Origin of the sequence: Shewanella sp. BJSY2023SW005 (assembly GCF_047314585.1) — a bacterium.
In the GTDB taxonomy this organism is placed as follows: Bacteria; Pseudomonadota; Gammaproteobacteria; order Enterobacterales; family Shewanellaceae; genus Shewanella; species Shewanella algae.
The window spans coordinates 2501-108849 of sequence record NZ_JBKORJ010000027.1 but is presented as its reverse complement, the minus strand read 5'-3'; the positions used below and the strand labels follow the sequence as shown (position 1 = coordinate 108849).

At 53.9% G+C, this 106349-nt stretch carries 104 protein-coding genes (1 of these 104 cut by a window edge); 52 read left to right on the top strand and 52 right to left on the bottom strand.

Features of this window, described 5'->3' with window-relative positions; all coding sequences use genetic code 11:
• Window positions 1-128: 128 nt before the first annotated feature.
• Window positions 129-542: an META domain-containing protein gene (locus tag ACMHXI_RS08825; RefSeq protein ID WP_025886935.1), complete on the bottom strand. Its 414-nt coding sequence runs from the start codon at window positions 540-542 to the stop codon at window positions 129-131.
• A gap of 94 nt (window positions 543-636) precedes the next feature.
• Here ACMHXI_RS08825 and ACMHXI_RS08820 point away from each other — a divergent pair, with 94 nt between their 5' ends.
• Window positions 637-846 carry a hypothetical protein gene (locus ACMHXI_RS08820; RefSeq protein WP_234520348.1) on the top strand — a complete coding sequence of 70 codons (210 nt, stop codon included), beginning with the start codon at window positions 637-639 and terminating at the stop codon, window positions 844-846.
• Between the two features lie 56 nt (window positions 847-902).
• On the opposite strand, the gene ACMHXI_RS08815 is transcribed toward ACMHXI_RS08820, so the two are convergent.
• Together ACMHXI_RS08815 and ACMHXI_RS08810 are read right to left on the bottom strand one after the other, a co-directional pair.
• Complete coding sequence (locus ACMHXI_RS08815) at window positions 903-1763, bottom strand: GGDEF domain-containing protein (protein WP_208155777.1); 861 nt, start codon at window positions 1761-1763, stop codon at window positions 903-905.
• Window positions 1764-1892: 129 nt separating this feature from the next.
• Complete coding sequence (locus ACMHXI_RS08810) at window positions 1893-2840, bottom strand: deoxycytidine triphosphate deaminase (RefSeq protein ID WP_025886940.1); 948 nt, start codon at window positions 2838-2840, stop codon at window positions 1893-1895.
• A gap of 129 nt (window positions 2841-2969) precedes the next feature.
• Here ACMHXI_RS08810 and ACMHXI_RS08805 point away from each other — a divergent pair, with 129 nt between their 5' ends.
• Together ACMHXI_RS08805 and ACMHXI_RS08800 are read left to right on the top strand one after the other, a co-directional pair.
• Window positions 2970-3506 carry a GNAT family N-acetyltransferase gene (locus ACMHXI_RS08805; protein ID WP_144220845.1) on the top strand — a complete coding sequence of 179 codons (537 nt, stop codon included), beginning with the start codon at window positions 2970-2972 and terminating at the stop codon, window positions 3504-3506.
• A gap of 26 nt (window positions 3507-3532) precedes the next feature.
• Complete coding sequence (locus tag ACMHXI_RS08800) at window positions 3533-3862, top strand: hypothetical protein (RefSeq protein ID WP_144220844.1); 330 nt, start codon at window positions 3533-3535, stop codon at window positions 3860-3862.
• Between the two features lie 61 nt (window positions 3863-3923).
• On the opposite strand, the gene metK is transcribed toward ACMHXI_RS08800, so the two are convergent.
• A complete protein-coding gene (gene metK / locus ACMHXI_RS08795; RefSeq protein ID WP_100142196.1) occupies window positions 3924-5075 on the bottom strand; it encodes a methionine adenosyltransferase in 1152 nt (383 codons plus the stop codon).
• A 445-nt stretch (window positions 5076-5520) separates the two neighbouring features.
• On the opposite strand from metK, the gene tkt reads away from it, so the two are divergent.
• From tkt to fba, 4 genes are all read left to right on the top strand, one after another.
• Window positions 5521-7515, top strand: coding sequence for a transketolase (gene tkt, locus ACMHXI_RS08790; protein ID WP_413734690.1), 1995 nt, complete (start codon window positions 5521-5523; stop codon window positions 7513-7515).
• A 131-nt stretch (window positions 7516-7646) separates the two neighbouring features.
• The gene (gene epd, locus ACMHXI_RS08785; protein WP_144217896.1) at window positions 7647-8663 is read left to right on the top strand and encodes an erythrose-4-phosphate dehydrogenase; all 1017 of its coding nucleotides are present in this window, start codon (window positions 7647-7649) and stop codon (window positions 8661-8663) included.
• Window positions 8664-8750: 87 nt separating this feature from the next.
• A complete protein-coding gene (locus ACMHXI_RS08780; protein ID WP_224866138.1) occupies window positions 8751-9926 on the top strand; it encodes a phosphoglycerate kinase in 1176 nt (391 codons plus the stop codon).
• Between the two features lie 113 nt (window positions 9927-10039).
• Window positions 10040-11107: a class II fructose-bisphosphate aldolase gene (fba, locus tag ACMHXI_RS08775; protein ID WP_100142193.1), complete on the top strand. Its 1068-nt coding sequence runs from the start codon at window positions 10040-10042 to the stop codon at window positions 11105-11107.
• Between the two features lie 60 nt (window positions 11108-11167).
• Here fba and ACMHXI_RS08770 read toward each other — a convergent pair whose 3' ends face one another.
• The gene (locus tag ACMHXI_RS08770; RefSeq protein ID WP_144132741.1) at window positions 11168-11659 is read right to left on the bottom strand and encodes a DUF2938 domain-containing protein; all 492 of its coding nucleotides are present in this window, start codon (window positions 11657-11659) and stop codon (window positions 11168-11170) included.
• A gap of 115 nt (window positions 11660-11774) precedes the next feature.
• Between ACMHXI_RS08770 and ACMHXI_RS08765 the strand changes: the two genes are divergently transcribed.
• Window positions 11775-12455: an ArsR/SmtB family transcription factor gene (locus ACMHXI_RS08765; protein WP_045283702.1), complete on the top strand. Its 681-nt coding sequence runs from the start codon at window positions 11775-11777 to the stop codon at window positions 12453-12455.
• A gap of 18 nt (window positions 12456-12473) precedes the next feature.
• Here the strand turns inward: ACMHXI_RS08765 and ACMHXI_RS08760 are convergent, their stop codons facing one another.
• Window positions 12474-13889 (bottom strand): PLP-dependent aminotransferase family protein, encoded by a 1416-nt coding sequence (locus tag ACMHXI_RS08760; RefSeq protein WP_144132743.1) that lies wholly within the window; start codon window positions 13887-13889, stop codon window positions 12474-12476.
• 141 nt (window positions 13890-14030) lie between these two features.
• On the opposite strand from ACMHXI_RS08760, the gene ACMHXI_RS08755 reads away from it, so the two are divergent.
• The 7 genes from ACMHXI_RS08755 (at window position 14031) to ACMHXI_RS08725 (ending at window position 20681) form a co-directional block, all read left to right on the top strand.
• Complete coding sequence (locus tag ACMHXI_RS08755; protein ID WP_025010022.1) at window positions 14031-15428, top strand: cytochrome ubiquinol oxidase subunit I; 1398 nt, start codon at window positions 14031-14033, stop codon at window positions 15426-15428.
• A 2-nt stretch (window positions 15429-15430) separates the two neighbouring features.
• Window positions 15431-16438, top strand: coding sequence for a cytochrome d ubiquinol oxidase subunit II (cydB, locus tag ACMHXI_RS08750; protein ID WP_025010023.1), 1008 nt, complete (start codon window positions 15431-15433; stop codon window positions 16436-16438).
• The gene (locus tag ACMHXI_RS08745) at window positions 16422-16604 is read left to right on the top strand and encodes a DUF2474 family protein (RefSeq protein WP_025010024.1); all 183 of its coding nucleotides are present in this window, start codon (window positions 16422-16424) and stop codon (window positions 16602-16604) included. Before cydB ends, ACMHXI_RS08745 begins: the two co-directional genes overlap by 17 nt.
• Before the next feature lie 150 nt (window positions 16605-16754).
• Window positions 16755-17492, top strand: a complete 738-nt coding sequence (locus ACMHXI_RS08740; protein WP_044733810.1) for a YdiY family protein — start codon at window positions 16755-16757, stop codon at window positions 17490-17492.
• Window positions 17493-17713: 221 nt separating this feature from the next.
• Complete coding sequence (gene nhaD / locus ACMHXI_RS08735) at window positions 17714-19168, top strand: sodium:proton antiporter NhaD (RefSeq protein WP_025010025.1); 1455 nt, start codon at window positions 17714-17716, stop codon at window positions 19166-19168.
• Window positions 19169-19279: 111 nt separating this feature from the next.
• Window positions 19280-20068, top strand: a complete 789-nt coding sequence (locus tag ACMHXI_RS08730; RefSeq protein WP_208142541.1) for a winged helix-turn-helix domain-containing protein — start codon at window positions 19280-19282, stop codon at window positions 20066-20068.
• The gene (locus tag ACMHXI_RS08725) at window positions 20061-20681 is read left to right on the top strand and encodes a hypothetical protein (protein ID WP_144132749.1); all 621 of its coding nucleotides are present in this window, start codon (window positions 20061-20063) and stop codon (window positions 20679-20681) included. The genes ACMHXI_RS08730 and ACMHXI_RS08725 overlap by 8 nt, the downstream gene beginning before the upstream one ends.
• Here the strand turns inward: ACMHXI_RS08725 and ACMHXI_RS08720 are convergent.
• Entirely contained in the window at window positions 20678-21223 is a 546-nt protein-coding gene (locus tag ACMHXI_RS08720; RefSeq protein WP_208184445.1) for a hypothetical protein, read from the bottom strand. The genes ACMHXI_RS08725 and ACMHXI_RS08720 overlap by 4 nt on opposite strands.
• Window positions 21224-21233: 10 nt before the next feature.
• Complete coding sequence (locus ACMHXI_RS08715; protein ID WP_025886951.1) at window positions 21234-22055, bottom strand: hypothetical protein; 822 nt, start codon at window positions 22053-22055, stop codon at window positions 21234-21236.
• A gap of 426 nt (window positions 22056-22481) precedes the next feature.
• Between ACMHXI_RS08715 and ACMHXI_RS08710 the strand changes: the two genes are divergently transcribed.
• The 3 genes from ACMHXI_RS08710 (at window position 22482) to ACMHXI_RS08700 (ending at window position 25463) form a co-directional block, all read left to right on the top strand.
• Complete coding sequence (locus ACMHXI_RS08710; protein WP_028780179.1) at window positions 22482-23228, top strand: winged helix-turn-helix domain-containing protein; 747 nt, start codon at window positions 22482-22484, stop codon at window positions 23226-23228.
• Window positions 23221-23730 carry a hypothetical protein gene (locus ACMHXI_RS08705; protein WP_025010031.1) on the top strand — a complete coding sequence of 170 codons (510 nt, stop codon included), beginning with the start codon at window positions 23221-23223 and terminating at the stop codon, window positions 23728-23730. Before ACMHXI_RS08710 ends, ACMHXI_RS08705 begins: the two co-directional genes overlap by 8 nt.
• A 125-nt stretch (window positions 23731-23855) precedes the next feature.
• Entirely contained in the window at window positions 23856-25463 is a 1608-nt protein-coding gene (locus ACMHXI_RS08700; RefSeq protein ID WP_234503566.1) for a hypothetical protein, read from the top strand.
• Between the two features lie 21 nt (window positions 25464-25484).
• On the opposite strand, the gene ACMHXI_RS08695 is transcribed toward ACMHXI_RS08700, so the two are convergent.
• From ACMHXI_RS08695 to ACMHXI_RS08680, 4 genes are all read right to left on the bottom strand, one after another.
• Window positions 25485-26105, bottom strand: a complete 621-nt coding sequence (locus ACMHXI_RS08695; protein ID WP_028780178.1) for a LysE family translocator — start codon at window positions 26103-26105, stop codon at window positions 25485-25487.
• 127 nt (window positions 26106-26232) lie between these two features.
• Entirely contained in the window at window positions 26233-26946 is a 714-nt protein-coding gene (locus ACMHXI_RS08690) for an RNA pseudouridine synthase (protein ID WP_144220839.1), read from the bottom strand.
• A 59-nt stretch (window positions 26947-27005) separates the two neighbouring features.
• A complete protein-coding gene (locus ACMHXI_RS08685) occupies window positions 27006-27680 on the bottom strand; it encodes a hypothetical protein (RefSeq protein ID WP_025010033.1) in 675 nt (224 codons plus the stop codon).
• A 100-nt stretch (window positions 27681-27780) separates the two neighbouring features.
• On the bottom strand, window positions 27781-29118 hold the full coding sequence (locus tag ACMHXI_RS08680; RefSeq protein ID WP_028780176.1) for a Na+/H+ antiporter NhaC family protein: 1338 nt from the start codon (window positions 29116-29118) through the stop codon (window positions 27781-27783).
• Window positions 29119-29407: 289 nt separating this feature from the next.
• On the opposite strand from ACMHXI_RS08680, the gene ACMHXI_RS08675 reads away from it, so the two are divergent.
• The gene (locus ACMHXI_RS08675; protein ID WP_062793420.1) at window positions 29408-30685 is read left to right on the top strand and encodes an O-acetylhomoserine aminocarboxypropyltransferase/cysteine synthase family protein; all 1278 of its coding nucleotides are present in this window, start codon (window positions 29408-29410) and stop codon (window positions 30683-30685) included.
• 38 nt (window positions 30686-30723) lie between these two features.
• Here ACMHXI_RS08675 and ACMHXI_RS08670 read toward each other — a convergent pair whose 3' ends face one another.
• Window positions 30724-31185, bottom strand: coding sequence for a DUF1090 domain-containing protein (locus ACMHXI_RS08670; RefSeq protein ID WP_025010040.1), 462 nt, complete (start codon window positions 31183-31185; stop codon window positions 30724-30726).
• Between the two features lie 102 nt (window positions 31186-31287).
• Window positions 31288-34359 carry a DUF2339 domain-containing protein gene (locus ACMHXI_RS08665; protein WP_413734681.1) on the bottom strand — a complete coding sequence of 1024 codons (3072 nt, stop codon included), beginning with the start codon at window positions 34357-34359 and terminating at the stop codon, window positions 31288-31290.
• A gap of 254 nt (window positions 34360-34613) precedes the next feature.
• Here ACMHXI_RS08665 and mpl point away from each other — a divergent pair, with 254 nt between their 5' ends.
• The 5 genes from mpl to ACMHXI_RS08640 all read left to right on the top strand — a co-directional run bounded on the left by mpl (window position 34614) and on the right by ACMHXI_RS08640 (window position 39004).
• Complete coding sequence (gene mpl, locus ACMHXI_RS08660) at window positions 34614-35996, top strand: UDP-N-acetylmuramate:L-alanyl-gamma-D-glutamyl-meso-diaminopimelate ligase (protein ID WP_413734679.1); 1383 nt, start codon at window positions 34614-34616, stop codon at window positions 35994-35996.
• A complete protein-coding gene (locus tag ACMHXI_RS08655; protein ID WP_025010042.1) occupies window positions 35993-36634 on the top strand; it encodes a flavin prenyltransferase UbiX in 642 nt (213 codons plus the stop codon). Before mpl ends, ACMHXI_RS08655 begins: the two co-directional genes overlap by 4 nt.
• Window positions 36635-36641: 7 nt before the next feature.
• On the top strand, window positions 36642-37172 hold the full coding sequence (gene hpt, locus ACMHXI_RS08650; protein WP_025010043.1) for a hypoxanthine phosphoribosyltransferase: 531 nt from the start codon (window positions 36642-36644) through the stop codon (window positions 37170-37172).
• Between the two features lie 126 nt (window positions 37173-37298).
• The gene (locus ACMHXI_RS08645) at window positions 37299-38237 is read left to right on the top strand and encodes an ABC transporter ATP-binding protein (protein WP_025010044.1); all 939 of its coding nucleotides are present in this window, start codon (window positions 37299-37301) and stop codon (window positions 38235-38237) included.
• Entirely contained in the window at window positions 38234-39004 is a 771-nt protein-coding gene (locus ACMHXI_RS08640) for an ABC transporter permease (protein ID WP_025010045.1), read from the top strand. The genes ACMHXI_RS08645 and ACMHXI_RS08640 overlap by 4 nt, the downstream gene beginning before the upstream one ends.
• 1 nt (window position 39005) lies before the next feature.
• On the opposite strand, the gene ACMHXI_RS08635 is transcribed toward ACMHXI_RS08640, so the two are convergent.
• From ACMHXI_RS08635 to sfsA, 8 genes are all read right to left on the bottom strand, one after another.
• Window positions 39006-39512 (bottom strand): DUF4124 domain-containing protein, encoded by a 507-nt coding sequence (locus ACMHXI_RS08635; RefSeq protein WP_093982285.1) that lies wholly within the window; start codon window positions 39510-39512, stop codon window positions 39006-39008.
• 164 nt (window positions 39513-39676) lie between these two features.
• Complete coding sequence (gene panC / locus ACMHXI_RS08630; RefSeq protein WP_208159684.1) at window positions 39677-40522, bottom strand: pantoate--beta-alanine ligase; 846 nt, start codon at window positions 40520-40522, stop codon at window positions 39677-39679.
• 19 nt (window positions 40523-40541) lie between these two features.
• Window positions 40542-41336: a 3-methyl-2-oxobutanoate hydroxymethyltransferase gene (gene panB / locus ACMHXI_RS08625; RefSeq protein WP_028780165.1), complete on the bottom strand. Its 795-nt coding sequence runs from the start codon at window positions 41334-41336 to the stop codon at window positions 40542-40544.
• Between the two features lie 77 nt (window positions 41337-41413).
• The gene (gene folK / locus ACMHXI_RS08620) at window positions 41414-41902 is read right to left on the bottom strand and encodes a 2-amino-4-hydroxy-6-hydroxymethyldihydropteridine diphosphokinase (RefSeq protein ID WP_101058258.1); all 489 of its coding nucleotides are present in this window, start codon (window positions 41900-41902) and stop codon (window positions 41414-41416) included.
• Between the two features lies 1 nt (window position 41903).
• A complete protein-coding gene (gene pcnB, locus ACMHXI_RS08615) occupies window positions 41904-43289 on the bottom strand; it encodes a polynucleotide adenylyltransferase PcnB (protein WP_413734675.1) in 1386 nt (461 codons plus the stop codon).
• A 113-nt stretch (window positions 43290-43402) separates the two neighbouring features.
• Window positions 43403-44272, bottom strand: a complete 870-nt coding sequence (gluQRS, locus tag ACMHXI_RS08610) for a tRNA glutamyl-Q(34) synthetase GluQRS (protein WP_413734673.1) — start codon at window positions 44270-44272, stop codon at window positions 43403-43405.
• Window positions 44273-44339: 67 nt separating this feature from the next.
• The gene (dksA, locus tag ACMHXI_RS08605) at window positions 44340-44783 is read right to left on the bottom strand and encodes an RNA polymerase-binding protein DksA (protein WP_025010051.1); all 444 of its coding nucleotides are present in this window, start codon (window positions 44781-44783) and stop codon (window positions 44340-44342) included.
• 150 nt (window positions 44784-44933) lie between these two features.
• Window positions 44934-45656: a DNA/RNA nuclease SfsA gene (sfsA, locus tag ACMHXI_RS08600; RefSeq protein WP_144165125.1), complete on the bottom strand. Its 723-nt coding sequence runs from the start codon at window positions 45654-45656 to the stop codon at window positions 44934-44936.
• A 162-nt stretch (window positions 45657-45818) separates the two neighbouring features.
• Between sfsA and pepB the strand changes: the two genes are divergently transcribed.
• Both pepB and ACMHXI_RS08590 read left to right on the top strand, forming a co-directional pair.
• The gene (pepB, locus tag ACMHXI_RS08595) at window positions 45819-47096 is read left to right on the top strand and encodes an aminopeptidase PepB (protein ID WP_025886963.1); all 1278 of its coding nucleotides are present in this window, start codon (window positions 45819-45821) and stop codon (window positions 47094-47096) included.
• Window positions 47097-47188: 92 nt separating this feature from the next.
• A complete protein-coding gene (locus ACMHXI_RS08590; protein ID WP_109248968.1) occupies window positions 47189-47647 on the top strand; it encodes a GNAT family N-acetyltransferase in 459 nt (152 codons plus the stop codon).
• A gap of 1 nt (window position 47648) precedes the next feature.
• Here the strand turns inward: ACMHXI_RS08590 and thpR are convergent, their stop codons facing one another.
• Window positions 47649-48197: an RNA 2',3'-cyclic phosphodiesterase gene (gene thpR / locus ACMHXI_RS08585; protein ID WP_109248967.1), complete on the bottom strand. Its 549-nt coding sequence runs from the start codon at window positions 48195-48197 to the stop codon at window positions 47649-47651.
• Window positions 48198-48340: 143 nt separating this feature from the next.
• Between thpR and ACMHXI_RS08580 the strand changes: the two genes are divergently transcribed.
• The 3 genes from ACMHXI_RS08580 to mrcB all read left to right on the top strand — a co-directional run bounded on the left by ACMHXI_RS08580 (window position 48341) and on the right by mrcB (window position 55474).
• The gene (locus tag ACMHXI_RS08580; protein WP_208184450.1) at window positions 48341-50512 is read left to right on the top strand and encodes a putative bifunctional diguanylate cyclase/phosphodiesterase; all 2172 of its coding nucleotides are present in this window, start codon (window positions 48341-48343) and stop codon (window positions 50510-50512) included.
• Between the two features lie 64 nt (window positions 50513-50576).
• The gene (gene hrpB, locus ACMHXI_RS08575; RefSeq protein ID WP_413734669.1) at window positions 50577-53129 is read left to right on the top strand and encodes an ATP-dependent helicase HrpB; all 2553 of its coding nucleotides are present in this window, start codon (window positions 50577-50579) and stop codon (window positions 53127-53129) included.
• A gap of 17 nt (window positions 53130-53146) precedes the next feature.
• Window positions 53147-55474: a penicillin-binding protein 1B gene (gene mrcB, locus ACMHXI_RS08570; RefSeq protein ID WP_109248964.1), complete on the top strand. Its 2328-nt coding sequence runs from the start codon at window positions 53147-53149 to the stop codon at window positions 55472-55474.
• Window positions 55475-55856: 382 nt separating this feature from the next.
• Here mrcB and ACMHXI_RS08565 read toward each other — a convergent pair whose 3' ends face one another.
• The 3 genes from ACMHXI_RS08565 to ACMHXI_RS08555 form a co-directional block, all read right to left on the bottom strand.
• On the bottom strand, window positions 55857-56594 hold the full coding sequence (locus ACMHXI_RS08565) for a DsbA family protein (RefSeq protein WP_045283713.1): 738 nt from the start codon (window positions 56592-56594) through the stop codon (window positions 55857-55859).
• Window positions 56595-56734: 140 nt separating this feature from the next.
• Window positions 56735-57376, bottom strand: a complete 642-nt coding sequence (locus ACMHXI_RS08560) for a DNA-J related domain-containing protein (protein ID WP_028780153.1) — start codon at window positions 57374-57376, stop codon at window positions 56735-56737.
• A gap of 130 nt (window positions 57377-57506) precedes the next feature.
• A complete protein-coding gene (locus ACMHXI_RS08555) occupies window positions 57507-58160 on the bottom strand; it encodes an oxygen-insensitive NAD(P)H-dependent nitroreductase NfsB (protein ID WP_045283714.1) in 654 nt (217 codons plus the stop codon).
• Window positions 58161-58391: 231 nt separating this feature from the next.
• On the opposite strand from ACMHXI_RS08555, the gene ACMHXI_RS08550 reads away from it, so the two are divergent.
• Window positions 58392-58754, top strand: a complete 363-nt coding sequence (locus ACMHXI_RS08550; protein ID WP_025011540.1) for an MbcA/ParS/Xre antitoxin family protein — start codon at window positions 58392-58394, stop codon at window positions 58752-58754.
• A 36-nt stretch (window positions 58755-58790) separates the two neighbouring features.
• Window positions 58791-59537: an RES family NAD+ phosphorylase gene (locus ACMHXI_RS08545; RefSeq protein ID WP_045283715.1), complete on the top strand. Its 747-nt coding sequence runs from the start codon at window positions 58791-58793 to the stop codon at window positions 59535-59537.
• A gap of 13 nt (window positions 59538-59550) precedes the next feature.
• On the opposite strand, the gene ACMHXI_RS08540 is transcribed toward ACMHXI_RS08545, so the two are convergent.
• From ACMHXI_RS08540 to ACMHXI_RS08525, 4 genes are all read right to left on the bottom strand, one after another.
• Entirely contained in the window at window positions 59551-61116 is a 1566-nt protein-coding gene (locus ACMHXI_RS08540; protein ID WP_413734665.1) for a hypothetical protein, read from the bottom strand.
• A 98-nt stretch (window positions 61117-61214) separates the two neighbouring features.
• Complete coding sequence (locus ACMHXI_RS08535; protein WP_025886969.1) at window positions 61215-61940, bottom strand: amino acid ABC transporter ATP-binding protein; 726 nt, start codon at window positions 61938-61940, stop codon at window positions 61215-61217.
• Window positions 61933-62610 carry an amino acid ABC transporter permease gene (locus ACMHXI_RS08530; RefSeq protein WP_044733837.1) on the bottom strand — a complete coding sequence of 226 codons (678 nt, stop codon included), beginning with the start codon at window positions 62608-62610 and terminating at the stop codon, window positions 61933-61935. The genes ACMHXI_RS08535 and ACMHXI_RS08530 overlap by 8 nt, the downstream gene beginning before the upstream one ends.
• Before the next feature lie 6 nt (window positions 62611-62616).
• Window positions 62617-63342 (bottom strand): basic amino acid ABC transporter substrate-binding protein, encoded by a 726-nt coding sequence (locus ACMHXI_RS08525; RefSeq protein ID WP_044735676.1) that lies wholly within the window; start codon window positions 63340-63342, stop codon window positions 62617-62619.
• Between the two features lie 411 nt (window positions 63343-63753).
• Here ACMHXI_RS08525 and ACMHXI_RS08520 point away from each other — a divergent pair, with 411 nt between their 5' ends.
• Window positions 63754-64320, top strand: coding sequence for a phosphoribosyltransferase (locus tag ACMHXI_RS08520; RefSeq protein ID WP_025011535.1), 567 nt, complete (start codon window positions 63754-63756; stop codon window positions 64318-64320).
• Between the two features lie 67 nt (window positions 64321-64387).
• Here ACMHXI_RS08520 and ACMHXI_RS08515 read toward each other — a convergent pair whose 3' ends face one another.
• The 8 genes from ACMHXI_RS08515 to ACMHXI_RS08480 form a co-directional block, all read right to left on the bottom strand.
• A complete protein-coding gene (locus tag ACMHXI_RS08515) occupies window positions 64388-65677 on the bottom strand; it encodes a glycerophosphodiester phosphodiesterase family protein (protein ID WP_129979271.1) in 1290 nt (429 codons plus the stop codon).
• Window positions 65678-65862: 185 nt separating this feature from the next.
• Window positions 65863-66075: a hypothetical protein gene (locus tag ACMHXI_RS08510; RefSeq protein ID WP_025886971.1), complete on the bottom strand. Its 213-nt coding sequence runs from the start codon at window positions 66073-66075 to the stop codon at window positions 65863-65865.
• Window positions 66076-66172: 97 nt separating this feature from the next.
• Window positions 66173-68818, bottom strand: coding sequence for an aminopeptidase N (gene pepN, locus ACMHXI_RS08505; RefSeq protein ID WP_109248529.1), 2646 nt, complete (start codon window positions 68816-68818; stop codon window positions 66173-66175).
• A 213-nt stretch (window positions 68819-69031) separates the two neighbouring features.
• Window positions 69032-69625: a penicillin-binding protein activator LpoB gene (gene lpoB, locus ACMHXI_RS08500; RefSeq protein ID WP_243892918.1), complete on the bottom strand. Its 594-nt coding sequence runs from the start codon at window positions 69623-69625 to the stop codon at window positions 69032-69034.
• 22 nt (window positions 69626-69647) lie between these two features.
• Window positions 69648-71003: a COG3014 family protein gene (locus tag ACMHXI_RS08495; RefSeq protein WP_335922653.1), complete on the bottom strand. Its 1356-nt coding sequence runs from the start codon at window positions 71001-71003 to the stop codon at window positions 69648-69650.
• Window positions 71000-71488: a peptide deformylase gene (def, locus tag ACMHXI_RS08490; RefSeq protein WP_025886974.1), complete on the bottom strand. Its 489-nt coding sequence runs from the start codon at window positions 71486-71488 to the stop codon at window positions 71000-71002. Before def ends, ACMHXI_RS08495 begins: the two co-directional genes overlap by 4 nt.
• A 22-nt stretch (window positions 71489-71510) precedes the next feature.
• A complete protein-coding gene (locus ACMHXI_RS08485; RefSeq protein ID WP_025011529.1) occupies window positions 71511-71723 on the bottom strand; it encodes a SlyX family protein in 213 nt (70 codons plus the stop codon).
• Window positions 71724-71726: 3 nt separating this feature from the next.
• A complete protein-coding gene (locus ACMHXI_RS08480; RefSeq protein WP_144165109.1) occupies window positions 71727-72701 on the bottom strand; it encodes a WD40 repeat domain-containing protein in 975 nt (324 codons plus the stop codon).
• Between the two features lie 205 nt (window positions 72702-72906).
• On the opposite strand from ACMHXI_RS08480, the gene fkpA reads away from it, so the two are divergent.
• Window positions 72907-73683 (top strand): FKBP-type peptidyl-prolyl cis-trans isomerase, encoded by a 777-nt coding sequence (gene fkpA, locus ACMHXI_RS08475; protein WP_025011527.1) that lies wholly within the window; start codon window positions 72907-72909, stop codon window positions 73681-73683.
• Window positions 73684-73773: 90 nt separating this feature from the next.
• Here fkpA and ACMHXI_RS08470 read toward each other — a convergent pair whose 3' ends face one another.
• Window positions 73774-74742 carry a zinc transporter ZntB gene (locus tag ACMHXI_RS08470; RefSeq protein WP_101052502.1) on the bottom strand — a complete coding sequence of 323 codons (969 nt, stop codon included), beginning with the start codon at window positions 74740-74742 and terminating at the stop codon, window positions 73774-73776.
• A 405-nt stretch (window positions 74743-75147) separates the two neighbouring features.
• On the opposite strand from ACMHXI_RS08470, the gene ACMHXI_RS08465 reads away from it, so the two are divergent.
• Complete coding sequence (locus ACMHXI_RS08465; protein WP_025011525.1) at window positions 75148-75522, top strand: YacL family protein; 375 nt, start codon at window positions 75148-75150, stop codon at window positions 75520-75522.
• Window positions 75523-75577: 55 nt separating this feature from the next.
• Here the strand turns inward: ACMHXI_RS08465 and ACMHXI_RS08460 are convergent, their stop codons facing one another.
• Window positions 75578-76207, bottom strand: coding sequence for a response regulator (locus tag ACMHXI_RS08460; RefSeq protein WP_025011524.1), 630 nt, complete (start codon window positions 76205-76207; stop codon window positions 75578-75580).
• A complete protein-coding gene (narQ, locus tag ACMHXI_RS08455) occupies window positions 76200-77909 on the bottom strand; it encodes a nitrate/nitrite two-component system sensor histidine kinase NarQ (protein WP_028780137.1) in 1710 nt (569 codons plus the stop codon). Before narQ ends, ACMHXI_RS08460 begins: the two co-directional genes overlap by 8 nt.
• Window positions 77910-78224: 315 nt before the next feature.
• On the opposite strand from narQ, the gene nrfA reads away from it, so the two are divergent.
• A complete protein-coding gene (gene nrfA, locus ACMHXI_RS08450) occupies window positions 78225-79628 on the top strand; it encodes an ammonia-forming nitrite reductase cytochrome c552 subunit (RefSeq protein WP_028780136.1) in 1404 nt (467 codons plus the stop codon).
• 92 nt (window positions 79629-79720) lie between these two features.
• On the opposite strand, the gene ACMHXI_RS08445 is transcribed toward nrfA, so the two are convergent.
• Entirely contained in the window at window positions 79721-80263 is a 543-nt protein-coding gene (locus tag ACMHXI_RS08445; protein ID WP_044733845.1) for a hydrolase, read from the bottom strand.
• 301 nt (window positions 80264-80564) lie between these two features.
• On the opposite strand from ACMHXI_RS08445, the gene glnK reads away from it, so the two are divergent.
• From glnK to ACMHXI_RS08425, 4 genes are all read left to right on the top strand, one after another.
• Window positions 80565-80903 (top strand): P-II family nitrogen regulator, encoded by a 339-nt coding sequence (gene glnK / locus ACMHXI_RS08440; RefSeq protein ID WP_025011521.1) that lies wholly within the window; start codon window positions 80565-80567, stop codon window positions 80901-80903.
• Between the two features lie 10 nt (window positions 80904-80913).
• Complete coding sequence (locus ACMHXI_RS08435; protein ID WP_107006052.1) at window positions 80914-82164, top strand: ammonium transporter; 1251 nt, start codon at window positions 80914-80916, stop codon at window positions 82162-82164.
• Window positions 82165-82433: 269 nt separating this feature from the next.
• Entirely contained in the window at window positions 82434-82805 is a 372-nt protein-coding gene (locus ACMHXI_RS08430; RefSeq protein ID WP_243891840.1) for a hypothetical protein, read from the top strand.
• Window positions 82806-82971: 166 nt separating this feature from the next.
• Entirely contained in the window at window positions 82972-84126 is a 1155-nt protein-coding gene (locus tag ACMHXI_RS08425; protein ID WP_144165217.1) for a tetratricopeptide repeat protein, read from the top strand.
• 160 nt (window positions 84127-84286) lie between these two features.
• Here the strand turns inward: ACMHXI_RS08425 and ACMHXI_RS08420 are convergent, their stop codons facing one another.
• From ACMHXI_RS08420 to ACMHXI_RS08410, 3 genes are all read right to left on the bottom strand, one after another.
• The gene (locus ACMHXI_RS08420) at window positions 84287-85576 is read right to left on the bottom strand and encodes a DUF4785 domain-containing protein (RefSeq protein WP_107006050.1); all 1290 of its coding nucleotides are present in this window, start codon (window positions 85574-85576) and stop codon (window positions 84287-84289) included.
• Between the two features lie 10 nt (window positions 85577-85586).
• Window positions 85587-86444 (bottom strand): hypothetical protein, encoded by an 858-nt coding sequence (locus ACMHXI_RS08415; RefSeq protein WP_107006049.1) that lies wholly within the window; start codon window positions 86442-86444, stop codon window positions 85587-85589.
• A 230-nt stretch (window positions 86445-86674) separates the two neighbouring features.
• Window positions 86675-87418, bottom strand: coding sequence for a substrate-binding periplasmic protein (locus ACMHXI_RS08410; RefSeq protein WP_144225305.1), 744 nt, complete (start codon window positions 87416-87418; stop codon window positions 86675-86677).
• Between the two features lie 291 nt (window positions 87419-87709).
• On the opposite strand from ACMHXI_RS08410, the gene aroG reads away from it, so the two are divergent.
• Window positions 87710-88765: a 3-deoxy-7-phosphoheptulonate synthase AroG gene (gene aroG, locus ACMHXI_RS08405; protein WP_044733847.1), complete on the top strand. Its 1056-nt coding sequence runs from the start codon at window positions 87710-87712 to the stop codon at window positions 88763-88765.
• 38 nt (window positions 88766-88803) lie between these two features.
• Here aroG and ACMHXI_RS08400 read toward each other — a convergent pair whose 3' ends face one another.
• Window positions 88804-88977, bottom strand: coding sequence for a hypothetical protein (locus ACMHXI_RS08400; RefSeq protein ID WP_096142315.1), 174 nt, complete (start codon window positions 88975-88977; stop codon window positions 88804-88806).
• Window positions 88978-89296: 319 nt separating this feature from the next.
• On the opposite strand from ACMHXI_RS08400, the gene ACMHXI_RS08395 reads away from it, so the two are divergent.
• Together ACMHXI_RS08395 and ACMHXI_RS08390 are read left to right on the top strand one after the other, a co-directional pair.
• Window positions 89297-91102, top strand: a complete 1806-nt coding sequence (locus ACMHXI_RS08395) for an ABCB family ABC transporter ATP-binding protein/permease (protein WP_208157442.1) — start codon at window positions 89297-89299, stop codon at window positions 91100-91102.
• A gap of 60 nt (window positions 91103-91162) precedes the next feature.
• A complete protein-coding gene (locus ACMHXI_RS08390) occupies window positions 91163-91432 on the top strand; it encodes a hypothetical protein (protein ID WP_025011513.1) in 270 nt (89 codons plus the stop codon).
• Window positions 91433-91445: 13 nt separating this feature from the next.
• On the opposite strand, the gene ACMHXI_RS08385 is transcribed toward ACMHXI_RS08390, so the two are convergent.
• From ACMHXI_RS08385 to ACMHXI_RS08375, 3 genes are all read right to left on the bottom strand, one after another.
• A complete protein-coding gene (locus ACMHXI_RS08385; protein ID WP_174840162.1) occupies window positions 91446-91658 on the bottom strand; it encodes a hypothetical protein in 213 nt (70 codons plus the stop codon).
• Between the two features lie 117 nt (window positions 91659-91775).
• Entirely contained in the window at window positions 91776-93266 is a 1491-nt protein-coding gene (locus tag ACMHXI_RS08380; RefSeq protein ID WP_159352392.1) for an FMN-binding glutamate synthase family protein, read from the bottom strand.
• 9 nt (window positions 93267-93275) lie between these two features.
• Complete coding sequence (locus tag ACMHXI_RS08375) at window positions 93276-93782, bottom strand: phosphoglycerate mutase family protein (RefSeq protein ID WP_037466670.1); 507 nt, start codon at window positions 93780-93782, stop codon at window positions 93276-93278.
• Window positions 93783-93919: 137 nt separating this feature from the next.
• On the opposite strand from ACMHXI_RS08375, the gene ACMHXI_RS08370 reads away from it, so the two are divergent.
• From ACMHXI_RS08370 to ACMHXI_RS08360, 3 genes are all read left to right on the top strand, one after another.
• Window positions 93920-94498 (top strand): DUF5610 domain-containing protein, encoded by a 579-nt coding sequence (locus ACMHXI_RS08370; RefSeq protein ID WP_159352391.1) that lies wholly within the window; start codon window positions 93920-93922, stop codon window positions 94496-94498.
• A gap of 114 nt (window positions 94499-94612) precedes the next feature.
• Window positions 94613-95362, top strand: coding sequence for a ferredoxin--NADP reductase (locus tag ACMHXI_RS08365; RefSeq protein WP_159352390.1), 750 nt, complete (start codon window positions 94613-94615; stop codon window positions 95360-95362).
• A gap of 13 nt (window positions 95363-95375) precedes the next feature.
• The gene (locus ACMHXI_RS08360; protein WP_044733871.1) at window positions 95376-95966 is read left to right on the top strand and encodes a glutathione S-transferase N-terminal domain-containing protein; all 591 of its coding nucleotides are present in this window, start codon (window positions 95376-95378) and stop codon (window positions 95964-95966) included.
• Here ACMHXI_RS08360 and ACMHXI_RS08355 read toward each other — a convergent pair.
• Window positions 95928-96383, bottom strand: a complete 456-nt coding sequence (locus ACMHXI_RS08355; protein ID WP_181316387.1) for a hypothetical protein — start codon at window positions 96381-96383, stop codon at window positions 95928-95930. The two genes, ACMHXI_RS08360 and ACMHXI_RS08355, sit on opposite strands and share 39 nt — an antisense overlap.
• A 215-nt stretch (window positions 96384-96598) precedes the next feature.
• On the opposite strand from ACMHXI_RS08355, the gene ACMHXI_RS08350 reads away from it, so the two are divergent.
• The 5 genes from ACMHXI_RS08350 (at window position 96599) to ACMHXI_RS08330 (ending at window position 103276) form a co-directional block, all read left to right on the top strand.
• Window positions 96599-97615, top strand: a complete 1017-nt coding sequence (locus ACMHXI_RS08350; RefSeq protein ID WP_082050141.1) for a Fe(3+) ABC transporter substrate-binding protein — start codon at window positions 96599-96601, stop codon at window positions 97613-97615.
• Window positions 97616-97654: 39 nt separating this feature from the next.
• Entirely contained in the window at window positions 97655-99286 is a 1632-nt protein-coding gene (locus ACMHXI_RS08345; RefSeq protein ID WP_028780125.1) for an ABC transporter permease, read from the top strand.
• A complete protein-coding gene (locus tag ACMHXI_RS08340; RefSeq protein ID WP_174840164.1) occupies window positions 99283-100326 on the top strand; it encodes an ABC transporter ATP-binding protein in 1044 nt (347 codons plus the stop codon). Before ACMHXI_RS08345 ends, ACMHXI_RS08340 begins: the two co-directional genes overlap by 4 nt.
• A 272-nt stretch (window positions 100327-100598) precedes the next feature.
• Window positions 100599-102242: a gamma-glutamyltransferase gene (gene ggt, locus ACMHXI_RS08335; protein ID WP_243880027.1), complete on the top strand. Its 1644-nt coding sequence runs from the start codon at window positions 100599-100601 to the stop codon at window positions 102240-102242.
• 98 nt (window positions 102243-102340) lie between these two features.
• Window positions 102341-103276: a Dyp-type peroxidase gene (locus tag ACMHXI_RS08330; protein WP_025886988.1), complete on the top strand. Its 936-nt coding sequence runs from the start codon at window positions 102341-102343 to the stop codon at window positions 103274-103276.
• A 60-nt stretch (window positions 103277-103336) separates the two neighbouring features.
• On the opposite strand, the gene argR is transcribed toward ACMHXI_RS08330, so the two are convergent.
• Window positions 103337-103807, bottom strand: a complete 471-nt coding sequence (argR, locus tag ACMHXI_RS08325; RefSeq protein ID WP_025012091.1) for a transcriptional regulator ArgR — start codon at window positions 103805-103807, stop codon at window positions 103337-103339.
• Window positions 103808-104092: 285 nt separating this feature from the next.
• On the opposite strand from argR, the gene mdh reads away from it, so the two are divergent.
• On the top strand, window positions 104093-105028 hold the full coding sequence (gene mdh / locus ACMHXI_RS08320; protein WP_025012092.1) for a malate dehydrogenase: 936 nt from the start codon (window positions 104093-104095) through the stop codon (window positions 105026-105028).
• 77 nt (window positions 105029-105105) lie between these two features.
• Here the strand turns inward: mdh and ACMHXI_RS08315 are convergent, their stop codons facing one another.
• Entirely contained in the window at window positions 105106-105549 is a 444-nt protein-coding gene (locus ACMHXI_RS08315; protein WP_025890175.1) for a DUF4124 domain-containing protein, read from the bottom strand.
• Window positions 105550-105640: 91 nt separating this feature from the next.
• Between ACMHXI_RS08315 and pssA the strand changes: the two genes are divergently transcribed.
• On the top strand, window positions 105641-106349 hold the 5' portion of the coding sequence (gene pssA / locus ACMHXI_RS08310) for a CDP-diacylglycerol--serine O-phosphatidyltransferase (protein ID WP_025012094.1). Its footprint extends 194 nt past the window's final position; the window shows 709 of its 903 coding nt (coding positions 1-709); it begins with the start codon at window positions 105641-105643; its stop codon lies beyond the right edge, outside the window.

The following is a 106349-nucleotide window of genomic DNA, read 5'->3' as shown; positions in this document are numbered from 1 at the left end:
AGTTGCATAAAAAAATCCGATGACATGGGGTCATCGGATTTTGATCCTTTCAGTGAGATCGTCAAGCGATCTGTCTTAACTGATCGGCATTAGCCGGAGGGCGGTTTTTTTATGACTTGAGGCAGAACTCAGAGGCTGCTGAGTTGCAGTAACACCTTGCCGTCATCGCTTTTGAGCAAGAGTTTGCCATTGCTGACTTCACCTTGGGTTACCTGAGGCAAAGCTTGCATCACCAATTGCTCCTGGGCCATCAGGGCATCGACACAGGCTTTCATTGTGCTGCCGGCCGGGGAGAGTTTCAGCTTCTGACCTTCCTGGGAATAGGTTCCGAAGAAGTTATTGCAGCTATTGTTGCCGGACAGTTTGCCGTCATTGGTAAAAACCAATTGGGCAGGGCTGTAATCTATAGTGGGTTGTCCCATAATGCTTTCTACATGCCAGCTGCCTTCCAGTGGCAGATACTGACCTTGGGTATCCGGGGTGGTTTGGCATGCAGCCAGACCAAATAGCAGCGCAGCGGCTACGAAGGTTTTCTTAATCATGGTCATTTTTCCATTAGTCTATTAAGCCTCTATAGTGTGACAAGAATAGCGCGGATTAAAAAGGGGGAGAAGGGTGATATCCAGGGCTAACTCAGTGATAGGCCTTCTGAAATTGTTACATTGGATAGGTGTGTTAATGCTGCTTGGCGGCATTGGGCTTTACATGTTGACCGATATGGCACTTGAGGTCAGCGGAATGTTGACCATTGCCTCACTGATAGGCTTGGGGTTGGTATTCATGTCCCCTTATCCTGTAGTTATTTTTATCCAATGGGCCAAGGCTCAGGATCAAAAACCGCAATAATCGCCCAAGTTCGCAGCTTGGTTTACTCAACATAAGCGGCTTATCCCGGATTGGCGTTAAGTTTTATATTGCAGCAGATCTTGCTCTGCCTGTTCCAACATGGGTGAGAGTTCGAAGTGGGAGTCCGGTGCAAAGAAGCTTTGCCCCACCAATAACTGCAGGCCACAATCACTGCGGCTGACCTGCTTTTTCAGGCGACTGGCGAGGATATCCAGGTGCGCCTGGCTGTCCACAAATGCCAGAATAATGAACTGGTTGTGATTCAATCGGGCACATATGTCGGCTTCGCGCATGTTCTCCAGTATCACCCTTGCCAACATTTTCAGGGATTGATCCTGCTGCAGTCCGCCAATGCGGTTTGAATCCAGCTCCTTGCCTTCCAGCAACATAAGCCCGGCATGGGAGCCCAAACGGCGACTGAGGCTCAGTTGCCTCGGCGCCAACAGATTAAAGCCTCTGGGGTTGAGCATACAGGTGAGTTCATCCTGCAGAGATAGAGACTCCAGCTGCTCCATCAGTTGCAACTGTCCAAGCTCGGCCTTGAGCAGCGCCAGCATAGGCTCGAGCAAAGACTGCAACTGCTCTAATGCCACCTTGGGTTTGCCATTGAGGATCAGTAATTCGCCAAACAGCTTGCCATCGGACCAATGAAGTGGGTACTTGATGGTCTCCGCCGGGTTAGCTGCAAAGTGTTGCAGCAGGGAGGCGATACCTTCAAATTCAGTTGGGATTTCAGCCGCCGGGCTGTGGCTCAGGACCTGCAGCTTGGTATCTGGCATATGTTGCAGTAACAGCACAGTTTGGGCGTGAAACATCTCTCTGACAGTAACCAAGCGACTCTGCCAATGGTCGAGCTGCAAAGGGTCGTTGGGATGGTCTCTTAAGCTGCTGGTTCTTTCCGTCAGTTGCGCATGCATATAGTTATAGTATTTGTGATGGCAAGGATTGCCTCAGAATACCCAACTGCGTGCGTTAATAAAATGAAAAAATTCGGTTATTGGATCTGGGTCTTTTTAACGTCTCTTCTGTGCTTTGAATCAAGGGGCTCATGCTTCTTTCTTTTGCTGTTTGGATGACTTGAGTCCAGCCCTGGCACTTTCCAGCATAGGCGCCAGCTTGGCGGCAGAGTCAGGGCTGAAAAAGCAACTGCTGGAGTCCAGTTGTAATGGGGCCGAAAACTGGTTCATCTGCCGCTCAAGGCGTTTGATGATATGCTCCAGATCCCGCTCCAGATCGACAAACACCAGCAGGACATATTGGCTGTCGTTATAGTGGGCAGCGATATCTGCGGTTCTTATGGTATTGAGGATCAGGTTGCCGAGTTCTCTATGGTGACGTGCCAGCGTTTCGGCATCCATATTCATCCCGGGTATCAACTCGAAAAAAATAATGCCTGAATGGGCACCGAAGCGGCGGCCGAGATTGAGCTGCCTGGGTGCCATCATGATAAAGCCGTAGTGGTTGAGCATGCCGGTTTCCCGGTCGCGCATGGACAGCGACTCAATTCTGTGACTCTGGCATAAGAGCGCCAAGTCTTGCTGCAGCAGAATTTGGAACGGCTCCAGCATATAAGGGCTGATGTGTTGTTGTTCGTTGGCATGGGCATTGATGACACACAGGCAACCGAATACCGAGCCGTCGGGCCAGAGCACTGGCCGGGATAGAATCCCCAGGACATTGCTGAACTCTTTTGGGTTGTCATCATTGGTGGAGCGGGTGAGATCCAGATTGACGCCCTCGGGTGGGCTATCGACCATACGCTGGAATACACTTTCATCGGCAGAGAATACCTTGCCGGGCGGGAACCTGTGGCTGGCATCGGCGGCGCTGACAATGACTTCGAATCCCTGATCTGTCTTTTGCAGCACAAAGACTTTGTCGGCCTGGTAGTAACGTTTCATTAGCTCACATTGATGCATCCAGCGAATAAGGTTGAGTCTGTGGCTTTCATTTTCCAATAGGCTCTTGCCTGGGTCTATGGTATCCGGGAGCATATCTCTTCCTGAGTCGAGTGGCTTAAGTTCAACTTTAAGTGTGGAAGCAGTATGGGAATTTCGCAAATCGAGTGCGGCTGCAACAGGCTTTGGCTATAATGCGGCTTCTTTTATTGCTGAGCCTTTTTGATGCCAGAAACCATGCAATACCGCCAGGCTGAGGCGGCCGATGTTGAGACGATTGCCAGCCTGGAGCAGCGCTTCGGCCAGGATGAGTTGAGTGCCAGAGAGCGTACACGGGGCATGCAAGGGCAGGGCTTTTCGGCCAAGGAGCTTGAACCTCTGGTGGCCGCCGGTCATGTGTGGTTGGCGTTGGACGCGACTAAGGTAGTCGGTTATCTGATAACCGGCAGTTGGGATAAACTCAAGCATTCGCCTTTGTGTCAGGCCCTCTGTCGGCAACTGACCCAGAATCGCTTTGACCTGGGGCTGAACTGGCAGCAAACTCTGCATTACGGCCCGGTTTGGGTGCATCCTGATTATCGTGGCAAGGGCGTGTTTGATAAGCTTTACGGCGCCGCCAGAGCCAACATCAGTGCGCCTTGGCTGGCACTGATCGCCGAGGACAACGAGGCGTCTATACGAGCCCATAGCAGGGATGGCCGCATGCGCACCCTGGACTTTGTCACCCTTTGCGGCCGGGATTTTTATCTGCTGCTGGGCTAACAGCCGCTTTGACGCGGGAGAGCAAGATGCAAAACACGCCAGAAACCCTACTGCAAGCCTGTGAGTCGCGAAGGTTATCTGCCTGGGATAATGTCAGATACCTGGTGTCTGTCTTGACGCTGCAGGGCGAACAGGCAAAGGCCTTTGAAGCCCAAATCGATGGCAAGCCGCATTATCTGCTGCAAGCCTTGGGCGTCTGTTTCGACTGTGGGCGCAGCAACAGTTATCAGGTGCAGATCCGTCTGTTGACCGATACCGAATTCACTCCAATGAAAGTGTTGGATATCACGCCGCTATCGGCCGAGCAGTTGAGTTACCTCTGTATGGAAACGGCTCATTTCGATCACTGCTACTGAGTGTCAGCCCGGCAGATATAAAAAAACCGCCCTGAGGCGGTTTTTTTGCAAGCTGAGTCTATTACAGACCTGCGTCGGCGCGCAGGGCTTCAGCCTTGTTGGTTTGCTCCCATGGGAACTCATCACGGCCGAAGTGACCGTAAGCGGCGGTGCCTTGATAGATGGGACGCGCCAGATCCAGCATCTCGGTCAGGCCGTATGGGCGAAGATCGAAGTGCTGACGTACCAACTGGATAAGCAATTCTTGCGAGACTTTGCCGGTACCGAAGGTTTCCACACTGATGGAGGTCGGTTCGGCCACACCAATGGCGTAAGACACCTGGATTTCACAGCGATCCGCCAGACCGGCAGCCACTATGTTCTTGGCAACGTAACGGGCAGCGTAAGCGGCGCTACGGTCAACCTTGGATGGGTCTTTACCTGAGAAGGCGCCACCACCGTGACGGGCCATGCCGCCGTAGGTATCAACGATGATCTTGCGACCGGTCAAACCACAGTCACCCATAGGGCCACCGATAACGAAACGGCCGGTTGGGTTGATGAAGTACTTGGTGTCCTTGTTCAGCCACTGGGCAGGCAGTACCGGCTTGATGATGGTTTCCATCACGCCTTCCACCAGATCCGCCTGACTGACGCTGTCGCAATGCTGGGTAGAAAGTACCACGGCATCGATACCGACAATCTTGTTGTCTTCGTAGGCGAAAGTCACCTGAGACTTGGCATCGGGACGCAGCCAAGGCAGAGCGCCGCTCTTGCGTACTTCTGACTGGCGCTTAACCAACTGGTGAGCGTAAGTGATAGGAGCCGGCATCAGCACGTCAGTCTCATTGCTGGCGTAACCAAACATCAGACCCTGGTCACCGGCACCCTGTTCTTTGGGATCGGCGCGGTCTACACCCTGATTGATATCGGGGGACTGCTTGCCGATGGCGTTCAGTACCGCACAGCTGTCGGCATCAAAACCCATATCTGAGTGGGTATAACCAATATCGCGAACGGTTTTACGGGTCAGCTCTTCAATATCAACCCAGGCTGAGGTGGTGACTTCACCGGCCACCAGTACCATGCCTGTCTTGACCAAGGTTTCACAGGCTACACGGGCCTTGGGATCCTGAGCCAGAATCGCGTCGAGTACCGCATCAGAAATCTGATCGGCGATTTTATCTGGATGTCCTTCTGAGACCGACTCAGAGGTAAACAAGTGTTTTGCCATAATTCGGAAAATCTCGTCTTTGGAATTCAAACGTGTAGAAGCATCTACATCTAGACGGCCATTTTAGTTGAATTCAACCTGGATAACACCCCTTGTCGCAAATATTTGTGCGCCAAGACGCAGGAATGGGCGTGAACAACTAAAACCTTTTTTCACTGTTTTCAGCTATTTTGCTGAAATATGAAGGTTAAATTTGTCGCGGTTTCAGTGTTTTTTGTCTGCGATATAGATCCCATGCCTGAAGTGAAAGTTGTTTTTGAGCCTGATTACCGACCACTTTGTTGGGCGGGGGTTTTGTCTTTGTTGTGTAAGTGTAGGCGCCAGGTGAGCTTGTCGATATCAATGACGACCCGAGAGGGCGAATTTTATTTGCGTCCTTCTGCCCGGTGGGGGAAAATATGACTCCATTTTGCCCAAGACCTCTAAGAAATAAGCAGGAGAGAGCATGTCTTCCCGTAAAGAACTCGCTAACGCTATCCGTGTTTTAAGTATGGACGCAGTCCAAAAGGCCAATTCCGGCCACCCTGGGGCTCCCATGGGGATGGCTGATATTGCCGAAGTCCTGTGGCGGGATCACCTCAAGCACAACCCTGTGAACCCTCAATGGGCCGACCGCGACCGCTTTGTGCTGTCAAACGGCCATGGGTCCATGCTGCATTACTCACTGCTGCATCTGAGCGGTTATGATCTGGGCATTGACGATCTCAAGCAGTTCCGTCAGCTGCACTCTCGTACTCCGGGTCACCCTGAATATGGTTATGCCCCCGGCATCGAAACCACCACAGGGCCTCTGGGCCAAGGCATCACCAATGCCGTGGGGATGGCGATTGCAGAAAAGACTCTGGCGGCTCAGTTTAACCGCGAAGGTCACGATGTTGTCGATCACCACACTTATGTCTTCATGGGTGACGGCTGTCTGATGGAAGGTATCTCCCATGAGGCCTGCTCACTGGCTGGTACTCTGGGTCTTGGCAAACTGATCGCCTTCTGGGATGACAACGGTATCTCCATCGACGGTCATGTTGAAGGCTGGTTCAGCGATGATACTCCTAAGCGCTTTGAAGCCTACGGCTGGCACGTGGTTGCCGGTGTCGACGGTCACGACCCACAAGCTATCAACGCCGCCATCGAAGCCGCTAAGGCCGATCCACGTCCATCGCTGATCTGCTGCAAGACCGTCATAGGTTACGGTTCTCCCAACAAGTCCGGTTCTCACGATTGCCATGGTGCGCCGCTGGGTGATGCCGAAATTGCCGCCGCCCGTGAATTCCTGGGCTGGAAGCACGATCCATTTGTGATCCCATCTGAAATCTATGCTGCCTGGGATGCCAAGGAAACCGGTAAGGCCGCCGAAAGTAGCTGGAACGACAAGTTCGCCGCCTATGAAGCCGCTCACCCTGCGCTGGCCGCCGAGCTCAAGCGTCGCCTCAACGGTGAACTGCCTGCCAACTTTGACGCCGATGCCAAAGCCTACATAGAGCAGCTGCAGGCCAATCCTGCCAATATCGCTTCCCGCAAGGCCTCGCAAAATGCGCTGGAAGCCTTCGGTAAAATGTTGCCTGAATTCTTAGGGGGCAGTGCCGATCTGGCACCTTCCAACCTGACCATGTACTCAGGTTCCAAGTCTATTTCGGCCGAAGATGCCAGCGGCAACTACCTGCACTATGGTGTGCGTGAGTTTGGTATGACCGCCATCATCAACGGTATTGCCCTGCACGGCGGGTTTGTGCCTTACGGCGCCACCTTCCTGATGTTTATGGAATACGCCCGTAACGCCATGCGGATGGCTGCGCTGATGAAGGTGCAGAACATTCAGGTCTATACCCACGATTCCATCGGTCTGGGTGAAGACGGCCCGACTCACCAACCGGTTGAGCAGATTGCCTCTTTGCGTATGACTCCTAACATGAGCACCTGGCGCCCATGTGACCAGGTAGAATCTGCCATCGCCTGGAAGTACGCCATAGAGCGCAAAGACGGTCCAACTTCACTTATCTTCTCGCGTCAGAACCTGACCCAGATGCCACGCAGCGCCGAGCAACTGAGCGATGTGGCCAAGGGCGGTTATGTGCTGGTGGATTGCGAAGGCGCGCCTGAGCTGATCATCATTGCCACCGGCAGCGAAGTCGAGTTGGCGGTTAAGGCACAGGCTGAGCTGGCTGCTACTGGCGCCAAGGTGCGTGTGGTTTCCATGCCATCTACCGACGTATTTGACCAGCAGGACGCGGCTTATAAAGAAGCCGTACTGCCAGCCAATGTCACAAAACGACTGGCCGTGGAAGCGGGCATTGCCGATTACTGGTATAAGTATGTCGGCCTGAATGGCCGCATTATTGGCATGACGACTTTCGGTGAGTCAGCGCCTGCCAATCAGTTGTTTGAGATGTTCGGTTTCACTGTCGATAAAGTAGTTGAAGCCGGTAAGGCTCTGCTCGCCTGAGCCGCGCCTGCCTGATTGGAAATGACTGTGCGGCAACCAGGTAATGGAATGCCGCACAGGAAGTGCAACGGCCTGTCGGGAAGGCAGGCCGCTACCCAATCAGCATCCCTCATTAGAGGAACAGGATCTCCATGATCAGAGTCGCAATCAATGGTTATGGCCGCATCGGCCGTTCAATTCTCCGTGCCTTATACGAGTCGGGTAAAAGGCAGCAAATTCAGATCGTTGCCATCAATGAACTGGCCAAGCCCGAGGCCATAGTTCACCTCACCAACTATGACACTACCCATGGTCGCTTCCATAGCCGCGCGAGCCTTGCAGACGGCATGATGCAACTGGGGGATGACAGCATCAGACTGTTGGCCGAGCCGGAGGCAGACAAACTGCCTTGGGGCGAGCTGGATATCGACTTGGTGTTCGAAGCCACCGGCGCCCTGTCTGATAGGCAGAGCTGCGAGGCTCATCTTCAGGCCGGTGCCCGCCAGGTATTGATAAGTCACCCCTCTTCGGCGGATGTTGACGCCACCATAGTCTTTGGTGTCAACCAGGAACTATTGGCCGCCGAGCACACTGTGGTGTCCAACGCATCCTGTACCACCAACTGTATTGTCCCAGTCATCGATGTGCTGGACCGGCACTTCGGAGTCAAGAGCGGCGCTATTACCACTATCCACTCGGCGATGAATGATCAACAGGTGATAGATGCCTATCACGACGATCTGCGTCGTACCCGCGCTGCCGGACAATCGATTATTCCGGTCGATACTAAGCTGGCCCGCGGCATAGAGCGTATCCTGCCGCAGATGAAGGATAAGTTTGAGGCCATTTCAGTGCGGGTGCCCACTATTAATGTCACCGCCATAGATGTGTCTGTGACCCTCAACGACAGAGTGGATATTGCCAAGGTAAACCAGGTACTGGAACAGGCGACCCATGGCCGTCTCGAGGGGATTCTGGGCTATACTGATGAGCCTCTGGTATCATGCGATTTTAATCATGATCCGCGCTCCAGCGTGGTCGATGGTACCCAGACCCGGGTCAGTGATGGCCAACTGGTGAAGCTGTTGCTTTGGTGCGACAACGAATGGGGCTTTGCCAACCGCATGTTGGATACGGCATTGGCGATGATCAAGGCCCGCAGCGCCTGAGAGACTGCAACAGATTATTCCAGGGGGCAGGGAAGCTGCCGCCCTTAGTGAAACAGATTTGTTTTTGATTAAGAAGGAAGCGTAAAAATGGCAATTATCAAGATGTCAGAGCTGGATCTTCAGGGTAAGCGCGTGCTGATCCGTGAAGATCTCAACGTGCCGGTGGCCGATGGTGTAGTCACCAGCGATGCGCGTCTGCGGGCTTCGCTGCCCACCATCAAGTTGGCACTGGAAAAAGGGGCTGCCGTGATGGTGATGTCCCACCTGGGACGACCAACCGAAGGCGAATACAATGAGGAGTTTTCCCTCAAGCCTGTGGTGGACTATCTGGCCAAGGCGCTGGACTGTCCGGTGCGTCTGGAAAAAGACTATCTGGAAGGCGTCGAAGTTGCTCAAGGCGAAGTGGTGGTGTTTGAAAACGTCCGCTTCAACAAGGGTGAGAAGAAAAACGACGAGGCGCTTTCCAAGCAGCTGGCGGCCCTGTGTGATGTCTATGTGATGGATGCCTTCGGTACCGCTCACCGCGCCCAGGCCTCGACTCATGGTGTCGGCATGTTTGCCCCGATAGCCTGCGCCGGCCCATTGCTGGCGGCTGAGCTGGATGCCCTGGGTAAGGCGATGGATAACCCGGCGCGTCCCTTGGTGGCGATTGTCGGTGGCTCCAAAGTGTCGACCAAGCTGACAGTGCTTGAATCTCTGTCTGGCATAGTGGATCAACTGGTAGTGGGTGGTGGTATCGCCAACACCTTTATTGCCGCCGCAGGCCATCCTGTGGGCAAGTCGCTCTATGAAGCCGACCTTATCGATGAAGCCAAGCGCCTGGTGGCCAATGCCCAGAGCCGTGGCGGCGATATCCCTGTGCCTACCGATGTGGTGGTTGGCAAGGAGTTCAGCCCAGCAGCCGTGGCTACCTTGAAGCCAGTGGCCGAGGTTGCCGACGATGAGATGATCTTCGACATAGGCCCGGACAGCGCCGAAGCCCTGGCAGCTATCCTGCAACAAGCCGGTACCATAGTCTGGAACGGCCCGGTTGGGGTGTTTGAGTTCGACCAGTTTGGCGAAGGTACCAAGCGTATCGCCCAGGCGATCGCCGAGTCACCGGCCTTCTCCATCGCAGGTGGCGGTGATACTCTGGCCGCCGTGGACAAATACGGCATTGCCGACAAGGTGTCATACATCTCTACCGGTGGCGGCGCCTTCCTCGAGTTCCTCGAAGGTAAAGAGTTACCGGCTGTGGCCATGCTCAAGGCCCGCGGTAACTGAGCAAAGTCAAAAGAATTATAAAGAAACCGCTCCCGGCTTTGCCGGGAGCATCAAGTTAAATCCAAGCGATAGCGACCTCGGTGAAGCAATTCACCCTATTACTGGAGTAAAAAATGGCCCTTATTTCCCTACGCCAAATGCTGGACCACGCCGCCGAACATGGATACGGTGTCCCGGCGTTCAACGTCAACAACCTGGAGCAGATGCGTGCCATCATGCAGGCCGCCGAAGCCACTGACAGCCCTGTGATTGTGCAGGCTTCAGCCGGTGCCCGTAAGTATGCCCGTCCTCAATTCCTCAAGTATCTGATGGCTGCGGCCCTCGAGCAGTATCCGGATATCCCTGTGTGTATTCACCAGGATCACGGTACCCACCCTGACGTGTGTCAGCGTTCCATCCAGCTCGGCATGAGCTCTGTGATGATGGACGGCTCCTTGATGTCTGATGGCAAGACTCCTGCCTCTTATGAGTACAACGTCGATGTTACCCGCAAGACAGTGGCGTTCGCCCACGCCTGTGGTGTTTCTGTTGAAGGTGAAATCGGTTGTCTGGGTAGCCTGGAAACCGGTATGGCCGGTGAAGAAGACGGCATCGGCGCCGAAGGTACTCTGAGCCACGAGCAGATGCTGACCAGCCCAGAAGAAGCCGCCCGCTTCGTGGCCGACACTCATGTGGATGCCCTGGCCATCGCCATAGGTACCAGCCACGGTGCTTACAAGTTCAGCCGCAAGCCTACCGGCGATGTGCTGCGTATCGACCGTATTAAAGAGATCCACGCCCGTATCCCCAACACTCACCTGGTCATGCACGGATCTTCTTCTGTACCTCAGGAGTGGCTGCAGATCATCAACCAGTATGGTGGCGCGATCCCTGAAACTTACGGCGTGCCGCTGGAAGAGATTGTTGAAGGCATCAAGCACGGTGTGCGTAAGGTTAACATCGACACAGATTTGCGTCTGGCATCTACCGGTGCGGTACGTAAGTTCCTGGCCGAAAACCCAACTGAGTTTGATCCACGCAAATTCCTCAAGGCCTCCATGGAAGCCATGGCCGACATCTGTACCGTGCGCTACGAAGCCTTCGGTTGTGCCGGTATGGGCTCCAAGATCAAGCCGCTGTCTCTGCAGGCCATGTACAAGCGTTATCAGACCGGCGAACTGGACCCACAGATCAACCTGTAATCCCGTTCTCTGTATTGAAAGCCCGCATTCGCGGGCTTTTTTACGTCCCGTTTCCGGCGTTTAAAGCAGAGATAGCAGCAGGGCCGTCAGGTAGAGTCCAAGGCCAAAAACCGTATGGGCCAACAGACTTCTGCCTCTGGCTGTCCAGGGCGCCGGGGTACGTCTGGCCGCAAGGCCGGCACCCAGTCCCGGCTGCAGAATAAGAAAGGGCGCCAATACACTGATAATGCCAAGCAGCAGCGCCGGCATGATCTTCGGTGCTTGCGGCCATTGCGAACCGCAGATCGCCAGCAAGATGGCGGCAAAGATGATGCCTATCAGATAATGCGCTCCCCAGCCAAGCCAGGCTTCGCCCTTGATAGCAGCCGAGGCGCCGATAGGGCTGTGGATCAGTTTTCCCTTGGGTAAATGACCTATCCAGCGACCGACCATGGGATAGCTCAGTGAGGGGATCCCCAACAGCATTTTTTGCGCCAAGGCCCAAATATCCATTACCAGAGTTGCACCGACACCTAAAAGCAGCGCATTGAGCCAAAAGGGAAATTCCTGCATCTATCTTACTCCTTGTTGTATTTTGTCCATCCGGGCTGGACGGTTGTCGCCCCTGATGGATGATGATAATCTATCATTCAATAAATTAATTGAATGATTGTTTGGTGAAGAAAAAATGTCAAGCGACAATCTGACCGAGACACAGGGGCAGCAGCTCGATAGTCACTACCGGGAACTGGCGGATATTGCCAAGGTACTCTCTCATGGCCACAGGTTAAGGCTGCTGGAGCAGATAGCGCAGGGGGAATGGCCGGTCGAGCGTTTGGCCCAGCAGTGCGGTCTGACTCTGGCTAACTGCTCCCAACACCTGCAGCAACTGAAACGTGCTGGCATGGTGGACAGTCGCCGTGAAGGCAAACAGGTACTCTATTCTCTGGCCGATGGTCCCTTGTTGGTGCTGCTGCAGAGCCTGGCGCAGCTGGCCGATTTTCAGCGTTCCCGGGTTAATCAACTGGTGGCGCGCCATAAGCCGGAGCCGGGCAGCGGTGAAGGGGTTTCCCGGGAGGCGTTGTTGGCGCGGCTTGAAAGTGGTGATGTATTGCTGCTGGATGTGCGTCCCGAAGAGGAGTTTTTACTCGGCCATCTGCCGGGGGCTCTCAACCTGCCATTGCCGCTGTTGGAAGCGGAACTGGCACGTCTGCCCAAGCACACAGAGATAGTGGCCTATTGCCGCGGCCCTTATTGCGCCCTATCGGATGAGGCGGTGGCCTTGCTGCAGGCACAGGGCTTTAATGCCAAGCGACTCAATGCCGGTTTCCCCGACTGGAAGGCGGCCGGCTTGGCGGTGGAAGTCTGACTTGGACAGTTGAACCTATCACAAAACGCCTTTTATCAGCTTGGCCAGGCTGGCTATCGATTGCTCCAACTTTGGCCCGCCAGGCAGTGAGGCATTGATGCGAAAACAGTGGCTGAACTCCCGGTGTGCCGAGAACATCTGTCCCGGCGCCAGGCTTATCCCTTGAGAGAGTGCCTGGCGATAGAGCTCTGTGGTGTCCCGCCCCTCGGGTAACTCTACCCAGAGAAAATAGCCGCCATCGCCATAATGCACTCTGACACTGTCGGGTAAGCGGTTCTTCAATGCCTGCCAGGTAGCAAACTTTCGCTGCTCCAGGGTGCGCCTCAATTGTCGCAGGTGGGTCTCATAACTGCGGGTCGACAGGTAATGGGCCAGTGCCAATTGCACCGGGGTGCTGGTGGCCAGGGTGCTCATCAATTGCAGTTTTTGAATACTGAGCGCCATCTTGCCGGCGGCCACCCAACCGACGCGAAAACCGCCCACCAGAGATTTGGAGAAGGAGCCGCAGTGCAGGGTTCTGTCGTCCGGGTCGAAGGCCTTGGCCGGCAGGGGCTTATCTTTGCCGAAATAGAGTTCACTGTAGACGTCGTCTTCAATCAAAAAGCAGTCGTGTTCCTGCAAGAGTGTCAGCAAACGACGCTTCTTGTCATCGCTCATACTGCAGCCCAAGGGATTTTGAAAGTTGGTCATCAACCAGCAGGCCTTGACCCTGTGAGTTTGCAGCGCCTGGGCCAGAGACTGTAGATCTATCCCTTCCTGGGGATGGGTGCGAATGGCGAGCGCCTTGAGGCCGAGGCGCTCCAGCGACTGCAGGGCGCCGTAGAAGGCGGGGTTTTCTATCACCACCCAATCCCCGGGACGGGTGACTGCCTGCAGGCTCAGGTTCAATGCCTCCAGTGCCCCCGCGGTGATCACTATTTCATCCGGGGAGATGCTCATTCCCTGCGCCGCGTAGCGCTGGGCTATGATATGCCTGAGCGCCGGGTTCCCGGGAGGCAGATTGTCCAGAGCGCTGGCTGAATCCAGGGTCTTGGCGCTTGAAATCAAGGCCCGGTTCAACTGTTTGTGGGGCGACAGCCCGGGATCCGGATAGGCGGAGCCAAACCCTGTGATCCCCGGATCGCGACTGGCCTGCAACACCTCAAAGATAAAGGCGTTGATATCCACCGACTCGGCGCGGGTCACAGCACTGGACTGATGCAGACCTTGGGGCTTGGGGGCAGCCACTTTCGGGGCGACAAAGTAACCTGAACGGGGGCGGGAAACTATCCAGCCCTGGCTTTCCAACACCTGATAGGCATGCATCACTGTCATCAAACTCATCTGGCTCTGCTGAGTCTGCTCCCTGAGTGAAGGTAAGCGGTCACCCACCTGCCAGACACCGCTCTGTATCTGCTGCCTCAATTGCTGGATCAGGGTTTCATATTTGGCCATGGTTTACTCTGCTTTATTGCCCGTGCCCAGCATAACAATTATTCAATCTGTTATATATAAAATCGTATTTTCTGTATCTATTATAGTTTTGTCTCAGTCCTTAAGATGCCAGCCAGGTTTATTGACCCTTTGAGGTGGTTCATGTTTGGACTGGATGCACTCGAAATGGCACGCATACAGTTTGCCTTCACGGTTTCTTTTCACATTATCTTCCCGGCCATCACCATTGGCCTGGCAAGTTATCTCGCGGTACTGGAAGGGCTTTGGCTCAAAAAGCGTAATCCGGTATACAAGCAGCTGTATCATTTTTGGTCCAAGGTATTTGCGGTCAACTTTGGTATGGGGGTGGTTTCCGGCTTGGTGATGGCTTACCAGTTTGGCACTAACTGGAGCGGCTTTTCCGAGTTTGCCGGAAGTATTACCGGCCCTCTGCTGACTTATGAAGTGTTGACCGCCTTCTTCCTCGAAGCCGGATTTCTGGGGGTGATGTTGTTTGGCTGGAAAAAAGTCGGCGATCAGCTGCACTTCTTCTCCACCTGCATGGTCGCCCTCGGCACCATAATGTCCATGTTCTGGATCTTGGCCTCCAACAGTTGGATGCACACGCCCCAGGGCTTTGTCATTGAAGCCGGCCAAGTGGTACCGACAGACTGGTTGGCTGTCATCTTCAACCCTTCCTTTATACCGCGTCTTTCGCATATGGCGGTGGCCGCCTTTATCTGCTGCGCCTTGATGGTGGCGGCATCGGGCGCCTGGCATTTGCTTAAAGGCAACGACAACCCGGCGGTGCGCAAGATGTTCTCCATGGCGTTGTGGATGATCCTCGCCTGTGCACCTTTGCAGGCCTTGCTTGGGGATATTCACGGGCTCAATACCCTGGAGCATCAGCCGGCCAAAGTCGCCGCCATGGAAGGGCACTGGGACAACAGCTCGGGGGAGCCGACACCGCTGATCCTGTTTGGCTGGCCCAATATGGAGACAGAAACCACTGACTATGCCCTCAAGATCCCGGCGCTGGCCAGTTTGATCCTGATGCACGACAGCCAGGCCCAGGTGCCAGCGCTGAAGGAGTTTGCCGTGGAAGACAGGCCCAATGTCCCTATCGTCTTCTGGTCATTTCGGGTCATGGTCGGACTGGGCATGCTGATGCTGCTGCTCGGTGTCGTCAGCCTTTGGCTCAGACGCAGTGGTGGCCTGTACCAGAGCCGCTGGTTTCTGCGCTTCAGTCTGTTCATGGGACCATCGGGACTCATAGCGCTGTTGGCCGGGTGGATAACCACGGAAGTGGGGCGGCAACCCTGGATCATTCATGGGGTAATGCGCACCCGGGATGCGGTCTCTGCCCATGGCGAGCTGCATATGAGCCTGAGCCTGCTGGGGTTCTTTGTGGTCTACAGCCTGGTGTTTGGTTTGGGGTATCTCTATCTGCTCAATCTTATCCGTCAGGGGCCCAAGGTCGAGGAAGTCTTATCCGAAAGCCCTGCGTTGGTCGGGCGAATTTCACAGTTTCACAGCGACGAGCTGCATAAGGAGAGCTGAGTATGGGCATTGATCTGGCTGTTATCTGGTTTGTGATTATTATTTTCGCCACCTTGATGTACATAGTCATGGATGGTTTCGACCTGGGAGTGGGGATACTGCTGCCCTTGGTTGGAGACAGGCATGACAAAGATATCATGGTGAACTCAGTGGCACCTGTGTGGGACGGCAATGAAACCTGGCTGGTGCTGGGCGGGGCTGCGCTGTTCGGCGCCTTTCCGCTGGCTTATGCGGTAATTATCGATGCCTTGGCGATTCCGCTGACCTTTATGCTGGTGGCGCTTATCTTTCGAGGCTTGGCGTTTGAGTTTCGCTTCAAGGCGTTTGAAGGCCACAGAAAAGCCTGGGACAGGGCATTTGCCATCGGCTCTGTGGCAGCGACCTTCTTCCAGGGGGTAGTGCTGGGGGCCGTGATATCCGGTTTCCCTGTCATAGATCGCAGCTTTGCCGGCTCGCAGCTCGATTGGTTGGCGCCTTTCCCGCTTTTATGCGGTGTCGGGCTGGTGGTCGCTTACGGACTCCTTGGCAGCAGTTGGCTGATCATGAAGACTCAGGGGCATCTGCAGCAACAGATGTTTCTGCTGAGCCGCTCTTTGCTCATAGGCTTGCTGGTGGCAATAGTGCTGGTCAGTATCTGGACGCCTTTGGCACATCCCCAAATCGCCGAGCGTTGGTTTTCACTGCCGAACCTGATTTTCCTCTCACCCGTGCCTTTATTGACGGCACTACTGGGATGGAATCTGTACCTGGGCCTGCAAAGGCAAGATACTTACCAGCCCTTTGTGATGACGCTGCTCTTGGTGTTACTGGGGTTCTGCGGTCTTGGGATCAGCATCTGGCCCTATATTATTCCACCGGGTATCAGCATCTGGCAGGCTTCGGCACCACCCCAGAGCCAAGGCTTCATGTTGGTGGGGGCTCTGTTTATTATCCCCATTATTCTGGTTTATACCTGCTGGACCTATTATGTGTTCCGCGGCAAGGTGAGCGCCGATGAAGCCTATCATTGACGTTTTGAGGGGCCGGGCCATCCGGCTGCTGGCCCCGGCTAAGAATTGGCTCGATAGCCGGCCAGGCTGTTGGATGCTGCTGCTTTGGTGCTTGAGTGTTCTTTCTTTGCTGAGTGTCTCTTCGCTGTTGCGACTGCTGATGTCTGCGGCCGGGTTGAAGGCCTAATAGCCTTGTCTCTGTCAGACAAAACGGTTACCGGTGTCGGAAATCAGGTTTTTTCAGCTGCAAAATGCGAGCTGTTTCGTATTTTTCGCCATAGATGTTAAGATGACGCCCGTTTTTTTAGGGGATTGCTTTGAACGGAGATGCACAAGAATGAAAAAACTGCTTAGCGCTGCAGCCATTCTGCTGGTCGCACCATTTGCTCACGCTGGGGCTGACTTTGTCGAAGGTGATAAAACATTTGCCGGTGAGGCGGAGTTGGGGGCAACCCTGACCACAGGTAACACTGAAACCTCTTCGGTGAAGGCTCGCCTAGCGATGAAACACGAACTGGGCAACTGGGAAAACCAGTACCTGCTCGAAGGTCTGTACAAGGAAGATTCTGAAGAAGTTACTGCCAAGCGTTATTTTGGTGGTGTTCAGGGCAACTACCGTCTGGATGAGCGCAGCTATCTGTTTGCCAACACCAGCTACGAAGCCGATCCCTTCACAGGTTACGATTACAAGTTCAACAGTGCAGCCGGTTACGGCTACCGTGTATTCCAGGGCAGCAAAAGCTTCCTGGATGCTGAGATAGGTCCTGGTTACCAGTATCAGCGTCTGGACAGTGAGCAAAGCGCCATTCTGGGCTATAACTCTGACGCCAGCTGGGTCGCTCACGGAGTGATCAACTATGAGCTGGAGATCAGCAAGACCTCCAAGTTCCGCCAGATGTTTATTGCCGATTATGGCGACAAGCTCGACGCCCGCTCCGAGACTTCGCTGACCGCCAACATCATCGGCGCCCTGGCAATGAAGTTTGCCGTGATTGTGCGTTATAACAGCGATCCGCTGGATGACAAAAAGAGCACTGACACTGAAACCAATATGACACTGCTGTATTCTTTCTAAAAAAGCCGTGACATAAAAAGTGTGAACCAGATAAAAGCGCCTGCGGGCGCTTTTGTGATCTATGGTGTTTTTTTACCAGTCTTTTTCAATTCTTCTCCTGCGGTCTGTCACTTAGAGCCGGGTCTCGCTCACTTAAATTGCAGAAATTTGCGTTTTATCAAGATTCGCTTTCCATTCTCTGTGCTAGGTTTTAGTTAATTTCCTACCAAGAGAAGAAAGAGATGAAGTTAATGCGTTTGCATGGGGGCTGCGCAGCCTTAGGGGGAATTTTGTCAGGACTGTTTTCGCCTGTGGTCCTGGCTAGCACGGAAGCCACAAATAACCTGAGTCTGACAGACTCAACCGTGGGGTATCTGGCTCTGACTCTGTTTGCCATCGCCTATTTACTGGTGATGGGGGAGGAGAAGCTGCACCTGAGAAAGTCCAAGCCTGTGTTGGTCGCTGCCGGTCTCATCTGGGGCATGATAGGTTATGTCTATACCCAGAATGGTATGTCGGAAGTGGCCGAAGCCGCCTTCAAACATAACCTGCTCGAATATGCCGAGTTGTTGCTGTTTTTGCTGGTGGCCATGACCTATATCAACGCCATGGAAGAACGTAAGTTGTTTGACGCCTTGCGTTGTTGGATGGTCAGCAAGGGCTTCAGTTTGTACCAGATATTTTGGCTTACCGGTTTACTGGCCTTCTTTATTTCACCCATCGCCGACAACCTGACCACTGCGCTGCTGATGTGCGCCGTGGTGATGAAAATGGGCGCCGATAATCGCCGTTTTATCACCCTGTCGTGCATCAACATAGTGGTGGCGGCCAACGCCGGTGGCGCCTTCAGCCCCTTTGGGGACATCACCACTCTGATGGTGTGGCAAAAGGGTATGGTGCACTTTTCCGAGTTCTTCAAGCTGTTCCTGCCATCACTGGTGAATTTCCTGGTGCCGGCGGTGATCATGAGCCTGTTTATTTCCAGGGAAAAATCTGATGCCCTGGTTGAAAAGGTTTACACCAAGACAGGCGCCAAGCGGATAGTGCTGCTGTTCCTGTTCACCATAGCCATGGCTGTGTGTACCCATTCACTGCTGGGTCTGCCGCCTGTGCTTGGCATGATGACAGGCCTTGGACTGCTGCAGTGTTTTGGCTTCTACCTGAGGAAGAATTTCCCCAAAGCGCTGGCAAGAGCGCAGGAGAAGGCGCGCCTGATGCAGGATGAAAAGCGTCTGGAGCAACTGGGTAACGTGGTGCCTTTCGATGTATTCAGCCGTATTGCCAGAGCCGAATGGGACACTTTGCTGTTCTTCTATGGTGTGGTGCTGTGTGTCGGCGGTTTGGGCTTTATGGGCTATTTGAGCATGGTATCCCATGCCATGTACACCCAGTGGGATCCCACCTATGCCAACGTCGCCATTGGGGTGCTGTCCTCTATCATAGACAACATTCCCGTGATGTTTGCCGTACTGACAATGAACCCGGATATGGCGTTGGGACAATGGCTGTTGGTAACCCTGACCGCCGGGGTTGGGGGGAGTTTGTTGTCCATCGGCAGTGCCGCCGGGGTGGCGCTGATGGGGCAGGCGAGAGGGGTATACACCTTTGGGGCTCACCTCAGGTGGACACCCGTGATCGCCCTGGGTTACGTAGCCAGCATTCTGGTGCACCTCTGGATTAACAGTTCTACATTCTAGATAACAATGTATCATATTGTTAATTAACAAAATTTTAATTATGGGAAAAGTCTGAGAGACGGTTCACGCTTCTTGTCAAAAGCCTAAAAACACTCATACAGATCACTCTGGATGGGTGTTTTTTTCCCTTATACTGCCGCCATTCATTTACTGCTGAGCCACGCCATGCAGATAGGTTGCTATTGGTTTGATGCCGATACCGGCACGCTCAAACATACTGGTTCCGGGATGAGCTGGACACTGTCTGAAACAGAGCAGTGTGTGCTGAATATTTTGTTGGCTCACAGGGGGCAGGTGGTATCCAGAATGCAACTGCTGCAGGAGGCTGCTATTCCCGCCAATCAAGGGCATTTATTGGAGCAGGCGGTGGCCAGGATCCGCCAATATCTGGGACCCGAGCACAGCGACCTCTTGGAATCCGTAGACAGGCAAGGTTTTTTGCTGCACAGCAAGACCCGAGGCCGCAGGCCCATCTCTTTGTCCCCCAAGGGACAAACGTCCTGGCGTCACTATTGTTGGATGTTACTGCTGAGTGCACTGGCATTGGGGTTTTTGTCATCCAGGGTTGGGCCACTGCGCTATCTGGAAACGCCGGATGAGGTGATTAAACTCGTACACCCTTCGGGCAGTACTACCTTTTTGCGTCTCTACGGCGAACCCAAGGCATTGGCCGCATTGAAAGATTTGACTCAAGGCATTGAAGACTGGCTGGCACGCTGCCCCGATAGTTGGCGCACCATTTCCATCTCCCTCAGCGATGACAATAAGGTGTTGAGTATGGTGGTCAAGGGAGAAGGCGACCAAGGCGAGTACCTCAAGGCTTATAAGTTGACCATGGCCCAGATGAACGCCTGTGCCCCCGAATATACCTGGCTGAGGGAGGCACTGCGCTGTGACTGAATCGACTCTGCGGCGGCGGTTACGCCAAAACCGGATCTGGATACTGCTGCTGTTGTTACTGCTGATGTTTGCTGCCGGCATTCTCTGGGCCGATACCCTGATTTCCAAACGTCTTAGCCCTAATTTCAACTGTGAAGCGAGTTTGATCCGTCCCGGTATGGCAGTGGATCAGGCCAACACTGAAAAGCTCAGGCTCAGGATAGCCACAGAAAATGGTCATGCCAGACTGCGGGTGAGCTATCGTCACGACTCTGAGCCTTGGGCCAGCATCGAACTGACAGGGATCATCAAAGGGATTGAGCCTGGCTCCCTGAGCTATTTGATAAGCCTGGAGCAGCGACAGGAAAAGCTGCAAGTGGATGAAGCAGAGTTACCCCCATATCTGCTGGCGATGCGGGACAGTATCAATAAGGTGTTGGCTCAGTCAGGCAAACTGGATCTCAGACTGCATGTACTTGAGATGGATATTCTGGCCGACTATGCACTTATCCAGGTGACGCCTGGAGATCACCTCTGGGCCTGTCGTATGAGTGAGTTTGAGGAGGATAAGGCCCAAGAGCCGCTGCTCTCCCTGATCAGCGGCTTATTTGATGGGGCAGTTTTCGGGGGTTAGTTCGCACCTTCCCCTGTGGTGGGAGAGTAGAGTGTCAGCTCATTGCTGATCTCTGTACCAAACACCTCTATGGCCACCTTATAACGGCTGACGGCACCGCTGGCGGCATTGGCATCCCAATCCAGTCCAGATGGACTGAAGCTGTAGCTGCCGGCACTGTCCATAGCCTGCAGCGGTTCAGCGCACTCGGTCGCCGGATCGCAGCTGTAACCATAGGTCACATGCCAGCGTTTCCAGGCCTTGGGCTTGGTGGAAGCCTGCTCTTCTGCCGGGTATCCAAAGTAGGTGATCCGGTACTTGGCGGCATTGGTGAGCGCCTTGCCTTCGGCGTTTTGCAGGGCAAAGGTGACCTGGCCTGAGTCGGGATCGAAGCTATTGAGGGTCAACTCAATACTGCTTGCTTCGGCAATATCCTGGCTGGGTTTCTCGACCGGCGGCGGAGGGGTGATCTCGCCACCGCCATTACTGTTGTCATCATCGCTGCCACAGCCTCCCAAGAGCAGGGCCGAGCCGAGCAGCAGGCTCAGATAGCTGATTTTCATCGGATAATCCTCAGTTAAAGTGCCCGGTATGACAGGTGGTACATTCCATATCTGTCTTGACGCTGGCGGCCGGTCCCATGGTGCTGCTGGAGCCATGACAGCTCTGGCAACTCTGAGCTTCGGTGCTGGGTTTGCTCTCCGGCAGGGCGGCCAAGTCTTCGCCCTTGTGGGCTCGGTTCAGGAGCTCCACCAGATGATAGGCAATGGAGGCCGACAAACGATAGCAACGTTCGCCTTTTTCGGAGAAGGTCTTGCCTGAGGCCTTGGACCAGTTACTGATGGAGGAGTGGCACAGCACGCTGTTGGCAACCGAGGACTTGACCACCAGGGCGGTCTTTTCGGCGGTGGAGCCAATACCGGCAACGAACTCATCGCTGGACAAAGGTAGTTCGGTATTCTCGTAGTAGCGGAACAGAGCGCCGATGACGGCGGCATTTTGGCCATTGATGTCATCGAGAATATTGACCAACATACCTACCGCATTGAGGTTACCGCAAAGCGTGCCTTGGCCGGTGACCCCGGCAAAACCATAACCGGCCAGCGCCGTTGGAATAGTGGCAAACTTGTCGGCATCGACACTGGCAGACTGCGCCAGCATGGTCACAGTGGCGTGAAATACCTGATGCATACAGCCACCGCCGGTTTCATAAGCGAGTTTGGCGGTCGCCATGGGATCCAATGGGGCATATTTGAGTTTTTCCCCCAGTTCCAGGCGGTAGTTTCCTGACTCATCCGTGGCAGCAAAGGCACAAGTGGCCGTGAGGCCGGCTCCGGCTGCTGCGGCGCTAATTCCAATGATCTGGCCGAGGGCCTGACGTCTGTTAATGCTCATATTTATCACCCTTTGTTGTCTTTGTTTTTCCCGACCTGGTCGGTTGTCTTCAGCTTAGGGGGATGCCTGATGAAGGTTGTGATTCAGCGCGCATGAATCCTGAGTTGGCCGAAAACGGATTTTTGACATGCAAAGACGATTGACGGCTTGCATCTTGATACCCATTGAGGATTAGCATTTGATATGGGTCACTTTATTTGTTGCATTCATGTTGATTAATGGCGTCTTCATGGCTTTTTCCCTCAGTCTTCAGTGGCTTCAATCCTGGGTACTGGTTCACAAAATGCCACTTGCTTCCCTCTTGGTCGGCGCCTCGCCTGAGTTGGATCACTTTTTAAACTTTTTCCTGTGTCAGGGTTAAGAGGATCACAGTAGTGATTAGATTTCTTGCATAGACTCATAACCATATAAAACAGGAGGAATATAATGCAGATAGGCGACTGCTGGTTTGATGAAGCCAGCGGTGAGTTACAACACAGGGGCCGGGGGGATAGCTGGCATCTTCCCCGGGCGGAGTTACAGGTACTGAAACTCCTGCTCGCCAATCAGGGGCGTTTGGTTTCCCGTATCGAGTTGCGCGCCGGTGATGACAATCATCCCCCTTTGAGCGATTCGTCCGTAGCCCGTGCTGTCTGTATGTTGCGTGCCTTTCTGGGGCCCGAATATGAGTCTTTGATTGAAACGGTCAAGGGGCAGGGGTATCTGCTGCGCTCATCTGTGGCCCGTAAACCTGCAGGAGTGCTGGAGTCCAGGTTGAATGCAGGTCCCAAACAACTGCTGGTAGGCTTGGTGCTGATATTCATGCTCGGCCTCAGTCTCTTCTATCTGTATCGCTTGCCCAGAGTGGCGCCCACCATTCCGCTGAACAAGCAGGAATTGACCTTGCTTTCGGGTCAGAGAATGGAGCTGTTTTTCTATTCCAACTCCCGCACCAACAACCAGTTGTTGACCGAGCAGGGTAAGGTGTTGGCCTCGGCATTGGCCCAGTGCAAGAGCAGCCCCTGGCGCAAGTTATATGTGTCGCTGTCCCATGATAAGCAGGTGCTTAACCTCACCTTGAGAGGCGAGTATCTGGGACAATCCGTGGTGCGTAATCTCAAGATCAGCGATGGCCGTCAGGTGAAGGCATTTGTGAGCGTACCTTGGCTCAAGGAGGTTGATCTCTGTGGCTAGACGTTGGCTTTGGATGATAAATCTGCTGATCCTGATCTTTCTGCTCGGCTGTTTGCTGGTGATCTATCGTTTCAGCCAGACAGCGCCCGCTTTGGCGCTTAACTGCAGCTCCGAGCTCTACGACCGGCAGTTGAACGAGGGCGAAGATGCGCAGCACTACCTGCTGCTGGATCTGCAGACCAAAGGCAAGCGAGCCCTGGTCAACTATCGCTACTTCAACATGGATGGCACCCCCGCCGGCAGTATCTTGATGCAGGGGCAACTGGCTTCGGAAGAAGCCGGCCGTTATCAAATTCTGGTCACGGACAAACAGGAACTCTCCGGCAAGGGTGCAAGGCCCGCCCACATGCAATACCTCTCCTATATTTCCAGTTTCAACCTCAGCAACGAAGGCCTGCACCATTTGGCTCTGGAGATCCTCGATGCCGATGAAGCCAAAGACTATGCTATTGTGTTATTCCAACCGAGCAACACAGTATGTGGCTGTCGCCTGATCCATTGACGGCTGAATTTTTGCTGACGATTTCACCATTTCCACTCAGTTAACGCCGGTGCGCTATCCCATTCCCGTGTTGCTTGGGCTATAGTCAGGATCTTTCATCAATTCATTGATAGTGTTCCATTATTGTGTCCAAACTACGTATCAAGCAGGAAGAAAATCTATCCATCAAGTTCAGCCATCTGATGGATGTCGGGGAGCAGCGCAAGCTGGATCTCTACTTTTCCCTGCCCAAGGAGATGGGCATAGGGCCGCAGAGCCTGAATGAAGAGGAATACTACTTCAGCGCCATTCTCGGTCGGCGTTCCTACTACTCGGATGGCCTGCATCTGCCCTTGGTGCAATCCAGGTTTGTGAGTCAGAAGAAGCGTACCGTTGAAGAGTTTCGTCTCTATCTGAACCTGTTTGCCTACCAGTTTGTGGTGGCGATGGAGAACGATGCCAAAGAGATTTCGCGGCAATCCGAGCCGGAAAATTTCTATCCCTTGCTGGAGGAGTTAACCGAGCAGACAGCGATTTTGCTGAAGAAGTTTCGCCGCAACGAACCGGCCGATGCCAAATGGAAGCACTATTTCGAGAATGCCGATAACTACCTGTCCTGGTTCTGTGAACAGCAACTGCTGAAGCTGCTGGCCCATGGCCCCAGAAACAGCGACTTCAGCCATATCTCGGACAAGGTGATCACCCTCTGCCGGGTGGAGAATAACTATCGGGCGGAGCGGCACTACAATTCGGCGCAGACCCTGCAGGATCCCAATCGCATTGCCAACAAGATGTTGCTGCTCAGAAGGCTTATTCAGCAAGGGGTGGTACTCAAAGAGGAGATCAAACCTCTGGGCACAGGGCTCAAGAAGCTGACCACAGGATTGGCTACGGCCCTGGTAATGTTGGTGGTGTCGGCACTGATCATCAAGGCCCAAGGGGTATTCAGCGGTGTGACCCTGGTATTGGTGCTGGTGCTGGCGCTGATTTACGGTGCGCGGGAGATCTTTAAAGACGATGTACGCAATGCCCTGTGGCGCTATATCCAACGGGGACGACCGCGCTGGAGCCGGATATTGAGAGACACCACCAACCAAAAGTTCATTGCCAAGCAGCTGGTTTGGCTTGAATTTATGCGCAGCCAGGATCTTCCCAAAGATGTCAAAGAGATCCTCAGGCGGCGCCACAGCCAGAATAAGGTCGATGCCGAAATTCTTCACTATGGCATCCAGACCAAGGTGGCAGATACCGAGTTTCTCTCCGGTTACAACACGTTGCAGGAACAGGTGGTGTTCAGCTTAGTACCCTTTGCTCGCTACCTGGAGCGCGGCAAGGCCAAAATTTACACCGAAACCGATGGCAGGATCAGCAATGAGTCGGTGGAGCGGCGTTATCAGATAAACCTGGTGGCTGTGCTCAAAGAGGGCAAGCAGGCGCCGCGCTATGCCAGATACAAGATCACCATGAACCGTTCACAGATAGTGGATGTCAGCCCCAGCGATATTCCGGATTCACTGCCGGGAATTGAGGACCTGCCCTATGATTCAGAGGTCAAGGCCAGTGGAGAGTCCAGACGCAGCAAGGAAGAGCGCGCCGAATCCAAGACTATGGCGGAAGAGGAACATCAGGCTAATCTGGCGGCCGTGACTCAGGCCGCCGATCTTCTGTCTGAGCTGCAACCCGGCGGGAAGGAAGATAAAACCATCTCCTCCCGGGCAAGCGAGCCTAAAAACGGTGAAGGCAGTCAACCCTGACTGCCTTCACCGTGAAACTGCTCAGGAACGTCCCACAGAGGAAAAGGCCAATCCCAGGCCCAGGCTGACCAAAACGCCGCCTATGGCGCGTTCAACCCAGTGGCGACAACGGGCCACGGAGCGACGGGCAGCTTGCGAGGAAAACAATAAAGCCACCAATGAAAACCACAGCAGGTGGGCGGCTGACATAAAGGCGCCATAACCTATTTGGGTCAGAGTGCTGGTCTGGGGATCGATAACCTGGGTAAAGAGTGCTACCACAAACAATGTCGTCTTGGGATTGAGGGCATTGGTCAGAAACCCACTCTTGAGCGCCGCCCAATCGGAAATCACTTCCTGGGTCTGCAATTCAGATGCTTCAACCGCCTTGCTTCTGAGCATGGTGATGCCGAGATAGATCAGATAAGCCGCCCCGGCAAACTTGATCAGGCTGAACAGCCACAGTGACTGGGAGATCAGCAGTCCGATACCGGCAATGGAGTAGAGCACATGTACCCATACGCCCAGTGATATACCGGCACCCGTCATCAGACCGGCCCGGCGTCCGAGTACCATACTATTGCGGGATACCATAGCAAAATCAGCCCCAGGGCTGATAACGGCCAACATAGTGATACTGGCGACGGCGAAGAGTTCTAGCATGATGTCTCCTGAAACGAGTGATGAGTATGGTTGCCTATTTCCCTGGGGGGATTGGGGGCAGGGCCAACAAGCCGCTTAGTTTAGCAATAAACCAATCAGGAATCGCACTAAAGATTATGTGGTTTGTTCAGCGTTGAAGTGACACTTTGAGCGCGGCGATTTGTGCACGGCTGAGCTCTCTAAACTCCCCTTCAGCAAGCCTATCAAGTGTTAACTCCATTATCCGGGTACGGCAGAGATCTGTGACTCTGTAGCCCAAATGCCGACACATACGGCGAATTTGCCGCTTCTTGCCCTGAGTCAGAATGATTTCAAAACTGTTTGCCGAAATTGGCGTGACTTGTGATGCCCGCACCTGGCCATACCCGTAATCCATTGGGTTTCTCAAGGCATGGATAAACGCGTCAGTAAATGCCCGCTCCAGAGTGACCCGGTAGTGTTTGCTGTGGCAAAAATCCGGATGCATCAGTTGCTGGGTCAGTTCGCCGTCGTTGCTGAGCAGCAACAGGCCGCGGGAGTCTTTATCCAGCCTTCCGGCCGGATACAGGCGTTTATCCTGGGGCAATAAATGCGATAGGCTGCTCGGGTCATCCTTGAGCAGGCGGCAATCTATCCCGACGGGTTTATTGAATAGCAGATAAGCGTAAGGTGCCGGGGCGGCGACGGGCTCGCCCAGATAAAACAGCTTCTCAAGACAATGGCGCTGCCCGGCGGCGAGGGTGACTCTGTCTGTGTGTTTGGCTGGCCTGTCACCCAGAAAAATCTCTCCGGCTTCGATGCGTCTGGCGGCTTCGCGTCTTGAGCACAGACCGGATTGCGCCAGATAGTGGGCAAGGCGCATTGTGGCTTGTCGGGTTGTTTTTGGCGCTGTCGCGTCAGCCCTATACGGTTTTTCAGTCATCAGTCGTTGAGCGGCTGCGACCAGTGCCACAGTCGATATACGGTGGCCGACAGGCTGAGGCCGGCAAACACAGTGGCAATGGAATGCAACCACATAAACCATACCGAAGGGCAGAGGGTTTGCACCGAACAAGAGGCATAGTTCATCGATGGCCATTGCAACTGGGATAACAGGCCGATGGCAGACATTATCCCCAGAAGGCTGAACAGGCACAGCGGCAGGTTACAGAGCGCTCTGTGGGAGACAAAGCAATAGCAGCAAAGGGTGAACATTACCAAGGTACTGGCAATAAAGAAGATAGCAGCCAGCTGGTGGGCAAAGAGTTCATTATAGGGGAAGACCCCCAGCGCCACTATCCCCAAGCCAACCGCTATGCCTGATCTTGACAACAAGCTGGCTGCCGCGCTGTGCTTTTGCCACCAGAGGCCACCCATGGCCAAGATGAAGCAGGCGCCGCCGAGCAGTAGCGAGATATTGTAGACATAGGCCAGCGGCGAGCTCAAGTAGTCGCCCAGTCTGTCCATGCGCATGCTGAAAATGGCGCTGCCCAAGTTGTCATAGGCGGCCCAGAAGGAGGAGGCCATGCCCAGTGCCGCTATGCTGACGCCCACCAGAGACATCATAAATGCCAGGCGCTGCGGATCTTGCTTATGGTATTGCTCGTACAGGGGCATGGAATGGCTCGTTTGAATACCTGCATTCAATAATAGTCGCCAAATGACGGCGACAAAAAAACCGGTCGCAGGGACCGGTTTGGTTATTGCGCCCGCTAGTTTAACTGCGGGGACGCAGTATCACAATCACCACGGCAACCAAGGCCAGGATCATGCAGTACCAGGTGTTGGCAACGGCTTCCAGGGGAGAGATCTTGAAGTGGGAAGCTATCAGCAATGCCTGGGCACCGTAGGGAATAAGCCCCTGAATGATACAGGCGAAAATATCCAGAATACTGGCGGCGCGTTTCGGGGCAACCCCATGTTTGGCTGCCAGATCTTTGGCGATATCGCCGCTGACCACAATAGAGACGGTATTGTTGGCCACACAGGAGTTGGTCAAAGCCACTATCCCCGCCATCCCCAGCTCGGCGGCGCGACAGGAGGCTTCACCCTTGGCGCGGGAGAAACGGGCTATCAGCTTCTCTATCTGCTGGCTGACAAAGCTCAGGCCACCTTGCTGCTGCATCAGGGCCGCCAGGCCACCAACCAGCATGGAGAGGATAAAGATCTCCTGCATATTGCCAAAGCCTTTGTAGATATCCTTACCGAAGGTCAGCAGCGAGTAATCTTGAGTGACAAACCCTGTTATCCCGGCCAGCAAAATGCCGATGGCCAGTACCACAAACACGTTCAGCCCGGCGACGGCCAGCACCAGAATACTCAAGTAAGGTAATACCTTAACAAAGTCGACCTCCTGTGGTGGCAGTTCGGCTTGACCGGAAGAGAGGAAACCGAACAGCAACAGGGTCACAATCGCCGCCGGAATGGCAAAGATCAGGTTTTCACGGAACTTGTCTCTCATTTCGCAGCCCTGGGTGCGGGTCGCGGCAATAGTGGTATCCGAGATAATAGACAGGTTGTCACCAAACAGGGCGCCTGACATCACAGAGCCCGCCATCAGTGGCAGTTCAATCCCTGCCTGATCGGCAACCCCGAGGGCGATAGGAGCCACGGCGGCAATCGTGCCCATGGAGGTGCCCATGGCGGTGGCGATAAAGGCGGCGATAATGAAAAAGCCGGGCAGCAGCAGATTGGCCGGGATCAGCTTAAGCCCCAAGGCAACTGTGGCATCAACCCCACCAGTGGCACTGGCCACGGCGGCAAAAGCACCGGCCAGTAGATAGATTAGGCACATGGCGATGATGTTGTTGTGGCCTATCCCCGCCATAAAGGTGTTCATGGTCTGGTTGAGCTTTTGCTTGGACAGCAAAATGGCCAGTACAATCGCCGGTAATATCGCTATCGGGCTCGGCAACTGATAGAAGGCAAAGTCTACCCCTTGGCTTTGGAAATAGACCCCGGCACCGATAAACAGCGCCAGAAACAGAAACAATGGCAGTAGTGCCACAAATGAGGCCGGAGCTTTAACGGCCGGAGAAGTGTTGTTCTGGGTCAAAATCTACTCTCTGTGAATCACGTTCGGCCGGGGATTCCCTCCGCAGCAGCCAAACTCGCTGAATTGCATTGTCTTAACGGCATCATCTCCTGACAAATTAGGCGAAAGAATAGGGGATAGCCAGTCGTCTGTCAATTTGGACGTCTAGATGTTTTTACTTCTACGTCGATTTTGTGCACTAAGCACGACTCAGGGAAAACTGCTTGAAAAAAATTTAGACATCTGGATGTCTGTTTGCTAGCTTGATATCAAACTTAAAACTGCATTACTCGTCATCAAGGAGCGCGAGATGAAACTGGAATCCCTGGCGTTGCACCATGGTTATGAATCGGAAGCCACCACCAAGTCGGCGGCGGTGCCCATCTATCAGACGACGTCCTATACCTTCGACGATACTCAACACGGCGCCGATCTGTTTGACCTCAAGGTGCCCGGCAATATTTACAGTCGCATCATGAACCCCACCAACGCCGTGCTCGAAGCCAGAATGGCGGCCATCGAAGGCGGCATTGGCGCGCTGGCGCTGGCCTCTGGAATGGCGGCCATCACCTATGCGCTGCAGGCGCTGACGGAAGTGGGCGACAACATAGTCAGCAGCAGCCAGCTCTACGGCGGCACCTATAACCTGTTCGCCCATACTCTGCCGCGCCAGGGGGTTGAGGTGCGCATGGCGTCGTTCGATGACTTCGATACCCTGGAGTCGCTTATTGATGAACGTACCAAGGCGGTATTTTGTGAATCCATAGGCAACCCCGCCGGCAATATTGTCGATATCGCGCGTCTGGCAGAAATTGCCCACAAACATGGTGTGCCCTTGGTGGTGGATAACACTGTGGCGACCCCTGTGCTGTGCCGCCCCTTCGAACATGGCGCCGATATCGTCGTCCACTCGCTCACCAAGTATGTCGGTGGCCACGGCACCACAGTGGGCGGGGTGATCATCGATTCGGGCAAGTTTGACTGGGTCGTCAATAAACACAGATTTGCTGTGCTCAATCAGCCGGACCCCTCCTACCATGGGGTGGTGTATACCGAAGCCTTCGGCGCGGCGGCTTATATCGGCCGTTGCCGGGTGGTGCCTCTGCGTAATACCGGCGCGGCTCTATCACCACACAGCGCCTTTTTACTGCTGCAGGGGCTGGAGACCTTGAGCCTGAGGATGGAGCGCCACTGCAGTAATGCCGAGGCGCTGGCAAGTTACCTGCAGTCCCACCCGCTGGTTAACTGGGTCAATTATGGCGCCCTGGCAGACAGCCCTTATAAGGCCAATTGCGACAAAATCACCTCGGGTAAGGCGTCCGGCATTATCAGCTTTGGTATCAAGGGGGGCAAAGAGGCCGGCGGGCGCTTTATCGATGCGCTGCAGATGATCTTGCGTCTGGTGAATATAGGCGATGCCAAGTCACTGGCCTGTCACCCTGCCACCACGACCCACAGGCAGCTCAACGCCGAGGAGTTGGCTCGCGCCGGGGTGAGTGAAGATCTGCTCCGGATCTCTGTGGGAATTGAGCATATAGACGACATCATCAGCGATGTGGCCCAGGCGCTGGAAGCCTCCCAGGCTTGATGACATCATCAAAAAGCCCCGTCAAGCGGGGCTAATACTTATCTGGCGTCCAGCTCGGACTTCAATGCACGTATTTCAGCCTCTTTGGCGCTGATCTTGGCGGCTGTTTTAGCCTCTTCCTCGGCCAGTTCTCGCTGATATTTGGCGACCTTATCGACTTTGCCCTTGCGCTCGGCCTCGGCGATATCGGCCTTCAGTTCGGCGCGCTCTTCGGCCAGCTCTTCACGTAACTCGCGAATATCATCCTGCTTGTCACGGATCTTGTTTGCCAATTCATCGCGTGAATCTTGCTGTTTTTTGATTTCACCGGCCTCAGTGCAGTGGGCACGGACTTCGGCCAGCGCCGTTTCCAGCCCCCGTACTCTGTGGCTGTTGTTATGCTCTTTGGCATAAGAGATCTGCTTTTCGATTTCGGCTTCTTTTTTGGCGCAATGACCACCGGCCAGGGCGGGGAGCGAAAACAGAGCCAGGGAAAATAGGGCTATGTGGGTCAGTTTCATAAATCACCAAGGATGGAGTAAGAGGCCGCCATTCTAGCAAAACCTTCAATCTATAGCTGTCAGACCTATCCCAAAGGCGCCCGCAGGCGCCTTTGAGTTGGTTTATTGTGACAGCCGGGCTCTGGACTTCTGGTAGAAGTAAGCCACCCCGAGCAGCAAGGCACCAATCAGCATAAAGACGATGATCTTTTGCAGCAGATCGGCGGCGGCCATATCCAGCAGCAATACCTTGAGGCAACTGATGGCAAACAGACCTGCGGCCAGTTTGAGCATAATTTGGCAGCCGGGACGCAGGCTGAGGAACATCAGCCAGCAGCCGTGGGACACCATGAGCACTGTGCTTAAGGTGGCATCGAATCCGGTTGGCATCTGGTAGGCCAGTGGCAGATAGGCCAGCAGCAACAGGGCATGCCAGGCGATAAACACCATATTGGTCGGCAACTGCTGACGATAGCGTCTCATGGCCAATGGCCGTTTACGGATAAACAGCGCCAGCAAGGCCAGGTTGCAAGCTTGTGCCAGCGCCATCAGCCAAGGTTCAGAGGGCCGGGTCAGGACATCGAGCTGCAAATATTGCAGGCTGTCGAGCCAGGTAATCCAGGGCAGCAGCAAGGCGATAAAGAAGCTGGCAAAGGCAAAGGGGTAACCCGGGCGCAGGGCCTTGAGCGGTTTGCGGCTGAGCAGGATAAAGAAGTAGCCGCTTAGCACCACACTGCTAAGTGCCAACGTGTGGCTGAACAATACCTCCAGGCTGTGGCTGACCACCGCCAGCAGCAGGGCGCCATAGAAGGGTGACAACTGCCAGCCGAGTCGGCAGGGGCCTTGCCAGAGCCTTGGCAAGGATGGATAGCGCCACAGCAACAGACCGGAATAGATACTGCCCAGCAGCAGTGCGATAAGCCCAGGCCATTGTCCTGTAAGGCAGGCTAAAGCGGTTTGGGCTATAGCCAGCACCAGCAGTACATCCGCTTCGCGTTTCAGTATCGGCTGCCTGAACTTGCGGGCCAATACTAAGCTGACAAAGCAGGATAACCACAAGACCGGGGCCAGCCAATCTTCAAAGCGAAGGGCGATTTTGGGCAGCCACAGCAGTGGCAAGAGCACCAGGCAGGCCAGGCGAGCGTACCAGGCCAAACGCCTAAGTTCGCCCTTGGGATGGAAGCGCCGGTATGCATACCAGGCCAGTAACAGACAGAGGAACAGCTCTACCCTGGCGATTTGCGCATACAGCGGCTGAGCGCGGAAACTCAGGCTATGCACATCCACGGCGGCGAAGATGACCTGAGCCGCCAGCGGTAACAACAAGGCCCAGGCCAAGGCCTCGCTGACCCTGAGTTGTTGCCTGCGTGCGAGTAGCAGCAAGGTCAGACTCAATCCGGGAATTATCACCAGGAAGTAGCTTTCACTTATCAGCCAGGCGCTAACCAGGGCTAAAGACACCAGCAGCACGTTGGCAAGCTCGCGTCCCAGCTGCAGCAGTTGTTGCTCCCAGCGGCTGAGCTCGGGCTGTTTGCCCAGCAGTTGGTTAAAGCCAAACAGCGTAAGCGTGCTTAGCCCCCAAGCCAGCAGCGGCAGTGACAAGAGCGCCGGCGCTTCATTGATCATATCGCCAAGGGCCAACAGGTTGATGACCAGTCCCAGAGCCAGCAGGGTGATGGCCTCGATTCGCAGCGAGGCTTGCTGCTCACGGCAACCTAGCCACATCAACAGCAAGGCTTCGAGCAGTAATACCAGCCCCAGCAGCTCACCACTGAGCAGGCTGAGCGCGGCAAACCCGAGACAGGCACCGGTCGCCAGCCATAATAGCGTCTGCAGCTGTTTGTCTTGTTTAAGCCAGAGCGACAGGCCGATAAGCACGGCGGCGTTGGCCAGCAGCAGCTCGCCGGCATGGGGGCTGAACTGGCTCAGGCTATAGACCAAAAAGGCCAGCAAGGCCGCCGGCAGAGCCAGCAGTCTGTGGCTGAGGCCTTCCCGGCCAAACAGCCAAAGGCTGCCAAGTCCATAACCATAAAAGAGGCCATGCAGGGAGATGAGCGCCAGAACTCCCATTATCCCTTGCCCTTGCAGCGGCAGCTCGACAAAGAAACTCAGGCTCTCGATACAGGCTATGTGCAGTATGGCTGTCGTTTCCAGCAGCACAGGCCAGCGTATCTTGTGACTCAAGAGTAAAGAGCAGCCGCCAATCAGCAGCAGGAAGGGCAGATACATCAAAGGCGCCTGACTGCCGGAAAGCAGCATCAGTGGTGCCAGGGAGCCACCCAGCAAGGCGACTATGCTGATGACTCTGGCTTCCAGTTTCAGCGCCAGACTGTAACCGGCCACAGTGATAAGCAACAGCAGCAGATAGCTGACGCCATCCGGTACCAGCTCGAAGTAGGGACCGACAAAATAGGCACACAGATAGTTGATAATCAGCCCAAGGCCCACCAGACCCGAGCCGAAATCGGCCATCGCTCGTTGCCGTTTGCGGATAAAGGCCCCCAAGGCCAGAATGCCATTGGCGCAGACAAAGCCGGTCAAGGCCTTTCCTGTGTCCGACAGCCAGTGGTTCATGGAATACTGCAGCAGATAACCAAAGCCCAGGGTCATGGCGATGATCCCGGCCAGGGTCATCATAAATACCGGGCCCTGACCTTTGGCTTGATAGTGCTGATAAAAATCTTTGGCTTGTGCGAAGAGTCCCAGCAGGGGGCTCAGCATAGCGGCAAAAAAAGCGGCCACAGCCTGATCAAACTTACGCCCCCAGTTGGGAGTCTGTTGCTCTCGACCCTCTTGTGTTTGGGGCAATACTCTTTGGGCGGCGGTTTGCGCTTTGGCTGCAATTGGTGTTGCGGCTATTTCAGCTGTTGTTGGTTTGGTGTGCTCGATAGGCTGAATATCGGCCCTGCGCTGCCAGGCGTCCTGGCGCTGAGCCTGTGACTCGAAAGACAAGTCGGCGGCTTTGGGCTCGGCCTGAGGTTCATTTGGTTCAGGCATTGCAGACGGCTCGGCAACCTTGGCGACCAAAGGCTGAGCTTGCTCTTCGGCAAGCTGATTGACGGCCGCAAACAGCGCCTCGATTCTTTGTTCTATCGCGTCGAGGCGGATATCTGTCCTGATTTCCAGGTTCGTCTCTTTGAGTTTGAGATCTTCAAGCTCGCGCCTGAGATGTTGGAGTTCTTCCGTTAACTGCATGCTGCTTTCCTGATGCTAATCGCATTTGCGTAGGCTGCGGGCATTTTAAACGCGCGGCTCTGTCCTGACCAGCGATCGGCTCAGGTTTTGGGAAATTTCCGCTACCCATTTATCGTATTTGTCATGGGAAGATGAGAGAAAACTGAACAGCAGGCAGAGGCCTCTCGCGTCTTGCCGGTGGCATAGGTACAATGAGCGGCATGCAAACTCGCCCAACGTGGGGTGAGCGGACTCACTGCAGAAGGATGGCCTTAATGCACGTACATATTCTGGGGATCTGTGGCACTTTTATGGGGGGCTTGGCGCTGCTGGCTCGCGCCATGGGACATAAGGTCACCGGCTCCGATGCCAATGTTTACCCACCCATGAGTACCCAGCTTGAGCAGCAGGGGATAGACCTTATTCAGGGGTTTGACCCGTCACAGCTGGATCCCGAGCCGGATCTCGTGGTGATAGGCAATGCCATGAGCCGCGGCAACCCCTGTGTGGAAGCCGTACTCAACCGCGGCCTGAAATACACCTCGGGTCCGCAGTTTCTGCATGACCATATATTGCCCAAACGTTGGGTATTGGCCGTTTCCGGTACCCATGGCAAAACCTCTACCGCCAGCATGTTGGCCTGGATCCTCGAAGCCTGCGGCTATCAACCTGGCTTTTTGATTGGTGGGGTGCCACAGAATTTCGGCATTTCGGCCAGGTTGGGCGAGTCGCCCTTCTTTGTGGTCGAGGCCGACGAATATGACAGCGCTTTCTTCGACAAGCGCTCCAAGTTTGTGCATTACCAGCCAAGAACCTTGGTGATCAACAACCTGGAGTTCGACCATGCCGATATCTTCGACGATCTCAAGGCGATACAGAAGCAGTTTCACCATCTGCTCAGAATCGTGCCGGGGGATGGCCGGGTGATCTGGCCGCAAGACAGCCAGGCGGTTGCCGGCGTGATAGCCAAGGGCTGCTGGAGTGAGCAGGAAACCTTGAGCCATGAAGCGGGCCAGGGGGACTGGAGCGCCAGGATGTTGACAGACGATGGTCACGAATTTGAGCTATTTTTCCGCGGTGAATCCCAGGGCGTTTTGAGCTGGGGCCTGATTGGGCGTCACAACATAGACAACGCCACTATGGCGATAGCCGCGGCGCGTCATGTTGGGGTCTTGCCGGTAGATGCACTCAAGGCGCTGGCAGACTTTACCCCGCCCAAGCGCCGTCTCGAGTTGCTGGGAAGCGTAGAGGGTGTCAGCGTTTATGACGACTTTGCCCATCACCCAACGGCAATCGCCACTACTCTTCAGGGGATGCGCGCCAAGGTGGGCCAGGGCAAAATCACTGTCGTGCTCGAGCCCCGCTCCAACACCATGAAGCAAGGGGTGCATAAAGACACACTGGCCAACTCCATGGCCCTGGCCGATGAGGCCGTGTTGTATCAGGCGGATAATATCGATTGGGATATTGCCGCGGCCATGCAGGCGGCGCCGCTGCCGGTGCAGGTTTTGCACGACATAGATGAGATAGTGGCCAAGGTCAGTGGTGAAGCCAAGCCCGGCGATACCGTGCTGATCATGAGCAATGGCGGCTTTGGCGGCCTGCATCAAAAGTTGCTCCAGGCCCTTAAAGCCAGAAGTGGCGAGGTCAAAGCGTGAAATATCAGCAGATTAAGAGTATCAGCCTCGCCTGGACCGGCGCCTCCGGGGCGCCCTATGGGCTGAGGCTGCTGGAGTGCTTGCTCAAGGCCGAGTTTCGGGTTTTTCTGATGGTGTCCAGCGCCGCTCGGGTGGTGCTGGCAACGGAACATGGGCTCAAACTCAGCAGCGCACCGGACAAGGCCACAGAGCAGCTCAGAAAACTGTTTCCCGAAGGCGGTGAGCTGAGGGTGCTCGGCAAGGATGAGTGGTTCTCTCCGCCGGCGTCCGGCTCGGCGGCGCCAAAGCAGATGGTGATCTGTCCCTGCTCAACCGGCACCCTGGCCGCGGTGGCCACCGGCATGAGTAACAGCCTGCTGGAGCGGGCCGCCGATGTAGTGCTCAAGGAGCGCGGTCAGTTGTTGTTGGTGCCCAGAGAGACACCTTTCAACGCCATTCATCTCGAACATATGTTGAAACTCAGCCAACTGGGCGCCATCATAATGCCGGCCGCCCCCGGCTTTTATCATCATCCCAAATCCATTGAAGATCTGATAGACTTCATGGTCGCCCGGATCCTGGATCATCTGGGTGTCGAACATGCATTAACGGATCGCTGGGGTTATGACAAACCCAAAGACAGTGAGATCGACAATTGAGAGTGATATGAAACACACCACCGAAGTGATGATCTCGGCAGAAGAGATCAACCAGAAACTGGATGAATTAGCCGAGCGCATCAACGCGCATTATGCCAATGCCGACAAGTTGCTGATGGTCGGCCTGCTCAAGGGCTCAGTGGTCTTTATGGCCGATCTCTGCCGTCGGATTAAGGGCCATGTAGAGATCGACTTTATGTCTGTTTCCAGCTATGGCAATGCCATGACCAGCTCCAGAGACGTGAAGATACTCAAAGATGTTCAGTCGGAAATCGCCGATCGTGATGTGTTGATCGTCGAAGATCTGATTGACTCGGGCAACACGCTCAACAAGGTACGCGAAATGCTGCTGCTGCGTGAGCCAAAGAGTCTGACTCTCTGTACTCTGCTGGACAAGCCGGACCGCCGTGAAGTCGACGTACCGGTAGACTTTGTCGGTTTTACTATTCCTGATGAATTCGTGGTCGGTTATGGTATCGACTACGCCGAGCAGTACCGCAACCTGCCTTATATCGCCAAGGTGATCCCGCAGGAGTAAGCAAGCTGTGATTTCGGCTTTGTTTGTATAGTAAGACGGACTCCCGCCACGGCGGGAGTCTTGCTTTTTGCGTCCCGGGCCGCTGCCGATACCCCAGGTATTGGAGGCTCTTTAGGAGAAACATCTATGACGACCAAAGCTCTGGCGTTGGAGCTGGACAATCTTAAGAAGACCTATAAGGGCGGTGTCGAAGCCGTCAAAGGGATTAGCCTGAATGTGGCTCAGGGCGACTTTTTTGCCTTGCTCGGCCCCAACGGTGCCGGTAAGTCCACCACTATCGGTATCATAAGCTCGCTGGTGCACAAGAGTGGCGGCAGTGTGCGGGTCTTTGGCCATGATCTGGATAAAGAGCTGGAGCAGGCCAAATTGTGTATCGGCCTGGTGCCGCAGGAATTCAACTTCAACCAGTTCGAGACCGTGCTGCAAATCGTGGTTAACCAGGCCGGTTATTACGGTGTGCCCAGAGCCGAAGCCCATAAGCGGGCCGAGAAATACCTCAGGCAACTGGATCTCTGGGACAAGCGCAACAGCCAATCCCGGCAGCTTTCAGGCGGCATGAAGCGGCGTTTGATGATAGCCAGGGCACTGATGCACGAGCCCAAGCTTTTGATCCTCGATGAGCCCACCGCCGGGGTGGATATAGAACTGCGGCGCTCCATGTGGGAGTTTCTCAAAAAAATAAACGCTGAAGGCGTCACCATCATACTGACGACCCACTATCTGGAAGAAGCGGAAATGCTCTGCCGCAACATAGGCATTATCGATAAGGGTGTACTGGTGGAGTGCACCAGTATGAAATCCCTGCTGTCGAAACTGGATATGGAAACCTTTGTGTTGGATATCAAGCAGCCGCTTGTTGAGGTACCCAAACTTGGCGATATCACAGTCAGGCTTACCGATCCGGCGACCCTGGAAGTGGACTTGGTGAAGTCCCACAGCCTGAACGCCGTCTTCGGTTTACTGAGCGAGCAGGGGGTTGAGGTGCTATCCATGCGTAACAAGGCCAATCGATTGGAGGAGTTGTTTGTGAAACTGGTTGAGAATGCCCAAGGAGGCCAGGCATGAGAGGTCTGTATCTGGTTGCCTTCAAGAGTATTTTAATCAAGGAAATTACCCGTTTTACCCGCATCTGGGTACAGACGCTGGTACCGCCGGCGATCACCATGACACTGTATTTCCTGATCTTCGGTAATCTGGTGGGCAGTCGCATCGGTGAGATGGGCGGGGTGTCCTACATGGAGTTTATCGCCCCGGGCCTTATCATGATGTCGGTGATTACCAACTCCTATTCCAATGTGGCATCTTCCTTTTTCAGCGCCAAGTTCCAGCGTAACCTGGAAGAGCTGATAGTGGCGCCTGTGCCCCACTATGTGATGATAGCCGGCTATGTCGGTGGCGGTGTCGCCCGTGGATTGCTGGTGGGCCTGATAGTGACCCTGGTGGCCATGTTCTTTGTCGATCTCAGTGTGCAGCACTTGGGATTGGTGATAGTCACAGTGTTTCTGACCTCAGTGCTGTTTGCCCTTGGCGGCCTTATCAATGCCGTGTTTGCCAAGAGCTTCGACGACATCAGCATTATCCCCACCTTTGTGTTGACGCCGCTGACCTATCTTGGCGGGGTGTTTTACTCGCTGTCGCTGCTGCCTGACTTTTGGCGTGGCGTATCGGCGCTGAACCCTGTGGTGTATATGATCAACGTGTTCCGCTACGGTTTCCTGGGATTTGCCGATATGAGCGTGCCGCTGTCTATTGGCGTGATGTTGGGGTTCTGTGCGGGTCTCTGGTTGCTGGCCTATTACCTGATCTCCCGTGGGATAGGGCTGCGCAGCTGACTCAGGGCTGAGCCTCGGATTTTTGCTGCAGCAACTGTCTGTGTTGCTGCAGCTTGGCTATCTTGTCATCATTGGCGCGTTTGAGCTCATCAAAATGGGCGTTTATCTTGCCGCGTTGCTCAACAAAAGCGGGGTCTTCCCGCTCCAGTTTCTGCCAATAGCGTTGCCGCTCCTGCTTTTGTAGCTCGCTGGCCCGCAGTATTTCCAGATAGCTGTTTTCCTGCTGCAGCCGATAGACTTCGGCTTCCAGTCGCTGCAATAGCTTGTCTTCTGGCAGGCTGTCGTTCTCCAAAAGGGATTGCAGCGGATCAACTCTTTCTCCCTCGGCCGTTTCCGTGGTCACGCCATACTGATATTCAATCTTGTGCTGTTTGAAGGCTTGCGGGCAGGGAAGCTGGCTGAATACTACCTTGTCCTCTTTGATACATTTATAGACGGTACCTGCCTGAACTTGCGAAGCGAGCAGCAGTGCAGCAAAGAGCCAGAGTCTGGGCTGTCCGGGCAACATTGGGGCGGGAATCCTTTCGTTACATATCTAAAACAAGTGTAACCAATATGACTCAAACCTTTATTGAAGACCAGTTTTTGACTAAGGAAATTTTTTTGGCGACCTGGAAAAAGGTCTTCGGAAGAAAGAGGGGGGAATATTTCCCCCTCCCTAAAGAAAGGATATCAGCGTGACAGCGTCATATTGTCTATGAGGCGAGCCTTGCCAAGATAAGCGGCGGCCAGGATCACCAGCGACTTGTCATCGCTGCTCACAGGTTTGAGGCTTGAAGCCTCACGCACTTCCAGATAGTCGGGCTCAAGCCCGGCGGCGCGCAGGAACTCCTTGGCATTGCTGATGGCCTGGTCGATATCCTGCCCCAGTACAATCGCCTCGGCCAGTTTATCCATGCTTGCCTTGAGCTTGGGCGCCAGTGCTTTTTCGGCTTCGGTGAGATAACCATTGCGCGAACTCAGTGCCAGGCCGGAATCCTCGCGAACGGTTTCTACCCCTATGACCTCGATGGGCAGCGACAGGTCGGCCACCATGGTCTTGATCACCAGAAGCTGCTGGTAGTCCTTACGGCCAAACAGGGCGATGTCAGGCTGAACTATATTGAATAGCTTACAGACTATGGTCGCGACCCCGCGAAAGTGCCCTGGACGGCTGGCGCCGCAAAGCTCATCGGAGATCCCGGGGACTTCCACAAAGGTCTGGGCATCCAGCCCTTTGGGGTAGATAAGCTCGGGTGTTGGGGTAAACAGCAGCTCGCAGCCGGCTTCGGTCAGTTTCTGTTGATCGGCGCCCAGGGTGCGGGGATAAGCATCGAGATCCTCATTCTTGCCAAACTGCAGTGGATTGACAAAAATCGAGGACACCACGTGATCGGCGCGGCGCGCGGCTTCGAGGATTAAACTCACATGTCCCTGGTGCAGATTGCCCATGGTAGGGACAAAGGCTACGGTTTCCCCTTTTTGGCGCCATTCCCGTACCCGGGCACGGATCTCATCTATCTTGGCTGTGGTCAGCATAATCTGGCGAATCCCCGGCTCAGTTAAATGTGTGCTCTTCTGCGGGGAATTGTCCCTGCTGAACTTCGTCGATATAGGCCTTCACGGCCTCACGGATTTCACCTGTCTGCTTAAGGTAGTTCTTGGAAAAGCGCGGGATATAGCCGCTGGAGATCCCGAGTACATCGTGCATCACCAGAATTTGGCCATCAGTATCCTTGCCGGCCCCTATGCCGATCACCGGAATTTGCAGCGCTTCGGTTATCTGTTTTGCCAGCGAAGCCGGTACGCACTCGAGTACCAACAACTGGGCCCCGGCACCTTCCAGTGCCTTGGCCTCATCCAGGATCCGCTGGGCGTTGTCGGCATCGCGGCCCTGTACCTTGAAACCACCGAACACGTGCACCGATTGTGGCGTCAGTCCCAGGTGGGCGCAGACAGGAATGCCGCGCTCGGTCAACATGGAAACCGTTTCCAGCAACCATTGGCCACCTTCAATCTTGACCATGTTGGCACCGGCCTGCATCAGCTTGGTAGCATTGGTCATCGCCTGCTCGGGAGTGGCATAACTCATGAAGGGCAGATCGGCCATCAACAAACTGCGGCTGATGCCGCGGCGAACACAACGGGTGTGATAGGCCATCTCCTCGACACTGACCGGCAAGGTATCATCGTGACCTTGCAGAACCATTCCCAATGAGTCTCCTACCAGCAGGACGTCTACACCTTCGCTGTCAAAAGCGGCGGCAAAACTGGCGTCATAAGCGGTCAGAGCGGTAAACTTTCTACCTTCCTGCTTGAATTTACGCAGGGTAGCTGTGGTGATTTTAGACATAATGCTCTTCTTATTAACCGAGTGAAGTGGTGTTATATGCCATGCGGCTTTGGACTGCAACGATCCGGCTCAGGTTCTCAGCCTGAGGGGTGGATCAGTTGCAGCGATTGGCGCATGGCATTGGTGATCAGCGTGGCTATGCCGGTGCCGCAGGGCAACACCAGCGAAGGATTGAGCTCTTCCAGTGGAATGAGGACAAACTCGCGGCTCTTGATGCCGTAGTGGGGCACTGTGAGCCTTGGGGTCTGTATCTGCTTATCGCCGTAGAGCAACAGGTCCAGATCCAGGGTTCTGGGGCCCCAGCGCACCAGGCGTTGTCGCCCTTGCTGCAACTCGATTTCCTGCAAGGCGTCAAGGAGTTCCAGCGGCGCCAGCTCGGTCTCGAAATAGGCCACCGCGTTGACATAGTCCGGCTGGGGAACATCGCCCATGGGAACCGAACGATAGTAGGATGAAACGCGAAAGCTGTTTTGCCGCGCCAGCTGTTGCAGCGCCAGGCAAGCACTGTCAAGCTGGCGCTCGGGAGAGTCCAGGTTGGCGCCCAGCGCCACATAGACTCCGGTCATCTTACTCGGCCGCCTGTGGTTTTTCGCTTGGGCGACGAGGCTTGCGGCGCCGGCGTTGATTGGCGTTACGGTTGCGGCTGCCGTTGGACTTACTGCCGCTGCGCACCAGCTGTTGCTTCTGCTCGTCATCAGACTCGACAAACTTTTGCCACCAACTGGCCTGCTTGGCCAGATTGCCGCCTTCGGCATTGGCTCTGAGCAGCAAGAGATCGTAGGCGGCGCGGAACTTGGGATGTTCCATCAGTTTGAAGGCGCGGCCCCCTTGAGAGCGTTCAAAGCGCATCTGTAACTGCCAGATATCCCGCGCCGGAGTGCTGAAGCGGCGGGGAATGCTTACCGAACGGCACTGCTGTTCGAGCACATCGCCCATGGCGGCAAAGAAAGCATCATAGGGGCTGAGACCGCTCTCCAAGGCGATATCCTGGGCGCGGTTTTGCAGTGGATACCAAAGGAGTGCGGCATAGAAGAAGGCCGGAGTCACAGGCTTGTCTTCACCAACGCGCACATCTGTGTTGTGCATCATTTCGCTCAGCAGTCTGGCGGCCGGGCCCTTGGGGTCGTCCCGCAGCAGGCTTTCCACCAGAGGGAAAATGGGCGCAAACAGTTGATATTCGCGCATCATCTGATAGTTGTTCAGCGCCTTACCGGCGAAAAACAGCTTGAGCACTTCTTCATACATACGCGCCGCCGGAATATCTTTCAGCAGCGGAGCCAAACTCTTGATCGGGGCCGCAGTGCGTTTTTCGATGGACATCCCAAGCTTGGTGGCAAAGCGCACGGCCCGCAGCATACGCACCGGGTCTTCCCGATAACGGGTCTCGGGATCGCCAATCAGTCGCAGGGTTCTGGCCTTAAGATCATGAATACCGCCGCCATAGCTGCGAATAGAGTAGTCGGCAATATTGTAATAGAGGGCGTTGACGGTAAAGTCGCGGCGCTCGGCGTCTTCATCTATGTCGCCATAAACATTGTCGCGCAGCAGTCGTCCGGCCGAATTGACCTTGGAAATCTTCTCTTCGCTGTTGCCGTGATGGCCGCGGAAGGTAGCCACTTCAATAACATCCCGGCCAAAGACGATATGGGCCAGGCGGAAACGACGGCCAACCAGGCGGCAGTTGCGAAACAGCTTCTTGATCTCTTCCGGAGTGGCATTGGTGACCACGTCAAAGTCTTTCGGCTCCAGTCCCAGCAGCAGATCGCGTACGCCGCCACCAACCAGATAGGCGTGAAAGCCAGACTTATGCAGGCGGTACAAAACCTTGAGCGCATTCTCGCTAATCTGTCTGCGGGAAATGCTGTGGCCATCGCGCGGGATAACCTCCAGGCTCAAACCTGTGTCTGTGTTGTCTTCTTGTTGAGCCTTGGTTGTCTGACCATCGTCAAACAACTGCTTACAAAACTGACTGATACGGCGAAAAATGGGACACCTCGGAACGTTAACGCAAAATAAGGGTTAAAAACTGGCGGCTATGATATACCAAATAGCAGGCGATGAGTATATCAGCGGCCGATGAGGATCTCTGTCTGCTTGGGAATGCTGTCTGGATCAAACTGAGCCACCGCCTGGGCCAACATCTGAGTCATATCGGCTTGGGGCGTGACAGCCGCCTGGCCGAGAAACTCGAGTGCCGCCAGCAGCGCCGGCTGTGGATGGCGTTTATCCACCGGTGTGGCATGGTTTTGCTTGGAAAGCTTGAGCCCTGCCTGGGTGCTGGCCAGTGGCAGATGAAAAAAGCTCGGTTCCTGAAATCCGAATTGGCGAAACAGGCTTATCTGTCGGCAACTGGCCTCCAAGAGATCGGCGCCGCGGACTATCTCAGTGATGCCCTGAAAGGCGTCGTCCAGTACCACCGCCAGTTGATAGGCGTACAGGCCATCGCTGCGCTTGATAATAAAGTCTTCTGCAGCGAAGGCTGGGTCGACACAGACTTTACCCAGATGGCCATCGATAAACCGGGCAACCGCCAGTTGGTTGTGAATGCGAATGGCACCTTGCTTGAGTTGCAACTCCCGGCAGCGGCCGTCGTAAACACCACCTCTTTGCTGGATCTGTTTGCGGGTGCACTGACAATAGTAGGCCTGATTGGATTCCAGTAAGGCATCAATATGTTGCTGATAGTCTTGCAGGCGCCGGCTCTGATACAGCACTTCGCCATCCCAGTGCAAGCCGAAGGCTTCCAGAGTACGCATTATGTCATCGGCTGCGCCGCTGACTTCTCTTGGAGGGTCGATATCTTCTATTCGCAGCAACCACTGCCCTTGCTTTGAGCGGGCGCGTAGATAACTGCCGAGGGCGGCAACAAGAGAGCCGAAATGCAAAGAGCCTGAAGGCGAGGGGGCGAAACGGCCTATGTAGGAAGTGTTGTTCATCAAGGGCTGAGTGACAAAAAAACGCGGGGCCAGTGTAACACTTGGCCCCGCGCTGCGGCAGATTAGATTAACCTGCCATCTGTTTTTCTTTGATCTCTGCGAGCGTTTTGCAGTCGATACACAGATCGGCTGTCGGTCTGGCTTCCAGACGACGGATGCCGATTTCGACGCCGCAGGATTCGCAGAAACCGAAGTCATCTTCTTCAATTTTCTGCAGTGTCTTTTCGATCTTCTTGATCAGCTTACGTTCGCGGTCGCGGGCGCGCAGTTCGAGGCTGAACTCTTCTTCCTGGGCGGCACGGTCAACCGGATCCGGGAAGTTTGCAGCTTCATCCTGCATATGGGTAAGAGTGCGATCCACCTCTTGACGCAACTGATTCCTCCATGCTTCAAGAATGGTCTTGAAGTGGCTCAGTTGTTGTGAGTTCATGTACTCCTCACCGGGTTTTTCCTGGTAAGGGTCTACACCAGCGATAGCGAGTACACCAAGTTTTTTAGTGCCTTCAGGCATAACGCATCTCCTGTTTCCATTTGCGTCGTAGGGCATTCTTATGAACGGCCGCTATCTATATCAGAATCTCTCTACCTAGGCAAATATTTCGATTTACTTATTGCTAATTATTTGAATATGTCTGCTAAACCCGATTAAATCAACTTTTTATCACTTTTTGGGGCTTGTCTGACGAACAAATTCGAGCCTTGATTCCACCCTGAAGCCTTCAGGTGAAAGGCTTGTGGCATAGGCCAGTACTTCGACCCCGGTATCTATGGCTTCGTTCAATAAATCGGCATATTTTGAATCTATATGGTGGGCCGCTGATACGGTTTTTATCCCTGTATGTTGCACTAAAAACACCAATACCCCACGTTGGCCACTTTTGACCACTGACATCAGTTCCCGCAAGTGTTTTTGACCACGGCTGGTGACAGCATCGGGAAAGTAACCATGACCCTCTTCCAAGAGCGTGGTGTTCTTCACTTCGATATAGCAATCAGCCTCTGCCCCTTCGCTGAGAAAGATATCGATACGGCTGTTTTCATCACCGTACTTCACTTCCCGCTTGAGGTTTTGGTACCCCTGCAGTTCCCTGATGACACCCGTTTGGATCCCTTCCTCTACCAGGGCATTGGCCCGTCCTGTGTTGACACCGATCAGGTCGCCTTCAGGGGTTTGCATCAGCTCCCAGGTGTGGGCGTATTTACGCTTGGGATTGTCCGAACAGGAGAACCAAACCCGCTCGCCGGGGAACTGGCAGTTCTTCATTGAACCCGTATTGGGGCAGTGCAGGGTAATCTCAGTCCCATCATCCAGCCTGACATCGGCCAGAAAGCGTTTATACCTTTGGATCAAAATGCCGGATTGCAGTGGCGGGATAAACTCCATCCCCATCTCCCTGAAGTTGTTGAAAACCCCAAAGCCTAGCAGGCTTTACAGTTGGCAACAATTCTCATTCGGCGCGGGGCTTCAAGTGCCGGGCAGGAATGCAGTACACTGGGACCAATTGTGGCGCGAAGGCGCTCACTGCATAAAGAAGAAGGAATCGAAATGAGTCAATCCATGAAGATAGTGCTGACCCATGAGGCCCCTGCGGCCCATTGGGGCAAGGCCGATGTAACCTACAATGCTGAGCAGGCTCAGATCCACCTGCAGGGAAACGATGCCCTGCGACAAATCCAGATGGCTGCCCGTAAGCTGCGTAACCAGGGGATCAATCAGGTTTCTTTGGTGGGAGAGGGTTGGGACCTCAACAGTCAGTGGGCCTTTGCCCAGGGCTTTGTCACTGCCAAAGGCGGACATGAGATCCAGTGGGCCGGTGATGAGGCACTCAAGGGCGCGCTGACCAGCAGGGCTTACAGCGCATCGTTTGCCCGCAGTCTTATCAATGAAACCCCGGAAAACCTGCCACCACTGAAACTGGCGCAGCAGGCGGCCAATTGGCTGGCCGAACTCGGCGGTGACAAGGTCAGCTACCGGATAGTTGAAGGGGAGGCCTTGTTGCAGGAGCAGTGGATAGGCATTCATGCGGTTGGCCGCGGCAGCGAAAGGCCACCTGCATTGCTGGAACTGGACTTCAACCCTCTGGGTGAAGATGCTCCCGTGTCCGTCGCGCTGGTAGGTAAGGGGATCACCTTTGACTCAGGCGGTTACAGCATCAAGGCTTCCGAAGGCATGCTGGGCATGAAGGCGGATATGGGCGGCGCGGCAACTGTTACTGCGGCGCTGGGGCTGGCGATTCAGAACGGTCTCGACAAGCGGGTCAAACTCTATCTCTGCTGCGCCGAGAACCTGATCAGTGGTCGTGCCTATAAGCTGGGAGACATACTGACTTACAAGAACGGCACCACGGTTGAAGTGGTCAATACCGATGCCGAGGGACGCTTGGTGCTGGCCGATGGTCTGCAGGCCGCCTGCGCCAGCGGTGCGACTCGGGTTATTGATGCCGCCACCCTGACCGGCGCCGCTGTGATGGCCGTTGGCCGCAACTATAACGCCATCTTCTCCCCCAGCCAGCCTCTGCTGGCGTTGACGCAGCAAAAGGCGGCTCTAGTGGCCGAAAATGTTTGGCCTTTGCCGCTGGAGCCTTGGCATAAAGAGATGTGCCCTTCTGCCTATGCCGATACCGCCAACAGCCGCCCGGTAAAAGGTGGCGGCGCCGGTGGCGCTTCCAATGCCGCCGGTTTCCTGTGGCGTTTTGTCAATGAAGGTGTGGATTGGCTGCATATCGATCTGGCCGCCGCATTTGAAGACAATGCTTCAGCCCTCTGGGCTGCAGGCGCCACGACTCATGGTATGTTGACCATAGCCGAACTGCTGGCGGACTGAGTCATAGGGAATTAACGCCCAAACCAAGCCGCCCACTGGGCGGCTTTTTAATGCCGGTGTATCGCTATTTTTTCAACAAAGGGAAGTGCAGGATGAAGTTACGCAAGGCAAGAAAGGAAGACGCACAAGCTGCCTGGGATATCCGCAATCTGGCTATTCAAGCCGGTTGCCGGGGATTTTACGCAGATGAAGAGCTCAGAATTTGGACCCAAGGCGAGATGCCCTCTGTCTTTATCACCATGGTGGAGAGAGACTTTTATCTGCTCGAACATCAGGGAAAAATACTGGCGACCGGCATGCTGGATAACAACCGAATTGAAGCCCTGTTCGTGCATCCACAAGCCATGGGCCAAGGGCTCGGGCGTGACTTGCTCGCTCATCTCGAGTCTTTGGCGCGTGAAAGAGGCGTGACTGCGCTGACGCTGGAGTCTACCCTCAATGCCGCCGACTTCTATCGTAGCTGTGGCTTTTGCGGTGAGGGGATAAGCCAATATCACTCCCCAAGAGGTATAGTGCTCGACTGCGTGGTGATGCACAAGGCGCTTAAGTGATTCAGTTGCTTAACGGCCAGCTGGCCAATATCCGGTACTCGACGCCGGTTGGAGTACTCAAAGACTCGTAGAGTTGCAGCTCGCTTGGCGTTAAATCGAGCGTTGGAATATGTTCGAGTTTCGGTAGGTTGCCGGCCCTTCGCATCAAGGTGATATGGGGCCGGTAATCATATTCGCTGTTATGCAGCCCAAGGTTTGTCGCCAGTTGTTGTGCCGCCCCGGCGAGCGCCATTAGTGCCGGATCTTCGGCTGTGCCGGCCAGGCAGAGTATTTTCGGCCCGGGCCAGAAACAGAGATGCTCGAGCCGCACCCGAAAGCGTTTCAAGGGCAAGTCGGGAATGGCGGCGAGTAAATCCCCGAGCTGTTCTGCCGTCACCTGGCCGAGAAACGCCAGGGTTAGGTGCAGATTGGCCTCAGTCACTTTCTTGAGACCGGGGGCTGACGGTTCATCAGCTTGTTCACATGCTTGCTGCAACGTCAGTAAGCTCGCTCTTTCTGCCGTGGTTGGCGCGAATCCCAGAAATAGCCTTTTAGGCGTAATTGAGCTCATTTTTCGTTCCCGGTTAAGACCTTGGCCTATACTGTGACTTGTACCATTGTACACAGGAGTCGATTCACTCGGTGAGAATGAAAAGCAATGGTATCGGATGGATTCTTCGGATCAAAAAACAGTCGTAAGGAAATGACCCCATTATGCCCGCGAGTCTTGCCAATCAATTACAACATGCTCTGGTGGATGTCTTCAGCGATTCTCCGCTGATCACCTTGGAGCAGAATGTTGATCGCGCCCTGGAGATCATCACCCGACAACTGGATTGTGACGGGGTGTTTGTGCTGGCGGCCGGTAAGACACCGGGGCGACTCAAGACCCGCAATCTCTACCTCAAACCCCAATTCAAGACTCAGCAAGCTTCCCGGGAGTGGGGGCTGGGGAACATGCCTTTTTTTCGCAATCTGTTACGCCACCCCAAACTCCTGACCTTGGACAGTATTGAAGAGCTTCCCAAGGAAGCTCAGGAAGAGAAACGTTTCTTACGCCAATGGCAGGTGCGCAGCCTGTTGGTGCTGCCGCCACTGCATCTGGGGGATACCCATATCGCCGTTGGCGCCCTGCAATGCGGCGGCGAAAAGCGCTGGCAGGAAGACTTTGTCAATGAACTCAGCCATGCGGCGGCCATGATAGGCTCGGCAATGGAGCTGACCCGTATCGCCTTGGCGCTGCTGGCCAGTGAGCGCAAGTATCAGGAGCTGTTCCAACAGTTACCCCTGGCTTGCGGGCAGTTGGACAGCAGCAACCAACTGACCATGATGAACCGGATAGCCAAGCAGACACTGGTGGCCGGTGACAGCAAGGATCTGCTGGCGTTGGTGCGTGAGGATGACAAGGGGATTTTGCTTGATACCCTGGCCGTGGTACGCGATGGGGTATTGAATCAGGCCTGGTGTGAGGTTGGTTTTCTGCATGGACAGGAGCTCTCTTGGCAAAAACTCAGTTTCAGCCGCAGTAAGGCTGATAAGCGTACCCTGGTGCTGATGGCTGAGGATGTCAGTGAACGCCACAGATTGGCCAGCGAGCTGTCATTTCACGCCAATTATGATGCGCTGACCGGCCTGCCCAACCGGGTGCATTTCGAAGCCCTGCTGGCCAAAGTGCTCGGCGAGGAACAGGCGCCGCCTGTGTGTATTGCCTTTGTGGATCTGGACCAGTTTCGGGTGATCAACAATGTCAGCGGTCATATCGCGGGTGACAGGCTCTTGTGTCAGGTGGCGCAGCGGCTCAAGCAGCTGGTGCGCAAGGGGGATGTGGTGGCTAGGCTCGGCGGCGATGAGTTCGGGATCCTGATGCATTTTTGCAACCCAGAGTCGGCTAAACATATCGCCGAGCGTATCTGTCAGCAGCTGTTCAATCACGAATTCAACTGGGAAAACCGCAAACACGGGGTCTCGGCCAGCATAGGCATAGCCCAGTTGGATCCGGCAGCCCAGGACATTTATACCGTCATGGGCCAGGCCGATGCCGCCTGCCGCCTGGCCAAGGAGCAGGGGCGCAACGGCTGGTTACTCTACGACAGCAGCGATCCCCGCCTCAAGCGGCTCTACAGCGAAATGACCGCCTCTGTCGATGTCCTCGGGGCTCTTGCCAATGACAGATTTGAGCTCTATTTCCAGGAGATCCGCCCGCTGGAGGCTACAGATAGCGGCATGCATCTGGAGATCTTGCTGCGTATGTATCAGGAGGAGGGAGAGATGTTGTCTCCGGCGATATTTCTGCCAGCGGCCGAGCGTTATAACCTGGCATCCAGGGTGGATCGCTGGGTGATAGATCATCTGCTGCTCTGGGGCAATAGGCATCTTGAGTTGTGGCAATCCCTGTCTTTGGTGTCGCTGAACCTTTCGGCGTCCTCGCTCGAGGATGAGGAGTTTATGGACTGGCTTGAGATGCGCCTGCTGGCCGAACCCGAATTGGTCGATAAGCTGTGTATCGAAATCACCGAAACTTCGGTTCTCAGCCAGCTAGAGCAGGCCCACAGGTTGATTGAGCTGCTTAAACCCCTGGGTTGTAAGCTGGCGATGGATGACTTTGGTGCCGGCTTTTCCTCTTTTGCTTACCTTAAACAGTTGGCGGTGGATTATGTGAAGATTGACGGCCAGTTTGTGCTCAATCTCTGTGAAGACAAGGTGGATCAGGCGATTATTGCCGCCATGTGCCAGTTGGGAAGGCAGATGGAGTTTCAAACTATTGCCGAGTTTGTGGAAACCGAGGCCATAGTGGCGAAACTGCAGGAGCTGGGGGTGGATTATGCTCAGGGCTACGCCATAGGCAAGCCCAGGCCCTTATTGGCGCTGAGCGAGCCAATCCGTTAGGTTAGCCACAGCGGCAGAAACTGGTTACACTGAGCGCCTGTTTTTGTAAGCCATGCCCTGAATCTTGAACGACTTACCCATTCAATCCCTGTTGCCTCAACTGCGCCAAACCTTGGCCAGTTGTCGGCAAGTTATCCTCGAGGCGCCTACCGGAGCCGGTAAATCCACCGCGCTGCCCTTGGCACTGCTCGACTGGCCGGAAATCGACGGCAAGATCCTCATGTTGGAGCCCCGGCGGGTTGCAGCGCGGGCCATCGCCGGCTTTTTGGCGCGCCAAAGAGGGCTGGCACTGGGGCAAGAGGTGGGGTTCAGGGTTCGCGGTGAGAGTCAGGTCAGCGGCAACACCCGACTCGAGATCATCACCGAGGGGGTACTGACCCGCATGATCCAGCAGGACCCTGAGCTCAAGGGCGTTGCCATGATCATTTTCGATGAGATCCATGAGCGCCATCTGAGCACAGATCTCGGTCTGGCGTTGGCACTGGAAGTGCAGGCCTCATTGCGGGACGATTTACACTTGCTGGCCATGTCGGCAACGCTCGAAGGCTTGCCGTTACAAACCTTGATGCCGGATGCCAAGCTGCTTGTCAGTGAGGGCCGCAGCTACCCTGTGACTATCGCCTACAGCGCCGCTTCGGCGCAGAGGCGCAGCGGTTCGGGTTCCGGCTCTGGCATGGCACCTTGGCTTGAACATATGGGGCGGCAGTTGCTGGCGCTGCTGGACCCTCAGCAGGCCTGCGCTTTGGGGGTTAGCGAAGCGCAGCAACAGGGCTCGATACTCGCCTTCCTGCCGGGACAGGGGGAAATTCAGCGCCTCAAGCACTATCTGCAATCCAGAGTTGCAGCCAATGTGCGCATTTGTCCTCTCTACGGCTCATTGAGTGCAAAAGAGCAGGATGCGGCGATTGCCCCGGCCAATGCCGGTGAGCGTAAGCTGGTACTGTCCACCAACCTGGCGGAATCCAGTCTGACCATAGAGGGGATTACTCTGGTGGTGGACAGTGGTTACAAGCGCCAGGCCAGTTTCAACCCCCGCAGCGGCGTGACCCGTTTGGGACTAAAGCGTATCAGCCAGGCATCGGCCACTCAAAGAGCCGGGCGGGCTGGGCGCACCAGTGCGGGTTTTTGCTTAAGGCTTTGGGGCCAGGAGGAGCACGGCCGCTTGCCGCAGGCGGATGAACCGGAAATCTTGCATGCCGACTTGCTCTCCATGGCCCTGGATGCGGCCTGCTGGGGTGTGCGCAGCCTCAGTGACTTGCCTTTACTGACACCACCGGCCAGAGCCAATGAGGCGGTGGCCTGGCAGCTGTTACAGTCGCTGCAATTGGTTGACCCGCAACGTAAGCTTACCGCCCATGGCCGCGCGGCCTATGCACTGGGGGCGCAGCCGCGGTTGGCGCACATGCTGCTCCGGGCGCAGAGTTTGGGGCAGGGGCGCGGCGAGCCTGAGCTCGCCGGTCTGGCTTGTCTGCTGGCTGCCTTATTGGAGGCCAGAAGCCTAGCGGGCAACGGCGCCGATATCATGGATAAACTTTCTCAGGCCACTCAAGGCCTTGAAACCAGACAAGTCGGCAACTGGCTCAGACGCTTAGGGCTTAATGGCAAGGCGGCGGATTTTCTGAAATTGGCGAATCGTGCCGATTGTGCTCTGTTGTTGGCGTTGGCATTTCCTGACAGGATAGCCAAGGCAAGAGGCATCGAGGGTTACCAGTTGGCCAATGGCAGCGGCGTGGTGCTCGATGCCGGTGACAGCCTCAGCGGCTGCGAGTTTCTGGTGGTGGCCGACTATCAGGAAACCGAGGGCCGCAGCGCCGGCCGTATCTACCTGGCGGCCGAATTACCGGTGGGGTTGCTGGAAAATGAGCTGGCCTTTCTCTGTACATGGCAACAGCAGGCGGGCTGGGATGAGTCCAAGGGACGTTTCTTTGCCGAGCGCCAACTGCGTCTGGGGGAGATAGTACTCAAGCGGGAGGCCGAGAAAGAGGCGGATCCCAAGCTGAGGGCTCAGGCGATTATGGCGTTGCTGCGCAGTAAAGGCTTGGCACTGCTCAATATGGATGAGGATGTCAGGCAGCTCCAGTTCAGGCTGGCACTGGCAAGATCCAAAGATCCGAGCCTATTTCCGGACAGCAGCGATCCGGCGCTGCTGGATTCTCTCGAAGAGTGGTTGGAGCCATTTTTGAGCGATATCAAGCAGCTAAAGGGATTAATGGCATTGGATATCAAGCAGCTGCTGCTCAATCGCCTCGAGTGGCAGGCGCAGCAGACACTGAATGAATGGCTGCCGAGTCATTGGAAAATGGCCACGGGCACCCGGGCACCGATCCGCTATGATGCCGGCGGCAGGGCGCTGCTGAGTGTGCGTCTGCAGGAAGCGCTGGGCATGGCCGAAAGCCCGCGGCTGCTGCAAGGGGAGTTGACCGTAACCATGGAACTCTTGTCTCCGGCGCAGCGCCCTTTGGCGCTGACGGCCGATCTGGCCAGTTTTTGGCAAGGGCCCTATGTCGAGGTGAAAAAAGAGATGCGTGGGCGCTACCCTAAACACCTGTGGCCCGACGACCCGGCCAATACTTTGCCGACTAAATTCACCAAGAAAAAGACCTTGAATATCCAGTAGTAAATTTTGGGATAAGCATGACCACCAAGAAAAGTACCACGAAAAAAAGTACCAGAAAAACCAGCAGCAAGAGCAAGCCGGCGCAGCAAAACCCCGGGCTATGTCGCAGGTTATGGTCGATAACCTGGAAGCTGGCCCTTATTCTGGTAGCGGCGTTGACTATCTATTGTATCTACCTGGATCAGATCATCGCCCGTAAGTTTGAAGGGCAGAAGTGGCACCTGCCGGCGCAGGTGTTCAGTCGCTCCATGGCACTCTATCCCGGGGCGGCGGTGAGCCATGCCCAGCTGATGGCCGAACTTAAGCTGCTGGGCTATCGCAAGGTGGCCAATCCGCGCCAGGTGGGGGAGTTTTCTGCCTCCAGTACCCGAATCGAGCTGTGGCGTCGCCCCTTCCTGCATCCTGAGGGTAGCCAGGCAGAGCAGCGGGTGATGATAAGTTTCGACTCCAACGGCGTCACTTCAGTGGCGCGCATGAGCGACAAACGCCAACTGGCGGTGTTTCATCTCGAACCTGTACTGCTGGACAGGATCATCGCCGGCGATGGTGAGGACAGGCTTTTTGTACCAACCGAACAGATCCCCGAAAACATAGTCGAAGCGCTTATTCTGGTGGAAGACCGCAGCTTCTATGAGCACCACGGGGTGAACCCCTTTGCCATCGCCCGTGCCCTGCTGGTCAATATCAGCGCCGGTCGCACGGTACAGGGCGGCTCTACCCTGACCCAGCAGCTGGCGAAGAACTTCTTCCTCTCCAGTGAGCGCTCCTTGATCCGTAAGGCCAGAGAGGCCTTGATGGCGCTGATTATCGATTTTCGTTACAGCAAGGATGAAATCCTCGAGGCCTATCTCAATGAGGTCTACATGGGACAGGACAAATCCAGAGCCGTGCATGGCATGGGGCTGGCATCGCAATTCTATTTTGGCCGCCCCGTAGGAGAGCTGACCCTGGCGCAGCAAGCCTTCCTGGTCGCCGCCATCAAGGGGCCATCTTACTACAACCCCTGGCGCTATCCTGACAGGGCTCAGGAGCGGCGCGATCTGGTGCTCCGGCTCTTGATGGAAGGCAGCAAAATTTCTGTCGACCAATACAAGGCGGCAGCGGAGTCGCCGCTGGGATTAAGGCGCTCGGACAAACCTGTGCACCAGAAACTGCCGGCCTTCTTTGCCGTGGTCAAACAGGAACTCAAGGATCGCTACGGTGCGGCGCTGCTGAAGCAGTCCGGTGTCAAGGTCTATACCACCTTGGACCCCATGGCGCAGGAAGCAGCCGAAAACGCCGTTGAGCGAACCCTGAAGGAGCTTGGCAAGAAAGATAAAGAGTTGCAGGTAGGCATGGTGGTGACCGACAAGTACAGCGCCGGTATCGCCGCCATGGTGGGCGACAAGGTACCTGGCTACGAGGGTTTCAACCGGGCGGTGGAAATTCGCCGTCCCATAGGTTCACTGGTCAAGCCCTTTGTTTATGCCACGGCGCTGGCTCAGGGCAGCAAGTTCAATCTCGCCAGCCCCCTCAAAGATGAGGCCATTACCCTCAAGAATGAGCAGGGCAAGACCTGGTCGCCACAGAATGTGGATCGCAAGTTCCGTGGCCAGGTGCCACTGTTGACGGCGTTCAAGAAATCGATGAATGTGCCGACCGTTAATTTGGGGATGAATGTCGGCGTCGATGCCGTGGCCGCGACGCTAAAAGAGGCCGGCTGGAATGAAGCTGTATCGGCTTATCCTTCCATGTTGCTCGGCGCCGTGAACGGTTCCCCCTTGATGGTGGCGCAGGTATATCAGACCCTGGCGGACGGTGGCCGTTATCGTCAGCTCAATGCGGTGACTGCCGTGCTGGACAGCGACAACCAGCCCCTGCCTGTGGCCAGTATGCCACGCCATGAGGCGATAACGCCTGCGGCCAACTATCTGGTGCAGTACGCCATGACCAAGGTGGTGGAGTCCGGCACGGCTTCGCGTCTAGGGGCGGCCTTCCCCGGCGTGATGCTGGCGGGCAAGACGGGCACCAGCAACGACCGCCGCGACTCCTGGTTTGCCGGGTTTGACGAGCGTAACGTTGCCGCCGTTTGGGTTGGCCGCGATGACAACGGCAAGACCCAGTTCTATGGCAGCAGTGGTGCCATGACGGTTTATCAACGCTTCCTCGCCGAGCGGCCGCCACTGGGGCTGAGGTTGCCGCCGGTCAACGGCGTGGTGCAGGGCTATTTCGACCGGGATACAGGCGCGGCGAAACAAGCCGATTGCCGTAATGTGGTGGCGGTACCTGCGCTGGCCGACAGTTATCACCCGGCGCCCAACTGCGGTGAACCTCTGCCTTGGTGGAAGCGGATCCTCGGTGGTTAACTGTGTAGAGGCTAAGGAAGGTGTGAACAAGTCCCATGTGTGCTCTGCGTCGGCTTACGGGCCTGGATGCAAGGCGTGGTTCGCAGCAAATGGCCTTAGCCCTTTGCAAGAGGCACAACACAGCAGGCAGGCCTGTAAGCCACGCCCTTCGGGGCTTTCACAGCAACCGGCTCTCTGCGTTATCCGACTTCGACAGGCCCCGGCATGCCTTCAGTCAGATGCCTTGAACGCCAATTGTTGTGCAAGCCACTCTCTACAAAAGAGAGTGCCACGAGGACTTATTCGCACCTTCCCTAATAGACACTAGATAGCAAAAAGGCCACCTCCGGGTGGCCTTTGACTTGTTTGAGAATATAGCGTGTTATCGTTATACCGTCTGATTTCAGCGGCGACGTCTGGTGACGGCGGCGACACCGGCAAAGGCCAGGAACAACCAACCCAGGCTGCCGCCTTCATCTTGCTTGGCATCTTTTTCGGTAGCCAGGAAATTGATCAGATCGGTCAGTTCGCCCAGGGTGCGAATTTCTCCCAGGTTAACCATATATTTGTCGTTTACCACGAAGCTTGGCACGCTCTGAATGGCAAATTCATTCTGCTGCTTACGCCACAAGGCGATGACATCATTGATTTTCTTGCTGTCGGCCAAGGCATCATACTGGCTGACATCGACGCCGTTGGCGGCAAACAATTGCTTGATATCGTCGCGGCTATTGATAGCAGAGGTGTGCTTGTGTCCAGGGGCGGAATGGTCATGGCCATGGGCCCCTTCCTCGCCCTGAATGGCGGCAAACATAGGATGAACCAGCTTATCAGTCGCGCCCAGCTCTTGCATGATGGCCAGAGACTTCATCACCTCAGTGCCCAGATCGCTGTTCATAAAGTCGACATGCTTGCTGTCAAAGCTGACTTCTTTATTGAGACCGGCCTTGATGTCCGGCAGATACTGGGTTTCCATGCTGAAGCAGTTATGACAGTAGAAAGAGAAGAACTCGGTGAGTTTGGGTTCTTCACTGCCTTTCTTGGCTATCTGGGTATAGTGTTTACCTTCGATAAAGTCGGCGGCGTTGGCGGCCAGCGGGATCAGGGTAAGTGCCATTGCGGCAACCAGTGGCTTGAGCAAAATAATCTCCTCAGAATTGACCGGGCGCAGCGCCCTTTGCTGTCAGGTTAGTGTGACTGGCTTAATTATGACTTAAGCGTCGGCGCCTTTGGCGGCCATTTCTGTGAGCGAGGCTAAGCTTTGACGGTTTGCCTGGTTATTCAACCTCGCAGGGCTTGCCAGGCTTCGCAGATCTGTCTGAATTTGGCGGCATCACCACCTTGCCTGTCCGGGTGCCACTTCAGCGCCAGTTTACGCCACTGGCGACGGATCTCCTTGTCGCTGGCGTCGGCTTCCAGCTCCAATACCCGCAGTGCCTCTCGTTGGGCAAAACGGCCGGGACACACGCCAATATAATCCTGATAACTGTTCCAGAAGGACTCCAGCATCTCACGAACAACATTGACGCAGGTGTCGTAGTTGTTCCAGTCGAGGTAGTAGTCTCTAAGTGCCGAGTCATCCTGTTGCAGTTGCAGCACATTGGCCGGTGGGATCCGCAGCAATATGATATCCATGGCCTGTACCTGCAGCCATTGGCCCGGCAACAGCATGTGTTGCAGTTCGTAGAGGGCATTCATCAACAGGAAGTTGCGTTTGAACAGATCTTTCTCGGGCAGAGGATCCAAGTCGTGCATCAGTCCCTGTTGCTGTAATTCGGTGGCGAGGTGATGCACCTTCCAGGAGCGGTTGCTGCGTTTGAGCAAGCTGAGCAGCGGCCAGATAAGCGGGTTATCGCCCTTGAGTCGGGTCGGCTTGACCTCAGTGGTCTCTGGCTGGGCCAGCGCGGGTTTGGCAAGCAGCATGGTAGCAATCATTCATCCTGAACTGACGATAAAATCTACTATGCCACAGGTGTCCGTGGGTGCAAGGTGAAAATAATGGAACCCGGCGTGGAGCCGGGTTCTGAAAGGGATGATGTAAACTCGTTCCTCGTTAGATCTTGGTAAACAGCTCTTCTTGAGGCAGGCGAGACTTGGGCAGCTTGGCGTTGAAGTCAGACTCGTCATGGTAGCCAAGAGCCACAACCACGCTGGCGGTCAGGCCCTGTTCTCTCAGACCCAACACCTGGTTGAGCTTAGTCGCATCGAAGCCTTCAATTGGGGTTGCATCTATGTCCAATACGCTGGCGCCCAGCAGCAGAGTACCCAGCGCCAGATAGGTTTGTTTCTCCATCCAGTGCTGCAGATCCTTAAGTTCGAACTTGTGCATATTGGTGAAGAAAGAGCGGCCGTTGTGTTGGCCTTGCTTGGCGTTTTCGTCGGCGAAGCGGCCATCGGCATCTTCTTGCTCAAGCAGACGCAGCAGATGGGCTTCGTCCATGTTGTTGCGGGTACAGAGTACTACCACGTGGGAAGCGTTGAGGATCTTTGGCGTGTTGAAGCCATAGTCTGCGGTAGACTCGGCAATTTTGGCTTTGCCTTCATCTGTCGCGGCCAGTACAAAGTGCCATGGCTGGGAGTTCACCGAGGAGGGGCTGAACTGCAGCAGACTCTGCAGATCTTCAATTTTATCCTGGGGGATCTTCTTGTTGGGATCAAAAGCCTTAGTGGTATAGCGCTTTTTGGCAAGGTATGTCAGATCTGTCATGTCACTGCTCCGGACAAATGAGGCTGAAATTGTTTTGGCATTCTACGATCTTTGTTGCGCTTTACAACAGTGTTTCTGCTGCAAGCTATATCAAAAATAAATTGAAAGTACGCTGGTGGGGAACCACCTCTCGGTGCCAACAAGATTGCGTTTGCATGTTTTTGGCTATTAAATTGCGTTTGCTGTATATCTTGGTTAATATATGGACAGGTTTATGGCGGAGCAGCAAAGATGAATACCCTAGAGAAAGCCAATGCAGCCGAGGTATTATTCAAGGCGTTTTCCAATGCTTGCAGCGAGTTACAACTTACCCAGGCCGAGGCCAGCCGTATCATAGGTGTTAATCCCAGCACCTTGAGCCGTAACAGCGGCAAGGGGTTTAAACCCGATTCCAAGCAGGGGGAACTGCAGTTGCAGCTTATCCGCCTGTATCGCTCGTTGTATGCCATAGCGGGTGGTGAGAAAGCCTTTATGCGTCACTGGCTCAACAGCCCCAACAAGGCGCTGAATGGGACCCCCAAGACTTTATTGCAAACCGTGGTTGGCCTGGTGAGTGTTAACCAATATCTGGATGCGATGCGAGGCAAGGTCTGACAGCCATAGCCGGTGACAGGAGACAAATAACTGAAAATGGATTTTAGCGCGTTAGAGCCGCAGGACTTTTTCCCTCGCCCTTACCTTGGCCGCGGTTATCGCCTGGTCGAGTCCCAGGAAGAAGCCGCCACCCTGAGCCTGGTGGATGATTTTGACGAACAGATGCTGCTTGAGTCTCTGCTCGATGAGGTTAAACCGCCTTACCGAAGTGGAACAGAGCACTTGCATTATCTGCTCAAGACCCCGTTTCGTTATCCGCCGCTGCGCCATGGCTCGCGCTTTGGCAGTATCACAATGGAAAGCTTCTTTTATGCCAGTGAATCCTGGCAGACCTGTTTGGCCGAAGTTGCTTACTATCGTTTTGTCTTTATGGCCGACATGCTGGAGCCTTATCTGGAGCCGCTGCGCTCTGAGCATATGCTGTACTCTGTGGATATCAATGCCCGCGATTGTGCCGACCTGACGCTATTGCAGGGGCAGGAAGTGCAGCAGCAACTGACTCACAAGTCGAACTATACCTATACCCAGGCTATGGGGGCCTGGCTGCTGCAACAGCAGGCGCAGATGATCCGCTACACTTCGGCCAGAGCCGAAGAGGGCGTTAATCTGGCGCTGCACGATCCTTTGGTATTGCAATCAACCGAGCCGCAGGAGTGTGAATACTGGATCTGCCAAAGCTCGGCCGCCAAGGTGGCTTTCAGTCGTCGTAATAGCCGCAGCATGCCATTGACTTGGTTTTTAAAAGACTTTTTGCAGGACGGGCAGTTGCCGCGTCCTGCCTGAGTGCAGAACTTAGTCAGGATTGCGTGGTGATAAACAGCGGGTTGGAATAGAACCAGAGATCGCCGTAGTTACGCTCATTGATGTCGTTGTACCATTGTTGCACCTGCTCCCCTTCGGCCTGTGGCAACACCTCTGAACGCAGAGGAGTGCCCTTGTTGGTCAAGCCGCTGACGTTGTAATCCAGGTTAGTACCACGCAGGCGGAAATACTGCTTGCCATCGGCGATAAAGCTGAAGCTCATGTTGTAGAAGCCATCGCTGTCTTTTTGCCAGTCGGCCTGGGTGAATGACTTGATCACCCGGGTGCTGTCGTTGGTTTCCTTTTGCCAGGCAGCCGTTCCCGGCTTGGCCCGCTCACCGATATTGCCGGCAATTAAATCGATATGATGTACTCCCGGATTAATACCTGCGTAGTGTTCATTGCCGATATCGCTTTCCTTGTTATTCAGCTCAGGGCTGCGGAACCTGATATTGATAGTGACCTTGTCGCCGGCCTTGGCGCTCAAGGTTTGTCCCATAGTGATGGTTTGCTTACCGCTATTCATCTGGAAATCCAGCCCATCGATGAGATCGCCAAATACCGCAAAGCTGTTCCCCGAGCGTAGCCCTTCAAGCAGTGCCTGGGTGCCTTCACCCTCAACCCAGGTGTAATTCTTGGCGTATTCGCCGGGATAATAACTGCTGGCGTAAGGTGGCCTGGTCTTGAAGTGAATATCCGAGTTACCCATGTTCCAAATCCTGCGCCCTTCGCCCAGCAGCGCATCCCACCAACCGCCGACTTCGGCCACGACGGGATCGACACCGCCGTAAACACCGCTCGATCTGTCACCATAGTCACCGCGGTTGCCACTGAACTGGCCGCCAACCATGCCTTCCACCAGGAAGAAGACCTCAGGCGCGGCATCGTGAAGCTCCCTGACTTCGGCTATGGTGTAGCTGTCGATATAGCGTCTGGGGTGATTGAGCATGCCGTAGCTCTGTTTGGGAAAGTGTTGCTGTAGCCAGGCGAGCGCCGCTACGGCATCTGCATGGGTTTGATTCTGACGCTTGACGCCGGCGGCCTCCCAGGCGGCAAGATCTTCGGCTGCGAAATCCTCCGGCTCATTCTTGGCACTGAAGCTGTACTCGAAGGTTTTAATCGCATCCAGAGTCTGCTGTTCATCGGCCAAGATGGCGATATTGAAGTGTTCATGGGTCGGCATATCCCACTCAAAGCCGGAGTAAACCAACTTGCCCGGGTAGTTGGGCATCAGGCTGGCGAGTCCGGGTTTTTCGTAGCGGGTGAGGGCATCATAGAAGAGAATGCCGCCTAGATCGTTATCTTCATTGTCCTGGCTGTTGTTGCGCATATGGTTGGTCAGGCTCATATAATCCAGACCAAAGTCCTCGAAGCCCCACTTGAGAATATCGGCCTGGGTCTCTCTGGCATCCTGGGAAACCGCAGTGTGAACATGAAGATCGCCTTTGAGCCAGCGACCCGTTACCGGCTCGGGAGTTTGAGTGTCGTTATCTGAGTTACAGCCGGCCAGCAGGGCCAGAGACAGCAGTGACAATGCTGCGACTTGATGGGATTGACGCACGAATAACCTCTCTATATTGGGCGTTTGGGAAAGCACCCAACATAGAGAACAAAGATGGCAGATTTATGGCACTTTTGTACTAAAAAGTTACCCTGTGCTCAGCGCAGCACCTTGGCAAGGAAGCCTTGAGTACGGGGATTTTGCGGCGCATTGAAAATCTGCTCCGGCGTGCCCGCTTCCTGGATCACCCCTTCATCCATGAAGATCACCCTGTCAGACACCTCGCGGGCAAATCCCATCTCGTGAGTGACTATCACCATGGTCATGCCGTCGCGAGCCAAAGATTGCATCACGTCCAGCACATCGCCGACCATTTCCGGATCCAGCGCCGAGGTGGGTTCGTCAAACAGCATCAGTTCGGGAGACATGGTCAGGGCTCTGGCAATGGCCACCCTCTGTTTCTGGCCGCCGGACAAACTGGATGGATAGGCATCTTTCTTATCTGCCAGGCCAACCTTACCCAGCAGTCCCAAAGCCTTGGCCTCGGCCTCGGCCGAACTCATCAACCCCAGCTTGACCGGTGCCAGCGTCAGGTTGGCCAACACTGTCTTGTGGGGAAACAGGTTAAAGTGCTGGAATACCATGCCCACTTTCTGTCTGAGCTTGTCGACACAGGCCCCCGGCGCCGTTATCGATTCACCGGCTATCCGTATTTCGCCTTCAGTCGGTTGCTCCAATAGGTTGATACAGCGAAGAAAAGTACTCTTGCCACTACCACTGGGGCCTATAATACTGACCACTTCTCCCTTGGCGATATGCTGATCTATGCCCTTGAGTACTTCCAGTTTGCCGTAGTACTTATGCAGGTTGGTTATCTCAATCACTTTGTTTCAGCCTCGCTTCAAACTTACCCAACAGCCAGGTGAAGCTGTAGGTCAACAACAGATAGATAAGGGCACAAGTCAGCAGCGGCACCACATCTTCGAAGGTTCGGCTGCGGATGATTTCACCGGCACGCATTAGATCCACACCACCGATAAAGCCGATGACGGCCGTTTCCTTCAAAAGCACGATAAATTCATTGCCGAGCGCCGGCAGAATATTCTTGATTGCTTGTGGCAACACTACCTCACGCATGGTCAGTGAATGGCTCATCCCCAGAGAGCGGGCGGCCTCGGCCTGGCCCTTGTCGACCGCCTGGATACCGGCACGGATGATCTCACTGATATAGGCGCCACTGTTGAGGCCAAAGGCGATGATGGCGGCTGTCACCTTGTCGACATCCATGGCGGCCAACACGATAAAGTAGAGGATCACCAGTTGAACCACTACAGGGGTACCGCGGATCACCCCGACATACAGCTTGGCCGGCCAGCGCAGATACCAGCGCTCGGACATACCCATCAAGGTGGTGAGCACCCCGAGAATGGCACCGAGGATCATGGCGAAGAAGGTCACAGTCAAGGTGACCTTGAGGCCGCTTAGGATCAGCAAAATACCGATCATGCCGTCTTCCCCTATGGGGGTAAACAGCGAAGAGATTATTGCATCCATCTAAGATTACTTCTGATACTTTTCAAGGAGTTGTTGGTATTCACCAGAGCTTTGCAGCCGTGACAGGGTGGCATTGATCTGGCCGAGCAGTTCGGGTTGATTCTTGGAGACTGCAATACCGTAAAACTCGGGTGAGAAGTCGATATCCAGTTGTTTGAGAGTGGGGTTCTTGGCCAGATAAGTGGCCGCCGGTTGGCTGTCGAACAGTACCAGGTCTACCTTGTGGTTTTTCAGCTCCATAAAGGCTTCAAAACCCGTATTGAAGGCCACGACTTCGGCCTTGAGTTCCTTGGCCATGATGTCGCCGGTAGAGCCCAGCTGCACCGCAATCTTCTTGCCGGCAAGATCAGCCGGAGTGTTGAATATCTGGCTGTCCTGATTGACTATCACCACTTGGGTGGCTTCGTAGTAAGGCGTGGAGAAGTTGACGCTCTTTTGCCGCTCATCCGTGATTGTCATGCCGGAGGCGATAAAATCGATTTTGCCTGAGTTCAGCGCCACTATCAGAGAGTCGAACTTGAGGTTTTCTACCTTGAGGGTTTTACCGGCGTCGGCGGCAATCGCCTTGGCAATATCGATATCCAGCCCTTTTACCTCATCACCATTGGCGCCCCCCATATATTCAAATGGAGGGAAGGCAGCATTGGTACCGACGACCAGTACATCTTGATCTTTACCGCAGCCGGTCAACAGCAAAGCCGTGACAGTGGCCAGAAGCAGGGATTTTTTCATCATTGAAGATACTCTTGAAGAACCGTATGGCTGGCACTATAGCCAGTTCGAACGTATCAATCAATAACCAATCATAAAAAATGACTAATTATTCATTTGTTGGTTTTGTCTTGTTAGAAAATCTTTGTTAATTAGTTTGTTATTTATTAATTGAACATGCTTAAGTGAATAAAGTAGATATTGCTCAACTAGGACTGAGCGACTAGAGAAGATTTTTTGTCGCCTGAGACACAAGAATGTGCATTTGGCACAGCGCCAAAGAAAAATTTGTTATAAAATGCGCGCCCAAAATCCTCTGCCTGCCTACAATGGTGGAAGCCACTCCGGATTTTGGAACCGGCCTCCAATTCAGTACCTGCCAAAAGCAGACAGCGAAGCACACAAAATAGAACAAGATGGGGTCGCATACCTATGACAGAAAAACGCTTTATTACCGCACAGGAATTGCTGGAGGACTCATTTCGTCTGGCAGCACAGGTCTATGACAGTGGCTTTCGGCCACAGTTTATTGTTGGGATCTGGCGTGGCGGCGCCCCAATAGGGATTGCGGTACAGGAGTTTTTCGACTTCAAAAAAGTGGAGACCGACCATATTGCGGTGCGTACTTCATCCTACTACGGCATAGGCACAGACAAGCAGAGCAAGGAGATCAAGGTTCATGGTCTGCACTACATTGTTGAAAATGCCAATGCCGATGATGGTTTGCTGATTGTTGATGATGTTTTTGACTCCGGCCGCAGTATCTTTGCACTGAAGGAGAAACTCGGTCAGCTAATGCGACTGAACATGCCCAAGGATATCCGTATCGCTTGTCCTTACTACAAGCCACAGAACACTGCGGTGCCACTGAAGCCCGACTACTATATCCATGCCTCGGATGAATGGCTGGTATTCCCCCATGAAGTTTCCGGTTTGAGCCCGCAAGAACTGGCTGAAGGTAAGGGCGATTTGAGAAATATCAAAGAGTTGTTCCTCTGATAAAGGGTTTCTATCATCAAATACTGAAGAGGGCGCCAATGGGCGCCCTCTTTGTTGCTCACACTCGTTATATGTCCATGCAGTTGGCGTAATAAGTCACAGTTGCCGGCCAATCGGAGAAGACACCCAAGACCTCTACCTCTTTGGCCAGTACATCCAGCAGTTGATAGACATCGCCATCGTTGTTGATGCCATCGCTGATGCTCTGATAGTACCAACCACCGCCTTGCGCCAGGGGGCCAGAACGTTCCAGTGACCAAGTGATTATTTTAAGCCCGGCTTCCTTGGCCGCCAGAGCATAGGCCGAGGGAACTATCTTGCCGCTGTCATCCAGAGCCACCAATACCCACAAGGGCGGCGCAATGATTTCGACTCCCAGCGCCTTGAGCCTTTGCATATCGGCCTGCCAATGGGTCAAATCATTGGGGTTAAAGCTGCTGTCTGAGTCATACCTGTCATCCAGATAGACGGCCTGCTTGCCAAAATCGGCGTTATTGGCCAACCAGTATTGCACATCTTCCAGATTAAATGACTGGGGATAGACATCTTTTGCCGGCACCCCGGCGGCCTGATATTCGTCGATCATCTTCTGAGCATAGTCCTGTTGGCTAAAGCCATCGAAGGGCATGGGCACACTGGCGGCCTTGAGTTCAGGCGTCATCTTGACCTTGGCTTCTTTAAACAGAGCTATGCTCTCGGCGTGGGTCATCAATGTGCCACAACTGGCGTAGAGATCCGTGCGCCAGGCAGGAGTGCCCTCCATAAATTCATGCGCCGTGGTGGCCTTGGGATTAAAGCCATCCATCTTGCCGCAAAGCTGTTTGAATTCGTTCAGGGTTATATCGCTGGTACAGCACTCGGCGCTGGCGTTAACACCATTGGCAGCATCGGCGGGAGAGAAAGGCTGACGGCATTTGGCTGCCAACTCAGGGATACCCAGGATATTGGTGGTTGTGGCCAGATCGCATTGGGAGTGCCGACAAACCAACTGTTTATCGGCGGTGAAGGTGACATCGCATTCCACTATTCCGGCACCGGCATCTATAGCTGCCAAATAGGCTTCTTTGGTGTGCTCAGGGAACTGCATGGAGGCGCCGCGGTGGCCTATGCTGAAGTCGGTGCGATAAAAGGGCCCCTGGCTGCATTGTGCCAGTTTATCTTTGAGCGGCCCTTCATCCATGTCATTTACCAGAAACAGGGGACGGGGGCCCAGATTGGCGCCAACTTTCTCCTGCTGATCCTGTGTCGGGGTTGAAGTATTGGCGTTGTTGTCATTGCTGTTGCAGCCACCGAGCAACAGGCCAAACAGTACAGAGCCAAGTAATACCGACGTTGTTTTGGAGTGAAAAGCCTTCATTAAGCAGATCCTTATACTATTTCGCACAGGAGTTTACTCACTTGGCGAGAATGGTATTTAGTCATAAACAGGCCGCTTAAGCTAAAGACGGTTGATGACAGCCGGATAGCAAAATCATGACAATTAACTTAATTAATACAGTATCTTGTTCCGGATATACTGAAGAGAAACCTATTGCGTTAGTCTTAGAGCCGATTGATCTTGTCCTTCAGATCGTAGCTTTTGTCCGTGACTATGGTTTCCAGGTTGGCAATTCGCTGCCTCAATTCATCCACTTCCCGTTGCAGTTTTTCAACTTCGCCATTTTGGTGATATTGCTGCTTGCGGTTGTAATCCTTGATGAGTATCACGGCAAAGATGCCTATGACTATCACAAGCATCAGACTGATTAATCCCATAACGACTCCTTGGTGTTAAGCATGTTGAACATTCTGGCACAGTATAGGGGGACAGGAAAATCAAGGGCCTCATTGAGGCCCTTGTTCTGTCTTTCGGCTAAGGTTTCAGGGTATCTTTTATCAGTACGCAGCGCTGCTCTCTCTCAATGGCTTGCTTGAGATTACGCTGGGTCATGGCCGATAGCTCAGGGTTGGCCTGTAAGGCTTTTTCGAGCTGCAGTACTGAGGCATGACTGCATTGACGCGGTAATAATGCCGGTGCGTAACTGCGCATAAATACCGGGCCTTTTTCGGCGTCCAGGGTGGCCAGCTGACTCAAGCGCTGCTCTGCGGTGCTGGCCTGGAGTTGCCCTTGGCTGCTGGGATAGAGGTTTTCCATTGCCACCCTCAGCTTGGCAAACGGCAGCGCCGAATGGTTGATTTTCTCCAGCCAGCGGCGTTTACCGGCAGTTTCCGGGCGCACCACTTCGGCGGCGATGGCCGCCTTTTGCCCCGAGTCGCTGTTATCAAGCTTGGCTTCTTGCTGCAACAGAAGTTTGCTGGTGGGGTAATCGTAACAGTTCAACTGATAGATAAGCTGCCAGCGGGTATCTTGATCCAGCTCCACTCCCCTTATCTTGCTGTGGCCTTGCAGCAGTGACAGCAGGTGATCCAGCGAGTCCCCGTCGCGGGCAAAGTCCACATAGGCATCGAACCAGCGCCGCTGCAGATCTTTATTATCCGCGTTTTGCATGGTCAGACGCAGGCTCATCTGCGCCAGCGCTCTGATGGCGCGCTCGGCATAGGCCGAGTGAATGGGAGCCATCGACTCGAGTAAGGTCTTGCTGTAGCGCATATTGCCTAGAATTTGCCCCAGCAGGGTGTAATCGCTCTCTTTGGGAGCATTGATAAGCACAGTTTCCAGATACTTGTTCAAGGGCAAGTTACCGCTCTGGACACTGTCCCACAGGCTTTGCCAGAGCATCGCGCGCAGCAGGGGATCTTCTACCTTGGCCAGGTGATTGAAGGCGGTATCGAACGAGCGTGGGTCGAGCTCGACTTTGACATAGCCCCAGTCCTGATAGTTGGGATAAACCAAATCAGGACAGGACGCGCCTTTAAGTTGCGGCACCAAGGTCTTTTCACCTTGGTAGGTAACGGCCAGAGTTTGCAGCAGGTGCATCTCATGGCGGCCCTTGCTCAGTAAGGCCAACTGAACTTTTTGCTCTCTGAGCGTCGGATAGGCGGGATCGCTTGCCGACTGCAACAGAGCAAATTCGCTGATGCGGCCATCTTGGCACTGGAACTCAGCCTTGAGGCTGTTGACACCGGCGCTGTAGAGCCAATCCCGGGTCCACTGGCTCAGATCCCGCTTGGCGGCCTGGCCGAGACTGGTAATGAAGTCTTCCAGTGTGGCGTTTTGCCAGGAGTAGCGTTTGAGGTATTCACTGACGCCACGGCGGAAGGTTTGCTCCCCAAGCAGGTGGCGCAGTTGAATGAGAACCGCGGCCCCTTTCTGATAAGTGATGGCGTCGATATTATCGAAGGCGTTGGCACTGCTGGCCACAGGCACTTCTATGGGGTGGGTGGTAACGCCAGAGTCCTGCTGATAGGCACTCTGTTTGCCCCTGGCGTAAAAACTGCGCCAGGTATTGTCAAACTCAGTGGCTTCGGCGCTCGCCAGCATGCCCATGAAGGAGGCGAAGCTTTCATTGAGCCACAGACCGTTCCACCATTTCATGGTCACCAGATCGCCAAACCACTGGTGCGCCATTTCATGCATGATCACCGACGCCAAGCGCTGGCGCTGATTGGCTGTCATCTCACCACTGCCAAGAAAACGCCCTTCGGCAAAGGTGATGGCGGCGGCATTTTCCATGGCACCATAGAGGAAGTCAGGCACCAGCAGTTGATCGTATTTTTTAAAGGGGTAGTCGATACCGAAATAGTCGTCAAAAAACTTAAGCCCGGCGTCTGTGTATCTGAACCAGTCGGCGGCATTGACCTGGGCCGCCACTGATTGGCGGGCAAACAGGCGCATGGGGTATTTGCCGCTGTTGTCTTGCCAGACATGGTAAGGGCCTGCATGCATGGAAAAGTTGTAGGGGCTCAACTTGGGTGTTGCCGGAAACTGCCACAGCTGGTTGTCACCCTCCGGGGTCACACTCAATTCTTGGGTGGCGCTGATCACCTGCCAGTCTTTGGGGGCTCTGACAGTTAACTTGTAGCTGGCCTTGAGATCCGGTTGGTCGAATACGGCAAACATCTGCTGCGCGGCGGCGGGCTCAAAGTGGGAGTAGAGATAGACCTTGCCATCGACGGGATCCACAAAGCGGTGCAGCCCTTCACCATTGCTGGAATGCTGGCGTGTGAAGCTGACTTCTATCTCATTGTCGCCTTTGAGCAGCAACTTGGCACTGATCTCCAGATAGGCGCCATTGTATTTGGGATAGAGCCTGTAGCCGTTGATCTTAAGGCTGGTGATCTGCGCCTTGCTCAAGTCCAATGTCAGGGGCTGTTGGTTATCGCTGAGACTGAAACGTACCAGGGTGCGGTTGGCAAATCGCTCGCTGCCATCCAAGGTAAAGTCCAGTTCATAGCTGACATTGCTGACTCTGGCAGAGCGAGCCATCGCCTGTTGCTCACTGATATAACCGCTGCCATCCCGCACACCGGTAGAGGATTGAGTGCTGCTGCAGCCGCTGAGTGATAGCAGTCCGGCAGCCAACAGGCTAAGACCAAACAACCGGGGAAGAGATTTCACAAACAGATTCCTTGCTTTTTATTGTTTTACCATTGGGTGTCGGTGTTTTCCCTCACAACTGGAATGAAAGGGGAGGGATACACCTAGGGTTAATACCCTGTCAGGCTTGGCGCCCGCGGCATAAATTACGCTATTTGCCGACAAAGAACAAAGGAGAAATGTTACAAAAAAGCCGCTGTGACAGCGGCTTTTGGGAAGGAGCGTTAGATTTGGTTAGAGCCCGAGGAAGGACTTGGACTTCACTTTGCGGATCTCTTTTTCATCGGACCATTCGATCAAGCCGGTTTCCAGGTCCATCAGGCGCATGGTCATCTTGTAGTAGACATCACGGGTGCTGCCATCTTGTTTGACTATGCTGGAAAGGTTGCCGTAGAGCATGTATTGAGCACCTATCTGACGACCGAACTTGATGGCGGTGGATGGGTCAACCATGCCGGCGTTATTCTGGTAGTCCAGTTGCTTGCGCACTGAATCCACCTTGGTCATATCGATAAAACGGAACTTGCCTGAGCGCAGCAGCTTGTTGCTGATGGAGTCGGTCACTGACTCAGTATCTATATGCTCAGAGGTCTTGTTCTTGATCTTGTCGACAAAGATGATAGGTCTGTCGTTGGCTGTCATGGCCACCACAGGCGGGAAAGTCAGCATGCTGTCGACCATTTTGGCGGCAATGGCTTGCAGATCTGTCGAACCGAAGTTTTCATTCACTGTCTCTACCTCAGTGGCATCACCGTATTCCACTTTGGATTGACAGGCTGCCATGCCCATAGCCAGTATCAGTATCAGTATCAGCTTCAAGTGTTTCATAGTCAGTTCCATTTCAAGGTTATCAAATCAATTTTGTATAAAAACGTGTGACATTGCCAGTGTCTATTGCCCAGACCAGAGTGGTCTTGCCACTCTGAACCTGAATTTCCGTGCCCTGATTGTCCAGGGTCAGTTGATAGCTGCCGGCATCGACAAACTGCCTTGCTATCTGTGCCTGCCTAGGTAACGTGAGCCAACTGCGGCGATCGGCCTGCTCTGTGACCACGTTGAATATCTGCATGGCAATCACCCCAAGGTCCGAACCGTCTTTGCGTTCGGCCTTGCGGGCCATTTCCGACTTGGCATAGACCCTGGCGGCCTGGCGCACCAGCAGATAGGGTAGTTCCTCCTTGAGCGCCGTGATGGCCAAGGCATCTATATTGGCTATCGGGGCTGCGGTCATAGGTTTTGACAAGCCGCGGATATTGGCACTGCTGACCGGCACTCTGGAGGGCATATAGGTGGGCAGAGAGACAGTTTGCCAGTTGCCGTGAATGATGAAGGGAACTGTTAGGCTCTCCTTGGCGGGCACAAAGCCGCGCTCCAGCAGCAAGATGACCTGACCTTGCCCCTTGGCGGGCGTGGGCGCTTCTCCCCAACGGCGTTTGAACTCATCATACTGAGGCATGGCAAGCTCTTTGGCCAAGCGCACCAGATCCTGCTGCAGATAAGGATTCTCCGGCATAATCTGCGCCGCCTTGCGATAGTCGATAAAGGCATCGTTGCGCTCACCAAGGATTTCGTGCAGTACCCCTGTGGTGTAGTAACTGTAGGCGTTCAAAAACGAGCTGGTGACACTGCCGGCAGCCTTGCCCAGTTTATCCATTTCGGCGCTGATAGTGCCGTTGGCCATCTGCTGCACCGCACTGCTGGATTTCTCGTACCTTTGCTGTTCCAGCGATTGCAGTTCATTGCTGCGACGCACCTCCACCAACGCGCCTTCGGCATCGCCGGCAAACAGATAATTGAGAGCCTGATATTGGTGCAGCATGATGCGCTCATACCCGGGACCACGATAGGGAATGATATTGTCGTTCAGCAGCAGGCTGCCACCCTGTGAACCCAGCTCGGACAAACTGAGCTTGGCTTTGTCGTCGAATGCCTGATAGGCGGCTATGGCGCTTTGGTAATAGTCTTTACTGGCGGTGAAATCGCCGCTTATCTGCGCGGCGCGCCCCGCTTCCTGGGCATAGAGCAGGCCATCGCGGCTGCTGATCCCGCCTGCCAATTCCTTGGCGGCATTGCCCGGCATTGATGAGTTGAGTTCGGCGCGAACGCCGGCCAGTTGTGATGGATAGTTGACCAATACACTGTTGAAGGCGCAGCCAGTGAGGCTCAGAGACAACAACAGTGGCAGCAGTAACTTGCCTGACTTCAAGAGTCGGCTCCTTGGTTTTGGATCTCCAGTCGTTCTCTCAAGGTGAGTCCTTCCAGATGATCATATTCATGCTGAAAAATGCGCGCGACAAAGCCTTGTAACCATTCTTGCTGCCACTCGCCGCTGAGATCCTGATAACGTACCTCAATGCTTTCATGGCGCAGAATCTGTACTCTTTCACCGGGCAGAGACAGGCAACCCTCTTCTCCGGCCAGCATCTTGCCTGAGCGTTTGAGTATCTGCGGGTTGATCACCACCTGGGGCGCCATCAAAGGCGCATCCGGATATCTGTCGTTGGGATGGGATGCCATAATAAACAAGCGGATACCTTGGCCTACCTGAGGCGCGGCTATGCCAACCCCCTGTGCCAGTTTCATGGTCTCGAGCATTTTCTCGGCCAGGGCCGCCAAAGGTTCATCGAACTGTTGAACCGGCTGGGCAGCCTGCCCCAGAATACGTTCTCCGTAGGTTGCTATGGCTAACATCCTTATCCCCCCTTTATTCGACTCAGTAGTGAGGCGGCGGCGTTTCTTCCGATTGAGACGCGATATTGCTCGGTTCTACCGCTTTGAGTTTACTGATTAACAACTGGATCTGAAACTGCTGCTCGGCCACTACCTTATTGAGTTCGAAAATCTCCTGACTCAATTCTTCCAGTGTGGCTTCCTGAAATGACAGCTTGGTTTCGAGCTCTTCGATCCTGTCCGGGATTGCTTGCATTACTTACCTCTGTGTTGGCGCCGACCAGCGTTCCAGCAAGCTGGCACTGCTGATACTCTGAAGTTGGCCGTTGTCGGATTCAGACACTGAGTATACTACGGCGCTTTGGGGCAAAGGCTTTTTTGGCAGTGAAACTTGCCAGTTGGCGACTTTTTTCCCCGAATCGACCTGCCACAGACTCAATTCTCTGGCCGGCGTGCCGGTCAACAAGGCCTGCTCCTGTTGGATAAAGCGCGCTGCCGAAAAGTTCATTTGCCGCCGGACTATCGCCAGCGAGCTGGCCAGTTTCCCAGAATCATTGTGCCAAATGTCGGCATTGCCGGTACTGTCGGACACTAAACTAAGGTTACCGCTGCGGCTGAGGGCAACCTTCAGTACCCTGGAGTCCATCTGCCAACGCCTCAGTACCTGAGCATCCTGGGTGCGCCACAGCAGGGCGGTGGCATCGTTGGCGCCGGTCAATGCCAGGCGGCCATCGGCAGAGAGGGCAACGCTGTTGACCTTTTCACTGTGGCCAAGAAATTTCACCAGCACACCTGTGGTCGGGGTCAGCGACATCACCGCGCCATCGGCCAGCCCTACCAGCAACTGGCCGTTGTCGGCCACGGCCACAGTCTGGGCTACTGCCGGCAGTGACCACCAACCCGCCGCCCGGCCGTCGGCGATTTTCCACAGTGCAACTGAATCGCGGCTTAACGTCACCGCATATTCTCCATTGGCCGAGATATCTGTGGCGATGACATCATTGGCTTCACTGCCTTGAGCCCACTGATACTTGACCGCGCCTTGTCTGAGATCCCAAAGCCTGATCCCCTCCTGGCTGCTTATCAAAGCGTAGCGGCCATCGGCAGAGAGGCTGGCGCTGTAGCTGGGATCGGCCGCCAGGGATTGGCTGCTATTGGGGCCTGGATGGCAGGCACCAAGGCCAAGCAAAGTAAAACTGAGCGTGCAAATAAGTAGCAATCTGTTTATTGCCATGAACTTATACCGCCTCGACTTGTCATTTTGAGTAAGGGTAAAACGCTGTCGCTTCCATGCAAGGGTTATCGGTTTGTCGGCCGCTTTCCCTTGTTAACCAGTATGGATAATCTGCTTTGTATCTCAAAGTTAACTGGTATAAAGTGAGTCGTCTTACATATTTTGGGTTAATTGTAACCATTTGAAGATCCTGAGGATGCCTTTAATGAAACCGATTTACAAAATTTCACTGGTCGCACTGGCCCTGATCGGCCTTTCCGCCTGTAACCAAGAACAAAAAACAGCGAGTGCCGACAAAGTGGAACTGAGCTCTGTCGAGCAGAAAGAAGCCTATAGCGTGGGCGCCTCTATTGGCCGCTACATGGCCGGCCATATCAAGGAGCAGGAAGAGCTGGGTTTCTCAGTCGATCGTGCTTTGATTGTGACTGGTTTCCAACAGGGGCTGAAAGACGAGCTGCAACTGACTGAAGATGAGATGCAGAAAGTGCTTGAAGGTCTGGACCAGAAGCTGAATGAAAAACGTATGGCCAAGGTCCAGGAGATGGCGGCCAAGTCGATGCAGGAAAGCAAGGCTTATCTGGAACAGAACAAGGCCAAAGAGGGTGTGATCACCACTGAGTCCGGTCTGCAATACGAAGTATTGACTCCAGGCGAGGGTGAGAAGCCGGCCGCCGAAGACGTAGTGACAGTTCACTACCGTGGTACTCTGATCGACGGCACTGAGTTTGACAGCTCCTACTCCCGCGGTGAACCGGCAGAATTTGCCCTGAACCGGGTGATCCCTGGCTGGACCGAAGGGGTTCAGTTGATGCCGGTAGGCGCCAAGTATCGCTTCGTTATCCCATCAGAGCTGGCCTATGGCGAGCGTGATATGGGCACTATTCCTGCCAACTCCACACTCATCTTTGAAGTCGAGTTGCTCAAGGTCAAAAAGGCCGAAGCCCCCGTAGAGCCGACCGAAGCCGAGGCTTCTGCCAAGTAATCCCTTCTTTTACGGAAAGTGGATACCCGATATTGAAAAGGACGCCGCCGGCGTCCTTTCTGTTTACAGTCACTTATTGCGTCAGTAATTCTAAAGCCACTTATAGCGATAGAACAGCCACAACTGTCCCCCTACCAATAGCAACAGGAACAGGCAAAAGGCTCCGAAGGCCCAGCCGACATCGGCGCCCGGGATCCCGGCGATATTGACCCCGAGCAGACCGGTAAGAAAACCCAGCGGCAGAAAGACGGCGCTGATCAGCGACAGGAAATAGAGGCGGCGATTGACTGCCTCGGCCTGACGGTTTTGTAACTCTTCCTGGGTGACGCTGGCCCTGTCTCTTATTGCGTCCAGATCTTCGATGCAGCGAATGAGTTGATCATTGATTTCGTTGAATTTAAGCCGCTGCTGTTCATCAAATACCTTGGCCGAGTCTGCCAGCAGGCGGGTAAAGGCTTCCCGCTGCGGCGCCAGGTAGCGCCGGACCACCACTATCTGGCGCCTGAGCTCGGCGATATCGCTGCGTAGATCCCTGTCTTTACCGGCCATGACCTTGTCTTCCAGATCGTCGACAGTTTCTTCCAGCCGGTCGATAAACTCCGTCTTACGTTGGGTGAGACGCTGCGTCAGCGCCAGCAAAAACTCCCCGGTATTGCCGGGGCCAGCTCCCTGGCTGACGCTCTGGATGATGTCTTTGACCGATAACAGCTCGCGACTGCTGGTGCTGATAATTCTGTGATTGTCCAGGTAGAGGCGTATCGACACCATGTCTTCAGGGTCGGCCCCTGGGTTGTGATTGACCCCTCTGAGCGCCAGCAGGAAGCCCTGGCCGGATTGTACCACCCTGGGGCGAGTGTCCTGCGCCAACAGGGCAGCCACTTCCAGCGCTTCCAGGCCGCTGTGTTGTTGCAACCACTGACGGTTGGATTTCTTCTTATAGTCCAGATGCAGCCAGAGTATGCCCTGCTCCGGGCGCCAGTCGCTGACCTGTTGCTGCGTCAACTCCTTGCCTGCCATCTCCCCGCTGAGCAGCAAGGCACAAAACTGTTTTTCGGCCATAGATTCACTCTCATAGGTTTGCTTTAGTTCAAGCTAACCTAGTTATACCACTGGGCATAGGAATTTACTCACTCAGTGACAATGAAAAGCTGGGCAGGCAAGTAAAGTAATGGAAGGATATCGGGATAAAGCGACATTGGCTTGCGCCGCATACGTGCTTTTTCAACTCGCCCTTGGGGAGCTTGTCAGCCACCCGATGACTACACCAACTTGTCTCGCCGTAGCATCACTATGCCATCGCCAATCTGGCTTGAACCCCAATGGTTGACACAGTTCTGAGCAAGTCAAACTTCTATAGGGAATGATATTACGATAGAAAGTAAAGCCCAGGCATAACTATGGGCAATCCCCTGGGCTCTGGGTTAAAATTAGGATAGGTTTGATTACAGCAAAAGAAGTGGCACCATGGAATACGAATTTCGGCGCAATTCACTGACGGGAACCGCAATGGCCCGCTTCAGTATGGAGCATCATGTACTGGGGCAATGGTTCTCTGAAGAGTTGGCGGATAACGCCGAGATCTGCACTCAGGTCAAACAGGCATTGGCGGATTTACAGTCAGGGCGCATTCGCGAATGGCAGTTGATTGGCCGGGATCTGACGCTGCAACTGGATCAGGAGCAGGTGCGGGTTTACGCCAATGTGCTCGAATTCGGTGAGAGTCAGGAGTTGGATGAGTCCCTCTCTCTTTATGATGCCGAGTCAGAAGCCTGGTGCGGCCTGGAAGACTTTCAGGATGTGCTTGAGAGTTGGTGTGACTTTCTGCACCAGAGCCGCTGAACAAGCGGCATTGGCAGCAATGAGAAGGGACGCAGTGGCGTCCCTTTTTCGTGGCTTAACGGTTGAGATAACGCACCGCCATTTCGGTGCGGGACTTGGCATTGGCCTTGCGAAGCAGGTTTTTGACATGCACCTTGACCGTGCCTTCGCTGATATGCAGTTCTTCGGAGATCACCCTGTTGCTCTGGCCTTCAGCCAGATGCTGCAGTATCTGCAACTCTCTCGGTGTCAGGCTATCGAGCCAGGCTTCCTCGTCGGCGGCATTTTTCAATTCAAACAGATAGTCTTCCACTTCGGCGCTGATCACTCGGTGGCCGGACATGGCTTCTTTCAGCTGCCCAAGCAGCAGATCGGGTTCGGTATCCTTGAGCAGGTAACCATCGGCGCCGGCTCGCAGCAAACGGATAACATCCTGTTTGGCATCGGAAACCGTCAGGATAACGATTCTGGAGGTGACTCCCTCCTGACGCAGGGCGTTCAGAGTATCGAGACCCGTCATGCCTTTCATATTCAGATCCAGCAGGATAATGTCCGGTTCGTTTTCGGCGGTAGCCGCCAAGGCGTCGAGCCCGGTACCGGCTTCACCGAAGAGACTAAAGTCAGGATCGGATGCCAGTAACTGACAGATACCGCGACGCAGTAAGGGATGGTCATCGACTACCAGAACTGAATAAGGTTTACCCATGATGTGGCTCCTGCTGAGGTGGGAAAGTCAGGACAACACTGGTGCCTCCCGACGCATTGCTGGAAAATTCAACCATACCCGAGAGGCGGCTGGCTCGCTCGTGCATTATCCCTATGCCGAAATGTTGATCCCTTTCCTTGATATGCGCCAGGCCTATGCCGTTGTCTTCGACACTGATAACCACCATGTTATCAGAGTTCTTTTCGCAGCTGATACAAATACGACTCGCATTTGCATGTTTAATGGCATTGAGGGTGGCTTCTCGGGTGAGCTGCAGAATATGAATATGTTGGTGCGCCGCCAGTAACTGTGGCGGCAGGCGATAGCTGAGTTCCAGCTCCGTGTCTGTTTGGCTGCGCAGTTGCTCCAGCATGGCCTCGAGGGCGTTGCGCAGATTGGGTTCTTTAACAGTCAGGCGGAAGGTAGACAGCAGTTCTCTGAGCTGGGCGTAGGCTGTGGTCACCCCTTCATTGAGTTCTTCGAGCTGTTGGGTCACCGCCGGGCTTTTGCAGCTCTGGTCGAGGCCTTTACGCAGCAAACTTATCTGGATTTTCAGGAAGGACAGCAGTTGCCCAAGAGAATCGTGTAGCTCCCTGGCGATAACCGCCCGCTCTTCCAGCAGGGCCAGCTGTTGGCGTTGTTCGGAGGCGTTGTGAATCACTATCGAGCGAGCCAGCATGATGGCGAAGTTTTCAAACAGGGGCACATTGATATCGTGCTCGCCTATCACTTCCAGAAAGCCGAGTTCCTGTTGTTCAAACTTGAGCGGAAACTGCATGGTCTGTCCGGATTGCGGCCAGATATCCTCGTCGGTGGCGATCACCTCCATGGCATCTTCATCCTGCTGAATAATCAGCCGCAGATGTTGCAGGTGCTCATACTCCTTGAGTTGCAGCAGCGACTGCCGCATCACCTCGAAATTGAGTTTGCCCGAATGCAGCAACACCAGATTGTCATAAAGAAATTTGAGCTCACGGTTGGCACGGGTCAACGCCAGGGTCTTCTCCTTCACCTGAGTTTCCAGGTTGCCGTAGAGAGTTGCCAGCTCCTGAGCCGTACTGTCGAGGGCATCGGAAAGAGCGCTGAGCTCAATATATTCCGTCTTCGGCATTTCGACGGCAAAGTTACCCTTGGAAATAGTGTTGGCCGATTCCATCATCTGTTGCAGCGGCACCACCACCTTGCGTTTGGTAAAGCGCACGGCGATAAAGGCAATCAGCAGCATCAACCCCAAGCCCACTATCTGGCTGACGGCCAGCAATCTTAGTTTGAAGGCGGCGTGGTGCTCCATCTCCAATACCAGCAAATCTATGGTATCGACAAAGTCTTTCAGCGAGGAGGCATAGTTGCGCGAGTCTTCCTGCTCTATGTAGTACTTCATGACCTTCCACTTGCTGATCACCAGTTGGTATTGCTGCCCGAGCCTGGCCGGCGATGACCAGTCCATAGAGCGTACCAAGGCATCTGAGTAGAGGGTGTTTTCAAATTCGCGAATTTTTTGCAGCGCTTCTTCACTGCCGGAGTTGGCATAAAACATCAGCCGGTAGCTCTGCATTCGCAGGGAGCCGGAAGCGTTGATCGCCCTGGCATCTCCCAGGCTGTAAGACAGATTGATAATGGCAAAAGTGGCCAGACCGCTTGAGAGCAGGATAAGGGTCAGCATTAAGCCTAAAATGGTAGAGGTCAAACTGCCTCGTTTCATGAAATATTCACTCACTTTTGCTAAGATTTCCTCAGTCCCTGCAGCATTACTCTCGATTATCGGAAAGAAAACGCGCCGATAAGATTGTCGAGAATAAAAAAGGACTTGGGTCTCAGAGTTCTACATTAGCCAGCGCTTGAATACATTAACAAGAGTACAAAAATGTGAACAACATCGCCTTCACATTTTGATCTGGCGCAAACTTCGCTCCGGATACCCCCTAAGAGGTATATTTTTGGCGTATTCAAGCGGCTACTTTTGACTTTGGAGATGTCGTGGTTATTGCAAATAACGATAAAGTAACACGGAGATGAGATGGTGAAAAAATTAAGCCAAAAATCCTTTGCACTCAGTGCATTGGTCGCGGCAAGCGTAATGGCTGCCGGTGCGTTTGCGAGTGACAAGACCGAGCCTCGCAACGAAGTCTACAAAGACAAGTTCAAAAATCAATATGCCAGTTGGCATGACACTGCAAAGAGTTCTGAAATTGTTGACGTATTGGCAGAAGATCCCAACCTGGTGATCCTGTGGGCCGGTTATGGTTTCGCCAAGGACTACAATGCTCCTCGTGGCCACATTTATGCCGTGACCGATGTGCGCAACACCCTGCGTACCGGTGCGCCAAAGAGTGCCGAAGATGGTCCAATGCCAATGGCTTGCTGGAGCTGTAAGAGCCCGGATGTACCTCGCCTGATTGAAGAGCAGGGTGAAGATGGTTACTTCACCGGCAAGTGGGCCAAAGGTGGCCCTGAAGTGGTTAACGCCATAGGTTGTGGCGATTGTCACGAGAAAGGTTCGCCCAAGCTGCGTTTGGGCCGTCCTTTTGCCGAGCGCGCCATGGAGACCCTGGGTACGCCATTTGATAAGGCTTCCCGCAAAGACAAGCAATCCATGGTTTGTGGCCAGTGTCACGTAGAATACTACTTTGAGAAAGTGGAAGGCCGTAAGGGCTTTGTTAAGTTCCCATGGGATCAAGGCACTACAGTGGAATCCATGGAAGCTTACTACGATGCCATCGAGTTTGCCGACTGGACTCACGCTCTGTCCAAGACTCCTATGCTGAAGGCACAGCACCCAGGTTATGAAACCTGGCAGCTGGGGGTTCACGGTAAGAACAACGTGACCTGTGTTGACTGTCACATGCCGAAAGTAACCAACGACAAGGGTCGTAAGTTCACCGATCACAAAGTGGGTAATCCGTTCGACCGCTTCGAAGAAACCTGTGCTCAGTGCCACACTCAGAGCAAAGAGTTTATGGAGAACCTGACTGCCGAGCGTAAAGCCAAAGTTAAAGAGCTGAAGCTGAAGGCTGAAGATCAAATCGTCAAGGCACACTTCGAAGCTGCTGCCGCCTGGAAAGCCGGTGCGACCGAAGCCGAGATGAAGCCAATCCTGACTGATATCCGTCATGCTCAATGGCGCTGGGATTATGCTATCGCCTCTCACGGTGTCGCGGCTCACGCTCCTGATGAAGCGCTGCGGGTACTGGGTACTGCGGTTGACAAGGCTGCCAATGCCCGGGTGAAACTGGCGCAGCTGCTGGCCAAGAAAGGTATCACAGAGCCTGTCGCTCTGCCTGATATCTCCACCAAGGCCAAGGCTCAGGCTGCTCTGGGTATGGACATGAAGAAGATGGTTTCCGACAAGGAAGACTTCAAGAAAAATGTTCTGCCTAAGTGGGATGCTGAAGCCAAGAAGCGTGAAGCAACCTACAAGTAACAGTCGTTAACATAACAAAATGAAAAATCCCCGCACCGCGGGGATTTTTTATCTTACAAGCCAGCAGTGGTAGCCAGTGAGTGATTACAGGCTTATTTGATCAGCTTAAGCAGAGCCTTAAAGCGTTCACCTTCTGCCTGATGTTGCAGTTCAAACAGTAAAGATTCGCTGTTGTTGAGCCTGGCTCCCTGCTGCTTCATCATCTCTATTCCCAAGCGTTTGTTGCTTTCACTGCGGGAGCTGACGGCATCGGCTATCAAGTGCACATAGAAACCCTGCTCGATAAGATCACCACAGGTTTGATAGACACAGACATGGGTCTCTATCCCGGCCAGCAGTACCTGTTTGCGGCCCGTGCTCAACAGTGCCTCACGGAACGCCGGGCAGTGCCAGCCACTGAAGTGATGCTTGGCAATCGGCGAAGTGGTCTTGGATAGCAGGGCAGCCAGCGACTCTGTCGTAGGGCCGAGCTTCTGTGGCAACTGTTCCAGCCAGAGCACTGGGATATCAAACAAGGCCGTGCCTTCTATCAGCATGGCCAGTTGTTGATGCAGCTGTTCACTCTTGTCCATTATCTGCGCCAGTTTGCCCTGAACATCCACTATGACCAGCACACATTCTTCCGCTTTTAACATCTTGTTCTCCTTTAGGTTGGTCTTAGGACAGGTGCAAACGAGTCCTTCTTTCTCTCCAGTCAACGACAGGACATTCAGTTAACGTCAGTACAGGGCTTAAGCCAATAGGCCTTAGGTCGTAGATGATTGCGCTTTTTTTGTGCGCATAAGCCTTACTTGCACTTAATTGGTGCATATCTGCAGCTCTTAACCTGGCCCGTAAAAGCTAACTCTTTATAAAACAAAAAATTAACATTTTGGCCTGATGCTTGAATTGCTTTTGGCATAACACCAATACAGCAAGGCGATTCTGGAGGTCTGGATGAAATTAGTCAGCGCAATCATTAAGCCGTTCAAGCTTGATGATGTCCGCGAAGCGATTGCGGGCATAGGCATTGAGGGGATGACGGTCACCGAAGTAAAAGGTTTTGGCCGACAAAAGGGGCATACAGAGCTCTATCGGGGAGCCGAGTATCAGGTGGACTTTCTGCCCAAGGTTAAGCTCGAGATTGCCACCAAGGCGGAGAATCTTGAGCACCTGCTGGAGGTCATCACCAACGCCGCCCATACCGGCAAGATAGGTGACGGCAAGATCTTTGTGACAGATCTGGAACAGGTTATCCGTATTCGTACGGGCGAAACAGACACAGAAGCGCTGTAAGGGGGAGAAGATGGAAGAACTGAGCAAATTGGGTACTACGGTCACAGAGCTGCGTTTTGCGCTGGACACCTTTTACTTTCTGATCTCCGGCGCGCTGGTGATGTGGATGGCGGCGGGTTTCGCCATGCTGGAGGCTGGGTTGGTGCGTTCCAAAAACACTACAGAGATACTCACCAAAAACATCTGTCTCTATTCAATCGCCTGTATCACCTACCTGATAGTGGGTTACAACATCATGTATGTGGACAATGGCGAGGGCGGCTGGCTGCCGAGCATCAGCACCTTGATAGGATCTCAAGCTGCTGACGCCGACCATGCGCTGGAGTCTGATTTCTTCTTCCAGGTGGTATTTGTGGCTACAGCCATGTCGATTGTTTCCGGCGCCGTGGCCGAGCGCATGCGCCTGTGGGCTTTCCTGGCATTCAGCCTGGTAATGACGGCAGTCATCTATCCGGTGGAAGGTTACTGGACCTGGGGCGGTGGTTTCCTTTCCGAAGCCGGCTTTGTCGACTTTGCCGGTAGCGGCATAGTGCATATGGCCGGTGCGGCCGCGGCCTTGGCCGGCGTCTTGCTGCTGGGGGCCCGTAAAGGTAAATATGGCGCCAATGGCCAGGTTAACCCTATCCCGGGATCCAACCTGCCGCTGGCAACCCTGGGGACTTTTATCCTCTGGATGGGTTGGTTCGGTTTCAACGGTGGTTCTCAGTTACTGGTCTCTGATGCCGAGAATGCCAGCGCCGTGGCCAAAGTCTTCGTCAACACCAATTCGGCGGCGGCCTTCGGCGCGGTATCTGCACTGATCGTCTGTAAGATGGTGTGGGGCAAGGCCGACTTGACCATGATACTCAATGGTACTTTGGCTGGTTTGGTGGCTATCACGGCCGATCCATTGTCGCCCTCTCTGCCTATGGCGGGTGTGATAGGCCTGGTAGCCGGCGGTTTGGTGGTGTTCTCCATCGTGGGCTTTGACCGCATCAAGGTAGATGATCCTGTCGGGGCTATCTCGGTGCACGGGGTCGCCGGTTTCTTCGGTTTGATGATGGTGCCTCTGTCCAATGCCGATGCCAGTGTGACAGGGCAACTGTTTGGCGCTGCGGTGATCTCTGCCTGGGTGTTCCTGGCGTCATTGCTGGTGTGGGGCGCCTTGAAAGTGACCATGGGGATCCGGGTGACCGAAGAGGAAGAATACAACGGTATGGACGCGTCGGATTGCGGTATCGATGCCTATCCTGAGTTTGTGACTGTCAAGAGCGCCAATTGATAAGCCAAGAACGCCAGTTGAAAGGCCAGGCACGCCAGCTGATAAGCCATGAGTGTTCTTGAGAGACCAGGCAAGCTTCCTTTATCTTTAAGCCATCTCTTGTGAGGTGGCTTTTGGTTAGAGCTGGCTTTGGGGTTACCGGCCTTGTTGTTACCTGGCTTGGGGGGAGTCGGCCAGGAAAAGCGCATTTTGCGGCTATGGCGCTTGATGACAGACGCTCTTGGGGGCAGACTGAAAGCAGAAACAGCCTGGAGCCTAAGGGGATGGCGATGAAGACTCTCAGTGTAATGAAGCTGACCGGTACTTTTCTCTGCACTTTGTGCAGCACCTTGCTGTGGCTTGGCAATGCCGAGGCAGGTCAAGTGGTGGTTCGTGATGCCAGTGAGCCCTTCGATGCCTTTGCCGTCAGGGATGAATTACTGCGTCAGCATGAGTGGCAGGAACTACTGCGCTCGCAGCAGCAACTGGAGATCCTCCGCAGCCTGCCTGCCATATGTGTTCCTTACATGCGCCCCTATCGCTACTTTTCCTGCGATGGCCATTTTTATCGCCCCTATCTTTACCGGCAACAGCAGCTCTATATAGGGATCCCCAAGCCGGGTTTCGAAGTTATCGCTCCCGGGAATGAAGGCTTGAACTAGGGGATATTCACATTTTGTCACCCTTTGGCGCGGCAGGAGTGGCCAGTCTGACTTAAGCTTTCAGTAAAGAAGCCTTAACTCAGGAGGCCTTATGTTCTCAGGCACTTTCTCAAGCGCTTTCTCCGGCTCTCTCACTCGTGTTCTCTCTGGCGCTCTATCCGCTACCATGTTGAGTCGCTTAATTGGTGCGGTTTTGCTGCTGCTATTTTGCGGTTGCAACAGTACCCCGGTGCCAAGCAAGATGGCCCTTGGCAGCCTGTTTCAGGATAACCAATTCAAAGAGGTTGGGAATATCCCCGAGCCCGCCGAATTATTCGCCTTGCCTACCGAGGCGGTGCAGTTGCTCAGAGGTGCCTATAGCCGCAGCGCACTCATCTCCAATCAGGAGTTGGCCCACGAGTGGTTGGCTGACTATATCCATGCCGACAAGGGCGGCTTTCGCTATCAGGACAACTACACCCGCACCGCCGCCGAAACCTTTCACGACAGGGCCGGAAACTGCATGTCACTGGTGATCCTGACGGCGGCCATGGCGCAACAACTGGGGATAGAGGTTGAATTTCGTGATGTGGAAGTGCCCCCGGTCTGGGATCGTCAAGGCGCCTTTTATCTGGTCAATGGTCATATCAACCTCAAGCTATACCCGCCCAAGAATAATCATGTCTTCCATGTCACCGAGCGTTCCATCCTGGTGGATTTCATGCCAGAGCGTGCTGTGCGCAGCTATAAGGTCAATAAGATCAGCCAAGGTACTGTGGTCGCCATGTATTACAACAATGCGGCGGCCGAGGCATTGATCAATGAGAATTGGGATCTCGCATACGGCTTGCTGAAAAAGAGCCTGCAACAGCAGAGTCTGTTTATTCCGGCGCTCAACAGCCTGGCGGTGCTCTATCGCGCCAGGGGCATGGAACAGATGGCCGAGCGGGTCTACCGCTATGCGTTGACGCTTGAGCCGGAAAACATGACTACCCTCTATAACCTGGCGGTCATGCTGAGCAGCCAGGACAGACTGGATGAATGGGCCGAAGTGCACAAGGTACTGGAGCTTGCCCGGATCCGTAATCCTTATTATTACTATGATATGGCGCAACAAGCCTACATGGATAGCCAATATGACGAGGCACTGAGTTGGTATCGAAGAGCGATTGAGAAGGCGGATTATCGTCACGAGTTTTACTTTGGTTTGTCTAGAACCTATTGGGCAAAAGGGGACTCCGACCGGGCGAAGAGCAATCTGCAAAAGGCGTTGGCGCTGGCCGGTGACGGCGAGCAGAAAAAACGCTATCAGGCCAAGTTGCATGCGATGGAAGGGCATTGATTCAAAAGCTTGGCTGAAAGAGTGGGGTTATAAAGGCGCAATTAGTTGCAGCCAAGCTGCAGAGTAAAAAGCCCGATGCTGACATCTGCATCGGGCTTTGTTGCTTTTGGGCTATGAGTTGCTTTCTGGCTATAAGTTTCTCTCTACCTGAAAGTTGGCCTTAAAGGGCATCTAAACTCAGCGCCTTATCACGGTAACTCAAGCGCACCATCTGCCCCATATCCTTGAGCTCAACTGCCCTGACACCATAGGGCGGCTTTAAGCCCGAATTTTGGATTAGCTCAAGGTTTAGAGGCAACTGCAGACTGTTTTGCTCTTGTGTCAGCCAGGCTGCGCTTTCACTCTGCAGTATGGCGATTTCCCGCCCCTGGGAGTCCATCCCTGTGAGTATTGCCGACACCCCAAAACGACCACTTTGGGCCAGCTCCAGCGTAAAGTTGAGGGCACTTGGCAGACCATTTTGCCAACCAACTTTGATTTCGGGTACCAGCCGCGCCGATGGATAGAACTGCTTGAAGGCGGTCTTGACTGTTCGTCGTACCAAGGTGTTATCCACCTGTGTCTCAATATCGACCACCAATTCACTGAAACCCGCATTGCTTGAGGGCATGGGCAGCTGCTCATTTTGCAGTCGCCAGCTGTTGCCACTTTGGCTGAGTTGCAGTGGGGTTTGCTCGCCGCTTGCTTGCTGCAGCCGGGCACTGGCCAAACGAGGTGAACCCATGGCCTTATCGTTCTCAAGCGCCAGCTCCAACTCGAGATGGGTGTTGGCCTCGAGTGATGATGGGGTGCTTAACTTGAGACGATAGGCAGACCCTTTCTCTTTGACATTGACGAGATAGTTGTCAGTGGCGGTCAGCGCTGCGGCGACCTGCAGGCGATAGAGACCGGGCTTGATATCTGAGCTCAGCAACAGGGCACTGGAGTCATCATCCATCCCGGCGCTGGCCAGAGACTCAGAGTCTACGGCGCGGCGGATAAGACGCTTGTTCTCAGTTTTGCCTGCGGCCGAGCTGAGTTGAACTGCGTCCGGAGCAATGCTCTTGGGGGCAGTCGGGGCGCCGCTGCTTTTATCCCAGCGAGGAGCCAGACGGATAACGCTGCTGCCTTGGGTTAATGGCAGCTCTATGCCCTGGTTAAGCTCGGCGCCTGTAACCATCAACCAGTATTCATCACTGCTGGCACTGGCGGTTTTGTCCGGCAGCTGGGCTTGATACTCCCCTGACAGCGCCCTGACAAAGCTGACATCTTCCCTGGAAGTATTCAAGGGCGGCAATTGCCCTGTATCTAGCTCTTCTGAAGCCTTGATATCGCTTGTCTGGGGCGGCACCATGGCCAAGGTCAGGCTTTTGGGCTGCTGGTTCTGTTCTACCTTGGCATCATCCTGGCAACCCGTGAGGCTCAGGAGTATCGCTGCCAGCAGCGGTGTCTTGCTGATATGCATCTTCATACTTACGTCCTCAGATATGATTGCGCAGAAGGGTGTCGAGATTAAAACAGGCCCGGCGGCTTTGATGGTGACTCAAAGGTTCTCTGTCACGGGTTTTCTGCTTATCGGTAAACCAGACACTGCCGGCGGCACTCTGGGAGCTGCACTCAAGAAAACCGTCGGAGCAGTTATCCAGCCAGTTTTGGGTAGTCTCCAACCCGACCTGGTACTGATAGCCGCCGCAATAGCTGTCGCTGTCCCAAACTGCCGACTCCACGTCCGAGCCGACAACAGCTTCAAAAGGCTTACCCAGAGAAGGGCGCCCGGCTGTGCCGTACAGCCATTGACTGTTGTATTGCGCCATCCAACCCACTTGCTGCTGTTTGACGGCATCGCTGTCGTAACCGAGCAGCCAGCCGAGACTGGTTTCAAACACATTGCCTTGAGTGACGGCATCGGCCAGTGGGGTACCGGCACTGGAAGGAGCCAGCGCTATCACTCGGCTGATGCTGTTGATCACAGCTGGATAACGCCCATCCCAGGTGGGATTGGACAAGACCCAGCGCACTATGTTGCCGCCATTGGAGTGGGTGATGAGGATCAGTTGATCCAGATTGCGGGCGTTGATAAAGCTCTGCAGCTGAGCGACCAGACAGCCGGCAGCGGCCTCATCCCACATATATTGTTCGAAGTCACAGTTGATGACCTGATAGTTACTCGGGGTGCTGATACCTTGACGAACTGAATCGACAAACTCGCGGGTCCAGTAATCGTTCAGGGCATCGGTTTGTTTTCCTGTTCCATGGACAAAGGCGACGCCGGTGGCGCCATGACTCAGGGAGCAGACACTACAAAGACCCAACATCATTAGGGTGGTGGATATTTTCATGTCGCATTTCTCTTGTTGATTGTCATTATTTTGTTGAACGGATAAGTATGCTCATCCACTAATTAAGCTAACTTCGATATGTTAAGGCGGCAAGACTTTATGCGGAATATTTGATTGTCTGAAGAGGGTTTAATGTGGGATTGTGTTTGAATTTCAGCTTTGACTTTATTTATCTGCTGCTTTTTCAGATAAATAAAGCCTGATGGAAAACTACTCGGGTTTGAATATTGTCAGTCATCAAACTGTGGTGGTTCGGCCAGAATACGCTCGGCAACTCCCTGCTCATAAAGCCACTCGATACCGGCGGTTATTTCGGCGGCTATCTCAGGATCCCGGCAAGCCAGAAAGCGTGGGGCCTCTTCGAACAGCGATACTTCCCTTACAGGAGGAAGTGAGTCCTTTTTCTCAGCAAGTTTTTGATAGTTATAGGCAAAAATTCGCCTTTCCAACACTATTGCCTCAACTCTATTACCCAGCAACATAGCCACCTGATTACTCTGATTGGCAATTTCACTGTAATCCGGATTCAGGCGGGCCATCTTGGCAAATTCCGCTCCCAGGTAATGGCTGGCATTTTGAAAGGCCGCCAGGCGCATATGGGCGAGATCGGCGACTTGCTCAATGATTCTCTGGTTATCGGCGAGCAGAAAGATGCTGTTTTGGTAACTGAGCAGGCTCGGGGTGTAGTGCATCCCTTTGAGTCCGGGCGGAGCATTGATAAGACAATCGACCTGGCCGGCCAACAGCAGCCGCAAGGCGCGTTTGGGGGGCGTAAAAGCGATATCTCCCAAGGTGAGTTGCCTGTGTTGCAAGGCTTGTTTCAGTAACTGGTATTGGATGCCGTTGTGGCGGTCTTCAGTAAAGAAAGGCGCGATGGAGAAACTGGTGGAAAAGGTCACCGACCGATTGGCCTGCGACTTGGCTTGGGCAAGAGGCATCAGCATGAGTACAGATAGCAGACAGAGTCGGATCACAGTTGGCCTTGGGTTACTGGGTATCAGGTGTAATTATAATTCGGTTCCTGGGGCCTATAGGCTGTTTGCCTGTTTTACTGCCCATTGGTTGCTGAACATCTCTTTCGTTTGCAATATCACACTTAAAGAATTTTTTATTAAATCATAAGATTGCCATACAAAAAACAATAAAAGGGCAGATTTGCCTGTAAACCCATATAAGTCAATTGCATTGGTTGAATATAACGGATAGATTGAAACTGTTATCCAAAACAAGAGATTCTTATCAATAGCCGGAGTAGTGTGACATTTATGTATTACCAGAATGATGATGTACGGATTAATGAAGTTAAAGAGTTACTGCCACCGATAGCCATTCTGGAACGATTTCCGGCAACCGAGCGCGCTTCCTCAACTGTCTTTAAGGCCAGGGAAAATATTCACAGAATTCTTCAGGGACAGGATGATCGCCTGCTGGTGGTGATAGGGCCATGCTCTATTCACGACCCTGAAGCTGCGTTGGAGTATGGTGCGCGTCTGGCCAAGCTCAGAACGGCCTATCAGGATCAACTGGAAGTGGTGATGCGGGTTTATTTTGAAAAACCCAGAACGACAGTGGGCTGGAAGGGGCTGATTAACGATCCATACATGGATAACAGCTTCAAGCTCAACGACGGCCTGAGAACTGCCCGCAAATTGCTGCTCGAATTGAATGACAACCAGGTGCCAACCGCGGGTGAGTTTCTCGATATGATTACCCCGCAGTATATGGCCGACCTCATGTGTTGGGGCGCCATCGGAGCCCGTACCACAGAGTCCCAGGTTCATCGGGAGTTGGCATCGGGCCTCTCTTGCCCTGTGGGATTCAAAAACGGTACAGATGGCACCATCAAGGTGGCGATAGATGCCATTGGGGCCGCCAGTGCGCCACACCATTTCCTGTCTGTGACCAAGTTTGGCCATTCGGCGATTGTGTCAACCAAGGGGAATGATGACTGCCATATCATTCTGCGCGGTGGACGCGAGCCCAACTACAGCTCGGCCCATGTGGCCCAGATATGTTCTCAGCTTGAGAGTGCCGGTCTGAAACCCAAGGTGATGATTGATTTCAGCCATGCCAACTCCAGTAAGGACTTCCGGCGTCAGATGTTGGTCGCTGAAGATGTTTGCGGCCAGATTGCCGCCAAACAGCAGGCAATTTTTGGGGTGATGGTGGAGAGTCATCTGGTGGAAGGACGTCAGGATCTCAAACCCGGACAGCCACTTTGTTATGGCCAGAGCATTACCGATGCCTGCATAGGTTGGGATGATACAGAGAGACTGCTGTCAATGCTCAACGACAGCGTGCTTAAACGCCGTCAGGGTTGAATGTTTCTACTACAAAAATAAAGGCGCCATCGGCGCCTTTATTTTTGGGCTTGCTGTGCCAAATATTCGTTGGCTTTGGCCAGACTGCCAAAGGAAGCTATCAGGTTGTTACGGCCTTTTTCCTGGATCTCGGGGTTGCCTGATTCGATCATCATCCATACCCAGGTTTGGATCAGCGGCAGGGGCGGGTATTGAACTTTTGAATCCAACATAAGATTTCCTTCAAAATATACGGTAAAAATCGGTGCGGGCCGGTTTGTTTGACATTTTTTGAACACTTGTTGCTGCCCGTACTCAATAGCTGGAAAGAGTACCAAATTCTTTTTTCATGCATAACCATCTTTCGCTTCTTTGAGGTGATTTTGGCGATAAAAATTCCGTTACTAGTCATTTAGTCTAGGTCTAATGTTATTTTTGTCATTCTAAAGTGCTAGTTGCTGTGATTATTTCCGAGTGGGCAGCCAAACAGATCGCAGACTTGAGTCCTGGTCACTGCTACACTCGAGTCACTCTTTTCCCCTGGCAAGATGTATGCGTCCAACTCTCTACTTTGAAGGTCCCGTCGATAAGCTCAACTGGCAAGTGCTCAAACTTCTCTGGCCCTATCTGCTGGAATACAAGGGCCGGATTATCCTGGCGCTGTCGTGTCTTGTTGTGGGAAAGCTCGCCAGTGTCGGCTTGCCTTTCCTGCTGAAGCATTTGGTAGACGGCCTTGGCGGCGAACAAACGGCGCAGCTGTTGGCCGTGCCCTTGGCGTTGGTTTTGGCTTATGGCGGCTTGAGATTGGTTAATGCACTCACAGGGGAGATCAGGGATACCCTCTTTGGCAGGGTAACAGAGAGAGCGATACGGCGCCTTGGGTTGCAGGTATTTGAACATCTGCACCGGCTGGATCTTGGGTTCCATCTCGACAGACGCACTGGCGGATTATCGAGGGACATAGAGCGCGGCACCAGCGGCATCAGTTTTCTGATGCGCTTTATGGTGTTCAACATAGTGCCTACCTTGCTGGAAATCCTGATGGTAGTGGCCATTTTGCTGTGGAATTACGGCATCTGGTTTGCGCTGATTACCTTCTGCTCCGTGTTGGCCTATGGCATGTTCTCTGTGATAGCCACCGAGTGGCGCACCGCCTATGTACGTGAGGCGGCAAAGGCCGACTCTGTATCCAATACCCGTGCTATCGACAGTTTGCTTAACTATGAAACCGTCAAGTACTTCAATAATGAAGCCTATGAGGCGAATGAGTATGACAAGGCTTTGGCGGATTGGGAGGTGGCCAAACGCAAGAATCGCCTGTCGCTGTTTGCTCTCAATGCCGGTCAGGCCACAATTATTGCTGTTGCCATGACCTTGATGCTGGGGCTCGCGGCTTTTGAAGTGACCCGGGGGCAGATGACAGTGGGTGATTTTGTGTTGATCAATGCCTTTATGATGCAACTCTTTATGCCGCTCAACTTCCTGGGTTTTGTGTATCGTGAGATTCGTGGAGCCTTGGCCAATATTGAAAGGATGTTCTCGCTGCTGGATAAGACTCCGCTGGTAAAAGATAACCCAGTGGCCAAGGATATCGTGCCGACAGAGGGCAGAGTCAGTTTTGACTCGGTTGGCTTTGGCTATGGTGACAGGGAGATACTCAAGGGCGTGAGTTTTGAGATAGAACCCGGGCAGAAGGTGGCTGTAGTGGGTGAAAGCGGCGCCGGTAAATCGACGTTGGTACGCTTGCTGTTCCGTTTTTACGATGTCAGCCAAGGGGCGATTCGGGTCGATGGTATAGATATTCGCGACATGACCCAAGATGCACTGCGCCGGGCCATCGCCATAGTGCCTCAGGATACAGTGCTGTTTAACGATACTCTGTTTGAAAACATTCGCTATGGCCGCCCCGATGCTTCTGACGCCGAGATTTGGCAGGCGATAGAGTTGGCCCATCTGAAGCAGTTTGTTGAGACATTACCACAGCAGGCTCAGACCAAGGTGGGTGAGAGAGGCATGAAACTCTCCGGCGGTGAAAAGCAGCGAGTGGCTATTGCCAGGGCGATATTGAAGCGCTCGCCGATACTGATCTTCGATGAAGCCACCTCGTCACTGGACAGCCGCTCCGAGAGGGCTATTCTCAAGGCGCTCGATGAAGTTGCCAAGGGCCATACCAGTCTGGTGATTGCCCACAGGCTGTCGACTGTGGTGGATGCCGATAAAATCTTAGTGTTGCATCAAGGTCGGTTGGTTGAGTCCGGCACCCACGACCACCTGTTGGCCGCCGATGGATATTATGCTCGTTTGTGGCGGATCCAGCACACAAAACAGGCAGGTGAGTCGGTGCAAGTTCAGCATTGATTCAGGCTGGCTGCCGCATACTTGATGCTCCGAAGTAGCGTCAGCCTGGGGGCAGCACAGATGGAAAACATTGTATTGCAGGTCAATATCGAAGGAATGCAGGACAAAGTCCGTACAGACTGGAACAGTTTGGCAGATAATCTGAAAAAGCGGGGTATGGACGAAGTTGCCCTCAATCAACTGCATACTGAGTTACGTGCTGGACTGAGAGTTTCCACCCGCGGCCTGACTCTGTCTATGGTATCTGCGGAAACCTTTAATGCGGCGTTGGAAGGGATTATCAGTGAGTCAAGAAAGCAGGCTCAGTCGCAAGGGGTTTTGCGCAGCTGAGCCTGAGTTGATCCTATTTCTTGGTTTGGTTGCGGTCGGCTTGCCAGCCGTCGCACAGTAGGTTGAAACCATTTTTCGCTTCGTTTACCGGCGTCAGTTCAGTTATTTTACCGCCGCGATAACAGAGCATCTCTCCCTCAATCTCAATCAAACGGCTGCAATTCTTGCAGCTGAGCGATGCAGTTTTGCTCGTTTCCGGCTTGGGGACCTGACTGACAAATGTCATTTTCACTTCAAAATCCTCTGGAAGTGGCAAGTCTTGACTAGGAGTAAGATCTTACCACTTTTGTGACATAACGCACAATCTACCCACTATTATACTTTAGTGACAGCTAAATTATCTTTATTGATCGAAGTGAGCGTAATATTTATCCAAGGACACAGACAGACCATTTTGAGTGACGACTCTGACATGATGTGGCTTGAGCTGTCTTGGGTCACTGACTCCACAGGAATGGGCCAGCATCCCCAGGTCATGGTGTAATGCCTTGTTGTAGTTGGCGACTCGGGTGGATTTGTCTCTGGGATCCAAACCCTGTTGCAGCTTCTTGTTGTGGGTGGTTATCCCGGTAGGGCAGGTATCCTTGTTGCACTGCAATGCCTGAATACATCCCAGCGCAAACATGTTACCTCTGGCAGAGGCGATGAAGTCTGCGCCAAGAGCCAGTGCCCAGGCGACTCTGGAAGGGGTGATCAGCTTGCCCGAGGCAATCACTTTAATCCTCTGCTTCAATCCATGGCGGCGAAGATGATCCACCAGCAATGGCAGACTCTCTTTCAGCGGCAGGCCAACGTAATCCATCAGAGTTTGCGGCGCCGCGCCTGTGCCGCCATCGGCGCTGTCGAGGGTGAAGAAGTCGGGAGCCGATTCATGGCCGCGTTGGTTAATCTCTTCCAGAAAATCTTCCAACCAGTGGATATCACCCAAGACTGCCTTGATCCCTGTGGGTTTGCCTGTCACTTGCCTGACTCTGGCTATCATGTCGAGAATGTCGCCGACATGGTGAAATTCAATATGACCATTGGGACTGATGGAGTCCTGTCCGACAGGGATGCCGCGAATGGTGGCTATCTCTTCGGTTACTTTCACCCCGGGAAGAATTCCGCCTTTGCCTGGCTTGGCTCCCTGACTGAGTTTGATTTCGAACATCTTCACCTGAGAGTGAGCGGCCACTTCCCTGAGCTTGTCATCATCCAGGTGGCCTTCGGCATTGCGAACACCGTATTTGGCGGTACCTATCTGAAACACCAGATCGCAATTTCCCTTGAGATGGTGGGCGCTGAGGCCGCCTTCCCCTGTGTTGAGCCAGCATCCTGCCTGCGCCGCACCATGGGAAAGGGCGGTAACAGCCGGGCGGGAGAGGGCGCCAAAGCTCATGGCGGAAATATGGCAAATGGCGCTGGTGGAAAAGGGATGTTCACAGTCCGGGCCAATAACCACAGGCGTTGGTGGCACAACGTCTTGATCCAGCGTTGGGAAGGCCGTATTCATAAACATGATACTGCCGTTGGCTTCCAGTGGCCTGGTGGAGCCGAAGGCTATGGTGCGATCAACATTTTTCGCCGCCCGATATACCCAACTACGCTCGGCGCGATTAAAGGGAAGTTCTTCCCGATCGAGGGCAAAAAAGTACTGGCGGAAGAATTCGCCCATTTTCTCGAAGAAATATCTGAATCGGCCTACAACAGGGTAGTTATGCCGCACCGCCTGCTTGGTTTGCATCACATCGGCGATATACATGTAAGTGATCACCAAAAGCCCTAAGCCGACGACTATCAGAAACAGGCCGGAAAACAGTTCCAGCCCCCACATAAACCAGTTTTGCTCGCGCATCTTCTATCCTTATTGACTGCCAAAGTGGGTGGTTACCAGGCCTGTGGGCCCCTGTTCTCCCAAGGTGAGAATAAACAGTTGGTCGTATTGCTGCTCATTCAGGCTAACCAGGGGGCCACCCAGAGCCTTAATGATGGCCGGTACTGTATTGCTGTGGCCGGCGATCAGCACATTGCCTTGGCTGGCTTTAACCGCATCAGCTATGGCATTGATGTGAGCCTCCAAGCCGGCTTTGGCTGGAAACACTTCTATCCTGAGTTGTTTGGCTGTTGCAATCGGCGCCAGGGTTTCCTGAGTACGGCGAAACTCACTCGACATTAGCCTTTGTAGTTGGGTGTCCCGTAATGCCTCGGCTAGAGCCTCGGCTCGCGCTTTACCGGCGGCTGTCAGCCCGGGATCGGTTCCCTGGGCTTTTTCCGCGTGCCTAACCAGAAATATGGTTTGATTGGTGTCAGCGGCAAGGGATGGCAAGCTAAAAAACACAGAAAGACAAAGCAGTAGGAAAATTCTTACCATTTTTATTTCCTATCAAATACTTAAATAGCATGCGGGATCATAGCTCAGACTATCGGTCTGGGTAAACAATCGCTAAACTAATTACTGAACTGGTCGATAATTAACCTGAGATACGCTTTTCATACGAGGAAACCAAGATGGAAATCCGCAATCATGGCGCTCAGGTATCTGAGGTGGCCAAGGACAAGACCCAACAACTGGACGGGAATCATGGCAAGGCGGTATCTGAAGTCGCCAGCAGCAAGAGCACCCGCCATGTCAGCCAGCAGTTGATGAATAACGCTATTCTGGCGGCGCAGGAGGAGGTAAGCCTCAATAGCGGCAACGAACCCATGAGTCTCTTATATCGCGCCGCGATTGAGGCCATCAATGAAGAACTGGCACCTTACATGGGGGAAAATGCCCTGCAGCAGGTGCAGGATCAGCAGATAGATACTTCTCCCGAGGCCACGGCCGACAGAATTGTCAGTTTTGCCACTCAGTTCTTCAGTGTCTACCAGCAGCAAAATTCCAGCATGGACTTTGACAGTCAGCTGTCCGGTTTTATGGACGTTATAGGCGGCGCCATAGATCAGGGCTTTAAAGAGGCGACGGATATTCTCTCCGGGCTCAAGGTGCTGGAAGGCGATATCAAGGCCGGGGTAGATGAAACTTACTCCCTGGTACAGCAAGGGTTGCAGGCATTCAGAGACAGCTTTAGCACAGAGCAGGAATAATTGAGCTCACGCGAAACCTTACCTGCAGATAACACCCCTCACTATGAGGGGTTTTTGTTGGCTGAATATGGAGTTATGCTGCAATAATCGTCTTGTGTTACCTAAGGAGAAGCTATGTGGACTGAAGGCCGGGTCATTGAGCGTATCGATTGGAACAGCAAGTTATTCAGCCTGAGGATAGCCGCCGAGATAGCGCCGTTTATTGCCGGCCAGTTTATCAAGCTCAGTCAGGTGCGGGATGATAAACGTATCGCCCGGGCCTATTCTCTGGTGAATGCCCCCGGGACTGACTATCTTGAAATACTGGCGGTGGCGGTAGATCAAGGCCAGTTGTCGCCAGACCTGCAATCTTTGCAGCCGGGTGACAGTATTAGTGTGACAGACAAAGCCACCGGCTTTATGACCCTGGATGAGATCCCTAAAGGGGAATTACAGGGGCGCCACCTGTGGTTTTTGGCAACAGGTACTGCTGTGGGGCCGTTTCTTTCCATGCTGGATACTCAGGAGCCTTGGCAACGGTTTGATAAAGTGGTTCTGGTTTACGGGGTAAGAGAAGTGCAGGATCTCGCCTATCTCGATAAGATCCGCGGCTATCAACAGACCTATCACGAGCAATTTGTGTTTGTGCCCAGTGTCACTCGTGAAGACTTTGACGGTGCGCTGCGTTATCGCATCCCGGATGGGTTGCAAAGCGGTGAGATAGAGGCCAAGGCCGGGCTGAGCATAAGTGCAAAGGACTCGCAATTGATGCTTTGTGGTAATCCCGGAATGATCCAGGGGGCTACGGCGGCACTTATCGATAAAGGCTTGGCCAAAAACCTGCGCCGGGCCCCCGGACAGATAACAGTCGAAAAATACTGGTAACAGGAGAGTCTGGATGCAGCTCTATTACTCTACAGCTTCGCCTTATGCCCGCGTGGTCAGGGTCATTGCCCGCGAGCTGGGTTTGGCGCTGGATGAAAAGCTGGTCAATCCCTTCGATAACAGTGACGAGTTACTGTCAGTTAACCCCTTGGGGAAAATTCCCTGTCTGCTTTTGGACGATGGCGCCGCAATGTTCGACAGCGAAGTCATTGTCCGCTTTCTGGACGACAAATTCGGCCAGGATCGTTTCTTTGGGCCATCCAGAAACTGGGCCTATGAGTGTCAGTTCTCACTGCTCAAAGGCGCGCTGGATAGCGCCGTTGGCTTAAGGCAGGAACAGATGCGTGAAGAGGAGGGGGTTCGTTCTCCTTTCTGGAGCGGCCGTTTCGAGCAGGCCCTGCTCAGAGCCTTGATGGAGGTGGAGCGTCAGGGAATCATCGCGAGCGGTCCACTCGATGCCAGGCAGGTGCTGCTATTGGTGCTACTCGAATACCTTGATTTTCGTCATCCGGATCTCGATTGGCGTAAAGTAGTGCCAGCCCTGGCACACTGGCAGGAATCTGCGTCACTCAGGCAGAGTTTCCGAGATACTCGTCCTAGATGATTTCTCGGTAATTTGCGGTTTGGCCAAGTCGGAGTAACGCCTGCCCTTGGGGTTGTCCCTGCGGTTGGTTTCACCGAAGGCACCGTAGAGATCATGGCTCATGCCATAATCCAGCCGTCGGTCGCTGAAGGGAACCCTTCTATCTTCATGATGTTGATACTTGCAGTCGCATTGGCTGCAATCGCACTCAGGCAAGGGAAGCCTGGGCGCCTCCTTCGACAAAAAACGCTTGCCTTCAAGCGCTCTTATCGCCTGGCAGGCAGTTGGTGTCAACATTATGGAGACACAGTGATACTGCTTTTCCTGCGGCGTAACAGGTTTGGCCAGCCGTCGCTTTCCTGGCCTTAATCTGTGGCGGAACAGAAACAATATCAGTAGCAAAGACACCACAGCCAGCAAGATTTCCAACATATCCAAGGCGTTTTCCCCCTCGCCATGCATGGGTTTTAAGGTTCAGTTTAGTTTAGTTTGCGACAATTCGGCCGATTCCAATCGCTTTGCTCCCAGCCGCTGCCATTCTGTCTATTTCATTTGTATTCCCCTTGCCAGAATTTTTGCACTAGGCTGAAAACAAAGTGGATTAGAAATAGTTCTCATTAAATTACTCATCCCAATATGGAGTGCCGAAGAATATGAGCTACAAAACAGGTCTGATACTTTGCAGTGCGTTGGCCGCATCCAGCGTGACGCTGCCGGTGGCCGCCGCCGGTGAGGTGACGGTTTATTCCTATCGTCAGGAGTTTTTGGTCAAGCCCATTCTGGATGACTTCAGTCAGGCTACCGGGGTGAAGGTTAATTTTGTGTTTGCCAAAGATGGCATCGCCGATAGATTGGCCCGTGAAGGACGCTTATCACCGGCGGATCTGGTGCTGACGTCTGACTTTTCCCGTTTGCAGGAATTGGTGGACAAGCAGTTGGTCACACAGGTGGAAAGTGACGCGCTCAAGCAGAATATTCCGGCCCAATACCGGGATCCCGAAGGAAACTGGTACGCCCTAACCATGAGGGTGCGTAATCTCTATTCCAGCAAGGAGCGCCTCGGGCCGCTGGCGATCAACTATGAAGACCTGGCCGATGCCCGCTACAAGGGCAAGGTTTGTATGCGTAGTGGCAAGCATCCCTACAATATAGCGCTGGTGGCCTCCATGATAGCCCACCACGGTGAAGCCGATGCCAAGAGTTGGCTTCAGGGACTGAAGAGTAACTTGGCCCGTAAGCCTCAGGGTAACGACAGGGCGCAGGTGCAGGCGGTGAAAGAAGGCTTGTGTGATATCGCCATCGGTAACAGCTATTACTATGGCAAGATGCTGCAAGACCCCAAACAGCGGCCATGGGCTGAAGCGGCGGTAATCAACTTCCCGAACCAGGAAAATCGCGGTGCCCATATCAATGTCTCGGGTATGGCGCTGGCCAAGCATACACCTAACTCGGCCGATGCCCTCAAGTTGATGGAGTATCTGTCTTCGGATGCCGCCCAACAGAGTTATGCCGAGGTCAATATGGAATATCCGGTCAAGGTCGATGTGCCTGTCTCAGAACTGGTGGCATCCTGGGGTGACTTCAAAGCCGATGACTTGCCTGTCTACAAATTGGCAGAGCACCATCAGGCGGCGCTGAGACTGCTCGATGAGGTTAAGTTTGATCTCTGAGCTTGAATGCGTTTTTGCAAAGGTTGTAGGGGAATAGCGGTGATCCTGACCTTCTCCAAGGGCTGGTCGTGGGCGGGGTTTACCGTCTGCGGCCTTATGGTGGCGCCTTTGCTGGCGCTGGTCATGCAGGCGTTCGAACCGGGTGAAACCCGCTTTGGGCAGATGTTTGCCACTGTGTTGCCGTCATACATAGCCAATACCTTCTGGCTGATGTTGGGGGTGAGTGTCGGCAGTCTGCTTTTGGCGGTGCCGGCTGCCTGGCTGGTGGCGCGCTGTGAGTTTCGGGGCCGGCGCCTGTTCCAGTGGGCTCTGTTGTTGCCGCTGGCCATGCCGGCCTATATTGTCGCTTATGTGTATACCGATTTACTGGATTATGCCGGGCCTGTGCAGCGGTTTTTACGCGCAAGTTTTGGTTGGCAATCGGTAACCGACTACTGGTTTCCCGATATTCGAACTCTGGGCGGCGCCACAGTGATGTTGTCGCTGGTGCTCTTCCCCTACGTTTACCTCTTGGGGCGCACTGCGTTTCTGGAGCAATCCTTAAGTTTGCAGCATGCAGCCAAGGTGATGGGCTGCTCGCCATGGCAGAGTTTCTGGCGTTTGTCGCTGCCAATGGCGCGCCCGGCGCTGGCGGCCGGTGTCGCCCTGGTGGCCATGGAAACCATGGCTGACTTGGCGACGGTCAATTATTTTGCGGTATCCACTCTGACCACGGCTGTTTACGACACCTGGCGAGCCTATGGTGACTTGGCGGCCGCGGCTAAAATTTCGCTATTGATGTTGCTTGGTGTCTTTACTCTGTTTGCGCTGGAGCGTATGGCGAGGCGCAAACAGCAATTGTTTCAAAAGCAGCTGTTGCTGGAGGCGCCAGAGCCTTACCGGCTCAAAGGTTGGCGTGAGTGGTTGGCGCTCGGCTACTGCTCGCTGTTGCTGCTGTTGGCCTTTGTTTTGCCATTTGTCATTCTCGGCAGTTACGCCTTGGATTACTGGCAACAGAGCTGGAACAGTGACTTTTGGCAGTACAGTCTCAACAGCCTAACAGTCGCCGCCATCAGCAGTGTATTGTGTTTGCTCTTGGCTATCCTCTTGATGTTCATTCGCCGCCTGAGCCCGAGAAAGTGGGACATGTTGCCATCCCGTCTGGTCAGTACCGGCTATGCACTGCCGGGCACAGTGCTGGCGATTGCCGTGCTTATTCCGCTGACCTGGCTTGATTTCAGAATCGATGATCTCTATGCCCTGTTCGAGCGCCAAGGCCCGGGGCTGCTGTTCACCGGCAGTATCGCCGCCCTGGTGCTGGCGTTTTGTATTCGCTTTGCCGCCATCGCCATCGGCAGCATAGAGAGCAGTTACAAACGGTTGTCGCCTTCTCTCGACATGGCGGCCATCAGCCTGGGCAAGACACCGGGTAAAGTACTGGCATTAATCCATCTGCCACTGCTGCGCAGCGGTATTTTTGCCGCTCTGCTGCTGGTATTTATCGAGGCGATGAAAGAGTTGCCGGCTGCCTTACTGCTAAGCCCTGTCGGGTTTCACAACCTGGCTACCCAAGTGTTCCAATACGTCTCCGATGAGCAGTTGGAGCAGGGGGCGCTGGCGGCTATTGTCATTGTGTTGGTGGGGCTGGTGCCCTTGATTTACCTCAACCGTTCGCTGGAGCAAAACAACTGATGTCGACCCTGAGTGTCAAGCAACTCCACAGCCATTATGGCGCCCTGCAGGTGCTCAAAGGGCTGAGCATTACCTTGCAAGCCGGTGAAATTGCCGCCCTGCTCGGACCCAGTGGTTGTGGTAAAACGACTCTGCTCAGAGCCATTGCCGGACTGCAGCCGGTCTCCGCCGGTGAAATTCATATCAGCGGCCGTGCAGTAACCACGGATAAGCTACAGGTTCCGGGAGAGGAGCGTGGCGTGGGGATGATCTTTCAGGACTATGCCCTGTTTCCCCACTTGACGGTCGCGCAGAATATCCTCTTTGGTGTCAAGGGATTGAACAAGGCGCAGCGTCTGAGCCGGCTCGAGGAGATGCTGGATTTGGTCAAGCTCCCGGGGCTTGCTGAACGTTATCCCCACGAGTTGTCCGGCGGTCAACAGCAAAGGGTGTCGATTGCCAGGGCGCTTGCCTATGAGCCTGAACTGCTGTTGTTGGATGAACCCTTCTCCAACATAGATGCCCAGGTCCGCGGCGAGCTGATGCTGGAGATTCGTGCGATCCTCAAGAGCCGTAACGTCAGCGCCGTATTTGTGACCCACAGTAAGGATGAAGCCTTTGTTTTTGCCGATACCCTGGCGCTGTTTGAAGATGGAAAAATAGTGCAGCAAGGCAGTGCTGAAACTCTCTATGCCAACCCGGTCAATCGCTATGTGGCGGACTTTCTCGGCAGCGGTAATTATCTTAAGGCCCTGGTCAGCTGCGAACACTGTGTCGATACTCAAATCGGTCGACTTAAAAGCTCTTTGCCCCATGGTTTGCCACTGAACTGGCAGGGCGAGTTGTTGCTGCGGCCACAGCAGTTGGAGTTACGACCCGACGAACAGGGCCTGGCCGTGGTTACCGAGCGGCGTTTTCTGGGCAATGTTTGCCATTATGATGTGCAGCAAGAGGGCGTCATACTCGAGGTTCGTAGTCATCAGGTACAGTTTTCTCCAGGGCAGAGAGTCAGGCTGTCGGCACTGGAACATCCGTTGGTGTTGTTCGGTAATGGCTGTTAACAACAATTGTTTCATAAGTTTGCTGTGGGTGATAATTTGTTTGTCTCTGTGTTATACCAAGCAATCGGTTTGATTGAACTCATCATAGGTATTCACTGAACCCCGGACTCGCCCATGCGCCGCTCCGGGATGAGAGCGGAGGCGAGATGCATAACTACAGCAATAATAAAATGCAGGACGCACAAGGGATACGGAATATCAGCAACAACTCATGTCGTCAGCTGTTACTCGGCGTCATCGGGAGTTTGGCTGTTTTCTGCAGCACGGGAAGCATGGCGATGGACAGAATCACGGGCGCGGCCTTTGCGAGCCGCTCTGAAGTCTATGCGGTCAATGGCATGGCGGCAACCAGCCAACCACTGGCGACTCAGGTGGCGGTCGATATTCTTAAGCAAGGAGGCAGTGCCGTAGATGCCGCTATTGCTGCCAATGCCATGCTGGGGTTGGTTGAGCCTACGGGTTCAGGCATAGGCGGCGATCTTTTTGCCATTGTCTGGAGCGCCAAAGAGCAGCGGCTCTATGGGCTCAATGCGTCTGGCCGCAGTCCGGCTTCTTTGTCGCTGGAGATGCTCAAGGCCAAAGGGCTTGAGCATCTGCCGCCTTATGGGCCTTTGCCCGTATCCGTGCCCGGTGCCGTGGATGGCTGGTATGAACTGCATGACAAGTTCGGCAAATTGCCCATGAAGGATAACCTGGCACCGGCTATTCATTATGCCCGTGAAGGATTTCCGGTTTCCGAGCTCATAGCCTTCTATCTGGCTCGCAGCGGTGACAAGCTGGCCAAATACCCGGGGTTTAAAGAAACCTATATGCCAGGCGGCCGCATGCCGGCCGTCGGTGAATTGTTTCGAAACCCAGCTTTGGCAAACAGCTATGAAAAAATTGCCAAGGGGGGCCGGGATGTCTTTTACAAAGGAGAGATAGCCCGCAGTATTGCCGCTTATATGCAACAACAGGGCGGTTATCTTTCCTATGAAGATCTCGCTTCTCACAAGAGTGAGTGGGTCGAGCCTGTATCGGTTAATTATCGGGGCTATGATATCTGGGAGCTGCCGCCCAACGGCCAGGGAATAGCGGCACTGCAGATCCTTAAAACCCTGGAGCCATTTAATCTCAAGGCCATGGGGCTGGACAGCGCCGAATATGTGCATCATTTCGTGGAAGCAAAAAAGCTGGCGTTTGCCGACCGAGCCAAGTTCTACGCCGACATGGACTTTGCCAAAGTGCCGGTAGCCTCACTTATCTCCAAAGAATACAACTACGCCAGAGCCAAGCTTATCGATGCTGACAAAGCCGCCGCCAGTGTTGAGCCGGGTAATCCCAATCTTTTACACGGTGATACCATCTATCTCACTACCGCTGATAAAGAAGGCAATATGGTGTCTCTCATCCAGAGCAATTATCGTGGCATGGGCTCAGGCATGACGCCTCCGGATTTGGGATTTGTGTTACAGGACAGGGGCCAGCTGTTTGATCTCACTCCCGGGCGTGCTAACTCCTATGCACCGGGTAAGAGACCGTTTCATACCATAATTCCGGCCTTTGTCACCAAAGATGGCAAGCCTTGGCTCAGCTTTGGCGTCATGGGGGGAGCCACCCAACCCCAGATGCACGCTCAGATCATGATTAATCTGATTGATTTTGGCCTCAACCTGCAGGAGGCGGGCGATGCTCCAAGAATACTGCATACAGGTTCTAGCCAACCGACCGGCGAGCAGATGACAGATGGCGGTTATATCAGTCTCGAGTCGGGCTTTTCCATGGAGACCCGCCGTGAGCTGATGAAAAAGGGGCATACTTTGAGTGATTCTCTCGGAGCTTTTGGTGGTTATCAGGCCATAGGCGTCAATGTTGAAAGCGGCGTTTATCGGGGAGCGTCCGAGTCCCGAAAAGACGGGCAGGCATCAGGTTATTGAAAGCAATCGGCAAAAACGTGCGTGAGCTAATTCAAATTAATGCTCAAGTTGCGGATAATAAGGCCGAAGATGAATTAATCTGAAAGGGTAGATTGCAAATGGATACACAGGTTATGCCACGGGAACAACTGGGAATCTGCGCTGAGGGAAATCTGCACAGCGTTTATCTGATGTTCAATGCCAACGAAGGCGGAGAGTCACAACTGCGTCCTTGCCTGGCCAATGTCGCCCAGTATTTGTATGAGCTGGCAGATCAGTATGCCGACAGTGCCTTTAACGCCTTTGTGGCGATTGGTGCCAACTTTTGGGATCACCTCTATCCGGGAAGCAGACCGGCTGAACTCAGGCCGTTCCCTGCTATGGAGTCGGGTAACCGGGATGCGCCGGCGATAGAGTTCGATATTTTTATTCACCTGCGTTGTGATCGCCTGGATATTCTTCATCTGGTAGCCAATGAGGTCAACGAAATGCTGGAAGGGTTGGCTGAACTGGAAGAGGAGGAGCGCGGGTTCCGCTTTATGGACAGCCGCGATCTGACCGGTTTTGTCGATGGCACAGAAAACCCCAAGGGCAGAGGCCGTCAAGCTGTAGCCCTGGTAGGTGATGAAGACGATGCATTTCGCGGCGGTAGCTACATTCATGTACAGAAATATGTCCATAATCTGAGTAAGTGGCACAGACTGCCGCAGAAAAAGCAGGAAGACATCATAGGCCGCACCAAGCAGGACAACATAGAGTACGCCTCGGAAGACAAACCGCTGACGGCACATATCAAGCGGGTAAATCTCAAGTATGACAATGGTGAGTCGATGGAGATCCTGCGTCAGAGCATGCCCTATGGTTCTGTAAAACAGCAGGGTTTGATGTTTATTTCCACCTGTAAGACACCTAACCATTTTGAAAAGATGCTTCACAGTATGGTTTTCGGTGACGGAGAAGGGCACCATGATCACCTGATGCACTTTACTCAGGCGGTAACAGGCTCCTCTTTCTTTGCCCCTTCTCTGGATTTCATGATCCAGTTTGATGATTAATAGCGCGATAAAAACAAAAACGCCCCTCATTGAAGGGCGTTTTTTTATGGCATTTTCAACTCAGTCTGTGTAATTGAACAGCGACTTCACTGTTTCCAGGGTTTCATCAATGGTCTTGATGCTGGAAGGGCAGATAAAGATAGTATCATCACCGGCGATAGTGCCCAGAATACCTTCTGGCTTGCCGATGGAGTCCAACAGCCTGGCAATTAACTGCGCCGCGCCCGGGCTGGTACGCACCACTATCATGGCTTGGTTATGATCCACATCCAATACCAGATTCTTCAGCGGGCTGCCGGCAGTAGGCACCCCTAGTTCGGCCGGTAAGCAGTAGACCATCTCCTGCTTGGCGTTACGGGTGCGCACGGCACCGAACTTGCTCAGCATGCGCGAGACTTTGGACTGGTTGATATTGGCAAAGCCTTCGGCTTGCAGTGCATTGACTATTTCACTCTGGGAGCCGAAGCGCTCCTCTTTAAGCAGAGCCTTGAAGGTTCTGATTAGCTCATCCTGATTTTTGCTTGCTTGCATCATCTTCTTCTGTCGTTATTCAGAAAATCCCGGCCATTCTGCATATCAAACGGATAAGTGTCAACAAATACCCAAGATGTCTGCATAAAAATGCAATTCAGGTCATTTGGTGGGTAAAAGAAGCCTCAGTGGGCAGTAGAAAACGCTGAAGTTAATTCAGCTTTTGATGAAACAGAGTCATATGACTAAGGGATAATTGCTATTTTTGTGACGATCCTTTAATGTTGCGCCATCACAGAATTAGATCTATGTCACACATAATTCCGAGAATTGACGGAGATAACTATGAAAGTTGCTGTACTTGGTGCTGCTGGTGGTATCGGCCAGGCTCTTGCCCTTCTGTTGAAAACCCAATTGCCTGCCGGCTCTCAGCTGTCACTCTATGATATCGCCCCCGTAACGCCTGGGGTTGCCGTGGATCTGAGTCATATCCCGACAGCAGTTGAAGTTAAAGGTTTTGCCGGTGAAGACCCAACGCCTGCACTGGAAGGTGCCGATGTGGTGCTGATTTCTGCCGGTGTTGCCCGTAAGCCGGGCATGGATCGTTCTGATCTGTTCAATATCAATGCCGGTATCGTCCGTAACCTGATTGAAAAAGTGGCCGCGACTTGTCCCAAAGCGCTGATCGGTATCATCACCAACCCAGTGAACACCACTGTGGCCATTGCTGCTGAAGTACTGAAAAAAGCCGGTGTTTACGACAAGAACCGTCTGTTCGGTGTGACGACTCTCGATGTCATCCGCTCTGAAACCTTTATCGCCGAAGCCAAAGGGCTGAACGTTGCCGATGTTAAAGTCAATGTGATTGGCGGCCACAGCGGTGTGACCATTCTGCCTCTGTTGTCTCAGGTTGAAGGTGTCAGCTTCTCTGATGAAGAAGTTGCTGCCCTGACCAAGCGTATTCAAAACGCTGGTACTGAAGTGGTTGAAGCCAAAGCCGGTGGCGGCAGCGCGACTCTGTCCATGGGCCAGGCCGCTTTCCGTTTCGGTCTGTCGCTGATCCGCGGTCTGCAGGGTGAAGCCAATGTGATCGAGTGCGCCTATGTTGATGGTGGTAGCGAGCACGCTGAATTCTTTGCCCAGCCAGTGGTACTCGGCAAGAATGGTATCGAAAAGGTTCTGCCGTATGGAGAGCTGAGCGCGTTTGAAACCAACGCCCGTGATGCCATGCTGGATACCTTGAAGGCGGATATCAAACTGGGTGTAGACTTCGTTAAGTAAGTCGACTCAGGGAATAAAAAGGAGCGCCGCGGCGCTCCTTTTTGCTACTTGAACTTATTCTACTCTGGCCTTGCTGGCTAGTTTCTTTGGCAAAACAGCCGAATTCTTTCCTGCTGCTCCTTTATCTGCGCCTGCCGTTCTTCTTCTGTCATCTTAATCATTTCACCGGAGGCCTCATCTTTACGTTGCAGTCTGGTGTGGGTATTGAGTACATCCAATTGGAATTTGGCCTTATCACAAATAGCCTGAGCCTGGGCCGCATCTTTCTCCTTGATCAATTTGGCCTGTTTCTCAGACTCAGTTTCCTGCACAACGTCATCTTTTCGCTGCGGCGCGACCGTGCCAATTCTGGCGGGTTGCAGATTTTGGCTGTCCAGTTCGGTGGCTTGTTGTTGTGGCGGCGGCTCTTGGCTGTAGTGGGTAACGCCATTTTCATCGACCCAAGTATAGATGGGCGTTGCCGAGGCAGCGTTGGCTCCGAGTAATGCCAACAGAGCCATAAATAGGCTGATCCTTATCATTGTCTGTTTCCGTTTCTGCAGGGTGAGCTTGTCTGAGCAAGTGTGTTATCTTTGCCGCTATAGACCTTTATTACACCATCAGGTTAAGTGTATGCAAAATTTATCCAAGCCAACAATAAAAACCCGTGGCATCTATCTGTTACCCAATCTGATGACAACGGCAGGATTGTTCTCGGGCTTCTATGCTGTTATCGCTTCCATGAATGGGCACTTTGAGGCATCGGCTATTGCTGTATTTGTTGCCATGTTATTCGATGGACTGGATGGTCGTCTGGCGCGTTTGACCAACACTCAGAGTGCCTTTGGTGCCGAGTACGACTCGATGGCAGATATGGTATCCTTCGGTATGGCTCCGGCCTTGATAGCCTATAACTGGGGGCTTTCTGAATTGGGCAAAATAGGTTGGCTGGCGGCCTTTATCTATTGCGCCGGGGCTGCCTTGCGTCTGGCGCGCTTCAATACCCAAGTAGGAGTGGCCGATAAACGTTTCTTCCAAGGGCTTGCCAGTCCGGCCGCAGCGGCTCTTATTGCTGGCAGTGTCTGGCTGGGGCAGGGCTACGGCGTCTCAGGGCATGATATAGGCATATTGGTGGCCCTGGTCACGGCCGTTGCCGGTCTGTTGATGGTGAGTAATTTCCGCTATCACTCCTTTAAAGAAGTCGATTGGCGTGGCAAGGTGAACTTCCTGGTGATCTTGCTGGTAGTGGCCGTATTTGTGGTGATCTCGGTCGAGCCTGCATTAATTCTCTGTCTGCTATTTTATCTCTATGCTCTCTCGGGGCCTGTGGTTACCATTCGCA

Excerpts from the sequence above, each read along its gene's own strand:
- ACMHXI_RS08520 (WP_025011535.1), top strand. The coding sequence starts at position 63,754 with ATGACAGAAAAACGCTTTATTACCGCACAGGAATTGCTGGAGGACTCA.
- aroG (WP_044733847.1), top strand. The coding sequence starts at position 87,710 with ATGTATTACCAGAATGATGATGTACGGATTAATGAAGTTAAAGAGTTA.
- ACMHXI_RS08825 (WP_025886935.1), bottom strand. The coding sequence starts at position 542 with ATGATTAAGAAAACCTTCGTAGCCGCTGCGCTGCTATTTGGTCTGGCT.
- ACMHXI_RS08810 (WP_025886940.1), bottom strand. The coding sequence starts at position 2,840 with ATGCTCCCGGATACCATAGACCCAGGCAAGAGCCTATTGGAAAATGAA.
- ACMHXI_RS08560 (WP_028780153.1), bottom strand. The coding sequence starts at position 57,376 with ATGCTGCTTGCCAAACCCGCGCTGGCCCAGCCAGAGACCACTGAGGTC.
- ACMHXI_RS08545 (WP_045283715.1), top strand. The coding sequence starts at position 58,791 with ATGGATTTTAGCGCGTTAGAGCCGCAGGACTTTTTCCCTCGCCCTTAC.
- mrcB (WP_109248964.1), top strand. The coding sequence starts at position 53,147 with ATGACCACCAAGAAAAGTACCACGAAAAAAAGTACCAGAAAAACCAGC.
- panB (WP_028780165.1), bottom strand. The coding sequence starts at position 41,336 with ATGTCTAAAATCACCACAGCTACCCTGCGTAAATTCAAGCAGGAAGGT.
- ACMHXI_RS08730 (WP_208142541.1), top strand. The coding sequence starts at position 19,280 with ATGGGTGTTTTTTTCCCTTATACTGCCGCCATTCATTTACTGCTGAGC.
- ACMHXI_RS08510 (WP_025886971.1), bottom strand. The coding sequence starts at position 66,075 with ATGGGATTAATCAGTCTGATGCTTGTGATAGTCATAGGCATCTTTGCC.
- ACMHXI_RS08480 (WP_144165109.1), bottom strand. The coding sequence starts at position 72,701 with ATGGCAATAAACAGATTGCTACTTATTTGCACGCTCAGTTTTACTTTG.
- metK (WP_100142196.1), bottom strand. The coding sequence starts at position 5,075 with ATGGCAAAACACTTGTTTACCTCTGAGTCGGTCTCAGAAGGACATCCA.
- argR (WP_025012091.1), bottom strand. The coding sequence starts at position 103,807 with ATGCAAGCAAGCAAAAATCAGGATGAGCTAATCAGAACCTTCAAGGCT.
- ACMHXI_RS08635 (WP_093982285.1), bottom strand. The coding sequence starts at position 39,512 with ATGTTGCCCGGACAGCCCAGACTCTGGCTCTTTGCTGCACTGCTGCTC.
- ACMHXI_RS08365 (WP_159352390.1), top strand. The coding sequence starts at position 94,613 with ATGTGGACTGAAGGCCGGGTCATTGAGCGTATCGATTGGAACAGCAAG.
- ACMHXI_RS08770 (WP_144132741.1), bottom strand. The coding sequence starts at position 11,659 with ATGCAGGAATTTCCCTTTTGGCTCAATGCGCTGCTTTTAGGTGTCGGT.
- ACMHXI_RS08445 (WP_044733845.1), bottom strand. The coding sequence starts at position 80,263 with ATGTTAAAAGCGGAAGAATGTGTGCTGGTCATAGTGGATGTTCAGGGC.
- ACMHXI_RS08740 (WP_044733810.1), top strand. The coding sequence starts at position 16,755 with ATGAAAAAACTGCTTAGCGCTGCAGCCATTCTGCTGGTCGCACCATTT.
- ACMHXI_RS08710 (WP_028780179.1), top strand. The coding sequence starts at position 22,482 with ATGCAGATAGGCGACTGCTGGTTTGATGAAGCCAGCGGTGAGTTACAA.
- ACMHXI_RS08745 (WP_025010024.1), top strand. The coding sequence starts at position 16,422 with ATGAAGCCTATCATTGACGTTTTGAGGGGCCGGGCCATCCGGCTGCTG.
- ACMHXI_RS08580 (WP_208184450.1), top strand. The coding sequence starts at position 48,341 with ATGCCCGCGAGTCTTGCCAATCAATTACAACATGCTCTGGTGGATGTC.
- ACMHXI_RS08465 (WP_025011525.1), top strand. The coding sequence starts at position 75,148 with ATGGAATACGAATTTCGGCGCAATTCACTGACGGGAACCGCAATGGCC.
- ACMHXI_RS08435 (WP_107006052.1), top strand. The coding sequence starts at position 80,914 with ATGGAAGAACTGAGCAAATTGGGTACTACGGTCACAGAGCTGCGTTTT.
- narQ (WP_028780137.1), bottom strand. The coding sequence starts at position 77,909 with ATGAAACGAGGCAGTTTGACCTCTACCATTTTAGGCTTAATGCTGACC.
- ACMHXI_RS08395 (WP_208157442.1), top strand. The coding sequence starts at position 89,297 with ATGCGTCCAACTCTCTACTTTGAAGGTCCCGTCGATAAGCTCAACTGG.
- ACMHXI_RS08385 (WP_174840162.1), bottom strand. The coding sequence starts at position 91,658 with ATGACATTTGTCAGTCAGGTCCCCAAGCCGGAAACGAGCAAAACTGCA.
- ACMHXI_RS08330 (WP_025886988.1), top strand. The coding sequence starts at position 102,341 with ATGGATACACAGGTTATGCCACGGGAACAACTGGGAATCTGCGCTGAG.
- epd (WP_144217896.1), top strand. The coding sequence starts at position 7,647 with ATGATCAGAGTCGCAATCAATGGTTATGGCCGCATCGGCCGTTCAATT.
- mdh (WP_025012092.1), top strand. The coding sequence starts at position 104,093 with ATGAAAGTTGCTGTACTTGGTGCTGCTGGTGGTATCGGCCAGGCTCTT.
- ACMHXI_RS08350 (WP_082050141.1), top strand. The coding sequence starts at position 96,599 with ATGAGCTACAAAACAGGTCTGATACTTTGCAGTGCGTTGGCCGCATCC.
- dksA (WP_025010051.1), bottom strand. The coding sequence starts at position 44,783 with ATGCCTGAAGGCACTAAAAAACTTGGTGTACTCGCTATCGCTGGTGTA.
- hpt (WP_025010043.1), top strand. The coding sequence starts at position 36,642 with ATGAAACACACCACCGAAGTGATGATCTCGGCAGAAGAGATCAACCAG.
- ACMHXI_RS08485 (WP_025011529.1), bottom strand. The coding sequence starts at position 71,723 with ATGCAAGCAATCCCGGACAGGATCGAAGAGCTCGAAACCAAGCTGTCA.
- ACMHXI_RS08415 (WP_107006049.1), bottom strand. The coding sequence starts at position 86,444 with ATGAAAATATCCACCACCCTAATGATGTTGGGTCTTTGTAGTGTCTGC.
- glnK (WP_025011521.1), top strand. The coding sequence starts at position 80,565 with ATGAAATTAGTCAGCGCAATCATTAAGCCGTTCAAGCTTGATGATGTC.
- nrfA (WP_028780136.1), top strand. The coding sequence starts at position 78,225 with ATGGTGAAAAAATTAAGCCAAAAATCCTTTGCACTCAGTGCATTGGTC.
- ACMHXI_RS08420 (WP_107006050.1), bottom strand. The coding sequence starts at position 85,576 with ATGAAGATGCATATCAGCAAGACACCGCTGCTGGCAGCGATACTCCTG.
- pepB (WP_025886963.1), top strand. The coding sequence starts at position 45,819 with ATGAGTCAATCCATGAAGATAGTGCTGACCCATGAGGCCCCTGCGGCC.
- ACMHXI_RS08755 (WP_025010022.1), top strand. The coding sequence starts at position 14,031 with ATGTTTGGACTGGATGCACTCGAAATGGCACGCATACAGTTTGCCTTC.
- def (WP_025886974.1), bottom strand. The coding sequence starts at position 71,488 with ATGTTAGCCATAGCAACCTACGGAGAACGTATTCTGGGGCAGGCTGCC.
- lpoB (WP_243892918.1), bottom strand. The coding sequence starts at position 69,625 with ATGAAACACTTGAAGCTGATACTGATACTGATACTGGCTATGGGCATG.
- ACMHXI_RS08800 (WP_144220844.1), top strand. The coding sequence starts at position 3,533 with ATGCAAAACACGCCAGAAACCCTACTGCAAGCCTGTGAGTCGCGAAGG.
- ACMHXI_RS08760 (WP_144132743.1), bottom strand. The coding sequence starts at position 13,889 with ATGGCCAAATATGAAACCCTGATCCAGCAATTGAGGCAGCAGATACAG.
- fkpA (WP_025011527.1), top strand. The coding sequence starts at position 72,907 with ATGAAACCGATTTACAAAATTTCACTGGTCGCACTGGCCCTGATCGGC.
- ACMHXI_RS08690 (WP_144220839.1), bottom strand. The coding sequence starts at position 26,946 with ATGCGCCTTGCCCACTATCTGGCGCAATCCGGTCTGTGCTCAAGACGC.
- gluQRS (WP_413734673.1), bottom strand. The coding sequence starts at position 44,272 with ATGAACAACACTTCCTACATAGGCCGTTTCGCCCCCTCGCCTTCAGGC.
- cydB (WP_025010023.1), top strand. The coding sequence starts at position 15,431 with ATGGGCATTGATCTGGCTGTTATCTGGTTTGTGATTATTATTTTCGCC.
- ACMHXI_RS08380 (WP_159352392.1), bottom strand. The coding sequence starts at position 93,266 with ATGCGCGAGCAAAACTGGTTTATGTGGGGGCTGGAACTGTTTTCCGGC.
- ACMHXI_RS08530 (WP_044733837.1), bottom strand. The coding sequence starts at position 62,610 with ATGGATGCAATAATCTCTTCGCTGTTTACCCCCATAGGGGAAGACGGC.
- ACMHXI_RS08665 (WP_413734681.1), bottom strand. The coding sequence starts at position 34,359 with ATGCAGTTAACGGAAGAACTCCAACATCTCAGGCGCGAGCTTGAAGAT.
- ACMHXI_RS08555 (WP_045283714.1), bottom strand. The coding sequence starts at position 58,160 with ATGACAGATCTGACATACCTTGCCAAAAAGCGCTATACCACTAAGGCT.
- ACMHXI_RS08470 (WP_101052502.1), bottom strand. The coding sequence starts at position 74,742 with ATGGCCGAAAAACAGTTTTGTGCCTTGCTGCTCAGCGGGGAGATGGCA.
- folK (WP_101058258.1), bottom strand. The coding sequence starts at position 41,902 with ATGACCGGAGTCTATGTGGCGCTGGGCGCCAACCTGGACTCTCCCGAG.
- ACMHXI_RS08765 (WP_045283702.1), top strand. The coding sequence starts at position 11,775 with ATGTCAAGCGACAATCTGACCGAGACACAGGGGCAGCAGCTCGATAGT.
- tkt (WP_413734690.1), top strand. The coding sequence starts at position 5,521 with ATGTCTTCCCGTAAAGAACTCGCTAACGCTATCCGTGTTTTAAGTATG.
- ACMHXI_RS08460 (WP_025011524.1), bottom strand. The coding sequence starts at position 76,207 with ATGGGTAAACCTTATTCAGTTCTGGTAGTCGATGACCATCCCTTACTG.
- ACMHXI_RS08685 (WP_025010033.1), bottom strand. The coding sequence starts at position 27,680 with ATGCCCCTGTACGAGCAATACCATAAGCAAGATCCGCAGCGCCTGGCA.
- ACMHXI_RS08390 (WP_025011513.1), top strand. The coding sequence starts at position 91,163 with ATGGAAAACATTGTATTGCAGGTCAATATCGAAGGAATGCAGGACAAA.
- ACMHXI_RS08815 (WP_208155777.1), bottom strand. The coding sequence starts at position 1,763 with ATGCATGCGCAACTGACGGAAAGAACCAGCAGCTTAAGAGACCATCCC.
- ACMHXI_RS08590 (WP_109248968.1), top strand. The coding sequence starts at position 47,189 with ATGAAGTTACGCAAGGCAAGAAAGGAAGACGCACAAGCTGCCTGGGAT.
- thpR (WP_109248967.1), bottom strand. The coding sequence starts at position 48,197 with ATGAGCTCAATTACGCCTAAAAGGCTATTTCTGGGATTCGCGCCAACC.
- ACMHXI_RS08425 (WP_144165217.1), top strand. The coding sequence starts at position 82,972 with ATGTTGAGTCGCTTAATTGGTGCGGTTTTGCTGCTGCTATTTTGCGGT.
- ACMHXI_RS08780 (WP_224866138.1), top strand. The coding sequence starts at position 8,751 with ATGGCAATTATCAAGATGTCAGAGCTGGATCTTCAGGGTAAGCGCGTG.
- ACMHXI_RS08695 (WP_028780178.1), bottom strand. The coding sequence starts at position 26,105 with ATGCTAGAACTCTTCGCCGTCGCCAGTATCACTATGTTGGCCGTTATC.
- mpl (WP_413734679.1), top strand. The coding sequence starts at position 34,614 with ATGCACGTACATATTCTGGGGATCTGTGGCACTTTTATGGGGGGCTTG.
- sfsA (WP_144165125.1), bottom strand. The coding sequence starts at position 45,656 with ATGGAGTTTATCCCGCCACTGCAATCCGGCATTTTGATCCAAAGGTAT.
- panC (WP_208159684.1), bottom strand. The coding sequence starts at position 40,522 with ATGCTGACCACAGCCAAGATAGATGAGATCCGTGCCCGGGTACGGGAA.
- ACMHXI_RS08715 (WP_025886951.1), bottom strand. The coding sequence starts at position 22,055 with ATGAGCATTAACAGACGTCAGGCCCTCGGCCAGATCATTGGAATTAGC.
- ACMHXI_RS08370 (WP_159352391.1), top strand. The coding sequence starts at position 93,920 with ATGGAAATCCGCAATCATGGCGCTCAGGTATCTGAGGTGGCCAAGGAC.
- ACMHXI_RS08720 (WP_208184445.1), bottom strand. The coding sequence starts at position 21,223 with ATGAAAATCAGCTATCTGAGCCTGCTGCTCGGCTCGGCCCTGCTCTTG.
- ACMHXI_RS08805 (WP_144220845.1), top strand. The coding sequence starts at position 2,970 with ATGCCAGAAACCATGCAATACCGCCAGGCTGAGGCGGCCGATGTTGAG.
- ACMHXI_RS08550 (WP_025011540.1), top strand. The coding sequence starts at position 58,392 with ATGAATACCCTAGAGAAAGCCAATGCAGCCGAGGTATTATTCAAGGCG.
- ACMHXI_RS08360 (WP_044733871.1), top strand. The coding sequence starts at position 95,376 with ATGCAGCTCTATTACTCTACAGCTTCGCCTTATGCCCGCGTGGTCAGG.
- ACMHXI_RS08430 (WP_243891840.1), top strand. The coding sequence starts at position 82,434 with ATGAAGACTCTCAGTGTAATGAAGCTGACCGGTACTTTTCTCTGCACT.
- ACMHXI_RS08675 (WP_062793420.1), top strand. The coding sequence starts at position 29,408 with ATGAAACTGGAATCCCTGGCGTTGCACCATGGTTATGAATCGGAAGCC.
- ACMHXI_RS08645 (WP_025010044.1), top strand. The coding sequence starts at position 37,299 with ATGACGACCAAAGCTCTGGCGTTGGAGCTGGACAATCTTAAGAAGACC.
- ACMHXI_RS08375 (WP_037466670.1), bottom strand. The coding sequence starts at position 93,782 with ATGGTAAGAATTTTCCTACTGCTTTGTCTTTCTGTGTTTTTTAGCTTG.
- ACMHXI_RS08515 (WP_129979271.1), bottom strand. The coding sequence starts at position 65,677 with ATGAAGGCTTTTCACTCCAAAACAACGTCGGTATTACTTGGCTCTGTA.
- ACMHXI_RS08315 (WP_025890175.1), bottom strand. The coding sequence starts at position 105,549 with ATGATAAGGATCAGCCTATTTATGGCTCTGTTGGCATTACTCGGAGCC.
- ggt (WP_243880027.1), top strand. The coding sequence starts at position 100,599 with ATGGCGATGGACAGAATCACGGGCGCGGCCTTTGCGAGCCGCTCTGAA.
- ACMHXI_RS08670 (WP_025010040.1), bottom strand. The coding sequence starts at position 31,185 with ATGAAACTGACCCACATAGCCCTATTTTCCCTGGCTCTGTTTTCGCTC.
- ACMHXI_RS08640 (WP_025010045.1), top strand. The coding sequence starts at position 38,234 with ATGAGAGGTCTGTATCTGGTTGCCTTCAAGAGTATTTTAATCAAGGAA.
- ACMHXI_RS08525 (WP_044735676.1), bottom strand. The coding sequence starts at position 63,342 with ATGAAAAAATCCCTGCTTCTGGCCACTGTCACGGCTTTGCTGTTGACC.
- ACMHXI_RS08400 (WP_096142315.1), bottom strand. The coding sequence starts at position 88,977 with ATGTTGGATTCAAAAGTTCAATACCCGCCCCTGCCGCTGATCCAAACC.
- nhaD (WP_025010025.1), top strand. The coding sequence starts at position 17,714 with ATGAAGTTAATGCGTTTGCATGGGGGCTGCGCAGCCTTAGGGGGAATT.
- fba (WP_100142193.1), top strand. The coding sequence starts at position 10,040 with ATGGCCCTTATTTCCCTACGCCAAATGCTGGACCACGCCGCCGAACAT.